Genomic DNA, 84,942 nt, shown 5'->3' on the forward strand with positions numbered 1-84,942 from the left:
CCGCGCGAAGGCGTAGGCGGCGAGGGAGCAGAACAGCAGCTGCGCCAGCGTCCGCACCACCGTCATGACCACCGTGTTGGCGAACTGCCGCACGAACGGCGTGCTGTTCCACACCTCGGCGAAGTTCGACCAGGCGAAGGACGGCACCCACACCGGCGGCACGCGGGTGGACTCGGTGAAGGTCTTGAGCGCGGTCAGCACCTCCCACACGAAGGGCAGCACCATCGCCGCCGCGCCGACCGCGAGCACGACGTGCACCGGCCACAGGCGTCCGCTACGCATAGTGCACCCACTTCCGCTGGAGCCGGAACTGCACGGCCGTGATGGCGAGGGTGACGGCCATGAGCACGACCGCGATGGCCGCGCCGTAGCCCTTGGCGCCCTCCTCGAAGGCCTTGGTGTAGAAGAGCAGCACGATCGTCTTGTTGTCGGCCCAGGCCGGGGAGCCCTTGCCGAACATCAGGTAGAGCAGGTCGAACATCTGCAGGCCGTACATGACCATGAGCACCGAGGTGAAGAAGATCGTGGGGGTGAGCAGCGGCAGCGTGATGGAGAAGAACTGCCGGACGCGGCCCGCGCCGTCGATGGAGGCGGCCTCGTACAAGTGGGCGGGGATGCCCTGCAGGCCGGCCAGGAAGATCACCGTGAAGTAGCCGACGTAGGTCCAGATGAAGACCACGATCACGGCGTAGAGCGCGGTGTGGGGGTCGGCGATCCACGAGCGGCCGCTGACACCGGCCAGGGAGAGCAGGTAGTTGATCAGACCGTACTCGCCGCTGTAGAGCCAGCGCCAGATCAGCGCGACGGCGGCGGGCATGGTGACCACGGGCAGGAAGTACAGCGTGCGGTAGACCGGGACGCCGCGCAGGCCCCGCGTGTTGAGCAGGGCCGCGACGAGCACGGCCAGCGGCACGACCAGCAGCCCGAGCACCATCACCTGGAAGGTGTTCCAGAGCGCCTGCCCGACCTCGGGGTCGCGCAGCAGCCGCGCGTAGTTGTCCAGCCCGGCCCACGTGCTGCCGCCGAACAACGTCCAGTCGGTGAAGCTGTAGTAGACCGACTGCGCCACCGGCCACAGGAAGAACACGCCGAGGCCGAGCACGAGCGGGGCGATCATCAGATAGCCCCACGCCCACTCCCGCCGGTTCATCCCTGGGCTTCCTTGGCGAGCGCGTCGTTCATGAACGCGGCCAGCTCCCTGGCCGTGGCGTCGAGGTCCTTGGCGCCGGAGAACGCCTGGCTGAGCAGCTCGCTCTCCTTGGCCGACCAGGCGGCGGTGTTCAGCGACCTCGGGTACGGGACCGCGTCCGGCACCTGGTCGACGAAGACCTTGAGGTCCAGCTTCGGCATGGACCGCACCCAGGTCTCCTCCAGCCCGGTGTAGGCGGGGATGACGGCGCCGCTCTCGGCCTGGATGCGGTTGGCGGCCTCGGAGCCGAGGAACTTGACGAACTCCCAGGCCTGGTCCGGGTGCTTGGACTTGGCGTAGACGACGTTGGCCAGGCCGTGGATGATCGTCGCCTTGCCCTTGGGGCCGGCGGGCAGCGGGGCGACGCCGGCGTTCAGCCCTTCGGTGCCGTTGTAGGCGATGGCGTCGTAGGAGCCGTCCCAGAACATGGCGAGCTTGCCGTTCTGGAAGAGCTGGATCGGGTCGGTGTCCTGGGTCTGCTTGATGGTGGGCGAGGACTTGTCGGCGGTGAGGATGTCCACCCACAGGCGGAGGCCGGCGATGGTGGCCGGGTCGTCGTAGCCGGACTTCCTGCCGTCGGGCGAGATCACGTACCCGCCGGCCTGGTAGATCGTGTTGTAGTAGAGCTCCTGCGGCCAGGCGGGGGCGCCGATGCCCCACACGCCCTTGGCCGGGTCGGTCAGCTTCTTCGCGGCGGCCCGCATGTCGTCCCAGGTCCAGGAGGCGTCGGGGTGCTTCACGCCGGCCCGGTCGAACAGGTCCTTGTTGTACCAGAGCCCGATCGTGTCGTAGTCCTTCGGGATGCCGTACTGCTTGCCGTTCAGCGTGTAGAGGTCGTTGAGCGACTTGGGGAACTTCGAGGTGTCGAACCGGTCGGCGGCGATCCGCTCGGACAGCGGCGCGAGGGCGCCCTGGGAGGCCCACAGGCCGACGCGGGGGCCGTTCATCCAGAAGACGTCGGGGGCGCTGCCGCCGGCCGCGGCGGTCTGGAGCTTCGGCCAGTACTCCTTGGAGCCGGGCGTGAGCTCCACCTTGACCTGGATGTCCGGGTGGGCCTTCGTGAACTCCTGGGCGATCTTCTCCATGGCGGGTTTCTGGTTCTTGTCCCAGATGCCGTAGCTGATGGTGACCTTGCCGCCGTCGGAGCCGGGTTCGTCCGCGGCCGAGCAGCTCGCCGCTCCGATGACGATCGCGCCGGCGCACAGCAGCGCCCACACCTTCCGGGTCATGTCGTTCAACCTCTCAGGGCAGTACCAAGTGACCTGGAGGCTAGCGCCTAATTATGCAAACAACTAGCTTTAATCCTGCAGATCTACGCACGGGAGGTGCTTTGTGGCCGTTCTGTGACCCAGGATTACGCAAGCGGGCTACGTAAAAAGGTGCTCGTCGGCGTGGTCCAAGGCCAGGCGGACCGCGCCGATCGTGATGCACTCACTGCCCAGCCCCGAGGACACCACCTCCGGCGGATACAGGCAGTACCGCTCGAAGACCTCCCTCGCCGGATCCACCAGCAGGTCGCCGGCCGCGGCCAGGCTGCCGCCGATGACGACCAGCTCGGGGTCCAGCGGATTGACCACCGTGACCAGGCCCGCCGCGAGGCCGCGCGCCAGCTCCCGCACCGCCCGCGCGGCCCGCTCGTCGCCCGCCCGGGCGCGGGCGATCGCGAAGTCGGCGCTCTGCCGCATCGAGCGCAGCTCCCCCGGCTCCGCCGCCATCGCGTAGTCGATGACGTGCCGGTACGCCGTCCAGTTGTCGTTGGGCTGCGCGCCGATCTCGCCGCCGGCCGCGTGCGCGCCCCGGTGCGGCCGGCCGCCGATCAGCAGGCCCATGCCGATGCGGTCGCCGGTGAACAGGTAGACCACGTCCGAGCGGCCCTGGGCGGCGCCGCGCCAGTGCTCGGCCAGCACCGCGAGCCGCATGTCGTTGTCCACCAGCACCGGGACGGGCAGCCGGCGGGCCAGCTCACCCCGCAGGTCGAGGCCCGTCCAGTCGCCGAGGACGACGCTCTTGACCACCCGGCCCGCCGCGTCCACGGTGCCGGTGGTGCCGACGCCGGCGGCGGCCAGGCCGCCGAGCGCCAGCCCCGCCTCGCCGGCGACCTCGGCGGCCAGGGCGGCGACGGCGTCCAGCCGCTCCGCCGCGGGCAGATCGCGGTGGTTCGGCGCGCGACCGGCGGCCACCACCGTGCCGGCCAGGTCGGCGACCATCGCCCGCAGGCTGGAGCCGCCGATGCTCAGCCCGAGCACGTGCCCGGCCGCCGCCCGGAACCGGAAGCGCCGGGCCGGCCGCCCCCGCTGCCGGTCGCCCGGCTCCTCGCACTCCTCCGCCCAGCCCTCGGCGACCAGGCCGTCCACGATCGTCTCGGCCGTCGGCCGCGAGACGCGGGCCGCCCGCGCCAGCTCCGCCAGCGTGGCGACGTCCACCTCGCGCAGCACGCGCAGGACCGCCGCCGAGTTGAGCCTGCGCAGGAGGGAGGCGTCACCGCTCTGCTGTCGCACCTGATTACCTCCGGGTCCACGTCATCTTCAAGCTCATTGCGTAATTCTGCCTGCTCACGGGACCGCGTGAAGCTGAGCTGTGGGGGCACTTAAGAACTCCTCGATGGACACCTCGCGAGCGGACCGGGCACAGTGCGTTAGGTTCGACCTGGGGGGAGTGAGGGCGATGAAAGCGCTGGTCAAGGAGAGGGCCGAGCCCGGCCTGTGGCTGGTGGACGTGCCCGAGCCCGAGCTCGGGCCCGGCGAGGTGAAGATCCGCGTGCTGCGCACCGGCATCTGCGGCACCGACCTCCACATCCGCAAGTACGACGACTGGGCGAGGCACACGCTGAAGCTGCCGCTCGTGGTCGGCCACGAGTTCTGCGGCCACGTGGTGGAGGTCGCGCCCGGCGTCGAGGACGTCGCCGTCGGCGACCTCGTCAGCGGCGAGGGCCACCTGGTCTGCGGCAAGTGCCGCAACTGCATGGCCGGCCGCCGCCACCTGTGCCGCAACACCGTCGGGCTCGGCGTCAACCGCGACGGCGCGTTCGCCGAGTACCTCACCCTGCCGGCCGCCAACGTGTGGGTGCACCGCGTCCCCGTCGACCCCGACGTGGCGGCCATCTTCGACCCGTTCGGCAACGCCGTCCACACCGCGCTGTCCTTCCCCCTGGTCGGCGAGGACGTGCTGATCACCGGCGCCGGGCCGATCGGCCTGATGGCGGCGGCCGTCGCCACGCACGTCGGCGCGCGCAACGTGATGATCACCGACGTCAGCGACGAGCGCCTCGACCTGGCCGGCAAGCTCGGCGTCTCCCTCGCGCTCAACGTCTCCCGCTCCTCGATCGAGGAGGGCATGCGCCGGCTCCACATGCGGGAGGGCTTCGACGTCGGGCTGGAGATGTCCGGCAACCCGGCCGCGGTGCGCGACATGATCGCGCACATGACGCACGGCGGCAGGATCGCCATGCTCGGGCTGCCCGCCGAGGAGTTCGCGATCGACTGGGCCACGGTCGTCACGTCCATGATCACCATCAAGGGGGTCTACGGCAGGGAGATGTTCGAGACCTGGTACAACATGTCCGTGCTGCTGGAGAAGGGCCTCGACCTCTCCCCCGTCATCACCGACCGCTACGACTACCGCGACTTCGACGCCGCCTTCGACACGGCGGCGAGCGGCCGTACGGGCAAGGTCATCCTGGATTGGAGCGGAGGAGCTCGGCCGGAGAGCGCGAGGAACGAGCCAACGGAGGCCGAAGCGGCCGCGACCATGGACAGGAGCGGAGGAGCTCGGCCGGAGAGCGCGAGGAACGAGCCAACGGAGGCCGAAGCGGCCGCGACCATGGACAGGAGCGCTTGATGTTCACCAACGTGCGGGAGCAGCTGCGGGCCACGCTCGACGAGATCGCCGAGGCCGGCCTGCTCAAGCCCGAGCGGGTGATCACCACCCCGCAGAGCGCCCAGGTCGGCGTGGCCGGCCGCGAGGTGCTGAACTTCTGCGCCAACAACTACCTGGGCCTCGCCGACCACCCCGAGGTCGTCGCGGCGGCCAAGGAGGCGCTCGACCGGTGGGGCTTCGGCATGGCGTCGGTGCGCTTCATCTGCGGCACGCAGGAGGTGCACAAGGAGCTGGAGTCGCGGCTGTCGGACTTCCTCGGCATGGAGGACACCGTCCTCTACAGCTCGTGCTTCGACGCCAACGGCGGCGTCTTCGAGACCCTGCTCGACGCGCAGGACGCGGTCATCTCCGACGCCCTCAACCACGCCAGCATCATCGACGGCATCCGCCTGTCCAAGGCCCAGCGCCACCGCTACGCCAACCGCGACATGGCCGAGCTGGAGGCCCGGCTGAAGGAGACGTCCGAGGCGCGCCGGCGGCTGATCGTCACCGACGGCGTCTTCTCCATGGACGGCTACCTCGCCCCGCTGCGCGAGATCTGCGACCTCGCCGACCGCTACGACGCGATGGTCATGGTGGACGACTCCCACGCCGTCGGCTTCGTCGGGCCCACCGGCCGCGGCACGCCCGAGCTGCACGGCGTCACCGACCGGGTCGACATCGTCACCGGCACCCTCGGCAAGGCGCTCGGCGGGGCCAGCGGCGGCTACGTCGCGGCCCGCGGCGAGATCTGTGAGCTGCTGCGGCAGCGCTCGCGCCCCTACCTGTTCTCCAACTCGCTGGCCCCCGTCATCGCCGCCGCCTCGCTGCGCATCCTCGACCTGCTGGAGACCTCGGACGAGGCCCGCGAGCGGCTGCGCGCCAACACCGCCCGCTTCCGCGGCGAGATGACCGAGGCCGGCTTCGACATCCTGCCCGGCGACCACCCGATCGTGCCGGTCATGATCGGCGACGCGGCGGCGGCCGGGGCCATGGCGGAGCGGCTGCTGGAGCTGGGGATCTACGTCGTCGGGTTCTCGTACCCGGTGGTGCCGCACGGGCAGGCGCGCATCCGCGTGCAGCTCTCGGCCGCGCACAGCGAGGAGGACGTGGACCGGGCGGTCGCCGCCTTCGTCCAGGCGCGCGGGTAAGTATGCTCGCCTCGTGATAGACACGCGGCGGCTGCGCACGCTCCGTGCGGTGGCCGACCACGGCACGGTCACCGCCGCGGCGGCGGCGCTGCACCTCACCCCGTCCGCGGTGTCGCAGCAGCTCGGCGCGCTGGAGCACGAGGTGGGGCACCGGCTGTTCACCCGCGACGGGCGCGGGGTGCACCTCACGGCCGTCGGCAAGATCATGCTCGGGCACGCCAACGAGGTGCTGGCCCAGCTCGAACGGGCGCGGGCGGACGTGGCGGCGTACACGGCGGGCGAGGCCGGCGAGGTGACCGTGGCCTGCTTCGCCACGGCCATCAGCGCCGTGCTGTCCCCTGCGATCAGCGCGCTGCGCGCGAGCGCGCCCGGCATCCAGGTGCGGGTGCTCGACGCCGAGGGCGACCACGGGCTCGCCATGCTGCTGGACGCGGAGGCGGACCTCGCCGTCGCGGTCGAGTACCGGGGCGCGCCGGACGCCGCCGACCGCCGCCTGTCGCGGCTGCCGCTGTACGCCGAGCCGTTCGACCTGGTGCTGCCGCGCGACCACCCGCTGGCGGGCTCGGCCACGCTCGGGTCGTTGTCCGGCGAGCGGTGGATCGGCCCCTACCCGGGCAACCCGGTGCACGACGTGATCACGTTCGCCTGCCAGCAGGCGGGTTTCACGCCCGACTTCGCGCACTGCTCCGACGACTTCCGCGCCGTGGTCGCGCTGGTCGGGGCCGGGGCCGGGGTGGCGCTGGTGCCCCGGCTGGCGCTGCGGGACATGGCGCCGGCCGGCGTGGTGGTGCGCCGCACCCCGGGGGCGGCCGAGCGCCGGGTCTTCGCCGCCGTGCGCCGGGGGGCCGACTCGCATCCCGTCGTGCGGCCGCTGCTGACGGCGTTGCGGGCGGTGGCGTCGTCGCTCGGCGGCGAGAGCACGCCTGAAACACCCTGACTTATCCGGACATCTCCTCATACGTGTTCGCCGATCCGAACGGGCCGCCTGAGCCCGAACGACGTTTCGAGGAGATGTACATGACGTACTATCCCGCGGTCGCCAGCTACGTGCGACGGCGCGCCGGGTCGCCGGACGACATCGCGGACGTCATCGCCGAGACCTTCACCACGGCCTGGCGCCGCCTCAGCGCGGTCCCCCAGGGCGAGGAGGCCCGGCTCTGGCTCTACGCCGTCGCCCGGCGCGTCCTCGCCAACCACTTCCGCGCCGAGGAGCGCCGCACCGCGCTCGCCGCCCGCCTGCGCGAGGAGGCCGCCACCTGGACCGCGCCGGCGACCCCCGGCGGCGCGGCCGGCGACACGACCCGTGACACCGCCCACCGTGACACCGCCCACCGGGCCTTCCTGCGGCTCTCCGAAGACGACCGGGAGCTGCTCTCGCTGGTCGCCTGGGAAGGGCTGAGCGGCCCGGAGATCGCGAAGGTGCTCGGCTGCTCGCGCGGCGCCGCCCGGCTGCGCCTGCACCGCGCCCGCAAGCGGCTGGCCAGGGAACTGGCCGGCCTCGACCCCGACCTCGACGGTTACGGCTCCCGCGCCGTCTCGCTCGCGAAAGGACAGTCATGACGCAGGACGTCGAGCGCGTCGTCGCCCGTCTCGCCGCCCCTCCGGTCACCGGTGTCAGCGCGGGCGCGCGCGAGCTGATGCACGAGATCATGGCGGGCCCCCCCGAGCCCGTCCGGCCGCGCCCGCGCCGGCGCCTGCCGCTGCGGCTGGCCGTCCCGGCCGGCGCGCTGCTGGCCGCCGGCGCCGTCGCGGCGACCTGGCTGCTGCCCGCCGCCCCCGCCGCCGCCCTCGACATCAAGGAGGAGAACGGCTACTACGTCATCCAGATCAAGGACCTCTACGCCAACCCCAAGCTGTACGAGCAGCAGCTCCGGGCCCTCGGGCTCAAGGTCACCCTGCGGGTCGTCCCCGCCACCGCCGCCTACGAGCGCCTGGTCTTCCCCACCTCTCCAGATCATGAGTACCTCGACGAGATCAAGGGCATCTACCCGCCGGGACCGTGCGGACGGCTGGACGGCTGCCCCGTCGGCGTCAAGATCCCCACGACCTTCGCCGGGGTCGCCGACATCGCGGTGAGCAGGAAGGCACGGCCGGGCGAGAAGTACCAGAACGTCACCGAGTTCAACGCCAAGGGCGAGCCGCTGCACTGCGTCCCCTACCTGGACAGGAGCGTCGCCGAGGTGCGGGCGCTGCTGGCCGGGCGCGGGGTGCGGGTCAGCGAGTACTCCGTGGCCGAGCTCGCCCGCAACGACGACGGCAGCGACCTGCGGGCCTCCGTGCCGGACGACTGGCACGTCCAGGGCGGGTTCCTCACCGAGCCGGGCGTGGCCACCCTGTCGGTGTCCGAGACGCCGATGGACCGCGCGGACCTCGACCGTTACGTGGCGAAGTACCGCAAAGCGTACGGCTGCTCGCCTGCCTGACCGCCGCGTCTCCTATTGTTGATCATCGCATCAGCGACAAAGGAGGCATTTCCGCGTGAGCAACGTCAAACGAGGCGTCACCCTCTCCCTCGCCCTGGCCGCCACCCTGGCGACCTCGGCCACCCTGAGCGGCCCGGCCATGGCCGCGTCCTCGCCGATCGAGGCCTGCGGCGGCGGCAGCTACCACGTCATCGACAGCCACGCCTTCGGCTCCAGCGCGGTGACGTACCTGCTCTACAACGGCTCCACCAACTGCGTGGTGACGTGGAAGACGGGCGCGGCGGGCAACACCACGTACGTGCGGGCGGTGCTCTGGGCGTACGGCTCGCCGGGCGTCGTGGACGCGGACAACTACCGCTACTACGCCGGCCCGGTCAAGGCGAAGGCGCCCGGCACGTGCGTCAAGTGGGGCGGCACCTACGGCAGCACGTGGTGGGAGAGCGACTGGGAGCACTGCGACTGACCGGCCGTCCTCACCCGTCGGCGCGGGCCAGGCTCAGCGCCTCGGTGAAGCGGCGGTGCCGGTCCAGCTCCTCCCGTACGGGCTCCAGGACGAGCTCGCCGCTCACCTCGGCGATGGCCGCCCGCAGCGCCTTCCCCGTACGGCGGGCGCGGCGCCGGCCGCCGAGCCAGGCCAGCAGCCGGGACAGCAGCGCGAGCAGCACCCCCGCCACGGCCCCGCCGACCAGCAGCACCGTGGGCCACGGCACCGGGCCCGCGGTGGGGAGCGGCGGCTGGGGCAGGCGCAGGTAGTCCATGCCGAACAACGCGCCCAGCCACAGGGCGCCCGCCAGCAGGGTCGCGAACGCCAGCCACTGCAGCGCGTTCACGGCGCCCCACCAGCGGGGGCGGCGGGTCGCGTCCAGGGAGGTGGTGGCGACCGCGCGGTCCACGGCGTCGGTCAGCTCGGCGGCGTGGGAGCGGGCCGCCTGCCGGACGGCCTGTCCCCACGGGGCGGGCAAGCCGTTCGCGGCGGACTCGCCGACGTCCCTGATCGCGGTCTCGACCTGCGCCTGCTGCACGGCGGACGCGGCCGGCACGGACGTCCGGCCGACGACCTCGCCGCGCCCGGCGGCCTCCAGCTCCGGACGCCCGCGCCGCCCGGCCGTCACGGCGGCGCCGAGGCGGAGGCGGCGCAGCGGGTCGGGGCGGAAGCGGCGCACCCAGCGGGTGACCGGCCAGCCGGTCGCCACGACCGCGCGGTGCCGGTGCCCCTTGGCGACGGCCTCCACGACCAGGGGCACGCCGGCCGCCCGCGCGAGCGCCGCCGTGAGCCCCTGCCCCACCCCCTTCGGCAGGGCCACGGGTCCGGCCTGGCCGTTCGAGGAGGACGCGACCGGTTCGGCACGGCCGATCGAGGAGGACGCGGCGGGTTCGGGACGGCCGTTCGAGGAGGACGCGGCGGGCTCGGGACGGCCGTTCGAGGAGGACGCGACGGGCTCGGCGCGGCCGTCCAGGCGGGTGGCGGCCGCGGTGACGTCGGCGGCCAGCCGGGCCGACCAGGACCTGCGGGCCGCGACCCGCTCGCCCAGCAGCCCCCGCAGCTCCGGCAGCCCCGCCCCGGTGCGGGCCGAGACCGGCAGGACCGGGACGCCGGCGAGCCCGTCCTGCTCCAGCAGCCGCCGCAGGTCGCGCACGCAGCGCTCGGCGGCCGCCGGCGGCAGGCGGTCGACCTGGTTGAGCACCACGAGCATCACGTCGCGGTGCCCGGCCAGCGGGCGCAGGTAGCGCTCGTGGAGCGCGGCGTCGGCGTACTTCTGCGGGTCCACCACCCACACCAGCAGGTCGACCAGCTCGACGAGCCGGTCGACCTCCAGGCGGTGGGAGAGCCGGATGGAGTCGTGGTCGGGCAGGTCCAGCAGGACGAGCCCGCCGAGCTCCTGGTCGGGGGCGGCCGAGTGGCGCTGCGGCACCTCCAGCCAGTCGAGCAGCGGTCCCGCGCCGTCGCCGTCCCACAGCGCGGCCTGCGCGGTCGAGGTGGTGGGCCTGGTGACGCCGACGGTCGCGAGGTCGTGCCCGGCCAGCGCGTTGTAGAGGGACGACTTGCCGCTGCCGGTGGCCCCGGCCAGGGCGGCGACGGTGTGGTCGAGGGACAGGCCGCTGCGCGCCCCGGCCCGCTCGGCCACCGCGCGCGCCTCGGCCACCGGCTCCTCCGGCAGGCGTCCCTCGCCCAGCGTGGCCGCCTCCAGCAGCGCGGTCACCCGGGTGTCGAGGGACGGGCCCTCCTTGCGGCGCAGCAGCTTCACCGGCCCTCCCCTTCGGGCCGCCGGGCGACCGGCAGCTCCATCGTGGTGGCGGCGGGCGGGTCAGGCGGGGCGGCGGCGGGCAGGTCGTGGCGGTGGGCGCGGATGCCGGCGAGGGCCGTGTTCAGCTGCTCGGCGGTGCCCTTCGGCGGCTCGGCGGACTCCAGCAACGCCGTGAAGCGGGCGGCCTCCTCGGCCAGCAGGGCGCGGACGCGTTCGCGCAGGTCCTCGCGGGCCGTGACGGTCAGCGTACGGACCGCCTGGTCGCCGAAGACGGCCTCCAGCAGCTTCTGCGACAGCACGCTCGTGCCGCCCGCGATGCCCACCTCGATGCCGGTCAGGCCGCCGGTGGAGGCGAAGACGGCCAGCATGAGCAGCAGCCCGGCCCCGTTCACCCCGAACGACGCCACCCGGGCGGCGGTGCGCCGCTCCGCGCCCTCGGCCCGCACCAGGTCCAGCACGAACTCCTGCCAGCCCCGCACCGCCGCCTCGGCCCGCTTGCCGAGGTCGGGCGAGGCCCGGCCGAGCCGCGCGGACTCGACGGCGCCGAGCCGGTCGAGCAGCCCGGCGCCGCCGGGGGCGGCGGACCAGCCCTCCAGCGCCCGCTCCGCGGACCCGTCGGCGGCGCCTCTGATCAGCGCCTCGACGCCGCTCTCCAGGGCCTCCTTGAGCTGCGTCTCCGGCACCCGCCCGGTGAAGAAGCCGACGATCCGGTCGCGCAGCCAGCCGACCCGGCTCTCCAGGGACCGCATGAGGTCGCCGGTGCCGATGAAGTCCTGCCAGCGGGCCAGCACCTCGCCGCGCAGCAGCGAGCCGTCGCGCATGCCCTCGTCGAAGTCGGCGAGGCCGCCCGCGTAGGCGCTCGTCACGATGGAGCGCAGCCCGTCGAAGCCCGCCTGCTGCCGGGCGACGGCGGCGGCCAGGGCGGGCACCCGGGTCTCCAGGCTGTCGAGCGCGCCGGAGAGCGTCTGGCGCACCACGCGGGCGCGTTCGGCGGCGTCCTCGGCGAGCCCGCCGAGCCAGGCCGCGATGGGCCGGACGGACTCCTCGGGCAGCCGCGCCTTCTCGCTGGGCAGGGCCGCCTCGGGGACGGTGAACAGCCGCGTGCCGTCGAGCCCGTTCTCCTCCAGCAGCCGGGCCAGGTCGCGGGCGACCGGCTCGACGGCCTCGGGCGGCACCCGGTCCAGGACGACGGCCAGCGCCGTGCTGCGCTCGCGGGCCGAGCGGAGGAAGCTCCACGGCACCTCGTCGGCGTACCGGGCGGCCGTGGTGACGAACAGCCACAGGTCGGCGGCGGCGAGCAGTTGCGCGGCCAGCTCGCGGTTGGCGGTGACGACGGAGTCGATGTCGGGCGCGTCCAGCAGCGCCAGCCCGGCCCCGACCGCCTCGCTCGGCACCACCCGCAGCGCGCCCGGCCCCTCCCCGGTGGCCCGCGACAGGCCGGGCAGCACGTTCTGCCCCATGAACCACGACCGGTCGGCCGGGTTGACGACCAGCGTGGGCGTCAGCGTGGTGGGCCGCAGCACGCCGGGCTCGGCCACGTCGGTGCCGACCAGCGAGTTGACCAGCGTGGACTTGCCCGCCCCGGTGGAGCCGCCGACGACGGCCAGCAGCGGCGCGTCCAGCGCCCTGAGGCGGGGCAGCAGGTAGTCGTCGAGCTGCCCGGTCAGCTCGCGCAGGGCGCGCCGATCCGCCGCCGCCTCGCCGATCGCCAGCGGGAACAGCTCCCGGTCCAGCGGCCGGCGCAACGCCTCCAACGCGCCCAGCAGGTCCATACGCCTCACGCTACCCACGAAGGGCCGGGTTCAGCGGCCGGGCGCTGGATCTCAGCCGGACGCGGGCGGCTCCCGCAGCACGTAGCCGACGCTCCTCAGGGTGTGGATGAGCCGGGGCTCCACGTCGTCGACCTTGCGCCGCAGGTAGGACACGTACGACTCGACCACCCCGGCGTCCCCGCCGAAGTCGTAGTTCCAGACGTGGTCGAGGATCTGCGCCTTCGACAGCACCCGCCCGGCGTTGACCATGAAGTAGTGCAGCAGCTTGTACTCGGTCGGCGACAGCCGGACCTGCCGGCCGGCCCGCCACACCTCGCGGGAGTCCTCGTCCAGCTCCAGGTCGGCGACCTTGAGGCGGCTGGCGGGCGCGCCCTCGGTGCGGGTGCGCCGCAGCACCGCGCGGATGCGGGCCTGGACCTCCTCCAGGCTGAACGGCTTGGTCACGTAGTCGTCGCCCACCCGCAGCCCCGCGATCTTGTCCTCGGTGGCGTCGCGGGCGGTGAGGAAGAGCACGGGGGCGTCGATGCGCCGCGCCACCTCCAGGCCGTCCAGGTCGGGCAGCATCACGTCGAGCACCACGAGGTCGGGCGAGGCGCGCTCGGCCACCTCGACGGCTTCCTGCCCGTCGGCGGCGGTCAGCACCTCGAACCCGGAGAAGCGCAGGCTGGCGGAGAGCAGATCTCTGATGCTGGGCTCGTCGTCCACCACCATGATCAGCGCCTCGGGTTTCGTCACCCACTTAGAGTGACAAAACGACCTTAGGGTTAGCTGAAGGGTCACTCCAAAGCGAGTGGGAGCTCGACGCGGAAGGTGGAGCCGTCGGCGACGCTGCTCCGCACCGTCACCTCGCCGCCGTGCGCGCGGACGAGCGCCTGGACGATGGCGAGCCCGAGGCCGCTGCCCCGGTCCTCGGCCGAGCGGCGGCGGGAGCGGGCGGAGTCGGCCCGGTAGAAGCGCTCGAAGACGTGCTCGACCTGCTCGGGGGTGAGGCCGGGCCCGTGGTCGGCGACCTCCAGGAAGACCCGGTCGAGGCCCGCCCCGACCCGGACGATGATCGGCGAGCCGGGCTCGGTGTGGACGATGGCGTTGGTGACCAGGTTGCTGACGACCTGGCGCAGGCGCACCTCGTCGCCGGAGACGATGAGGGCCGCGCCGCCGACCACGTCCAGCTTGATCGTGCGGTCGGGGGCGAGGATGCGGGCGTCCTGGACGGCGTCGGCGGCCAGGGCCAGCATGTCGACCGGGCGCATCTGGAGCGGGCGCTGCTGGTCCACGCGGGCCAGCAGGAGCAGGTCGTCCACCAGCAGGCTCATGCGTCCCGCCGCCTTCTCCACGCGCTGCATCAGCTCGGCGGGGTCGGCTCCGGGGTTCTGGCGGGCGTACTCGGCGAAGCCGCGGATCGAGGTGAGCGGGGTGCGCAGCTCGTGGGAGGCGTCGCCGACGAACTGGCGCATGCGGTCCTCGGAGCGGCGGGCCGCCGCCTCCGAGGCCGAGCGGGCGGCGAAGGCGGCCTCGATCTGGGCCAGCATGCCGTTCAGCGACCTGGCCAGGCGGCCCACCTCGGTGCGGGGGTCGGCCTCCGGCACCCGGCGGCCCAGCTCGCCGCCGGCGATGGCCTCGGCGGTGCGCTCGATCTGGCCGAGCGGCCGCATGCTGCGCCGGACGATGGTGACGCCCACGACGGCCAGGATGAGCAGGCTGCCGCCGCCGCCCAGCAGCTCGATGAGCACGAGCCGCTTGGTGATCGCGTCGACCTCCTCCAGGTCCACCGCGACCACCAGGCTGGTGCGCTGCACGCGGCTCTGCAGCACCCGCCACTCGCCGTCGCCGCTGGTCGCGCGGGTGGTGTAGGCGTCGGGGCCGGGCGTGGGCGACAGGACCGGCTGCGGCTTGAGGTCCACGTCGCGGTCGTCGAGCATGGGGACGAACTCGCCTCCCGGCTCCTTGACCAGCACGACCGCGTCGGACTCGATGAGGATCGGCCGCTCGGGCGTCTCGCGGTCCTTGCGCCAGTCGTTGACGACCTTCTTGTGCATGCGCTCGGTGAGCAGGTGGAGCTGGCCGTCCACCCGGTCGAGCAGGTAGCCGTGCAGCACCGACACGCTGACCAGGCCGATGAAGACCATGCCGAAGCCGAGCAGCGCCAGCATGGACGCCATCAGCTTGATCCTCAGCGGCAGCCGGCGCATCAGGGGCCCGGCGGCAGGCGCAACACGTACCCGACACCGCGCAGGGTGTGGATGAGGCGGGGGCTGCGGTTGTCGATCTTGCGCCGCAGGACGGACACGTACGACTCGACGATGCCCACCTCGCCCCGGAAGTCGTAGTCCCACACGTGGTCGAGGATCTGCGGCTTGGACAGGACGCGGCCGGCGTTCGTCATGAAGTAGCGCAGGAGCTTGAACTCGGTGGGCGACAGCGCGACGGCCGTGCCGCCGCGCCACACCTCGTGGCTCTCCTCGTCCAGCTCGATGTCGGCGAACGTCAGCCGGGGCGGCGCGGCCGGCTGGTCGCCGCTGGTGCGGCGGAGCACCGCGTGGATGCGCGCGACCACCTCCTCCAGGCTGAACGGCTTGGTCACGTAGTCGTCGCCGCCGATCGTGAGGCCGCGGATCTTGTCCTCGGTCTCGTCGCGGGCGGTCAGGAACACCACCGGCGTGTGCAACCCGCCGCCGCGCAGCCGCCTGACGATCTCGAAACCGTCCAGGTCGGGCAGCATGACGTCGAGCACGACGAGGTCAGGGCGGTGTCGCTGCACGGCGGCGACGGCGTCGAGGCCGTTCTTCGCCGTGGTCACGTCGAAACCCGCGAACCTGAGGCTCGCGGCGAGGAGTTCGAGGATGTTGGGGTCGTCCTCGACTATCAGCAGGCGTGATTCCATCACTGACAAGGATGCCTTCATCGGACGAGTGCTGGGACAATTCCGGCAATATGCCTGGCGATTGCCAGGCTGGACGTGGCGGCCGGCGACGGGGCGTTGCGCACCAGGACCACCTTGCCGTGGACGTCCACGACGAAGTCGTCCACCAGCCGCCCGTCCCTGGCCACGGCCTGCGCGCGGACGCCGCCGGGCGCGCGGACGAGGTCGGCGGCGGCCAGCTCGGGCACGTAGCGGCGGGCGGCCCGGACGAACTCGCCTTTGACGAGGCTGCTGTGGATCTCCTTGAGGCCGGTGCGCCAGTGGTGGCGGGCCAGGCGGAGGGTGCCCGGCCAACCAAGAATTTGCCGAACATTTCCTATTTTCTGCCACAGTCTCCGGTCGCGGTAGCCCTCGTACACGAGCGCCGGCACGGCGTTCGGCCCCACCAGCACCTCCCCCGCGATCGTCCGGGTGAGGTGCACGCCCAGGAACGGGTACCGCGGATCGGGCACCGGATAGATCAGCCCGCGCACGAGCTCCCTGGCCCCGCCGCGCAACGCGTAGTAGTCGCCGCGGAACGGGACGATCCGCACCTCGCCCGGCCGGCCGGTCATGGCCGCCAGCGCGTCCGTGCCGAGGCCGCCGCAGACCACCAGGCGGTCGAAGGTGAAGATCCGGCGCGCGGCCAGCACCTGCACCCGCCCCGCGCGCTCGCGCACCGCGCGTACCGGATGCCCGGGACGGACCGACCCGCCCAGCTCGGCCACGTCGGCGGCGAGGCGGCGGGCGACGGCGGGGAAGTCGCAGATCGCGGTGTGCGGCGAGTGCACCGCGCCCACGCCGACCGCGTGCGGCTCGATCTCGCGCAGCCCCAGCGCGTCCAGCTCGGCGATGCCGGGGACGCCGTTCGCGCGGGCCCGCTCGGCCAGCGCCGCCAGCCGCGCCCGCTCGCCGTGCGTGCTCGCCACGACGAGCTTGCCCACCTCCTCGTACGGCAGGCCGTGGCCCGCGCAGTACTCCTTGAGCAGCGCCACGCCCTCGCGGCACAGCCTGGCCTTGAGCGAGCCGGGCGGGTAGTAGATGCCCGCGTGGACGACGCCGCTGTTGTGCCCGGTCTGGTGGGCGGCGACGCCGTCCTCCTTCTCCAGCACCGTCACCTCGGCGCCCCGGGTAGCGGCCAGCTCCCGCGCCACGGCGAGCCCGACGATCCCGGCGCCCACGATCCCGATCTTCTCCGTCACACCCCGATTTTCCGGCTTACCGCCCGTCCCCGCCATATCCGGGCCGATCGCCGCCGGATCCGGCCGCGCGGATCCGGCCGCGCGAATCCGGCCGGGCCGGATCCGGTCGGGCCGGTCAGCCCAGCCCGCGCCGGAGCGCCGCCTGGAGCGAGGCCCGGGACGCCGCGTCCGGCTCCGCGACGTCGGTGGCCCAGGCCACGTACCCGTCGGGCCGCACCAGCAGCGCCGTGCACGGCACTGTGCACGGCGCCGCGGAGCCGGGCAGCCCGGCGGCCGCGGGGTGCCCCCAGTCGCCGCCGGTGAAGTCGATCAGGTGCGGGCGGCCGTCCCTGGCCAGCTCGGCGAGCCGGCGCCCGTCCTTGAGCTCCAGGTCGGGCGCCCACCGGCCGGCCAGCGGATGGCCGTCGCCCACCTCGTAGCGGACGTCGGCCCCCGACATCAGCTCGGCGATGCGGCGGACGTTGCGCGGGTCGGCGAGCAGTTCGGTGAACAGCGCGCGCAGGCCGGTGACCTCGCTGCCGGGAGCGATCAGCGCGGACTGGGCGCGCGAGGACATCACCACCCGCTCGGCGACCGGGCGCCGTTCGGACTCGTAGGTGTCGAGGAGACCGGCGGGAGCCGTGCCGCGCGCCTCGGCCGCGAGTTTCCAGCCGAGGTTGACCGCGTCCTGGAGGCCCAGGTTGAGCCCGGGCCCGCCGATCGCCGAGTGCACGTGAGCGGCGTCGCCGACCAGCAGCACCCGGCCGTCGCGGAACCGCTCGGCCAGGCGGGTGTTGCCGCCGTTGAGCTTGCGCAGCAGGTGCGGCCCCTCGCCGCCGGGCGGGCCCAGCGCGATGGGCACGCCGAGCACGCGACGGGCGCTGGCCTCCAGCTCCGCGAGCGTGAGCGGGCCCTCGGCGTCCTGCTGGTTCCACTCCATCGTGGAGATCAGCGGCGCGGGGGCGCCCGGCAGGGGCGCGTACACGAACAGCCCGCGCTCGGTGCGGTGGTGCAGGAACGGCGGGATCGGGCCGTACCCGGGAAGGTCGAGGCCGCCGGTGGCCGGATCGACGAGCCCGGCCGGCACGGCGGCGTGCGCGGTGCGCGCGATCGTCGTGTCCGTCGTCACGCCGGGGAAGGCGATCCCGGCCAGCTTGCGCACGACGCTGTGGCCGCCGTCGGCGCCCACCAGGTAGCGGGTCCTGATCGTGTACGGCCCGGCCGGCCCGCCGACCTGGAGGGACACGCCGTCGGCGTCCTGGGTGAAGCCGGTGAGCTCGTGCCCCCGCCGGATCTCCACGCCGAGCTCGGCCGCCCGCTCCTCCAGCATCTGCTCGATCCTGCGCTGCGGGACCTGGAGCAGGTAGAGGGGGTTGTCGTCCAGCACGCTCAGGTCGATGGGCAGCGCGCCGAAGACGAAGCCCGGGGCGGGCCGCGGCGGGTCTGGACGCCGGTCAGCCGCTCGTACAGCCCGCGCCGGTCCAGCATCCGCACCACCTGGCCGACCAGGCCGTTGGCGCGGTTCTCCTGGGTGCGCTCCGGCAGGCGCTCCAGGACCAGGGGGCGGATCCCGGCCAGGCTGAGTTCAGAGGCCAGCATCAGGCCGTTGGGCCCGGCTCCGGCGATGACGATGTCGGTGGTCATGGTGGGTCCTTCCGGGCATGGCGGATCGACCGGCGGCAGGCCGGCTTCAGGGGGAAAGGGGGGCGGCGGGGTCAGGGAGTGGGCAGGCCCGCGGCCGTCTGGCCGAGGGCGTCACGCAGCAGCTCCTCGAACGACGCCGTCGCCTCGCCGTGGAGCCACAGGTGGATGGCCGAGAGCACGGCCGTGCCGACCGCCCCCGCGACCAGGTGGGGGTAGAGGTCCTTGCTCGCGTCGGTGCCGGTGCGCTCGGCGACCGCCGCGGCCAGCGCCTCCTGCGCGGCCAGGTGCGCCTTGAGGAACTCGCCCCGGTGCTCCGGGTGCTGGTTCATCAGCCTGACGCCGGCGATCCAGCGCTCGTCGACCGGCCGCCCGGTCTCCTGCATGCCGAGCGCGAACCGGGCGAACACCGCGTTGGTGACGGCCTCCCACAGCGGTTCGCCGGCCGGCCTGGACCTCAGCTCGTCGGCGATCTGCACCGCCCGGTCGAAGTGCCGGGCCGCGATCGCCTCGCCCTTGCTGGAGAAGTAGTTGTTGAACGTGCGGTGCGAGACGCCCGCTTCGGCGGCGATGTCCTCCACCTTGACGTTGTCGAAACCGCGCTCGACGGTCAGCTTGATCGCCGCCCAGCTCAATGCGATCCGGGTCTCTTCCTTCTTGCGCTCCCGCAGCCCCATGAGAACACCCTACACAAACTTGCGAGCCTCGCAAAGATGCGAGACACGCAAGTTTGCGCGACTCGCATCAACGGAAGTTGCGCATCGTCGCGGTGAACATGTCGCCGCGCAACGCCTGCTCGACGACGGCGATCGAGCGGGACAGGCGGACCAGCCGCGGCCCCTCCTGCCGGTAGACGTCGAGCACCGCCTCGACGGCGTGCGGCGGCAGGTGGCTCTTGAGCTCGACCGCCGCGCCGCGGTAGCCCGCCCTGGCGGCCTCGACCGCGGCGTTCACGTGGTGGGCCGCCATCCTGGCCAGCGCCACCGGATGACGTCTCAGCACCTCGTACGCCCGGTAGTCGGGAGGCACGGCGTCGAGCAGCCAGGCCACGGCCGAGGTCTCCCAGTCGGGGACGCTGGGCGGGCGGACCTCGGCGGGCCACTCCGGCGGCAGATACATACCGCCATCGTACTCACGTTCGATTCGCCGCCATGAGACCGCCGCCCGCTACGCCTCGGACCAGACGCCCAGCTCGTTGCCGCTCGGGTCGGTGAAGTGGAAGCGCCGCCCGCCGGGGAACGCGTACGGCCCGTTCACCACGGCCCCGCCCGCCTTCGTCACCGCCTCCGCCGACGCGTCGAGGTCGGCGGAGTAGAGCAGCACCAGCGGCCCGCCCGGCCGCGCCTGCTCGTCGAGCCGGAGCCCGCCCACCTCGGGCGCCCCCTCACCCTCCGGGCTCCGGATGCCCGCGTAGGCCGGCCCGTAGTCGTTGAAGCGCCACCCGAACGCCTCGCCGTAGAAGCGCTTGGCCCGGTCGAGGTCGGTGGCGGGGATCTCGACGTAGTCGAGGGCGTGGTGCCGGTGCGATCCGTCGTTCGTCATGCGGCTCATTCTGCGACCCGGCACCGACACTTCCGCCGGGCGCCGGCCGCGTGACCGCGCCGACCACCGTGAACGCCTGGCGCAGCCCGCCGGCGGGTCAGGCCGTGCGGCGGGCGATGAAGGTGATCACGCCGATGGCGGTCAGCGCCGCCGCGAGCCAGATCAGCACGTCCTTGAGCGACAGCCCGCCGCCCGCCGGCGCCGCGGACGACGGCGACGCCTGCGCCTCCGTATCGCGCTCGGCGCTGGCCGGGCTGGGGGCCGGGCTGGGAGCCGGGGTGGCGGACCGGACGGCCGAGGCGGCGCGGGCGGGCAGCGGCACCCGGTAGACCGGGCTCCTCGCCCCCTCGCTGCCGGTGAGCAGGGCCTTGCCGTCGGCCGTGTACGTGATCGACTCCGCCTGCCGCAGCTCCGGCATCGTCACCCTGGCGATGGTCTCGCCGGACGGCTTGTAGAGGGTGGCGGAGAAGTAGGTGCGCACGACGTAGGAGGAGCCGTCCGGCGCGTACGCCGCGTCCGTGGCCATGACGGGGGCCGAGGCGACCTTGCGCAGCACGTTCGTGCGGTCGGCGCGCAGCTTCTTCGGCGCGGCGTAGACCGACCCGGCGAACTCCTTCGACACCACGTACAGCCGTCCGGTGCCGGGGTCGACCATGATGCCCTCGGCGTTGCGCGCCCCGTCGGCGTAGCGGAGGCGGTAGCGGACGGCGGGCAGCGTGGCGTCGCCGAGCGTCCGCGGCTCCATGACCTTGTAGACGGAGACGTCGGGCCAGGCGCCGTCGAGGTTGTCGCCGATGTCGGCGAACCAGAGCACGCCGCGCCCGGTGCGCGGGTCCTTGGTCGCGGCCATCGCCTCCCAGTCACGGGCCTGCGCCCCGCGCACCTGGTACGTCGCCCGCGTGCGCCCCTCGCCGTCCACGGCGTAGAACGTGGGGGCGGCGGCGCTGTCGTTGTGGGTGTAGTAGATGCCAGGATGTGTCGGGGACACGGCGAGCCCGCTCGACTCGGTGATGCGGGTGTCGGTGAAGGCGAAGAGCTTCTCCGTCTTCTCGTCGTCGCCGGGCGCCGCCGCGTGGGCGGGCACGGCGGCGAGACAGCACGTCGCCGCCGCGGCGGCCAGCAATCGGATCACGGCATCCCCCACGCCGCCCATCATGCCCCACCGGCGCGGCGGGAAGCGTCTGGCCTGGAGTGCGCTCCAGGTCTTTAGGGTTGGAGGCATGGACTATGTCAACCTCGGACGCAGCGGCCTCGCAGTCAGCCCCCTCTGTCTCGGCACCATGAACTTCGGCCCGCAGACCTCGGAGGAGGACTCCTTCGCGATCATGGACCGGGCCCTGGAGCTGGGCATCAACTTCTTCGACACCGCCAACGTCTACGGCTGGAAGCTGGGCGAGGGCATCACCGAGCAGATCATCGGCCGGTGGTTCGCCCAGGGCGGCGGGCGGCGCGAGAAGACCGTCATCGCGACCAAGCTCAACGGCAGGATGAGCGACTGGCCGAACGACCAGAAGCTCTCCGCGCTCAACATCCGCCGGGCCTGCGACGCCTCGCTCAAGCGCCTGCAGACCGACTACATCGACATCTACCAGGCGCACCACGTCGACCGGAACACGCCGTTCGAGGAGTTCTGGGAGGCGATGGAGGTCCTGCGCCAGCAGGGCAAGATCATCTACGTCGGCTCCTCCAACTTCGCCGCCTGGCACATCGCCAAGGCCCAGGAGAGCGCCGCCCGGCGCAACTTCCTCGGCCTGGTCAGCGAGCAGTCCCACTACAACCTGCTCACCCGCACGGTCGAGCTGGAGGTGCTGCCCGCCTGCGAGGACTACGGGCTCGGCGTGATCCCGTGGAGCCCGCTGGCCGGCGGCCTGCTCGGCGGCGTGCTCCGCAAGATCGACAAGGGCCGCTCGGCGAGCGACCACATGCTCAAGGAGCTGGAGAGGCACCGCGACAAGATCGAGGCGTACGAGAAGCTCTGCGACGAGCTGGGCGAGGACCCGGCGCACGTGGGCCTGGCCTGGCTGCTCAAGCAGCGGGCGGTCACCGCGCCGATCATCGGCCCGCGCACGCTGGAGCAGCTCGAAGGCAGCATGCGCACGCTGGAGATCGAGCTGGACGACGCCGTCCTGGCCCGCATCGACGAGATCTTCCCCGGTCACCGCACCGCCCCGGAGGACTACGCCTGGTAGGGCTCAGGTCAGCAGCGCGCCGAGCACCACGATCAGCAGGAGCAGGCCGAGCACCAGGGGCAGCAGCCAGGGGCGAGGACGATCCACGTCCTGGAGCCTAACCCCGCCCGGCCGGTGCGAGCGCCCATTCGGCGAGTGACTCGTACCTCACCTGCGGCCCGGTGCGGCTGCGCACGAGCCGGACGCGCTCCGCCCGCCAGGGCGAGCCGCTGAACCCGGACAGCGACTCCACCAGCGGGCGGAGGTCCGTCTCGACCTTGGCGCGGGCCAGCGTGAGGTGCGGGCGCAGGGGCTTGCCGTCGGTCTGCGCGGCTCCGGCACGGCGGGCGCCGGCGCGCACCGAGTCGGCGAGCCTGGTCATGGGGTCGCCGGTGACGCCGACCCAGAGGACGCGGGCCCGGCGCGGCGAGGAGAAGGCGCCGAACCCGGCGAAGGCGAGGTCGAGGGCCTGGTGCCGGTGCACGGCGCGGGCCAGGCGGGTCTCCAGCTCCGGCAGCGTCCGCTCGGCCACCTCGCCGAAGAAGCCCAGCGTGATGTGCCAGGTGTCGCGGGCCGGCCAGCGCAGCCCCGGCACCTGCCCGACGTGCGGGGCGATCGCGAGTTCGAGCTCGTCCAGCACCTCGTCGGGCGGCACCAGGGCCGCGAACAGTCTCATGCCAACAGATTGTGCCCCGGGCTAGGCCATGGCGAGCGTCGGCCGCGCGACCCGGCGGCTGATCAGCCGCGTCACGACGACCGCCAGCCCCGTGCCGACCAGCACCAGCGCCCCGGACAGGATCACGCCCGTGCGCGGCCCGCCCAGCTCGGACAGCCAGCCCACGAGCGGCGCCCCCAGCGGCGCCCCGCCGGTGAAGACCAGCATGTAGATGCCCATGACCCGGCCGCGCATGTCGGGCGAGGTGGCGAGCTGCACGCTGGCGTTCGCGGCCGTGTTGATGGTGATCAGCGCGATCCCGGTGGGCACCAGCAGCAGCAGGTACACCGGGTAGAACGGCGCCAGCCCGCTCGCGATCTGGAACAGCCCGAACCCGATCGCCCCGGCGAACAGCACCTTCTTGGTCAGCCGCGCCCGCCGCGCCGCGAGCAGCGCGCCGCCGAGCGCGCCGACGGCGAACATGCTGGAGGCCAGCCCGAACGAGGACGCCCCCGCCTTGAACACCTCGCGCGCCATGAGCGCGATCGACATCGAGAACGACTGCGAGAACATCGACACGAACCCGATGAGCAGCACCGGCAGCAGCAGCTCCTCGCGCCGCACCACGTACCGCAGGCCCTCCCTGAGCTGCCCCTTGGCGCGCGGCACCGGCGCGGCGGTGTTGAGCTCGGAGGCGCGCATGAACACCAGCGACGAGATGACCGCGCCGAACGTCAGCGCGTTGATCAGGAACAGCGGGCCGGTGCCGCCCAGCACGTAGATCAGCACGCCGGCCAGCGCCGGGCCGACCACGCGGGCCAGGTTGAAGATGGAGCTGTTGAGCGCGATCGCGTTGGGCAGGTCGCGGCGGCCGACCATCTCGACCACGAACGCCTGCCGGGTCGGCACCTCCACGCAGGAGATCATGCCGAGCAGGAACGCCATCACGTACACGTGCCACACCTGGGCGGAGCCGGTCATCGTGAGCAGGCCGATGGTGAGGGCCAGCAGGGCCATGAGGCTCTGCGCGGCGACGAGGATGGGCCGCTTGGGGTAGCGGTCGGCGATCACGCCGCCGAACATGCCGAACAGCAGCATCGGCAGGAACTGCAGCGCGGTCGCCGTGCCGAGCGCCGCCGCGCTGCCGTGGGTCAGGTCGAGCACCAGCCAGTCCTGGGCGGTGCGCTGCAGCCAGGTGCCGACGTTGGAGACGGTGCCCCCGGCCGCGAACATGCGGTAGTTGCGAATCCTGAGCGACCGGAACATCCCGGTCCTGGGTTGCTCAGGCTCTATATCTTGCTGAGCTTCTCCAGGATCGGGGCGGCCTGCCTGAGTATCGACCGCTCCTCCGGCGAGAGCTCCTTCAACCGCTGCGTCAGCCACGCCTCCTTGCGGCGGCGCTCCTCCTTCAGCAGCTTCTCGGCGGCCTCGGTCACGGTCACGGTCACCTGGCGCCGGTCGGTCGGGTGCGGGGTGCGGGCGACCAGGCCGCGTTCCTCTAGCGCGGCGATCACGCGCGTCATCGAGGGCGGCTGCACCTTCTCCAGCTCGGCCAATTCGCCGGGGGTTATTCCGGAATGCCGATCCACCGCGGCGAGCGTCGCGAACTGGGTGGGCGTCAGCGAGTGCGCCGCCGCCTGTCGTCGTAGGCGTCGGTTCAGCCTTGCCAAGGAGACGCGCAGGGCTGAAGCCAGACCCGCGTCGCTGCGCAGGTCCATCTTGGGCTGGGTGTTTGTTAGCACGAGTCATTACCTTTGCTAACTATACGGCAGAGCAAGATATTTCCCCAAACGGTCAAGGTGTCTCACCCCTTGATACCCCGAAGCCGCCCCGCGTGGGCGGGGCGGCTCCGGTCGACGTCCAGAACGTCTCAGACGCCGAACAGCGCCCGGATCGGGCCGATCGCGAAGTAGAGGACGAACAGCGCGGTCACGCCCCACAGCAGAGGGTGGATCTCCCGCGCCTTGCCGCGCACGACCTTGATCAGCACGTAGCTGATGAAGCCGGCGCCGATGCCGTTCGAGATCGAGTAGGTGAACGGCATGATGACGACGGTGAGGAACGCCGGGATGGCGATCTCGTAGTCGTTCCAGTCGATGTCGCGGATGGCGGTCATCATGAGGAAGCCGACGACGACCAGGGCGGGCGCGGCGGCCTCGTACGGCACCACGGTCACGAGCGGCGCGAAGAAGATGGCCACCAGGAACAGCAGCCCGGTCACCACGCTGGCAAGGCCGGTGCGAGCGCCCTCGCCGACGCCGGCCGCCGACTCGATGTAGGTGGTGTTGGAGGAGACCGAGCCCGCGCCGCCCGCCGCCGCGCCGATCGAGTCGACGAGCAGGATCTGCTTGGTCCGCGGCAGCGTGCCGTCCTCCCCCACCAGCCCGGCCTGGCGGCCGACGCCGACGATCGTGCCCATGGTGTCGAAGAAGTCGGTGATCAGCAGCGTGAAGACGAACATCACGGCCAGCAGCACCGTCACCCGGCTGAAGCCGCCGATCGGGTCGAACTCGGTGAACAGCGTGAGCGGGTTGTGGAAGCCGAAGATCTCCTTCGGCAGGGTGGGCTGGTTGAGCCGCCAGCCGGCGGCGTTGTCCGGCGCGGACGGCCCCAGCTTGGCGACGGCCTCCACGATGATCGCCAGGATCGTGGTGCCGACGATGCCGATGAGGATCGCGCCCTTCACCCGCCGCGCCACCATGGCGGCCGTGGCGAGCAGGCCGACCACGAAGACGAAGATGGGCCACGAGGTCAGGTTGCCGCCGATGCCGAGCTCCAGGGGCGTGCCCGCGGCCTTGCGCACGAAGCCCGCGTCCACGAAGCCGATCAGCGCGATGAACAGGCCGATGCCGACGCTGATGGCGGTCTTGAGCTGGGCCGGGATGGCGTGGAAGACCGCGGTGCGAAGGCCCGTCAGCACCAGGACCGCGATGATGACGCCTTCCAGGAAGACCAGGCCCATGGCCTCTTCCCAGCTCATCACGGTGGCGATGTTGAAGGTGACGAAGGCGTTGAGGCCGAGCCCGGCCGCCATCGCGAAGGGGACCTTGCCGATGACGCCCATGAGGATCGTCATCACGCCCGCCACGAAGGCGGTGCCGGCGGCGACGAGCGCGATGTTGGGCGCGCCGCCGTCGCCGATGTACTGGCCATCGACGTCCTTGCCGGTGGCGATGATCAACGGGTTCAGCACCACGATGTACGCCATCGTGAAAAAGGTGGCCAGGCCGCCCCTGACCTCCCGGGAGACGGTGGAGCCCCGGGCCGAGATCGCGAAGAAGCGATCCAGCGCGGAACCGGTTTCGATGGTACGTGTGTCCTTCACGACGCGAAGAGTGACAGTATGGGATGAACTGCGGAAAGTGTCAGTAATGAGATCGAGACCCGATTGGAAGCTAGGGTGGACCACGTGAAGCAGCAGTGGCACCCCGACCCCGAGCCGATCAAGACCAACGACGTCGCCGCGGTCGGCGTCGGCACCGCCGTCTGGGCCGTCGCGCTCGTCGTCCTGCTGATCTTCCGCCCCGCGCCGGGGAACGAGTGGTGGATCTGGACCTGCGTGACCGGCATCGGGTTCGGCTTCTTCGGCATGTGGCTGGTGCGCCGCCCCCGCGACAGCTGACATTCGTCACCTCCCGCGCCTCCCCATAGTCATCGGCAACCGATGGCAGCGCCCACTACAGCCGCGAAGTCCGATGAATCATGCTTGCCGGCATGAGAAAGCCCCTCGTGACCCTCCTCCTGGGCGCGGTGCTCCTCGCCGGCTGCGGCACCACCGCCGACCCGCCCGCCACGCCGCAGAGCCCGCCGCCCGCGGGCGCCGTCGCGTGGCGCCCGTGCACCGGCCTGACCGGCGCCGACGGGCGGACCCAGGCCCCGTCCCCCGACGTCGAGTGCGGCACGATCAAGGTCCCCCTCGACCACGACCGGCCCGGCGGCGAGCAGCTCGACCTGGCGCTCATCCGCGTCAGGGCCACCGGCGACCGGCTCGGCTCACTGGTGTTCAACTTCGGCGGGCCCGGCGCGTCCGGCGTGGACACCCTGGCCCTCGCCGCCCGCGCCTTCGCCTCCCTCGGCACCCGCTACGACCTGGTCAGCTTCGACCCGCGCGGCGTCGACCGCAGCGCCGGCGTGCGGTGCGGCGGCCAGGTGGACAAGCTGCTGGAGGCCGAGGCCACCGACGGCGGCGACCGGCTGGCGGCGGAGTTCGCGGCGGCCTGCGCGAAGGACTCCGGCAAGCTCCTGCCGCACGTCGGCACCGTCAGCGCCGCCAAGGACCTCGACCTGCTGCGGGCCGCGCTCGGCGAGCCCCGCCTCAACTACTTCGGCATGTCGTACGGCACCCACCTCGGCGCCGTCTACGCCACCCTCCACCCCCGCAACGTCGGCCGCTTCGTGCTCGACGGCGCCTTCGACCCGACCGTCACCTTCGAGGAGCAGGCCGTCGCCCAGGCCACCGGGTTCCGGCACGCCTTCGAGGCGTTCGCGGCGAGCTGCGTGGCGCAGGGCTGCGACCTCGGCGCCGACCCGGCCGCCGTCGAACGCACCGTCGAGGGCCTGCTGGACCGACTGAAGAAGCGTCCGCTCGGCGTCGGCGACCGCGAGCTCGACTTCCCGCGCGCCCAGCTCGCCGTCATCACCCCGCTGTACGCGAAAGCCACCTGGCCGATGCTGGAGCAGGCCGCCGCCGCGGCGGTCGACGGCGACGGCACGGCCCTGCTGGCCCTCGCCGACTCCTACACCGGCCGCCGGCCGGACGGCACGTACTCGACGATGATGACCAGCCTGCGGGCCGTCAACTGCGCCGACACCGACGAACGCCCGACCGCCGCCGACACCGCCAGGATCAACGAGCGGATCAGGAAGATCTTCCCGATCCTGGCGGCGGACGGCGCGCCGGCCGGCATCTGCGCCCACTGGCCGGTGCCGGGCGACGACGCGGCCAAGCACGTCGACGCCACCGGCTCCGCGCCCATCGTGGTGATCGGCGGCAAGGGCGACCCCGCCACGCCGTACCCGTGGGCGGTCGCGCTGACCGAGCAGCTCAGGACGGGCGTCCTGGTCACCTACGAGGGCGAGGGCCACGGCGCGTACCTGAGCGGCTCGGCGTGCGTGCTGCGCACGGTGGACGCGTACCTGCTGAAGGGCGAGACGCCCGCCGCCGGGACGAGCTGCCCCGCCTAGGACAGGTCGGCCTCCGCCAGCAGCAGCGGGACGGCGGCGGGGTCGCGGAGCAGGGCGGCCACCGCGAGCCGGTCGCCCCACTGCCCGGTGGCCCAGGCGAGCCCGCGGGCCAGCCCGTCGAGGCCGGTGCAGTGCACCGCGCCCTCGAAGTAGCGCCACGCGCACTCCACGCCGTCGACCAGCAGCTTCTCGTGCTCCACGTACGTGCCGGGAGCCGTCGGCAGCAGCGAGCGCACCTCGGCCGGCACCTGGCGCACCTCGCCCTGCGAGGTCACCTCGCCCGAGGTCAGCTCACCGGCCAGCGGCAGGTCGAGCAGCTCCGACAACGACTCGGCCAGGTCGTACGGGGCCAGCACCAGCGGCCGGTCGGCGACGAGCTGCAGCAGGTCGGGCGCCTCCACGACCACGGCGTCCTCGGCCGCCGCCACCACGATCGACCCCCGGAGCACCGCCCGCACCCGCGACGGCGGCGCCACCCGCGACGGGTCGACCCCGGCCAGCGCCACCCACAACGCGCGGAGCTGGGCCCGGTCGACCTCGATCGCCGCGTCGGCCATGAGGTCGAGCAGCTCCTCAGGGCCGCCGTGCGAGGCCAGCAGCTCGGGCAGCGTGGTGCGCACGCCCAGCATCGCGAGGGCGCCCTCGTCGAGCCCGGCGGGCGCGTCGGCGTACAGGCCCTGCAGCAGCGGGTCGGCGCCCGGCAGGCGCAGCTCCAGCGGCTTGCGGCCGTCGAGCACCGGGTGGTTGGCGAGCCACCACGCGGTGTAGGACGGCACCTCGACGCCCGCCACCCGCAGCGGGTGCAGCGCGGCCCGCAGCGGCGGCCGGACCAGCAGCGCCAGCGCGGCCGGCCAGTCGGCCACCAGCTCCAGGTCGCGCACCGCCGTGAACTCGGGGATCAGCGGCGGCACGTCGAGGTCGGGCAGCAGGTCGAGCACGTGGTCGAGCCAGTCGTCCTCGCCGTCGAGGTCGTGGTCGCACTCGTCGGGGTCGAGCAGCACGTCCTCGTCGTGCACGACGGCGAACCCGTCGAGCACGCCCGCCGCGGCCAGCACCCGCGGCCCGTAGGCCGCCTCCAGCTCGGCCGCGGCCACCCCCAGGTGGGCGCCCGGCTCCAGGACGCCGGCCAGCGCGCCGTCGGCCAGCATCAGCTCACCGGCCGGGTAGAGCTCGCCGTCGGCTCCCGGCAGGGCCAGCTCGGCCAGCCAGGGCGCCTCGCCCGGCGTCAGCGCGGCCGCCTGGACGAGCGAGAGCACAGCCCGCGCCACCGGCTCGGGGTCGGGGCTGTCGAGCGACTGCGCGACCGCGGCCTTGGTCAGCGGGTCGTCAAGGACGGTGCGCGGCGTGGCCTCGGCCGCCCCGAGCCGCAGCAGCGCCGGGTGCGCCGCCTCCGGGTGCACGATGCGCAGCCCGAGCGGGGTCAGGTCGAGCTCGGCCCCGCCGTCGGACAGGATGAGCGTGCCGCGCGGCCCGCGTACGACCCGGCCGTCGGCCAGCGGCACCGGCAGCGCCCCCAGCGACTCGGGGTCGTCGGCGGGCAGCACCTCGTACAGCGAGCGCCACCACGACGGCTCGCGCGCCTCGGCGGCCTCGCCCGACAGCAGGTCCACCACGTCGGACAGCTCGACCTTGCGCACGCCGAGCGCGGTCATCGCCGGGTGGCGCGGCGGCCAGCCGGCGGGCAGCAGGCCGGGCACGAAGTCGGCGACCGCGGCCAGCAGCTCGGCCGACCCCGCCGCGAGCACGGCCGCCTCCCGGCCGCTCACCACCCAGCCGCCGCCCTCCGGCTCGGGGGCGGGCTGCTCGACGCGCCACTCGGCGTCGGGCTCGTAGACCTCGGCGTCGGCGAACGACGGCATCCGCACGGCGGGCGCGGGCGCCGACAGGGCGGGCAGCAGCGGCGTGCCGGGCAGCCGGTCGAGCACGGCGCGCCGGACGCGGGCGTCCAGCTCGCCCTTGCCCATGAACGAGGGCACCAGGTCGAGCAGCCTGGACGTGCGCGGCAGCTCGCGGAGCAGCCGGACGTAGGCGTCGGCGGCCCGCTCGACGAGGAAGTCGGTCAGCGGGCCCTTGGCGACGTGCCGCCGGTCGGTGGCCATCGGGAACGAGGCGATGAGCAGCGCCGGCAGGTCGAGCGGCTCGTCGCTGGGCGTGGGGGCGTGGACCACGGGCGGCACCGCCGCGGGCAGCGGCCCCGGCTCGCCGGTGCCGGTGACGGGCACCGCCCAGCGCAGCGACCAGTAGGGCCGGGCCCGCTCCTCGGTGGGCCGGTCCGCGAACAGCGCCGCCACCTGCTCCGGCGTGAACTCGCCGGAGTCGGCCACCACGTGCCAGCCGTCGGCGACGATCCTGCGCGTCTCGCCGTCGAGGTCGATCTCGATGAGCTCCAGCGTGGGCAGGCCGAGCGGCAGCGCCGGGCTGGTCTCGGCCAGCATGCGCCGCACCGCCTCGACCGTGGCCGCGTCGCGCAGCGGCAGCCGCACCAGCGTGTCGAAGCCCTCGGGGATGTCGACCAGGGGCGGCTCGTCGAACGGCAGCCGCAGCAGCGGCACGTGCCCCGACCGGTCGGCCAGCTCGCCGGCCAGCGCGGGGATCTCCGCGACCAGCGCCGCGGTGTCCGTACGGGACCAGCGCACCGCGCCGGCGCCGCGCGAGCCGATGGACGGCGCGTCGGTCACCGACACCACGGCCGCGAACCCGACGCCGAAGCGCCCGGCCGCGCCCGCCTCGTCGCGCTTGCCGGAGGCCCGCAGCGTGGACAGGCTCTGCACGCCGGTGGCGTCGAGCGGCGCGCCGGTGTTGGCGGCGGTGAGCACGTCGCCCCGCAACGTCAGCCGCAACACCCCTGGCACGCCCGCGCGCAGGGCCGCGTCGGCGGCGTTCTGCGCGAGCTCGACGATCAGCCGGTCGCGGTAGCCGCCGAGCGCGAAGTCCTCCTCGGCGTTGGCGTCCTCGCGGAACCTGGCGGGCGAGGCCGTCCACGCGGCGAGGACGGCGGCCCGCATCCGGTCACAGCCAAAGGTGTCGGTCATGGATCACGATCCTGATGAAGTCGAGGGTAGGGCCAGGGTAGGTTAGCGGCCTCCGGCGACAGGAAACCCGGTTATCGCCCTGCCCGCACCGGCACCAGGATCAGGAGTGACCGAGCTCCTCCGAGGCCGACTCGTCGACCGAGCCCGCCTCCTCCTCCATCAGGTCGTAGCCCAGGTCGTCGAGGATCGGGATGGCCTGCTCCACGGGCGGCGGCAGCACGGCGGCCTCGGAGTGGGCGCCGCAGCCGTGGTCGGCGGAGACCACCCTGCCGTCGTCGGGGGCGTACTCGTTAGTGCAGACCCCGAACATCTGCCGCAGCCCACCCGCGAGCAGCCAGTAGAAGCCGCAGGTGGAGCACTGCGCGGGAGCGGCGTGTGCGATCGGTGTGTGCGGCCCGTGCTCGCCCGAGTGCCAGCGCCTGGCAGCCTCGTCCTTGCCGATGGCCGAGAGCACACGGGCCCGGCCCAGGCCGTACTCGAAAAGCGCCTGATGGTCGGCGTCCTCGTCGGCGTCGGTGAAACCCGGCGCCAGCCGGTCGTCGTCGTCGGCGGCGGGCAGCAGGTCGCCCACGCCGAGGTCGCCGGGGCGCAGCCGCTCGCTCCACGGCAGCCACTCAGGCGCGAGCAGCGCACCCGTGCCGGGCAGCAGCACCGCCTCGCTGACCGTCACCTTCCTGGCCCGCGAGGCCCGCGTGAGCGTGACCGCCCAGCGCCAGCCGCGGTAGGCCCGGTCGAGGCAGGCGAAGTAGTGGGTGACGATGCGGTCGCCCTCGCTCTCGTAGCCGAGGTGCTCGCCGGGCTCGCCCGGCCGCGCCAACTCCTCGGCCGCGGCGCGCGCCAGCTCGACCGCCTCGGCGCACGCCTGGTCGGGAGCGGGGACACGGGCCCTGGTGCGGCTCATCGGGCCGCCTCCGGCGAAAGGTGCTGTTCGCTCACACTTTCATTCTCACCCATAGCCGGACCTGGACGGGCCCGAAGCGGCGGATCTGCCGTGACTCTTGTGACCGGGCGGGCGCAACTCGCCCCCCGTGACCTACAGCCGCGGACGAATCGGGGTAAGACTGGTAGGCGTGAACGCAGGCTGGGACCGGGCGCGTGAGATCGCGCGGCGCGTGGGGCGCGGGGCCGCCGACGCGGGCCGGGCGACGGCGCGGGCCGGCCGGGCCACGGCCGGCGGCACCGCGCGGGCGAGCCGGGCGACCGTCAGGGGCGCGCGCTCGATGGGCAGGGCGACGCGGCGGCTGACGTACGCGGGCGGCGCGGGCCGCACCGGGCTCGGCCGGCTGATCGAGCTGTCGGCGGGCAACAGCGCCGGCGACGCCATGGTGACGGTGGCGCTGGCGAGCACGGTCTTCTTCGGGGTGCCCGTCGGCGAGGCGCGCGGCTCGGTGGCCCTCTACCTGGTCATCACCATGTTGCCGTTCGCGCTGCTCGCGCCGTTCGTCGGGCCGATCCTCGACCGGTTCAGGTCCGGCCGCCGCTACGTCATGGCGGGCACGCTGTTCGGGCGCGGGCTGCTGTGCTTCGCGATGGCGGCGGCGGTGGGGCCGGGCGACCTGCCGACGTTGTTCATCGGGGCGCTCGGCGTGCTGGTGCTGTCGAAGGCGTACAACGTGTCGCGGGCGGCGATCATGCCGAACGTGCTGCCCGCCGACATCACGCTGGTCTCGGCGAACGCGCGGGTGGCGCTGTTCACGCTGGTCGCGGCCGGGGTGGCGGTGCCAGTGGGCGCGGGGCTGACCGCGTGGCTGGGCAGCGCCGTGGTGCTGCGCGTGGCGATGCTGGCCTTCCTGCTGCTCGGCGTCGTCGCGGTACGCCTGCCGCGCCACATCGACTCCCCCGACCTGGAGGAGGAGGGGGCCAAGCACCGCTGGCGCACGCTGCTCAAGGTGGGCCCGACGGTCGCCGAGGCGGTCTGGGCCAACCTGGCGCTCCGGATCTTCTCCGGGTTCCTGCTGTTCTTCCTGCTGTTCCTGGTGCAGGACCGCGCGGTGCCGTGGCTGTCGGGGACACCCGACCCGTTCTTCGACGTGACGAAGACGATCGCGCTGCTGGCGGGCGCGGCCGGGCTCGGCGGCCTGGCGGGCGCGGCCGTGGCGAACTGGACCCGCAACCACGCGCCGCAGCTCATCGTGCTGGCGACGCTGGCCGTGACCGTCGTGACGACCGTCGTCGCGGCGGTCCTGTTCGGGATATGGGCCGCGCTGGCGGTCTCGCTGGTCACCGCGTTCGCGCAGGAGCTGGGCAAGCTCGCGCTGGACGCCATCGTGCAGCGCGAGATCGGCGAGGAGGTGCGCTCGTCCACCTTCGGGGTGGTCGAGGCCGTGCTGCAGCTCGCGTGGGTGTTCGGCGGGCTGGTGGGGCTGGTGCTGTCGCTGGCCCGCAGCCCGCTCGCCGGGCTGGTGACGCTGGCGGTGGTGCTGGCCGGCACGCTCGGCTGGCTGGTGGTGGCCAGGGCGCGGCGGCGTCGGGTCACCGCGGCCGAGGCGGACAGGAGGGCCGCCGAGGCCCCGACGGACGAGTGGAGCCGGCCCGCCGAGCCTCCCCAGCCCGGCGCGCTCGACTCCACCAAGCCGCTGACCAACCCGCACGGCTGACCGTACGGCTGGACGGTTCGGCCGACCGGGCGGCCTCTGACTACGCGTCGAGGTCGTCGGCGAGGGCGCGCAGCACCTGGGCGATCTTCTTGGCGTGCGCGGTCTCGGGGTGCTTGCCCCTCCGGTAGGTGCCGGAGACCTCGTCGAGCAGCTTGATGAGGTCCTCGACGATCACCACCATCTCGTCCGGCTTCTTCCGCTTGCCCTTGGGCTTGGGCTTGGCCAGGGTCGGCGGTTGCTCCAGGATCCTGACCGACAGGGCCTGCTGGCCGCGGCGGCCCTCGGCGACGCCGAACTCCACCTTCTGCCCCGGCTTGAGCGGGACGGCGCCAGGAGGCAGCGCGGAGGAATGCACGAAGACCTCACCGCCGTCGTCACGGGTGAGGAAGCCGAATCCCTTGTCGGCGTCGTACCACTTGACCTTGCCACTCGGCACAGGAGGACCTCGTTCAAACAGTCGAAAAGGCTGGATGGATGTAGGTTATGCCCCGAAGAGCGCCGGGGCGACCGGGTAAATGCCGGGGAATTACCGGACTTCATCGCGCCGGCGCCAACCGGTGTACCAAGCGGCGAATTCGGTGAGGTCGGACAAGGCCACATCCGCACCGTGCTCGCGCAGCTCCTCCACCGTGTACGGGCCGGTCGCGACGGCCACGCTCACGGCGCCGCCCGCGCGGGCCGCCTCGATGTCCGCGACATGGTCACCAACATAGGCCGCGGCGCCGAACCGCGCGAGTGCCGATCCTTTGTCCGCGCCGAACAGCGAGCCGACCACCTCGTCCACGACCAGGCCGAGCACTTCGACGGTGCCGACGGCGTCGCGCTGGTTCTTGCCGGTCACGACGATGACCCGGCCGCCGGCGGCGCGGACGGCGGCGATGGCGTCGTGCGCGCCGTCCATGGCCGTGTGCACCGGAACCCCTATATCCGGATAAATCTCCCTATACAGGTCGGCTGCGGCCGGCACCTGCTCAGCGGGCAACCAGTTCGCCAGCTCCGTCTCCAGTGGCGGCCCCAGCCGCGTCACCACGGCCGCGCTGTCGATCGGCACCCCCAAACGCGCCGACAGCTCGTCGTAAACGGCCGCTATGCCGGTACGCGTATCGGCCAAAGTCATGTCGAGGTCGAAACCCACCGAAGTCATCACCCGAGCAGGATGCCAAACACGCCACGACTGCCGGTAACGCCCCTTGTTGTGGGACCGTAGGAATGGGAAGAAAGGAATTACTTATCGGAGAGGAGCGGCCGTGCCCGACACCCCCGAACCACCTCAGGCCGGAGACCGCCTCGTCGCCTCCACCGCTCCGACCCGCCCCCACCGCCCCGCCCGGCCCGCCCGCCCCGCCGTCACGCCCTGGCGGCGCGCCGTGGCCGTCACCGCCGCCCTCGTCCGCCTGGCGAGCCGGGTCGCCGCGCTCTCGCTGGTCCTGTACGCGCTGTTCACCGTGCTCCGCGCCAACCCGGCGAACGTCTGGTACCGGTTCGTGGCCGCGCTCGCCGACCGCCTCTCGCTGGGCCTGGCGAACCTGTTCGAGCCGGCCGACCCGCGCTGGACGGCCCCGGTCAACTACGGCCTGGCGGCGCTCGTCTGGCTCGTCGCCGGCTCCGCTCTGGCGAGCCTGATCCGGCGCGCGGCTCCGTAACGACTACTCTCCTTACGGAGGTATCAGGATAGACATGACCAGATCCACCCGTGAGCGGATCATCGATGAGTCCCTGCGGCTGTTCGCCGAGCGGGGCTACTCCGCCACATCCGTGGCCGAGATCGAGGCCGCCGCAGGGCTGTCTCCCGGCGCCGGCGGGCTCTACAGGCACTTCAAGTCCAAGTACGAGGTGCTCGCCGCCGCGATCAACGAGCACGCCGCCCGCACCCGGAGCCAGGTCGCCGAGAGCATGGCCGCGCTCAGCGCCATGGAGGCGTCGGTGGACCTGGAGGAGCGGCTGTCGCACATCTGCCGGGCGGGCCTCGCCAAGGTGCGCGAGGAGTCCGAGCTGACCCGGGTCTTCTTCCGCGACCTGAGCCAGTTCCCCGAGCTGGTCGCCGTCGTGCGCGACGGGCTGCTGCAGCCCATGTTCGACGCGATCGTCACCTGGTTCCAGGCGCAGCCCGAGTACCACGACGTCAAGCTCGACTGGGCCGGCATCTCCACGGTGCTCGGCGGCGCGGTCGTGCACTACCGGCTCTTCCAGGAGACGGTGGGCGAGCTGCCGGGGCACGCCGACAAGGAGCAGTTCGTGACGGCGTGGGTGCGCCTGGCCGTCGGCCTGCTGCCGAGCCCGCGCCCGGCGCCGGTCAGCTAGGCGTCGAGCAGGCGGTAGCCGAGCCAGAGCACGCCCAGCCCGGTGCCGATCATGAACATCGTGCCGCTCACGGCCCAGAACTGGGTCATGAACGCGTCAAGGCCGGGCTCCGCGCCGACCCGCAGGCCGCCGACGAGCACCCCGCCGACCGCGTAGCCGAGCAGCGGCGCGCCCGCGCCCAGGAACCGGTCGCGGACCTCCCAGCTCTCGCTCAGCAGCACGATCGCCGCGCCCGCCGCCCACACCACCAGGGGGACGGGGAAGATGGCGAGCGCCGGCAGCCCGAACGGCACCAGTAGCGCGGCCACCACCAGGACCGCCAGCGCGCCGACGTCGCGCGGGTGCTCCTTGAGCACGGTCCGCGCGTCCCTGCCGCCGGTGGCCATGGGGTTGGCCGAGGACATCGCGGCCCTGCGCAGGCCCGCGAACGGCAGGCCGCGGCCGGCCGGGCGGTTCTGCCGGTGCCGGGCGGGCCGGCGGACGGGCTGGACGGCCGGCGAGAAGCCGGGATCGTCCACGATCGCCGGGAAACGCCGGGTGTCGCCGGGCGCGAGCCCGTCCCCGGCGGCCGGCGCGACCCGGACGGCGGGCGCGGCCCCGACAGCGGGCGCGGTGCCGGGCGCGGTGCCGGGCGCGGCGGCGGCGAGGCGGCGGGCCTCGCGCTCCACGAGCGCCACCGGGTCGCCGAACCGGGCCAGCAGCTTGGCCACCTCGCGCGGGCTCTGGCTGCCGCCGCGCTCGGCCTCGATGCGGGCGCGCAGCCGCCGGGCGAAGTCGAGCCGCTGGTCGGAGCGCAACACGCCGTGGGCCGCGTCGGCGGCCTTGGACACGTAGTTCAGCACGAGCTGGTCCGCACGCTCTATCACGTCCAGCCATGCTGCCCCAATCAGGGGGGACATACCATGGCAACGATGGAGTTCACGGAGTGGATCAGGGGGCGCACCGACGACCAGCTGCGGGCGCTCGTCTCGTCGCGTCCCGAGCTGATCACTCCGGTGCCCGCGCACCTGGAGGGTCTGGCCTCGCGCGCGGCCAGCCCGTCGGCGATCGGACGGGCGCTCGACCGGCTCGACCGGTTCACGCTGGCCGTCGTCGAGACGCTGGCCGTCCAGGACGGGCCGACGCCGAAGAAGCGCCTGCGCGCCCTCGTCGCGGCGGCCCTCACCGAGCCCGGGGACGGCCGCAAGAAGGACCCGGAGCCCGCGCTGTCGGCGGCGCTCGACCGGCTGCGCGACCTCGCCCTCGTCTACGGCCCCGACGACGCCCTCGACCTCGGCCCCGGCGTGCGCAAGGCCCTGGAGGACCCGGCCGGGCTGGGCCCGCGCGCGGCCGAGGCGTTCCGCCACCACCCGCCCGAGCAGCTCGACGAGATGGCCGACGACATCGCGCCCGGCGGCGCGGGCACCGGCAAGGAGCGCCTGGCGGCGGCGCTGGCCGAGCCCGCCGCGCTGGTGGCGTCCGTGTCGCCCGAGGCGCGGGCCGCGCTCGACCAGCTCGCCTGGGGCCCGCCCACGGGCCGGGTGCCGAACGCCCGCCGCGAGGTCCGCGTCGGCACCGCCCGCTCCCCCATCGAGGAGCTGCTGGCCCGCGGCCTGCTCGCGGCGACCGGCGAGGAGAGCGTGACGCTGCCCCGCGAGGTGGGTCTCTACCTGCGCGGCGGCCGGGTGCACCGCGGGCTGCTGGCCGCGCCGCCGCCGCTGGAGGGCGGCGAGCGCGACCGGGAGCTGGCCGACCGCACGGCGGCCGGGCAGGCGTTCATGTTCGTCCGGTCGGTCGAGGAGCTGTGCGAGCGGTGGAGCATCGACCCGCCGGGGGTGCTGCGCACCGGCGGGCTCGGCGTACGCGACCTCAAGCGCACGGCGACCGAGCTGGACCTGCCGGAGTGGGCGACGGCGCTGGCCGTCGAAGTGGCGCACGCCGCCGGGCTGGTCGCGGCCGGCGGCGGCGTGGACGGCGAATGGCTGCCCACCCCCGGCTACGACCTGTGGCGGGTCAGGGGCACCGCCGACCGCTGGGCGACGCTGGCCGCCACCTGGCTCCACATGGACCGCGTGCCCGGCCTGGTGGGCGAGCGTGACGAGCGCGACCGCCCGCTCAACGCCCTGCACGCCGACCTGCGCCGCTCCTCGGCCCCGGGGGTGCGGGCGGCGACGCTGGGCGTGCTGGCCGCGGCTCCCGGCCGCGCGCCCACCCGCGACGCGGTGCTCGAACGCCTGGCCTGGGAGCAGCCGCGCCGCCGTGGGCCGCTGCGCGAGCAGCTCGTCGAGTTCGCGCTGCGCGAGGCCGAGCAGGTCGGCGTGACGGGCCTCGGCGCGTTGTCCGGGCACGGGCGGGCGCTGCTGCAGGGCGGCCCCGACGCCGCGCCGGCCGCGGCCGGCCTGCTCGCGCCGCTGCTGCCCGAGCCGGTCGACCACGTGCTGCTGCAGGCCGACCTCACCGCCGTCGCGCCCGGCCCGCTGACCAGCGAGCTCAACCGCTGGATGACGCTCACCGCCGACGTCGAGTCGAAGGGCGGCGCCACGGTCTACCGGTTCAGCGAGCAGTCGATCCGGCGGGCGCTCGACGCCGGGCACGGCGGCGAGGAGCTGCTGGCGATGTTGTCGCGCCACTCGGCCACGCCGGTGCCGCAGGCGCTGTCGTACCTGGTGGGCGACGTGGCGCGGCGGCACGGGCGCATCCGGGTGGGCACGGCGAGCGCGTACGTGCGCTGCGACGACCCGGCGCTGCTCGACCAGATCACCGCCGACCGCCGCTCGGCCGCGCTGCGCCTGCGCCGGCTGGCGCCGACCGTGATCGCCTCCCGCTCGTCGCGGGCGGTGCTGGTCGACTCGCTGCGCGCCATGGGGTACGCCCCGGTCGCGGAGTCGCTGGACGGCGACGTGATCATCTCGCAGCTCGACAGCCGCCGCACCGAGGCGGCCGCGCCGGTGCGCGCCCTCACCTCGTCCAACGGGGTCGATCCCGACGTGGCGGCGGCGGCCGTGCGGGCGCTGCGCGCCGGCGACGCGGCCCACCTGGCGCGGCGCGAGCCGGTGGACTCCCCGAACGGGCAGGTCCCGCGCGGGCCCGCGACCGCCACGATCTCGGCGTTGCAGGAGGCGATCAAGCAGGGCGTGCGGGTGTGGATCGGCTACCTCGACTCGCAGGGCAACGCCACCTCGCGCATCCTGGAGCCGGCCAGGATGGAGGGCGGCTACCTGACGGCGTACGACGAGACCAGGGCCGCCGTCCACCGCTTCGCCCTGCACCGCATCACGGGCGTCTCGGGGCTCTGAGCACCGTCGCGGCGGCCGTCGCGGGGCCGAGGAGGGTCAGCGTGCGCGCGGCCACCGCGGCGGCGGGGCCGTCGCCGCCGGCGAGCCGCCGCAGCGCGCGGAGCGCGTCGTCCGGGTAGCGCACCGACAGGCCGCCGCCGAACGCCGCCGCGGCGGTCGTGGCCCGGCCCGGGTCGGCCGCCCAGTCCAGCGCGAGCCGCAGCGCCTCGGGCACGAGGGCGTCGTCGGCGCACATGTGCGTCAGCGCGTCGGCCGCCGCCAGCCGCTCCCCCGCCGTCCCGGCCGCCCACACCTCCAGCAGCTCGTGCCGGGCCTCGCGGAAGGCGTGCGCGGCGAGCGCGGCCACCCCTTCCGCGGCCCGGGCGCGCACCTCGGGGCCCTCGGCGGGCAGCGACCGCACCCAGGCGCGCAGCGGCTGCCAGAGCCAGAACCCGTAGCGGGCGGCCAGCTCGGCCAGCACCGGCCCGCGGTGCTCCGGCGTCCGGAAGGCGGCCTGCCCGCCGGTGACGGCGATCAGCGGGTGCGGGCCGGGCAGCAGCCGGGGCCCGCCCTCGTGCGCCTGCCAGACCCGGTCGAGCCGGCCGAGCTGCGCGTGGAAGGCCGCCTCGGGCAGCGGCTGGACGAACGCCAGCGCCGCCGCGGCCAGCACCTCCCGCATGGCGGGCTTGGTGTCGAACCAGGCCGCGACCTCCTCGCCCGCGGGCCGGCCGCCCGGCGCGAGCCCGGCGGCCAGCCGGACGACCTGCGCGGGCGTGGGCAGCTCGGCCGCCCGGCCCCTGGCCCTGGCCAGCGCCTCGGGCGCGCGGCCGGCGCGCAGGTCGTACGTGCGCAGGCACAGCTCGAACAGCTCGCCGGGGTCCGGCGCGGCCCAGGGCTGCTCGACCTCCACGGCCCGCGAGGGGACGCCGTTCCTGGTGACGACGAGGTAGGAGCCCAGCTCGGCCAGCTTGCGCGCCAGGTTGACCAGCTCGGTGCGGTCGGTGCCGGGAGCGATCCAGTCGTGCAGCAGGTACGCCCGCCCGGGCGCGTACTCCGTGCCGCTCAGCAGCTCGGCGGCGGTGCGGGCGGGCGACAGGACGGTGATCGTGCTCTCGGCCAGCGACATGCGCGACAGCAGCGCGAGGCCGCCGAGCCGCTTGCCGGTCTCCTCCGCGCCGACGAGGACGAGCAGGTGGCGGGCGGCCAGCCGGCGGACCGCCTCGGCGAAGCACGGCGGCTCCAGGTAGGAGCGCAGCAGCGCGTCGGCCGCGCGCCGGGCGAGGTCTCCGGTGACCGGGGGGACGCTCGCCCGCAGCCGGTCGTTGAGTGCCAGGCGGCGCTGGGTGAGCGTAATGTCGTCGAGGTCGAGCTCGCCCGGTTCAGGCGTGTCGGTCACGAAGTCACCTCGGAGCTTGGCGCGAATCTTTTTCTACCGGAAATATCTTGGAACCACGAGTTGCCGTTCCTCGTACGAACCGATCGCGCTGCGTAATCATGCCGCCTGACCTGGCAGTCCACGCGCCTTCCCGGCCGGAGGCGCGATCCGCGCCCCAGATCTTCCACATTTACACGATCTAGACGGCGAGGAAAACCAGAATGGCCGGAGAAGGAGATTTCACTTCATTTACCTGACATGAAGACATCCGCCACAATGGCTGTCAAGAGCGCCGAGGGTTGACGGCGCGCTCCCCCGCGCATCAGGTTGTGCATGTGACCGAGCAAACGCTGGGCCGTCTGGCCGAGGAGTCGTGGGACCGCTTCGACGACCACGACGCGATGTACTACGAAGGGGTCTGGCACCGCAGTCACGCGCTCGCCGAGCGGGCGCGCCGGATGTGCGGCGGTTTCGTCGCGGCCGGCGTCAGGCCCGGCGACCGGGTGGCCGTCATGATGGCCAACTCGCCCGAGGTGCCGCTGCTGTACCAGGCGCTGTGGGCGGCCGGCGCGGTGGTGACCCCCGTGGTGTTCCTGGTGGGCGCGGAGGAGCTGCGCCACATCCTGCTCGACAGCGGCGCCGTGGCCGTCGTCACCTCGCCCGAGCTGGAGGCGACCGTGCGCGCCGCGGGCGTGGACGTCCCGGTCCACGTGGACACCGCCGAGCTGGAACGCGCGCCCGCCCACGGCCCCGTCGCCCGCGACCCCGGCGACCTGGCCGCCCTCATGTACACGGGCGGCACCACCGGCCGGGCCAAGGGCGTCATGCTGAGCCACCGCGGCCTGTGGCAGGTCGGCAAGGACGTCTGGGACACCTCCTACCAGGAGGGCAAGAACCGGGTCATCGTGCCGGTGCCGCTGTCCCACTCGTACGGGCTGATCGTCTCGGTCGCCTGGCTGCACGCCACCGAGCCGCAGCACGCGGTGCTCATGCGCTGGTTCGACGCCGGCCAGTTCCTCAAGCTGGCCGCCGAGCAGCACGTCCAGTACGGCACCGTCGTGCCCGCCATGCTCCAGATGTTGCTGGCCGAGCCGCTGGAGTCGCACCCGCTGCCCGAGCTGTCCCACCTCACCTGCGGCGCCGCCCCGCTCGGCCGGAGCCTGCTGGAGGAGTTCGAGCGCCGCATGCCCGGCACGCAGATCCTGGAGGGCTACGGCCTGACCGAGACCTGCGCCGTCACCACCTTCAACCCGCCGGGCCGGCGCCGGGCGGGCAGCGTCGGCCTGCCGCTGCCGAGCTACACCATCACGATCCGCGACGGCTCAGGCGAGGCGGCCGAGCCCGGGGACGTCGGCGAGATCTGCGTCGCGGGCGAGCCGCTGATGCTCGGCTACTGGGGCGAGCACGAGCCCGACCCCGACGGCACCGCGCTCGTGGACGGCGAGCTGCGCACCGGCGACCTCGGCTGCGTCGACGACGACGGCTACCTCTACGTCGTGGACCGCAAGAAGGACCTCATCATCCGCGGCGGCTTCAACGTCTTCCCCCGCGACGTCGAGTACGCCCTCGACCACCACCCCGACGTCGTGCGCTCCTGCGTGGTCGGCCGCCCCGACCCCCGCGTGGGCGAGGAGGTCGTGGCGTTCGTGCAGCTCAAGCCGGACGCCACGGCGAGCGCCGAGGAGCTCGTCGAGTGGGCCCGCGACCGCGTGGGACGGGTGAAGTACCCGCGCGAGATCCGGTTCGTCCCGGACATCCCGGTCACCAGCGTGCTCAAGCTCGACCGGAAGGCGCTGCGGGCCCGCCTCTGACCGCCGGCACCGGATCACGCGACGGGGCCGGGCGCGTCTCGATTCCGTGATAAGTGTTGACGTGTCTGGAGGTGACGATGACTCAACAGGACCCGTCGGGTTACCCGTACCAGCCTTACGGCGCGCCCTACGGCGAGCAGCCCCCGCCGGGCTACGGCTACGGCTACGGCTATCCGCCGCCGCCCCCGCGGAGCGAGGGGCCCAGCGCCAACGCCATCGTCTCCCTCGTGCTCAACCTGCTCGGCCTGGTCTCCTGCTGCAACGTGCTCGGCCTGCCCGGGGCGATCCTGGCCGGGCTGGCGCTCAGCCGCTCGAACACCGACCCCGGCACGGCACGTACGATGGTGATGTGGAGCTGGATCCTGTTCGGGCTCGGCTTCGCCCTCATGATCCTCCTTTTCCTCTTCCTCGGCCTGAACGGCTACCTCGACGATTGATGACCCGTTCCGGGACTTTCCCTGCCGTCGGCTGTGTTGGATAAGGGTCAACCGTAGGAAGGGATTCCGTGAACGACGGCCCGCTCATCGTCCAGTCGGACAAGACACTGCTGCTCGAGGTCGACCACGACAAGGCCGACGAGTGCCGCAAGGCGATCGCGCCGTTCGCCGAGCTCGAACGCGCTCCCGAGCACGTGCACACCTACCGCGTCACTCCGCTGGCGCTGTGGAACGCCCGCGCCGCCGGCCACGACGCCGAGCAGGTCATCGACGCGCTCATCAGCCACAGCCGCTACCCGGTGCCGCACGCGCTGCTCGTGGACATCGCCGAGACCATGGCCCGCTACGGCCGCCTGCGCCTGGAGAAGGACCCGGTCAACGGCCTCGTCCTCACCTCCAGCGACCGCGCGGTGCTGGAGGAGGTGCTGCGCTCCAAGAAGATCCAGCCGATGCTGGGCGAGCGCCTCGGCGCCGACTCGGTCGTCGTGCACCCGAGCGACCGCGGCAACGTCAAGCAGGCTCTGCTCAAGCTGGGCTGGCCGGCGGAAGACCTGGCCGGCTACGTCGACGGCGAGGCCCACCCCATCACGCTCACGCAGGAGGGCTGGTCGCTGCGGCCCTACCAGCAGGAGGCGGCCGACGCCTTCTGGCACGGCGGCTCCGGCGTGGTCGTGCTGCCCTGCGGCGCCGGCAAGACCATCGTGGGCGCGGCCGCCATGGCCCGCGCCCAGGCCACCACGCTCATCCTGGTCACCAACACGGTCTCCGCCCACCAGTGGAAGACCGAGCTGCTGAAGCGCACGTCCCTCACCGAGGACGAGATCGGCGAGTACAGCGGCACCAGGAAGGAGATCCGCCCGGTCACCATCGCCACCTACCAGGTGATGACCACCAGGCGAAAGGGCGTCTACAGCCACCTGGAGCTGTTCGACGCGCGCGACTGGGGGCTCATCGTCTACGACGAGGTGCACCTGCTGCCCGCGCCGATCTTCCGGATGACGGCCGACCTGCAGGCGCGCAGGCGCGTCGGGCTCACCGCGACGCTGGTGCGCGAGGACGGGCGCGAGGGCGACGTGTTCTCGCTCATCGGCCCCAAGCGCTACGACGCGCCCTGGAAGGAGATGGAGAACCAGGGCTGGATCGCGCCGGCCGACTGCGTCGAGGTGCGGGTCACGCTGACCGACGAGGAGCGGCTGGCGTACGCGATGGCCGAGTCGGAGGAGCGCTACCGCTTCTGCGCCACCACGCCGTCCAAGACGCGGGTGACCGAGGCGCTGGTGCGGCGGCACGCGGGCGAGCAGGTGCTGGTCATCGGCCAGTACATCGACCAGCTCGACGAGCTGGGCGAGCACCTGGGCGCGCCGGTCATCAAGGGCGAGACGCGGGTCAAGGAGCGCGAACGCCTCTACCAGGCCTTCCGCGACAAGGAGATCCAGGTGCTGGTGGTCTCCAAGGTCGCGAACTTCTCGATCGACCTGCCGGAGGCGTCGGTCGCCATCCAGGTGTCGGGGACGTTCGGCTCGCGGCAGGAGGAGGCGCAGCGGCTCGGCCGGGTGCTGCGGCCCAAGGCGGGCGGCGGCGGCGCGCGGTTCTACACCGTGGTCAGCCGCGACACGGTCGACCAGGAGTTCGCGGCGCACCGGCAGCGTTTCCTGGCCGAGCAGGGGTACGCGTACCAGATCATCGACGCCGACGACGTGCTCGGCGGGGTGTGACGGGAGAGTGTGACGGGAAGGTGGAGGCCCGGCCGCTCGGGCGAGCGGCCGAGCATTCAGCGTGGTGTCACGTCCACGAGACTCCGCGGGCCGTCGACAATCGAACCACCCCCCTCACCTGCGTACTATCACGCCGCCTGCGACATACCCTCATGATCCGGCAAACCCACCTGATATGCCCGATTTTTTCGGTATTCCCGGGTTAGTTCCGTAACTGGGGGATGTGTCAGGGCCGTTATCGCCGCTCAGCGCCCGCCGATCCAGGGGTCAGGGCCGGCGGGCCAGCAGGCCGCCGAGGAACAGCACGCCCTCGGCCACCACCCACGCCGCCACGCCGGCGCCCATGAGCCGGCCGAACAACCGCACATCGTGCCGCGCCGGCGGCAGCAGCCAGGCGGCGGCCGTGCAGCACGCCGCGAGCGCCGCGACCAGGCCGGACACCGTGGAGGCCGTGCTCAGGCGCTGCGCGCAGACGCTCTCGCCGTCCGCGCAGAAGGCCTCCAGGCCCCAGCCCGCGAACACCGACAGGCCCCAGAGCGCCGCGAGGAGGAAGCTCGCGATCGTGGGGATGATCGGCGAGAACCGAACCTGCACCCGCGCCACCTCCCCGTCCTACCCGCCCCCCTCGACCCTCAACCCCGCCCTCCCCGCCGTCGGGTATGCCCTTCCACGGCGGCGCGTCCCGCGGGCGTAAATCCTTTGGAAGCCCCCGCCGCCCGTCGCTAAACTGGTCGATTCGCTGCCTTGACCACCTCCGTACCCGACAAAGGAGGCACTTCCGCATGCCCGCGCACCAGCTGGCCCCCGACATACCCGCCGATCCCGGCGACCCCGCCGCCGTCCTGGCCGCCGAGCAGCACCACCTGGCCGAGTCCAGGGCGGCGCTGACGGCCATGCGCGCCCACGCCCAGTCCCTCTCGGCCGACGCGGCCGGCGACTGGGTGTCCCAGCAGATCCTCCAGGCCCTGCTCGACCAGCGCGTCGCCGCCCTGGCCGACCACCCCGACACCCCGCTGTTCTTCGGCCGCCTCGACCGCGAGAGCGGCGACGACCTGCCGGGCACCATCTACGTCGGCCGCCGCCACGTCCACGACGGCCACAGCAAGCCGCTCGTCATCGACTGGCGCGCCCCCGTCTCCCGCGCCTTCTACCAGGCCAGCCCCGCCGACCCGATGGGCGTCGTACGCCGCCGCCGCTTCGGCTACCACGGCGGCGCGCTCACCGCCTACGAGGACGAGCCCCTGGCCGACGGGGACGTCGAGCTGGGCCCGTCGAAGATCCTGACCGAGGAGATCGAGCGCCCGCGCACCGGCCCGATGCGCGACATCGTGGCCACGATCCAGCCCGACCAGGACGAGATCGTCCGCTCGGCCCTCGCCCAGACGGTCTGCGTCCAGGGCGCGCCCGGCACCGGGAAGACCGCCGTGGGCCTGCACCGGGCGGCCTACCTGCTGTTCACCCACCGCGAGCGCCTGTCCAGGTCCGGCGTGATGATCGTCGGCCCGAACCGGGCGTTCCTGTCCTACATCTCCTCCGTCCTGCCCGCCCTCGGCGAGGTCAAGGTGGACCAGACGACGGTGGCCGGCCTGCTCGGCGAGCACGCCGCGCCCGAGGAGCCGCTGGTGGCCGCGCTCAAGGGCGACGCCCGGATGGCCGCGGTGCTGGAGCGGGCGCTCTGGCTGCACATCGTGAAGCCGGAGGAGGGCCTGGTGTTCACCAAGGGCGCCTACCGCTACCGGGTGGCCGACCACGAGGTGCGCGAGATCGTCGCCTCCCTGCGCGGCACGACCCGCTACCTGCCCGGCCGGGCGGCGCTGGCGCAGCGGCTGGCCCACATGGTGCTGGTGCGCATGGAGCAGCGCGGCGAGTCGCCCGACGACCGGGTGCAGGACGCGGTGGCCCGGTCGAAGCCGGTCAAGCAGCTCGTGGACGCGGTCTGGCCGAGGCTGACGCCGGAGCAGGTGCTGCACCGGCTGCTGGCGGAGCCGGACTTCCTCGCCAGAGCCGCCAAGTCCGACTTGTCGCCCGAGGAGCAGGAAATGCTGCTCTGGCGGAAGCCGTACCGGAGCCACAAGTCCGCCAAGTGGTCGGCCGCGGACGCCGCGCTCCTCGACGAGCTCCGCGACCTCATGGAGCGCACCCCGTCCCTCGGCCACCTGGTCGTGGACGAGGCCCAGGACCTGTCGGAGATGCAGCTCCGCGCGCTCGGCCGCCGCTGCCGCAACGGCTCGGCCACCGTGCTCGGCGACCTGGCGCAGGGCACCACACCCTGGTCCACCAGCTCGTGGGAGACCGTGCTCGAGCACCTGGGCCAGCGCGAGGGCGAGGTCACCGAGCTGACGCTCGGCTTCCGCGTGCCGCGCGAGGTGCTCGACTTCGCCGCGCGGCTCCTGCCGTCCATCGCCCCCGGCCTGGCCGCGCCGCGCTCGCTGCGTCCCGGCGCCGGCTCGCTGACCGTCAGCAGGGGCGGCGACCCGGCCGCGGCGGCCGCGCGGCTGCTCACCCAGGAGGGCTCGATCGGCGTCATCGTGCCCGACGCGCGGGTCGCCGAGGTCTCGACCGCCCTGTCCGGGCTGCCGCACGCCGTGCTCGACCCCGACGCCGCCGAGGACGGCGGGCACCGTCTGCTCGTCGTCCCCGCGACCCTGGCCAAGGGCCTGGAGTACGACCACGTGATCGTGGTCGAGCCCGCGGACATCGTCGCCGCCGAGCCGCGCGGCCTGGCCCGCCTGTACGTGGTCCTGACCCGCGCGGTGACCTCCCTCACGGTCCTGCACGACCAGCCGCTGCCCGCCGAGCTGACGGGCTGACCCGCCCGCGGCGCGGGAACCGGTGGCCTGACGGAGGCCAGGCCCGGCCGCTTCTAGGATGGCGAGCAGGAACGCTCTCTACCTAGGAGGATGCCGTGCCAGCACCGCTGCCACATGAACACCTGCCGTCGGTTCCCGCGCTCGTGGTCGAGAGCGACGACATCCAGGACGGCGAGCGGCTGAGCGACCTGCACGTCTTCAACGACTGGGGCATGACCGGCCAGAACGTCTCGCCCCAGCTCCGCTGGTCCGGCGCGCCGGCCGGCACCCGCGGCTACGCCGTCACCTGCTACGACCCCGACGCCCCGACGGGCAGCGGGTTCTGGCACTGGGTGCTGTTCGACCTGCCGGCCTCGGTGACCGAGCTGCCCACGGGCGCGGGCACCGCCCCCGACTTCAAGGGGCTGCCCGAGGGCGCCGTGCACGCCCGCAACGACTACGGGCTCAAGGCCTTCGGCGGCGCGGCCCCGCCGCCCGGCGACCCGCACCGCTACGTCTTCACCGTCCACGCGCTGGGCGTGGACAAGCTGGGCGTGGACGGCGACGCCAGCCCGGCGGTGGTCGGCTTCAACATCACCGCCAACACCCTGGCCCGGGGCCACGTCATCCCGGTGTACGGCGTCTGAGCCCCGCCGCGCCAGGGTCACGCCCGGTCACCGGATAACGGCCCCCAGGCGGTCGGGTTACGGCCCGGCGCGGGCCCGCGGTCCTGGGCCAAGCTCACGGCCCGCGTTCCAGCCCGTGGCCCTGGAAGGCCGCCCGGGGCGGGGTCACGGCGTGCCGGCCCCGCTCCATCCGGCCCGGGGCGGCAGCTCGTCCGCCGTGGCCGCCGCCTCCAGCCACATCTGGTGCTCGTAGGCGCTCATCGGGCGGTCCGGTATGCCCGCCGAGGCCGGGCGGGCGGCCGGCCCGCCGCAGCCCATGACCTGGCCCAGCAGTCCGTCGAGCATCGGCAGCCCGAGCCCGCCCGGCGTGCAGAAGCGCAGCTCGCGCGGGAGCTGGATGTCGGAGGTGATCTCCTCGTCGGCACTCGCGGGAGCGCCCGCCGCGATCGCGGCGGCCAGCGCGAGAAGGGCGACGCCCAGAATGCGCCTGGTGCGGGAAAACATCCGCTACTCCTTTCGTGGAAGCGTGTTCGGCACACACATTTCCTCACTGCGGGTAGCGGATCAATTGTGAAACGTAATGGCCGGTAAACGAAAACAAGAGCGGCCCGGAAAACCCGGGCCGCTCTTCGTCTCGGCGTCGCGAAAAGACCTAGAAGTCCATGTCGCCGCCGCCGGGCATGGCGGGAGCGGCCGGGGTCTTCTCGGGCTTCTCGGCGATGACGGCCTCGGTGGTGAGGAAGAGCGCCGCGATGGAGGCGGCGTTCTGCAGCGCGGAGCGCGTCACCTTGGCCGGGTCGATGATGCCCGACTCGAACATGTTGACGTACTCGCCGCTCGCGGCGTTGAGGCCCTCACCCGGAGTGAGGTTGCGGACCTTCTCCACCACGACGCCGCCCTCGAGGCCGGCGTTGACCGCGATCTGCTTGAGCGGCTCCTCCAGGGCCTTGCGGACGATCGAGGCGCCGGTGGCCTCGTCGCCGGCCAGCTCCAGCTTGTCGAACGCCTTGGCGCCGGCCTGCAGCAGCGCCACGCCACCGCCGGGGACGATGCCCTCCTCGACGGCCGCCTTCGCGTTGCGGACGGCGTCCTCGATGCGGTGCTTGCGCTCCTTCAGCTCGACCTCGGTGGCCGCGCCGGCCTTGATGACGGCGACGCCGCCGGCCAGCTTGGCGAGGCGCTCCTGGAGCTTCTCGCGGTCGTAGTCGGAGTCGGTGCGCTCGATCTCGGCGCGGATCTCGTTGACCCGGCCGGAGATCTGCTCGGCGTCACCGGCGCCGTCGACGATCGTGGTCTCGTCCTTGGTGACGACGACCTTGCGCGCGCGGCCCAGCAGGTCGAGGGTGGCGTTCTCGAGCTTGAGACCGACCTCCTCGGCGATGACCTGGCCACCGGTGAGGATGGCGATGTCGTTGAGCATGGCCTTGCGGCGGTCGCCGAAGCCCGGGGCCTTGACGGCCACGGAGCGGAACAGGCCGCGGATCTTGTTGACGACCAGGGTGGCCAGGGCCTCGCCCTCGACGTCCTCAGCGATGATCAGCAGCGGCTTGCCGGATTGCACGACCTTGTCGAGCAGGGGCAGCAGGTCCTTGTTGGCGGAGACCTTGCTGTTGACGATCAGGATGTACGGGTCCTCGAGGACGGCCTCCATGCGGTCGGAGTCGGTGACGAAGTACATCGACACCATGCCCTTGTCGAACCGCATGCCCTCGGTGAGCTCGAGCTCCAGGCCGAAGGTGTTGCTCTCCTCGACGGTGATGACGCCTTCCTTGCCGACCTTGTCCATCGCCTCGGCGATGAGCGAGCCGATCTCGGGGTCGGCGGCGGAGATGGAGGCGGTGGAGGCGATCTGCTCCTTGGTCTCCACGTCCTTGGCCAGCTTGGAGAGCTCCTCGCTGACGCGCTCGACGGCGGCCTCGATGCCCTTCTTCAGGGCCATCGGGTTGGCGCCGGCGGCTACGTTGCGCAGGCCCTCGCGTACCAGCGCCTGGGCGAGCACGGTGGCGGTGGTGGTGCCGTCGCCGGCGACGTCATCCGTCTTCTTGGCGACTTCCTTGACCAGCTCGGCGCCGATCTTCTCCCACGGGTCCTCGAGCTCGATCTCCTTGGCGATGGAGACGCCGTCGTTGGTGATCGTGGGAGCGCCCCACTTCTTCTCCAGCACGACGTTGCGGCCCTTGGGGCCCAAGGTCACCTTGACGGCGTCGGCGAGCTGGTTCATGCCGCGCTCGAGACCGCGCCGGGCGTCCTCGTCAAACGCGATCATCTTGGCTGCCATAAGGCTAGACCTCCCAGATGCAGGGTGGCGTGTCCTGGACCGAGCCGACGCCCGCGACGGCAAGGGCCTGCATCTCCGTTCGGCAGACCCCATCGTCTCGATCCCGAGTCATTGGCACTCTGCCACACAGAGTGCCAACGAACTGTTTAGCACTCTACCCTGCCGAGTGCAAGCGAACGACCTTCGGGAGGGAACGGCTCGCAGGTCAGCCCAGTCGGCTCCGCGTAGCGCACGTCCCCGGACGGCGGGCCGCTCACCGTGTGGCCCGCCGTCTGGATCGGTGAATACGAGGGGTGGCGGAGTCGCACGGACTGCGTTGCCGCGCGAGGCCGCCGGTGCGTACCAGTGACGTGAATCAGACCGCGCGGACAGACTCGGCCTGCGGTCCCTTCTGGCCCTGCGTGATCTCGAACTCGACCCGCTGGCCTTGTTCGAGAGATCGGTACCCGTCCATCAGGATCGCGGAGTAATGGACGAATACATCCTTACCACCGTCTACCGCGATGAAGCCGTAGCCCTTGTCCGCGTTGAACCATTTGACGGTGCCCTGCGCCACTTCCGACTCCTCTTACTGGGGCTACGGATCCCGCCCATTCCACCGCGAGACCCGTAATCGCCCGACTTAAGGGAAAACAGCCAGACGATCGCCTCGACCATACCTGTGGCACGGGGTTTGGCAACAGAGTCAATCCGCAAACGGCGCATTTGTTCGCAGAGAAGGTACTTCAACCTTGAATTGGACCGAAAAGCCAGAAGGCGCCCACTGGGGGCGCCTTCCGTCATGTCGTAGGGCACTCAGCCGCCGGCGACCGCCGGGATGATGGAGATCTGGGCGCCCTGCGGGGCGGGAGTGTCGAGCCCTTCGGCGAATCGGACGTCCTCTTCCCCGACGTAAACGTTGACGAAACGCCGAATCTTGCCCGATTCATCCAGAATGCGCGCGCCGATACCCGGGTAGTCCGCGTCGAGCTTGGCGAGCACGTCACGAAGAGTCGCGCCCTCGCCACCGACTTCCGCGTTTCCGCCGGTGTACGTGCGCAGAATGGTGGGAATCCGCACAGTAACGCTCATGGTTATCTCGCCTTTCCTGGTTGTCAGACAGCCGCGCGGAACGCGTCGAGAGAGGGCCTGATCACGGCGGTGGGCCGCGACGACTCGCCGGCGACGGCGTCGAGCGTCTTCAGCCCGTCGCCCGTGTTGAGCACCACGGTCTCGGCCTCCGGGTCGAGCCGGCCGCTCTCGACGAGCTTCTTCAGCACGCCCACGGTCACCCCGCCCGCGGTCTCGGCGAAGATGCCCTCGGTCGAGGCGAGCAGCTTGATCGCGGCCACGATCTCGGGGTCGGTGACGTCCTCGACGGCCCCGCCGGTGCGCCGGGCGATGTCCAGCACGTACGGTCCGTCCGCCGGGTTGCCGATGGCCAGCGACTTGGCGATGGTGTCGGGCTTGACCGGCTGGACGACGTCGTGCCCCGCCTTGTACGCCGCCGACACCGGCGAGCACCCGGCCGCCTGCGCCCCGAAGATCTTGTAGGGGGCGTCCTCGACCAGGCCGAGCGCGATGAGCTCCTTGAAGCCCTTGTCGATCTTGGTGAGCTGCGAGCCGGAGGCGATCGGGATGACGATCTGCTCCGGCAGCCGCCAGCCGAGCTGCTCGGCGATCTCGTACGCGAGCGTCTTGGAGCCCTCGGCGTAGTAGGGCCGCAGGTTGACGTTGACGAAGCCCCACTTGTCGCCCAGGGGGTCGCCGATCAGCTCGGAGCAGAACCGGTTGACCTCGTCGTAGGTGCCGTCGATGCCGATCAGCCTGCCGCCGAACACCCGGGCCATCGCGATCTTGGCCTCTTCGAGGTTCGCCGGGATGAACACGCAGGCGTCGAGCCCGGCCCGCGCCGCGGCGGCCGTCACCGCGCCGGCCAGGTTGCCGGTGGAGGAGCAGGACAGCGTGTGGAAGCCGAAGGTGCGCGCCGCCTCGACGGCGATGGCGACCACCCGGTCCTTGAAGGAGTGGGTGGGGTTGCCGGAGTCGTCCTTGACGTGCAGGGACCTGATGCCGAGCGCCCGCCCGAGGTTGCCCGCCCTGACCAGCTTCGTCCAGCCCGGGTTCATGTTGGGCTTGGTGGCCACGTCGGCGGGGACGGGCAGCAGCGCCCGGTAGCGCCAGATGCTGGCCGGGCCCGCGGCGATCTCCTCGCGGGTCACCCGGCCGAACTCGTAGGCCGCCTCGAGCGGCCCGAAACACTCCTGGCACGCGAAGCTGGGCCCGAGCGGGTAGCGGGCGCCGCACTCGCGGCAGGACAGAGCGACGGCAGGACCAAAGTCGTGCGACATGAAGCGAGGCCTTCCCTCATCTTCGCCCACGGCCACCTTGACCGCGAACCGGAATTGGCACCTTGTCCCGGTCGGCCTCGCCAGGTCGCGAGTCGAAAGCCGGGAGGGTTGCCGGGGCTTCGCAGGGCCGGTCCCTCCACCCCTCTGGATGAGCAATATGAAGTTGTTGAATAGGACTCTACCCGCTTAAGTGGCCGAAATTACTACCTGTCTCAGCATTCGAGACGGGCCGTCTCAGCGGTAGTCCTCACCCAGCACCGCCTGCACGTACTTGCGTGCCTGGTGGATCCGGGACTTCGCGGTGCCCAGCGGGATGCCGAGCTGCTCGGCCACCTCGTTGTAGTCGAGCTGCACGATATCGCGCAACACGAGGGCCTGCGCGAGGTCCGGCTTGTCGGCCTCCAGCGCCTCCATCGCGTCGAGCAGGTCGAGCCGGGAGCCGGCGATCACGCTGACCCGCCGCACGTCGGGCTTCTGCATCGGCAGCTCGTCGGAGGTCTGCTCGGCGGCCCGGCGTTTCAGCGACCGGTACGTCGTGCGCGCGCAGTTGGCCGTGACGATGTGCAGCCAGGTGCTGAACCTGGCCCGGCCCTCGAAGCGCCCGATGTTGCGGGCCACGGCGAGCAGGGTGTCCTGCGAGGCCTCCTCGGCGTCCTGGTGGTAGGGCAGGATCCGGGAGCAGTGGCGCATCACATCGGGCTCGATCCTGGCCAGCAGCTCGCCGAGCGCGCGATGATCTCCCGCGGCGGCGGATCGGGCGAGTTCCTCGGTTAGCTCATCAAGCGCCATAGCTGGGATCCTATGATCGAAGGGAGCTTCGATGAACAGCGTCCTGGTGGCCTCCAACAGAGGGCCGGTCTCCTTCACCGTCTCCGACGACGGCGTCCTCATCATGAAGCGCGGCGGCGGCGGTCTGGTGTCCGGGCTGTCCGGCGTGACCAAGGAGGACGGTGTTCTGTGGGTCTGCGCCGCGTTGTCGGACGACGACCGCAGCGCCGTGCGCGTGTCCCCCGGCGGCCGGCTCGACCACGCCGGCTACGACACGGGGCCGCTGCGCATGCTCGACATCCCGGCGGCGACGTTCCACCGGGCCTACAACGCCGTCGCCAACTCCACCCTGTGGTTCGTCAACCACCTGCTGTACGACATCCCCAACGCGCCCAACTTCGGCACCCGCTTCGGCCGGGAGTGGGCGTCCTACCGCGACTACAACGGCGCCTTCGCGCTCGCCCTGGCCGAGGAGGCGGGCCACGAGGCCCGCGTGATGGTACAGGACTATCACCTGACCCTCACCCCCGCCATGCTCCGGGCCGAGCGCCCCGACCTGCGCATCGCGCACTTCAGCCACACCCCGTGGGCGCCGCCCGAGTACTTCTCGCTGCTGCCCGACGAGGTGGCCGGGGAGGTCCTGGAGGGCATACTCGGCGCCGACCACGCCGGGTTCCTCACCGCGCGGTGGGCGGCGGCGTTCATGGACTGCTGCGAGTCGCTGCTCGGCGCGGAGGTCGACCGCGCCGCCCGCGCCGTCACCCACGAGGGCCGCACCACCAGGATCGGCGTCCACAGCCTGGGGGTGGACGGCGCGGCGCTGTGGGAGCGGGCCGGCGAGCCCGACGTCGAGTCGCACATGGCGGCGATCAGGGAGCAGGTGGGCGACCGGCGGCTGATCGTCCGCATCGACCGCACCGAGCTGTCGAAGAACATCGTGCGCGGCCTGGTGGCCTACGGCGAGTTCCTCGCCGGCCATCCCGAGTGGCACGGCCGCGTGGTGCACCTGGCCTTCGCCTACCCCAGCAGGCACGACCTGCCCGAATACCGCGAGTACACCGCCTCGGTGCAGCGCTGCGCCCAGGAGATCGAGAACGAGTTCGCCACCGAGGACTGGGACCCGCTGATCCTCAACGTGCACGACGACTACCCGCGCTCGCTGGCCGCGTACCGGATGGCCGACGTGCTGCTGGTCAACCCGATCCGCGACGGCATGAACCTGGTGGCCAAGGAGGGCCCGGTGCTGTCGCCGCGCTGCGCGCTGGTGCTCTCGCGGGAGGCGGGCGCGGCGGCCGAGCTGGGGCCGCACGCGCTCGTGGTCAACCCGTACGACATCAGCGGCACCGCCGCCGCCCTGCACGAGGCGCTGGTGATGCCGGAGGACGAGCGGCGGGCGCGGCGCGACAAGCTGTGCGCCGCGGCCACCGCGCTGCCCCCGCAGAAGTGGCTGTCGGCCCAACTGGACGCCCTAGCGTGACCAGTCGGCGTTCTTGAGCGTGTCGGCCAGCCCGGGCGTGTCCCACTGGTCCACGACCAGGATCCGGCTCTTCGGCAGGTACCACTCGCGCTGGGTGAAGTGTCCCTTCGTGCGGCCCTTGTCGTAGGTGACGCAGGTGGACTTCCAGGCGTTGTAGGCGGCCTTGTGGCCGGGGCCGACCTGGCGCAGGCCGCGGGTGACCTTCGGCCCGACGTACTCGCCCCACTTGTGGTTGTACGGGCACGGCTGCACGTCGCTGGCCGTGTAGAAGGGGTTCTTGCCGGTGTAGGGGCCGAAGCCCTCCGCGCCGCGCTTGATGTAGGACGGGCCGAGGATGTAGAAGGCGTCGCACTCCAGCGTGCGCCAGCCTTCGGCCTTGCCGCACCTGCCGGTCACGACCTGCACGTTGTCGGGGCCGAAGCGGTGCACCACCCACTGGATGGGGATGTAGAGGGTCAGCCCGGCGCGCAGCTTGAGCGCCTGCGCGGGGGCGGCGGCGTGCGCGGGCAGGACGGCCGTGGCGAGGGTGGCGAGGGTGGCCGCCGCGGCGGCCGCGACGGCGAGGTGACGCTTGAACATGCCCGTGACCCTAGGGAACGTCACTTGCAGTCCAGTCATCAACGACTGAACGCCGACGCGAGCTCCGCCAGCAGGGCCACCACGCCGTCCGGGCCGTCCACCACGATGTCGGCCCGCTCGGCCAGCGCGCTGACCTCCGCCGAGCCGCTGCACACGGTCACGCCGGGCAGCCCGGAGGCGCGTACGGCGTCGAAGGCCGCGAGGTCGCCCAGGTCGTCACCGGCGAACAACACCGAGCGCGCGTTCCGCTCGGCCAGGAACAGGCCGAGCGCATGCCCCTTGTCCATGCCGGCCGGGCGCAGCTCCAGCACCATGCGGCCCGGCTCGACCACGAGCCCGTGCCGCTCGGCGAGCCGGGCCAGCGGCTCGCGGAGCGCGGCCAGCGCGCCCTCGGGGTCGGCGCTGCGGCGCGTGTGCACCGCCACGGCCCGGCCCTTGTCCTCCACCACCACGCCCGTGAGGCCGAGCCGGTCGAGCAGCAGCGGCAGCTCGGCCCGCACCCGCGGCACGCCCGCGGGCGGCGGCGGGGCGGAGATCCGGCCGCCCTCCCAGCGCTCGAAGCCGTAGTGCCCGAGGATGACCAGCCCGGGGACGTCGGCCAGCCCCGGCCCCAGCTCCAGCGCGGTGGCGGGCGGCCGGCCGGTGACGATGGCGACGGCCCCCACGTGCGCGCCGAGGTCGGCGAGGACCGCGGGCGCCTTGGGGTGGATCACGGCGGCCGCCGGATCGGGCACGATCGGAGACAGGGTTCCGTCGAAGTCGAGCCCGATCACGGCCCCGGCCGGGTCCTTCAAGATTGCTTCAATTCCAGGGATGTTCTCCACGCGGCTGCCGTACCCAGCCGGTCAGGGGCGCATGCCAAGCCTTCTGGCGGCGCGGTCGCGCTGGCGGGTGGCGCGCAACCGGCGAAGCCGCTTGACCAGCATGGGGTCGTGCTCAAGCGCCTCCGGCCTGTCGATCAACTCGCCGAGCATCTGGTAGTAGCGCGTGGCGGAGAACCCGAAGGTCTCCTTGATGGCCTGCTCCTTCGCGCCCGCGTAGCGCCACCATTGGCGTTCGAAGGCGAGGAGCTCGATGTCGCGTTCCGTGAGTGGCTGTCGGGACGGTTCCTGGGCAGCACTGTCACCGCTGAGCGGTGCTCCCATGGTGTCCTCCTCTGAGGGGGCGTGCGACGGTCTCGTCACACGCACGCGGCCCGTGGCCAATCGTAATGTGCGAAGTGCGGCTGTTCACGGTGGATTGGGAGACGTACAGTCACGAATTGTGACCTCCGTAATCACGCTCCTCACCGACTACGGGCTCGAGGACGGCTACGTGGCCGCCTGCCATGGCGTGATCGCCGGGATCGCTCCGCAGGCCCGGGTGATCGACGTGTGTCATCTGGTGCCCTCGGGGGACGTCCGGCGCGGCGCGGCGATCCTCGCCCAGACCATCCCCTACCTCCCGCGCGGCGTGCACGTCGGCGCGGTGGACCCCGGCGTCGGCGGCGCCCGGCGCGCGGTCGCCGTCGAGGCGGGCGGGCGGGTGTTCGTCGGCCCGGACAACGGGCTGCTGTCGTGGGCGGTGCGCGCCAGCGGCGGGGCGCGGGCCGCGTACGAGATCCGCAACGACGCGCACTTCCTGCGCCCGGCGTCGCCCACCTTCCCGGGCCGTGACGTGTTCGCGCCGGTCGCCGGCCGGTTGTGGGGCGGGCTGGCTCCGTCCGAGCTGGGGCCCGAGGTGCCGGTGGGCCGGCTCGTGACGCTGCCCGAGCCGACCTCGCAGCTCCGCGACGGCTCGGTGGAGGGCGAGGTCGTCTCGGTGGACCGCTACGGCAACACCCAGCTCTCGATCGCGGCGGGCGACCTGCGGGCGCTCGGCGTCGAGATCGGCGACACGCTGGGCGTGTGGCTCGGGCGGCGGCAGCTCTCGCTGCCGTACCGGGAGACGTACGCGGCGGTGCCGCCGGGTGAGCTGGTGGCCTTCGCGGACTCGGCGGGGCTGGTCGCGATCGCGGTCAACTCCGGTGACGCGGCGCAGCGGCTGGGGCTCCCGCCCGGCGCGCATGTCCGACTTTCGCCCACGCGGTAGCACTAAAGCCTCAGATCGGAATTACTCCGCGTATCGGTCTGTTTACCGAAGCGTCGGATTGCACCCGCGGTCGCGTGCCAGAATGCCGGTCTGGTCGAGCGTTCCCCCCTCACCCGCTCGAGGTCCGCCGTGTACCACCTCTCCGCTGTGCTGCTCCTCACCCTCGTGACCGCGCTCTGGCCGGCGCCCGAGCCGCCCGTGTCGGAGCGCTGGCACGCCTGGCCGGTCGAGCGGGTCTTCCCCCCGGCGGTCGCCGGGGTCAGCCCGTCGGGGGCGCGGGTCACGTACGTGCTGGTCGGCGTCGCGCCCGAGGCGTCCTGCCCGGAGGCGTTCCAGCCCGGCGCGCTCGCCGCCGGCTGCCGCACCGCGCTCCGCGCCACCTACGCCGACAGCACCCTGACCTACGTCGTCACCGTCGGCATCGCCGTCCTCGACCGCCCGGCGCTCACCGGCGTGGTGAGCGACCGGCCCGGCGGCGGCGCGGGCGATCTCGCGGCGCTCGGGGCCGGCGACCGGCCGGCGACCGTGCGGCCGGTGGCCTTCCCGCGCGGCGCGGCCGCCTGGTTCGGCGCGCGGCAGTACGTCACCGGCGCGCTGCTCGGCTCCCGGGCCCCCTACCTCGTCGGCACGGCCGCCGGGTACGCCGACGGGCGTCCGTACCGGCGGGAGGACGCGCCCGAGCCCCGGCTCCGCGACGCCGCGCGCCGGCTCGCGACGGCCTTCCAGCGGACGCTGACCCGATGAGGCCCCCCAGGGACCGCCCGGTGCGCCGCCTCCTCGCCCCCGTGCTGCTGGCCGCCTGCGTGGTGGCGGTCCCGGCGCCCGGCGCGGGCGACGACGTCGGCGCGGTCGCCCGCGCGGGCCAGTGGCAGCTCGACGCGCTGCGGCTGCCCGAGGCGTGGCGGCGCAGCAGGGGCGAGGGCGTGCTGGTCGCCGTCCTCGACACCGGCGTCAACGCCCGCCATCCCGACCTGGCGGGCGCCGTCGTCCAGGGCCCCGACCTGACGGGCGCCCGCCCCGGCACGGGCCTGTGGGGCCACCACGGCACCGCCATGGCCAGCCTGATCGCCGGGCGCGGCCACGGCGAGGGCCACCTGGACGGCGTGCTCGGCGTCGCGCCCGCGGCCGGCGTCCTGTCCGTGCGGGTCACGCTGGAGAACGGCGACCCGCTGCGCGAGCGGCAGCCCCCGGACGGGCACGACGCCCTGGCGCAGGGCATCCGGTACGCGGCCGACCACGGCGCGGGCGTGATCAGCATGTCCCTGGGCGGCGGCAGCGGCGCGTGGGAGGGCTCGGCGGCCGAGGAGGAGGCGGTGCAGTACGCGCTCGGCAAGGGCGTGGTGCTGGTGGCCTCCTCGGGCAACGACGGCGACGCGGGCAACCGCAAGAACTTCCCGGCCGCCTATCCCGGCGTGATCGCCGTCGGCGCGGTGGACCGGCGGCTCCAGGTGGCCCGTTTCTCCAACCGCCAGGACTACCTGTCCGTGGTCGCGCCGGGCACGGAGATCGTCACGGCCGACGGGGCCGACTCGTACGTGGTGGGCGACGGCACCAGCTCGGCCGCCGCCATGGTGGCGGGCATCGCGGCCCTCGTCAGGTCGGCCCGTCCCGGCCTGTCGCCGCACGAGGTGCGCACGGCCATCGAGCAGGGCACCAGGAAGCGGCCCGCGGGCGGCTACAGCCACTCCTACGGCCACGGGGTGGCCAACGCGCTGCTCGCGCTGCGCGCCGCCGACGGGCTCGGGCCGCCGGCCGTTCCGCCGTCCCGGCCCGGCCCGTACTTCGGGCCGGGGCCCGGCCCGGGCGCGCCGGCCAGCAGGACGGCCGTGGTGGTGGGCATGCTGGCGCTGATGGCGGTCATGTCGGCGCGGGTGGTGCTGGGGCAGCGGCGGCGGAAGCGCGGCGAAGGGGATTCACCCTAACAAGCGCTTGTGTGATACTCCGGCTATGACGTACGCGATCGAGGGCTGGTTCGCCGTGGACGACGACGGGGTCGTCCTGCTCGGCACCCGCTGCGCGGCCTGCGGCACCGTCTGCTTCCCGCCCCGGCACGGCTCCTGCCCCAACCCCCGGTGCGAGGGCACGGACCTGGAGGTCACCCGGCTGCCCCGGCGGGGGCGCGTGTGGTCGTACACGAGCTCCGCCTACCCGCCGCCCGCGCCGTACGTGGCGGCGCAGCCGTACGAGCCGGTGACCCTGGCCGCCGTCGAGCTGGACGGGGCCGGCCTCGTCGTGCTCGGCCAGGTCGCCGGCCTCACCGCCGAGGAGCTGGAGGTCGGCATGGAGCTGGAGCTCACGGCGGGCCCGCTCGCGGACGGGCCGCTGGTGTGGATGTGGCGGCGGGCCTCATGAGCGGCGGCGTGGTCGTCCTCGGCACCGGCATGCACCCCTGGGGCAAGCAGGGCCGCCCCTTCCTGGAGTACGGCCTCGCCGCCGCCCGCGCCGCCCTGCGCGACGCCGGGATCGCCTGGACCGACGTCCAGTACCTGGTCGGCGCCGACACCATCAGGAACGGTTACCCGGGCTTCGTCGCCGGCGCCAGCTACGCCCAGGCCCTCGGCTGGACCGGCGCCCGCGTCGCCTCCTGCTACGCCGCCTGCGCCTCCGGCGCCCAGGCCGTGGACCTCGCCCGCACCCGCATCCTGGCCGGCCTCTGCGACGTCGCCCTCGTCGTCGGCGCCGACTCCACCCCGAAGGGCTTCTTCAAGCCGGTCGGCGGCGACCGCCCCGACGACCCCGACTGGCTGCGCTTCCGCCTGCTCGGCGCCACCAACCCGGCCTATTTCGGCCTGTACGCCCGCCGCCGCATGGCCCTGCACGGCTCGACCCCGTACGACTTCGCCGCCGTCAAGGTCAAGAACGCCCGCGCCGGCGCGCTCAACCCCATGGCCCGCTACCGCGCGACGGTCACCACGGAGGAGGTGCTGGCCTCGCCCATGGTGGCCGACCCGCTGCGGCTGATGGACATCTGCGCCACCTCCGACGGCGGCGCGGCCGTGGTGCTGGCCTCGGAGACGTACGCCCGCCGGCACGCCGCCGCCCGCGACCTGGTCCGGCTGGCCGCCGTCTCGACCGTGACCCCCACCTTCCCCAACACGGTCCTGGAGCTGCCGAACTTCGCCACCGACTCCTGCGCCGCCGTCCCGCCGCCCGAGCGGCCCTTCCGCGCGGCCATCGCGCACGCCGCCTACGAGGAGGCCGGGCTCGGCCCCGAGGACCTGTCGCTGGCCGAGGTGTACGACCTGTCCACCGCGCTGGAGCTGGACTGGACCGAGGACATCGGCCTGTGCCCGCCCGGCGAGGCCGAGAAGCTGCTCCGCGACGGCGTCACCGCGCTCGGCGGCCGGATCCCGGTGAACCCGTCCGGCGGCCTCGCCTCCTTCGGCGAGGCGATCCCGGCCCAGGCCCTCGCGCAGCTCTGCGAACTGACCGACCAGCTCCGCGGCCGGGCCGGCGGCCGCCAGCTCGACGGGCCCCGGGCCGGGCTGGCGGCCAACCAGGGCCTGTTCGGCCACGGCAGCGCCGTCATCGTGACCCGCTGAACAGGCGCAAGGCCCCTCCCGGACACCGGGAGGGGCCTCGTCCGCGGCGGGTCAGCCGATGTGCACGACGTCGTGCGTCTCGGCGAAGTGGCAGGCGCTCTCGTGCGAGGTGCCCGGCCTGATCTGCAGCAGGGGCTCCTCCTCGGCGCAGATCTCCTGCGCCTTCCAGCACCGCGTCCGGAACCGGCAGCCCGACGGCGGGTTGGCCGGCGACGGCGGGTCGCCCTGGAGGATGATCCGCTCCCGCTGCTCCCGCCCCTCCGGGTCGGGCACCGGCACCGCCGACAGCAGCGCCTGCGTGTACGGGTGCGCGGGCCGGTCGTAGATCTCGGTGTCCTTGCCGAGCTCGACGTACTTGCCCAGGTACATCACCCCGACGCGGTCGGAGATGTGCCGCACCACCGACAGGTCGTGCGCGATGAAGATGTAGGCCAGCCCGAACTCGTTCTGCAGCCGCTCCAGCAGGTTGATGACCTGCGCCTGGATCGACACGTCGAGCGCGGAGACCGGCTCGTCGCAGACGATGATCTCAGGCTGGAGCGCCAGCCCGCGGGCGATGCCGATGCGCTGCCGCTGGCCGCCGGAGAACTGGTGCGGGTAGCGGTTGATGTGGTCGGGGTTGAGCCCGACCACCTCCAGCAGCTCCTGCACCTTCGTGCGCCGGTCGCCCTTGGGCGCGACCTCGGTGTGGATCTCGTACGGCTCGCCGATGATGTCGCCCACGGTCATCCGCGGGTTCAGCGACGTGTACGGGTCCTGCATGACCATCTGGATGTTGCGCCGCATGCGCTTGAGCTCGGCGCCCTTGGCCCGGCCGATGTCGCGGCCGTTGATCAGCACCGAGCCGGACGTCGGCCGCTCCAGCGCCATCAGCACCTTGGCGAGGGTGGACTTGCCGCAGCCCGACTCGCCCACGATGCCCAGCGTCTCGCCCTTGTGCAGGTCGAACGAGACGCCGTCGACGGCCTTGATCGCGCCGATCTGCCGCTTGAAGAGGATGCCCTGGGTCAGCGGGAAGTGCTTGACCAGGTCGCGCACCTCCAGGATCTTGTCACCGGTCGCCATCGAGGACCTCCCTCCAGTAGTGGCAGGCGCTGCCGCGCGTGCCGCTGATCTGATACAGCGGGGGGACGTCGGTCACGCAGTTGCCCTGCCGGTACGGGCAGCGCGGGTTGAAGCTGCAGCCGGACGGCAGTTCCAGCAGGTTGGGCGGCAGGCCCTTGATCGCGTACAGGTCCTGGCCCTTGAGGTCGACCCGGGGGATCGACTCCAGCAGGCCCTTGGTGTACGGGTGGGCGGGCGCCCGGTAGATGTCGTGCACGGGGGCGTTCTCGACGATGCGGCCCGCGTACATGACGGCGATCTTGTCGGCCACGTCCGCCACGACGCCGAGGTCGTGGGTGATCAGGATGAGGCCCATCTGGCTCTCGCGCTGCAGCTCGGCCAGCAGCTCCATGATCTGCGCCTGGACGGTCACGTCGAGAGCCGTGGTCGGCTCGTCGGCGATGAGCACCTCCGGGTCGAGCGCGATGGACATCGCGATCATGATGCGCTGCCGCATGCCGCCCGAGAACTGGTGCGGGTAGTCGTTGACGCGCTGCCTGGCGGCCGGGATGCGGACCCGGTCCATCAGCTCGACGGCCTTCTTCATGGACTCGCCCTTGGACATGCCCCGGTGCACCCGGAACATCTCGCTGATCTGCCAGCCCACGGTGAAGACCGGGTTGAGCGCGGAGAGCGCGTCCTGGAAGATCATGGCGATGCGCTGGCCGCGCACCTGGGTGCGGGCCTCCTCCGACAGCTTGAGCAGGTCGGTGCCCTTGAAGCGGATCTCCCCCTTGGGGATCCGCGCGGGCGGCATGTCCAGGATGCCCATGATCGCCTGAGCGGTCACGGACTTGCCGGAACCCGACTCGCCCAGCACCGCCAGCGTCTCACCGGGGTTGACCGTGTAGCTCACGCCGTTCACGGCGCGCACGACGCCCGCCCGGGTGTGGAACTCCACGTGCAGGTTGTCGACCGCGAGCAGCGGTTCGTTGCCGAGCCCTCCCTCGACCGGCAACACGTCCGCTGACGTCTTACTCACTGTTCGGTCCCCCCTTCTACCTGAGCTTCGGGTCGAGCGCGTCGCGCACGGCGTCGCCCAGCATGATGAACGCGAGCACGGTGACGCTCAGGAACACGGCCGGGAAGATCAGCGGCAGCGGCGCCTCCAGGAACCGGCGCTGCGCGTCGGCGATCATGAGGCCCCACGAGATCTCCGGCGGCTGCACGCCCACACCCAGGTACGACAGCGCGGCCTCGGCCGCGATGAACCCGCCGAGGTTGATCGTCGCGACGACGATCACCGAGGCGAGCGCGTTGGGCAGCAGGTGCCTGAACATGATCCGGACCGGCCCGGCGCCGAGCGCCCTGGCCGCCACCACGTAGTCCTGCGACTTGGCGGTGATGACCGCCGCCCGCATGATCCGGAACGTCATCGGCCAGCCCAGCACGGTGAGCGCCGCGACCACCAGCCAGATCCCGAGCCCGCTGTCACGGAAGGTCGATCCGATGAGCAGCGCGCCGAGCACGCTGGGGATGGCGAAGAAGATCTCGGTGACGCGCGAGGCCACGCTGTCCACCGCGCCGCCGAAGAAGCCGGCGATCAGGCCGAGCAGGCCGCCGATGAGCGCGGCGGCGACCGTCGTGCTGATGCCGATCTTCAGCGAGTTCGCCGCGCCGTAGATCGTCCGGGCGTACAGGTCGCAGCCCAGGTTGTCGCGGCCGAACGGGTGCCCGGCGCTCGGCCCCTGGCGGGCCGTGGCCAGCTCGCAGGTGCGGGCGTTGAACGGGTCGACCGAGCTGAACAGCGACGGCCAGAAGGCCATCAGCAGCAGCACGGCGATGATGATCAGGGAGATGATGAAGATGGGCCGCTTGCGCAGGTCGTACCAGGCGTCGGACCACAGGCTCGCCGGCTTGGCCTGCTTCTCCCTCTTCTGGGGCTTTTCGACGGGGGTTTCCTCGGGCGCCAGCACAGGCCCGTCCGGTCGGAAGTCACTCATATCGGATCCTCGGGTCGAGCACTGCGTACAACACGTCGACGACCAGGTTGGCCAGGATGTAGACCAGGACCAGCATGGTCACGATGCCGACCACCACCGGTTGCTCCCTGAGGTACACCGACATGTAGAGCTGGTTGCCGATGCCCGGCAGGTTGAAGATTCTCTCGGTGATGATCGCCCCGCCCATGAGGCTGCCGAGGTCGGCGCCGAGGAACGTGATGAGCGGGATCAGCGCGTTGCGCAGGGCGTGCCGGCCGACCACGCGCCTCCGGGACAACCCCTTCGCGGTGGCCGTCCTGATGAAGTCGGCGCGCAGCGTCTCGGCCAGGCTGGTCCTGGTCAGCCGGGTCAGGTAGGCGATCGACACGCCCGCGAGCACGAAGCCGGGCAGCAGATAGCTGCGCAGCCCTTCGGAGATGCCCGCGATCGGGAAGACGTCGAGCCCGGTCCACTGCTTGAGCTTCACGCCGAGGATGAACTGCAGGATGAAGCCCGACACCAGGGTCGGCACCGAGATCAGCAGCAGCGTCGAGGCGAGGATCATGGTGTCGATGGCCTTGCCGCGCTTGAGCGCCGCCCACAGGCCCAGCCCGACGCCGATGGCCGCCTCGATGATCAGCGCGACGACCGCCAGGTTGATGGTGACCTGGATCTTCCCGGAGATGATCTGGGTCACGGGCACCTCGGCGAACGTGCGGCCGAAATCTCCGTGGAAAAGGATGCCGCTGATGTAGTACCAATACTGGACCAGCAGCGGATCGTTGAGGTGGTACTGCTCGCGGAGGATCGCGACGATGTTGGGTAGTGCCCGCTTGTCGCCCGCCAGCGCCGCGATGGGATCGCCGGGCAGCGCGAAGACGATGGCGAAGATGAGCAGGGTGGCACCCAGCAACACGGGGATCGACTGGAGCAGACGTCTGATGATGTAACGGCCCATTTAAGCCTCCCGTACATGCGAAAAGGCCACCCCTCGACCATATGGGTGTCCGGCCGGGGAGCCGCCTCCTCGCTAGCCCCTTGCGGGGCCGGGCGCGGCGTGCGCGCCCGGCCCCGGGAACAACGTCAAGCCTTCTCGACGTCAGCCCACTCGACCTGGTTGAGCAGGTTGATGTGGACGTTCTTGACCTTCGTGGAGTAGCCGGAGTTGTTCCGGTAGAAGTAGACCGGGATGTACGGCAGTTCCTCGTTGAGGATGTCGTCGGCCTGCTGGTAGAACTTCAGGCCCTCCTCGACCGAGGCGGCCTGGTCGCCCTGCGCGATCAGATCGTCGAACTTCTTGTTGGAGTAGCCGCCGTAGTTGGAGCCGTTGGCGATGGCGCCGGTGCTGAAGATCGGCGCCAGGTAGTTCTCGGCCGACGGGTAGTCGATGGCCCAGCCCATGCGGAACAGGCCGGTGTACTTCTTGGCGTCCAGCTCGTCCAGGATGCTGGCGAACTTCTCGAACGGCTTGGCGCTGGCGTCGATGCCGAGGTTCGCGCGCAGGTTGTTCGCGACGGCCTCGATCCACTCCTTGTGCGGGCCGTCGGCGTTGTAGCCGATCTCCAGCTTCTTGGGGCCGCCCGCTTCCTCGTACAGCTTCTTGGCCGCGGCCGGGTCGTACGTGCAGGCCTTGCAGGCGCCCTGGCGGTAGCCCGCGATGGCCGGGTTGATGAAGTCGTCGGCCGGGGAGCGGGTGCCGGAGAAGACCGTCTCGGCGATGGTCTTCCGGTCGATCGCCATGGAGATGGCCTTGCGGACGTCGGTCTTGTTCAGCTCGGGGTTGTACTTCAGCGGGACGCCGATGTAGCCCACGCCTGCGTCCGGCTGGTCCTGGTAGCGCTCGCCGAGGGAGGACTTGGCCTGCGCGATGGCCGCCGGGCCGAGCGAGTCGTGGATGTCGAGGTTGTCGGCCATCAGGTCGTTGAAGGCGACGTCCGAGTCGGTGTAGAGCTTGAACTGCAGCTTGGTCCAGTTGCTCGGCTTCTTGCCGGGGTACTTGTCGTACACCGTCAGGTCGATGCTCTGGTCGGTGCCCTTCTTGTAGGGCTTGTCGACCTTGAACAGGCCCTGGCCGATCGGCTGCTCGCCGAACGCCTGCGTCACCTTGCCGTCGGGGCCGAAGGCGGCCTTGGGCAGCGGGTAGAACGCGGTGTAGCCGAGCATGACCTTGAACTGCGAGAACGGCGCGGCGAGGGTGACCTTGAGCGTGGTGTCGTCCACGGCCTGCAGGCCCTTCATGCCCTTGGCGGTGACCTGCTTGCCCTCGCCGGGGTTGAGGTCGGCCCAGCCGTCGATGCGCTGGAAGAAGTAGCCGGCGCTCTGGGCGTTCTCCTGGTTGGCCGCGTAGTTCCAGGCGTCCACGTAGTTCTGGGCGACGACCGGCTCGCCGTTCTGCCAGGTGTAACCCGGCTTCAGCTTGATCGTCCAGACCTTCTGGTCGTCACTGGTGATCGACTCGGCCGCGGCCTCGACGGCGTTCTTGTTCTCGTCGTAGGTGACGAGAGGCTCGAAGATGGCCGCGAGGACCTCGGAGCCCTCGGACTCGGTGGTGTTCGACGGCACCAGGAGCTCCTGGGGCTCACCGAGCTCCATGCGGACCGGCGTGGTGTCGGAGCCGCCGCCCGCGGCAGTGCCGCCGTTGTCCGAGGCACCGCCGCCACACGCGGCAACCGCGAGGGCGAGCAGCGCGGTACCGGCGACGATCTGTGCGCCCTTAGTAACACGCATGGTAAAGAAAAATCCTCCCTCTACAGTGGGCGTGCAGCGCTGAGCTGCGATGTTCCCGAAGCAGCCTGACGGGGAGGTCCTGGTATCCCCCCGGGTTTGGCCGACAATGTCAAGCCAGCTGTACGCCCTGCCAGTCGATCGCGACTATCCCTTACTACTTGCCACCAGGGAGTCTCTGGCGCGTTGCAGTTCGGTCACACGTGCGCCTATCCAGCGTCACAGACAATCGACACGTTCAGGAGTAAATCGTACAAACCCCCTGGAACCGGTTCGACCAGGACGTGAACAGACGATGAAAAATACCCCCTACCGGAGAGTGCTCGCGCCTCTGCCACCACGGCCCGCCTGCCTGGGCTACGGTTGAGCAGGTCTTGACGGCGCCTTGGAACCCGGGCGTCCCGAGACACCGTCCAACTGTCTGCCGCCGTCCGCGCGGCAGCACCCCACCGACCCCGATCCAATAGAGTCCTTGCCATGAGCCAGCCGGAATCCGCTGTAGCGGACGCCCAGGCGGGCGGCCGGAGCGGGCAGGAGCCGCTGGCCAAGCTCGCCAAGAGATACGGGCTTCGCCGTGCCATCGCACGGCCGAGGTTCCCTGTCTACGTGCGCCAGCTGTGGGAGCGGCGACACTTCATCCTGACGTACGCCACCTCGCGCAACGTCTCGAAGTACTCCAGCTCGACGCTCGGCCAGTTGTGGCAGGTGCTGACGCCCCTGCTCAACGCCGCCATCTACTTCCTGATGTTCGGCCTCATCCTGGGCGGCAGCAAGAACATCCCGAACTACCCGGCCTTCCTGCTGACCGGGATGTTCGTCTTCACCTACACCCAGCGCACGGTCACCGCGGGCGCCAAGTCGATCTCCGGCAACCTGTCGATGATCCGGGCCCTGCACTTCCCGCGCGCCTCGTTGCCCCTCGCGTACACGATCCAGGAGCTCCAGCAGCTCGCCATCTCGATGAGCGTGCTCCTCGTGATCGTGGTCATCACCGGCGAGTTCCCCACCTGGGCCTGGCTCATGATCCCGGTGGTGCTGCTCCTGCAGACGATGTTCAACGTCGGGGCCGGGCTCGTCGTGGCCCGCTTGGGCGCCTCGCTGCGCGACCTCAACCAGTTGCTGCCGTTCATCACCCGCACCTGGCTGTACGCGTCGGGCGTCTTCTTCTCCATCCAGGACAAGGTCGTCGGTTCCGCGGGGCTGCCCCAGTGGGTGGCCAACGTGATGTACATGAACCCGGCGGCCTCCTACATCGAGTGGATGCGGGAGATCCTGATCCAGAGCCACAACACCCACGTGGGGCACCACCCGCCGACGATGGTGTGGGTGTCTTGCGTATTCTGGGCGGTGTTCGCGCTCGGATTCGGCTTCTGGTACTTCTGGCGGGCCGAGGAGAGGTACGGGCGTGGCTGAGACCAAGGAGCTGCAGCAGGTGAAGGGCGACAAGCCCGCCGTCCCCGAGAAGGACGCCAAGGCGAGTCCCGCCGCGAAGTCCTCGGGCAAGGCGCCCCTCGACGTCCCCACGGGCACGCCCACGGTCATCGTCGACGACCTCCACATCGTCTACCGCGTCTACGGCGCGGCCTCCGACAACGAGAAGGGCAACGCGGTCAACGCCCTCACGCGCATACTCAAGCGCCAGGGCCGGCCGCAGATGAAGGAGGTCCACGCGGTCAAGGGCGTGACGTTCGTGGCCTACCACGGCGACGCCATCGGCATCGTGGGGCGCAACGGCTCGGGCAAGTCCACGCTGCTGCGCGCCATCGCCGGCCTGCTGCCGCCGCACAAGGGCGCCGTCTACACCGACGGCCAGCCGTCCCTGCTGGGCGTCAACGCGGCCCTGATGCGCGAGCTGACCGGCGAGCGCAACATCGTGCTCGGCTGCTACGCCATGGGCATGACCCCGGCCGAGGTCCGCGAGAAGTACCAGGAGATCGTCGACTTCTCCGGCATCGACGAGTTCGTCCAGCTCCCGATGTCCACCTACTCCTCCGGCATGGGCGCCCGCCTGCGCTTCGCCATCTCCTCGGCCAAGACCCACGACGTGCTGCTCATCGACGAGGCCCTCGCCACCGGCGACCGCGAGTTCCGCAAGAAGAGCGAGGAGCGCATCCGTCAGATCCGCGAGTCGGCCGGCACCGTCTTCCTCGTCGCCCACGACCTGCGGGTCATCGAGGAGACCTGCAACCGCGTCATCTGGCTGCACAAGGGCAAGATCCGCATGGACGGCGACCCGAAAGAGGTCATCGCCGCCTACAACAAGGGCTGAGCGCCCGCCCGCACGACGAGCGCCGCGTCCCTCAGGGGTGCGGCGCTTTCTCATGTGCGCCGACGTGTGCGCCGACGTTGCGCCGACGTGTGCGCGCAACCGGCGCGACTGGAGGGACGAAAGACTGACAGCGGGCCCCGCATTCCGATAAGATTCGAACGTCAATTCGAGCCGAGGACCGGTGATGGAGTGGGGGCGCGCGATGGGCGAGCTTTCGGCCGCGATCGACCACCTGGCCACCGAGGACGTCGCGGAGATCCCGCGCATGCAGCTCGCCGAGCAGCTTCTGGAGCTGCACTGGCAGATGGCCAGGCTGCAGGCGCAGATAGCCCGCCGCACAGGCGTCCGCCTGCCCTGACCGCCGCACGGGCGTCCGCCTGCCCTCAGAGGCCACTGAGCCCCGCCGGCCCTTCCACGGCCGTCTCAGGGCCTTCCAGAGGCCACAGGAGCCACGCGGGGCGGGAAAAGAGAAATGCCGCCGACCCGGATCGGGTCGGCGGCGGGGCTCCGGGGCGCCGCTGCCCTGCAAGAAAACGGCGTTGCCCGAGCCCGGGCCTGGGCGCGTCCGCCCGAGCCCGCCATGAGACCGCCCGCTGCCGCGGGAGGCTCGTAACCCACGCGCGCCAGCTCCCCGGGCGCCCGGCACCTTGAAGGGCGTCCCGCGGATCTGCCGCGTCAGTGCGACGGCGTCCCGGCCGGGGGTTCCGGCCCAGGGGAAATCACGCCGTCAGGGGACCACTGGGGGGTGGAACGAGGCCGCCTCGCCGCCGGCACAACCGGTTCCCGAGCGTTGGCACCTAGGACGCCCGCGAACCGCCATGCCGGCCCTCGGCCCGCCACGTTCAGCACCGCCTCCATCGCGTCTGTCCTAGTCGCGATTCCAGGTGTCCCGCACCGAGCTCGTCAGCGCGTCGGTGGTCCATCCGAGAGCGGTCATCACGTCGGTGTAGCCGCCGGCGACCTTGGTGCCGTTGGTCTCGACGAAGGCGCCGGCGTCCGCGGCCAGCGGCGTGAGCTCCTCGACGGTCGTGTTCTGCGCGGTGGCGGGCAGCAGCTCGGCCACCGCGGCCGTCTCGGCCGGCGCGACCTGGCCGATGACCGGGGCCAGCTCGCTCTTGTTCTTGTACGGCAGCGCGCGCAGCGCCGCCTGGGCCAGCCCGGAGCGCGTGGCGCCGCCGGACAGGGAGTCGAAGTTCCGCGCGGGCGAGGCCATGAGGCCGCCCACCGGGAGGCCGCTCATCGGCGCGGCCGACAGCGCGCCCAGCGGCGCGGTGGTGAGGCCGGCGACCGGCCCGGCGAGCGCGTCCAGGGGCGAGCCGCCCGTGACGCCGCCGGTGAGCCCGCCCGTCAGGCCGCTCACCGTCTGGTCCGACAGGCCGTGCATGCCGTTGATCGGCAGGCCGTTGCCGGTGCCGCCGCCCGTCATGCCGGGCAGTCCGGCGCCGTCCAGCATGCCGCTGCTCTGCAGCTTGCTCACCGCGCCCAGCGTGTTCCTGACCAGGCCGGTGACGATGTGGAACGGCCCGTGCTCGGCGCCGGCGGCGTCCTTGGCGGCGGGCGCGCTCTTGCTCTGCCGGACCGCGGTGCCCGTGGGGGCCGCCATGCGGCTGGCGCCCGTCAGCACGGGCAGCGACTCGGTCAGGCCGCCGCCGCCGAGCGGGATGCCGCTCAGGATCGGCGACAGCTCGGGGATCGCCCGGCCGGTGCTCGTGGCGTCCTCGGCGGAGTTGGGCGTCTCGGGCCAGGCCATCGTGCCGTTCTGCTTGCCCTCGGCGAGGGCGTCCTTCTCGGCCTCGGTCAGCTCGCGGGTCGCCTGGCCGCCGCCGGACTGGGCGCCCGACTTGGCCTTGCCGCCCCCGAGCAGGCCGCCCAGCAGGCCGCCGCTGGCGCCGCCGCCCACCAGACCGCCCAGGAGACCGCCCAGGGGGCTGCCGGCGACGCTGGCGCCTCCGCCCGGGCTGTCGGCGGGCGCGCTCCTGGCGGTGTCGTATTGAACTTCGGCCTGGGCGGGCACGGCCAATGCCGCCGCCAAGCCGAATGCTGTAGCGGCTGCCGCCGCCTTGACTGCTCGATTCATGATTGCCTTCCCGGCTCGTGATCGATCGCTCTCGAATGCGGTGGAAATGCGAATCGATAACCCCCGTATGCCGCGGCGTGCACGCTATGGGCACCACACGAAGCGTGCCGTCCCGGCTGAGCTACGCCAGCAGTTCTATCACCCGTCGTGATCGCCCGCAGGCGCATGAATGCCCATGTGGCAGGGGTTTGCAGGCCGGTTACCGAGTAAAGGGAGAGCGTTGAGCGGGGAGACAAAACGGTATATTGGCGGGTCTTGTTTCCGATAGTGCACGGCCGCTTGTGAACGCGTCCGGCAGATGATATGACGCCGCCCCGGCCGGCGAACAATGGACGCGAAATCAATTGTCGCGGGCCGGGGCGGGGTGATTTTCAGGATCGGCGGCGGGCGCTCAGGCGGGCAGCAGCGCCCCGGCCGGTTCGAACGGGAAACGCTCCTCGAAGGCCGGCCGGAGATCGGTCAGCCAGACCGCGGCCGGGTCGTAGCGCGCGAAGAACGGCCGCCCCACGAGCGAGGGGTCGCGCGCCTGGATGAAGTGGAGCACGAAGACCCGCTGCCCGGCGACCTCCATGACGCCGTCCACGCACACCTTGCCCGGCGTGGCCGACATGGAGGGCCCCCGGACCGTGCGGCACAGGCCGGAGACCGACGCGCAGGCGTCCCTGAAGATCTCGTAGGCGCGCGCCAGCGGCACCGCGAAGTAGTCCTGCGGGCCGGTGTCGCGCTCGACGAACAGGTAGTAGGGGACCATGCCCATGCGGAGCTGCCGCCGCCACATGGCCGACCAGGTGGCGGGGTCGTCGTTGATGGAGCGGATGAGCGGCGCCTGGGTCCTGATCGTGGCCCCGGTGCCGATGATGCGCTCGGCCGCCGCGGCCACCAGGGGCGGGTCCAGCTCGCGCGGGTGCGTGAAGTGGGCCATGAAGGCGAGGTTCTTGCCGGCCGCCACCACCCGCTCGAACAGGCGCAGGGTGTCGTCGGCGTCCGGGTCGGTGGTGAAGCGCTGCGGCCAGTACGCCAGCGACTTGGTGCCGATCCTGATGGACTCCAGCTGCTCCAGCTCCAGCAGCGGCTCGACGTAGCGCCGCAGGACCGGCTCGCCCATGATCATCGCGTCGCCGCCGGTGATCAGGACGCTGGTGACCTCGGGATGCCGGCGGACGTAGCCCACCATGCGGTCCACGTCGTCGGAGGCGAACTTGAGGTCGGCGTCGCCGACGAACTGGGCCCAGCGGAAGCAGTACGTGCAGTAGGCGTGACAGGTCTGCCCCTGCTTGGGGAACACCAGCACCGTCTCGGGATATTTGTGCTGCATGCCCGGCACCGGCTCGTCGCCGATCCTCGGGACGTTCAGCTCCATCTGGCCCGCGGGATGCGGGTTGAGCTGCCCGCGCACGCGGTCGGCCGCCGCCTGGATCTCCGCGTTCGGCGCCTCCGCCTTGAGCAGGTCGGCCAGCCTGGCGACGTCCTCGGCGGGCAGCATGTCCGCCTGCGGGAAGACCAGCCGGTACATGGGGTCGTCGGGCGCGGCCGACCAATCTATGAGTTCCTCGACGACATAGGCGTTCGTCCGGAACGGCAGGACCGTCGCGACCGCGCGGACCTTCAGCCGTTCCTCGTCGTCGAGCCCCGCCCGCCGCAACAGCTCGTCGAGGTGCTTGGACGTGTACGCCTTGAAGCGCCGCGTGCCGGATTGATGCAAGCTCACTAGGCCGTTCCCATCTTTTTTGTTCGACCGGGCGTAAACCGAAGGACCCCCTCGCGCGTCTCAGGTCCTTAATACCGGGACGGGACCGCCCGCATCTCCGGTTCCGCTGGGCTCCAAGTTTTCCCTCAGCTTCACCGGCACTCGCGACATATCGCGATAAGCCCTACACTCGGGACGTGACCGAAGAATCCGCGCTGCGCGCCTCAGACGCCGACCGCGACCGCGTGGCCGCGGTCCTGAGCGAGGCCCTCGCCACAGGACGACTCACCAGCGTCGAGCACGCCGACCGCCTGGACCTCGCCTACACGGCGACCACCATGGGCGAGCTCGTCCCCCTGACCCGCGACCTGCCCGACGTGCCGGCCAGCGGCGCCCCGGCCGCCGTCGAGCGGCAGGTCATCGGCTCGACGTTCAGCAAGATCATCCGGCGCGGGCGCTGGGTGGCCTCCCGCCACACCAAGCTCAGCGCCCGTTTCGGCGCCCTCATCATCGACCTTTCGGACGCCGTGCTGCCCGGCAGGGAGATCACCCTGGAGGCCGACGCCTGGTTCAGCAAGCTCATCGTGCGCGTGCCCGAGAACGCCCATGTCGTCGACGAGGGCGGCTCCGTCTTCGGCAAGCGCCTGGTGACCGGCGGCTCCCAGGCCGACGGGCCGCTCATCCGGGTCACCGGCAGGTCCGCGTTCTCCAAGGTCATCGTGTCGCGGGCGAAGACGGACTGGAACCTCGGCTGAGCGACTGGAACCGGCGGCGCGGGGAACCAGAATCCCTACCCGCCGGTTAACCTGGCAGCAGCCTCGCCCTCGCCGCGGACGTACCGAGCCCGCGCACCGGCCATTGCCTGTTGGCGGGCTCGACGCCGTACGAGGTGAGGATTGTCCGACAGCAGGCCGGTCGCCCTGGACGCCATGGGCGGCGACCACGCTCCGCACGAGGTCGTGGCGGGCGCCGTGCACGCCGTGCGCGAGCGCGGCCTGGCCGTCGTGCTCGTCGGCAACCCCCGCGTGCTCTACGAGGCGCTGGCCGACCACGACGCCACCAAAGAGGTGCCCATCGTCCGGGCCGAGGAGGCCTTGGCCATGAACGAGGGCGCGCTGGCCAGCCTGCGCCGCCCCCGCTCCAGCATCGCGGTCGCCTGCCACCTCGCCCGCCGGGGCGACGCCTGCGCCGTGGTGTCGGCCGGCTCCACCGCGGGCGTCGTCGCCACCGGCCGGCTGCGCCTCAAGCCTCAGCAGAACGTGCTGCGCCCCGCCATCGCGGTGCCGCTGCCCACGCTCCCCCACCCGACCGTGCTCGTGGACGCCGGCGCCAACGCCGACGTCAAACCGGAGATGCTGGTGCAGTTCGCCCACCTCGGCGCCGCCTACGCCGAGCTGGCCCACGGCGTCGCCGAGCCCAAGGTCGGCCTGCTCACCATCGGCAGCGAGCCCGAGAAGGGCAACAAGCTGGTCAAGCGCGCCAACGAGCTGCTCCAGAGCTCCCCCGGCCTGCACTTCGCCGGCAACGTCGAGGGCCACGACCTGCTCACCGGCAAGGTCGACGTGATCACCGCCGACGGCTTCACCGGCAACGTGGCGCTCAAGACCATGGAGGGCGCGGTCCGCTACGCCTTCGCCGAGCTGCGCGCCACCATCGAGGAGAGCAGGGTCGCCAAGCTCGGCGCCGCCCTCCAGCGCTCCCGGCTGCGCGAGCTGCGCCGCCGCCTGGACGCCGAGGCGTACGGCGGCGCCGTGCTGCTCGGCCTGAACGGCACCGTGGTGATCGCGCACGGCTCGTCCAGGGCTCCGGCGATCAGCGCGGCCTGCCAGCTCGCTACCGATTTGTCCAATGATGGGATCGTCGCCCGGATCGGCGAGAGAATAGCGGCATCGCACCGCTCCCACAGGCTCTGGTGAACCCGTAGTCTGTGAGACCGATCCACAGATACAGGGGGTTTTGTGGTCGGGCTCACCTCAACGGTGGACGGGCTCACCTCTGCTCAGGTCGCGGCGGCGAAGCCCAACCACGTCCCGCGCCGGTCCAGCAGATCGTTCAGCGCGATCATCAGATCCAACGTCTTCACCCTGTTCAACCTGGTCATCGGCGTGCTCTGGGCGCTGATCCTGATCTTCGGCGAGTGGCAGGACGGCCTGTTCGGGCTGGTCATCGTCGCCAACGCGCTCATCGGCATCGTCCAGGAGCTGCGCGCCAAGCGCACGCTCGACAAGCTCGCCGTCATCAACGAGGAGCCCGTACGGGTGCGCCGCGACGGCGCCGAACGCGAGATCCACCCGCAGGACATCGTGCTCGGCGACCTCATCCTGCTCGGCCCCGGCGACCGCCTGCTCGTGGACGGCGACGTGATCGCCTCCGACGGCCTGGAGATCGACGAGTCGCTGCTGACCGGCGAGGCCGACCCCGTGCACAAGCAGCCCGGCGACCACGTGCTGTCGGGCAGCTTCGCCGTGGCCGGCTCGGGGTCGTTCGTGGCCACCAAGGTCGGCACCGACGCCTACGCCGTGCGGCTGGCCGAGGAGGCCAGCAAGTTCCACCTCGCCCACTCCGAGCTGCGCGAGGGCGTCTCCAACTTCATCAAGTACATCACCTGGCTGGTCGTCCCCATCGGCGCGCTGCTGATCTACAGCCAGGTCAGCAACTCCGTCGACTTCCGCACCGCCATCACCGGCGCGGTCGCCGGCATCGTCACCATGATCCCCGAGGGCCTGGTGCTGATGACCTCGATCGCCTTCGCCGTCGGCGTGGTCCGCCTCGGCCGCCGCCGCTGCCTGGTCCAGGAGCTGCCCGCCATCGAGGGCCTGGCCCGGGTCGACGTCCTGTGCCTGGACAAGACCGGCACGCTCACCGCCGGCGGCATGGACCTCGACCAGGTGCTGCCGCTCGGCGACGGCCACCCCGTGGACGACGCGCTCGCCGCGCTCTCCCACGCCGACTCCCGGCCCAACGCCACCGCCCTCGCCCTCCAGGCCCGCTACCCGGCCCCCGGCGACGGCTGGACCGCCGGGCAGAGCGTGCCGTTCTCCTCCGCGCGCAAGTGGAGCGGCGCCGACTTCGGCGAGCGCGGCGCCTGGGTGCTCGGCGCCCCCGACGTCCTGCTGCACGCCGGCGACGGCTACGACCGCGCCGCCGAGCTGGCCACCACCGGCGCGCGGGTCCTCGCGCTGTGCCGCGCCGACCGCCTGCCCGCCCCCGGCGAGGACGGCGCCGCCCTCGAACCGGTCGCGCTCGTCACGCTCAAGCAGCGCGTCCGCCCCGACGCCGACGAGACCCTGCGCTACTTCGCCAAGCAGGGCGTCACCGTCAAGGTGATCTCCGGCGACAACCCCGAGGCGGTCGCCGCCATCGCCACCGGCCTCGGCATCCCCGACGGCCACCGCTTCCTCGACGCCCGCACCCTCCCCGACGACGACCCTGACAAGCTGGGCGAGCTGCTCGACGGCCACACCGTCTTCGGCCGGGTCACCCCGCAGCAGAAGCGCAAGTTCGTCGCCGCCCTCCAGGCCCGCGGCCACACCGTGGCCATGACCGGCGACGGCGTCAACGACGTGCTCGCGCTGAAGGACGCCGACCTCGGCATCGCCATGGGCGCGGGCAGCCCGGCCACCAAGGCCGTCGCGCAGGTCGTCCTGCTGGACAACAAGTTCGCGACGCTGCCGCACGTCGTCGGCGAGGGCCGGCGGGTGCTCGCCAACATCGAACGGGTCTCCAACCTCTTCCTCACCAAGACCTTCTACGCCATCGTGCTGTCGCTGGCCGTGGGCGTCGCCGGGGTCATGTTCCCGTTCGCGCCCCGCCACTCCACCCTGGTCAACGCCCTGACCATCGGCATCCCGGCGTTCTTCCTGGCGCTCGCGCCCACGTTCGAACGCGCGCGTCCCGGGTTCGTGCGCCGGGTGCTGCGCTTCGCCGTGCCGTCGGGGGTGCTGTGCGCGGCGGCGGTGCTGGCCTCGTTCTGGCTGGCCCACAAGGGCACCTCCACGCTGATCCAGGACCAGACCTCGGCGGTGATCACGCTCTTCCTCACCACGTGGTGGGTGCTCGTGCTCATCGCCAGACCGCTCACCTGGTGGCGGGTGCTCCTGGTCGGGGCCATGGCGGTGGCGTTCGGGATCGGGCTGACGCTGCCCTTCGTCCGCACCTTCTTCGCCCTCGAACCCGGCGACCTCGCCAACGACCTCAGCGCCGTCGGGGTCGCCGTCGTGGCCTCCCTCGTCATCAGCGTCGCGGTCAAGGTCGCCGGTACGCTTAGAACATGACCGACCCGCAGATAGTGCTCACCGAGCGCGTCCAGCAGGCGCTGGCGAACGCGTTCGGCGCGGAGCACGCCGACGCAGACCCGCTGATCCGGCCCTCCCAGTTCGCCGACTTCCAGGCGAACGTCGCGATGAGCCTGGCCAAGCGCCTGCGACGGTCCCCGCGGGAGGTCGCCGAGGCGATCAGGGCCGAGCTGGCCGACTTCCCCGGCACGGTCGAGGTCAGCGGCCCCGGCTTCCTCAACATCACCCTCGCCGACGGCTGGATCGCCGCGGAGACCCAGCGCATGCTCGCCGACCCGCGGCTCGGCGTCGGCACGGTCACGCCCGCGCAGACCGTGGTCATCGACTACTCCGCGCCCAACGCGGCCAAAGAGATGCACGTCGGCCACCTGCGCACCACGATCGTCGGCGACGCGCTGGCCCGCCTGCACGAGCACGTCGGCAACACCGTCATCAGGCAGAACCACCTGGGCGACTGGGGCACCCCGTTCGGCATGCTCATCGAGCACCTGCTCGACATCGGCGAGCAGGCCGCGGTCGCGCAGCTCGAAGCCGGCATGGGCACCGAGTTCTACCAGGCGGCCCGGGTCAAGTTCGACGGCGACGAGGCGTTCAAGCAGCGCGCCCGGGTGCGGGTCACCACGCTCCAGTCGGGCGACCCCGACACCCTGCGGCTCTGGCACGTCTTCATGGACGCCACCGTCCGCTACTTCAACAAGGTCTACAGCCGGCTAGGGGTCACCCTCACCGACGCCGACATCGCCGGCGAGAGCATGTACAACCCGATGCTGCAGAAGACCTGCGACGACCTCGAGGCGTCCGGCACGGCCGTGCTCAGCGAGGGCGCGCTCTGCGTCTTCCCGCCCGGCTTCACCGGCTCCGACGACAAGCCGCTGCCGCTCATCATCAGGAAGAGCGACGGCGGCTACGGCTACGCCACCACCGACATGGCGGCCATCCGCTACCGCGTCCACGACCTCAAGGCCGAGCGCATCCTCTACGTCGTCGGCGCCGACCAGGCGCTGCACTTCCGCATGGTGTTCGCCGCCGCGCGGGAGGCCGGCTGGCTGCCCGACACCGTCTCGGCCGAGCACGTCCAGATCGGCATGATGCTGGGCCAGGACGGCCGCCGCTTCAAGACCCGCTCCGGGCAGTCCGTCAAGCTGACCGACCTGCTCGACGAGGCCGTCGAGCGAGCCTCGGCGATCATCGCCGACCGCGGCTACGACGCCGACGCGCAGGCCGAGATCGCCCGCGCCGTCGGCATGGGCGCGGTCAAGTACGCCGACCTGTCGGTCAGCCACGACAGCGAGTACGTCTTCGACTTCGACCGCATGCTCGGCTTCACCGGCAACACCGGCCCCTACATGCAGTACGCCACCGCCCGCATCCGCTCGATCTTCCGCAAGGCGGGCATGGCGCCGGCCGACGCGACGGGCGAGCTCACCCTCGGCGAGCCCGCCGAGCGCGCGCTCGGCCTGCACCTGCTGGGGTTCGGGGAGCTGGTCACGCAGGTCGCCGAGCGGTCCGAGCCGCACCGGCTGTGCGCGTTCCTGTTCGAGACGGCGAGCCTGTTCAGCACCTTCTACGAGCAGTGCCCGGTGCTCAAGTCCGACGTCCCCGCCGAGCTCCGCGCCTCGCGGCTGGCGCTGTGCGCGCTCACCCTCCGCGCCCTGGAGACCGGGCTCGACCTTCTGGGCGTCCCTGTCCCCGAGCGCATGTAAACAGGCGGTTGGCTCGAAGTCGCCCGTTCCGTCGTGGGCGCGCCTCCACCGGGTTGGCGCGCCCATACGGTTAGGCTTTACGCGGTCATGAACTGAGGCCGAAATGGGGGAGTTCTCTGCCTTGAGCACGGACCTGACTGCGAGCCCCCAAGCAGCGACGGAGGTACATCGCTACGCCGAGGCACTGCTGGCGCACCTCGCCGCCGACGGCTCCGCGCCGCCCGCCGCACCGGTCGCCTTCCGCGACGTCCCCGGCTACTGGCTGGCCCCGGCCATCGAGGCCCTGGTCGCCATCCTGTCCGGCGACGACCCGCTGGAGCCGCTGAGCCGGGCCGCGAGCCGCGACCAGCAGCGCACCGCGCTCTTCCTGTGCCTGGCCCTCGCCGTCGGCGGGCAGGGCAGCCGCATCCACGCCTCCTGGCTCGGCACCGCCTTCGGCGAGCTGTCCCTCGACCGGCCGGTCACACACGGCCAGCGCTCGCTCTGGCTGGCCGCCGCCCGGGGCGCGTACGGCCCCGCCGGCAAGATCTTCGTGCTGCGCAAGCTCGACGCCGTCGCCGTCCAGGAGCACGCCGACGCCGAGCAGTGGGTGCAGGCGCTCCTGCCCGGCGAGCCGGCCGTCGTCGTGCCGCCGTCGCTGGCCGACTTCCCCGAGATGGCCGAGATCCCCTCCCTGGCCCGCCCCGCGATGGCCGCCGACCGGCTGGCCCGGCTGCGCGGCCGGTGCGCCGAGATCACCTCGGCCCGGCAGGCCGACCACGACTCCCGCGCCCCGCTCGACAACACCTCCGCCAGCCCCGCCGCCAGCTGGGCCGAGGACGAACCGCTCGCCGTGCTGCGCTCGCTGATCGGCTCCGGCGGGCCGGCCGGGCCGATGGCGTCGCTGGTGTCGTACCTGCTGGACGACCTGCGCCCCGGCGCCGACCCGCACCTCGCGGCGATCGCGCTGCACGTGGCGGCGCCGATCCTGCGGGTGGTGGCCGAGGAGCTGGAGACCGACAGCAGCCTGGAGCCGCCCGAGACGCTCACCGTCCCGATCCTCGGCCACCGCATCCACCTGCGTCCCGAAGGCCCCGACGGGGGGTCGCTGGCGGCGGCCGAGCAGGCCATCATCACCGAGGGCGTCGTGCCGCGCCCGCGCCCGTGGGCCGCGATCCTGCTGATCGTGCTCGGCGTGGCCTGCCTCGCCGGCGCGGCCCTGCTCACCAGCCTCCTGGCGGCGGCCGGCGCCGCGATGATCGGGCTCGCCGGCTGGCAGCTCTGGCAACGCCGCAAGCTGATGGACGCCGACGCCCAGTACGTCGCCGGCCAGGTCAGCGAGCTACGGGAGCTGGCCGAGGGCGCGGTGTGGGCCCTGCACGCCTACGCCCGCGAATCGGACGCGCGCGCCAAGCAGGCAGCGGAGGACGCCAGCGAACTCTTCCGCCTGATCCGCCGCGGCCCTCGAGCCGCCTGACTCCGCCCCTGCGCCCGGCACACGCGACGCGTGAGCCGCCCTGAGAGCCAACTGCCCTCTACTCACCAAGTGAGCCCTGAGAGCCGGGTGCCTCTGACCACCGCCTGAGCCCCGGCAGCCAGCCGCCGCTTGGGCCGCCCCGACCGCTCACCCAGCAAGGGCCCTCCCATACCACCGGAGGGCCCTGAGCCCACGAGGACGCTCCTCGACCTCGACGACCTCGACCGACCTCGGCCGGCCCCGTTCTCAGACCCTCAGACCCTCAGACCCTCAGACCCTCCGACCTCAGAACTTCGGAACTCCGAGGCCCTGAGCTCAGGAGGTCTCGATCTCCACGTGCGCCGGAGCAAGCAGGAACACCCGCTCAGCGATGCGCTCGATCCGCCCCTCACACCCGAAGGCCAGCCCGGCGGCGAAGTCGACCATCCGCGTCGCCTCGGGCAGCGCCATGCCGGAGACGTCCATGATGACCGTCTGCCCGTCACGGAAGTGCTGACCGATCAACGGCGCGTCGTTGTACTTGAGCGGCTGGACCATCACGATTCGTGACGAGTCGACGTTGGCGCGCCACCGCCGGGCGGCCCGCTCGGTCGCGGGGACGTACTCGTCCTCGTAGTGCTCGTCGTCGTCATAGCCCTCGTCGTAGTGATCGACCCCGCTCAGGCCAAGGTAGCTCACCACCTTGCGCACTGCCCCCATCGGCTTGTCCTTTCCTCAGGAACTCACCGTAATCGGCACGTCCCTACACATTGGACGGTAACCGACGATTCCGCATTCGCCACGCGACACGCCCAGCCCTAATTCCATTTTGTACGGCTTGCAACCCGCTTGCATCTTGATATCCGTCCCCCGTATAGCATCGGCCACATGCGCCTCTTCACCGTCGACGCCTTCACCAGCGCGGCTTTCCAGGGTAATCCTGCCGCCGTCTGCCTGCTGGACTCTCCCGTTACCGACGAGTGGATGCGGAGCGTAGCCGCCGAGATGAACCTCTCGGAGACCGCCTTCCTCCACGGAGATTCGCTCCGCTGGTTCACGCCGGCCGTCGAGGTCACTCTCTGTGGTCACGCCACCCTCGCCACCGCCCACGTCCTCTATTCGACCGGCGAGGCGACGGGGCAGCTCGAATTCCGCACCGCCAGCGGCACGCTCACCGTGAATCGCCTCCCCGACGGGCTCATCTCGATGGATTTCCCGGCGAAGGAGGTGACCCCCACGGCGGTTCCCGACGGGCTGGAGAAAGCGCTCGGCGCGACCCCGGTACGGGTCGGAAAAAGCGCACTCGACCTGCTGGTCGAGCTCGATTCGGCGGAAACCGTACGCGATCTGGCACCGGACATCGCGGCCCTCGCGGCCGTGGACGCCCGCGGCGTCATCGTCACCGCGCGCGGCACCGAGACCGACTTCGTCTCCCGTTTCTTCGCGCCCAACGTGGGCGTCCCGGAAGACCCGGTAACCGGCTCGGCCCACTGCGCACTCTCCCCCTACTGGTCGGCCCGGCTTGGACGCGCGTCGCTCGTCGGCGCGCAGTTGTCCAAGAGGGGCGGAATAGTCCGTGTCACTCATGCTGGGAACCGCGTTACCCTCGCTGGCAACGCCGTAACCGTGCTTTCCGGCACCCTACACGTCTAGCGACGCGACCTCACTTTGCGTAATCATTAGAGCGCAGAAAGTGAGGTCCCTTGCTCATCGCCATCGTCGGCCTGCTCGTCGCAGCAGCCGCGGCCGCCCTTACCGGCTTTGCCGCCCATTTCGCCCACCGCGCCATGCCCGCGCAGCTTCGCCACGATTTCCGCGAAGGCAGCAGCATGGCCACCGGCATCGTCGGCACGCTCTTCGCCGTCAGCATCGGCCTGGTCGTGGTGGCGGCCTGGAACCAGGTCAACACCGCCCACCAGACCGCCGCCTCCGAGGCCAGCAACCTCACCGACGTCTTCTGGTACTCGCGCAGCCTGCCCGAGCCGCAGCGCCACGCGCTCCAGACCCTCGCCACCGACTACGCCACGACGGTGATCCGCGAGGAGTGGCCGCTGATGGCCGAGCAGCAGACGCTGTCCCAGCGCGCCTGGCGCGACGTCGAGCAGCTGCGCGCCTACTTCCAGACCATCCAGCCGGACACCGCGGGCGCCTCTGCCCGCTACGGGCAGGCCATGGGCCGCGTCCAGGCCGTGCTCGACGCCCGGCGGGCCCGCGCCCAGATGGCCGGCTCCGGCGTGCCGCCGCTGCTGTGGGCGGCCCTGGCCGGCTGCGGCCTGATCGTCCTCCTCCCGGCGATCGCCTGCGGCAGCCCGGTGCGCAAGGTGCACCTCACGGTCGCCGGGGTCGTCGGCGGCCTGGTCGGCCTGGTCCTGTTCCTCGTCTACCAGCTCGACTTCCCGTTCAGCGGCGGCATCGCCATCGCCCCGGACGCCTTCGAACAGGCCCTGTCCCGCTTCACCAGCATCCGCGCCCTCGGCACCGGCTGACCAGCCCACCCCCGCGCCTGCGGTCCCAGACCTCCCCCCGCCATCACGCCGGCCACCCCCACGTCCCTGCCGCCGGACAGCCCCAAGACTTCAACTACCACCCCGAGCCACGACACCGACCCCACCACCCGCCACAACACCCCCTCGCGCCGACGAACCGCGCCACCGACGGCTTCGGCACCGTGGTGCGACTCCACCACTCCGACAACCGCACCACCCGGCACGCCTATCCCGACGCGCACGCAACGGCGAAGGCCCCGACCGGCCGACGCAGTCCCGGGAGGGTGTGCCGGCGCAGGGTGCGCCGGCCCGCCTTACTGGTCGTGTGCCTGGTCGAGACGCGCGATCCCGACGGACGTCACCGTTCGGCGTGAGGGCGTGGGGCTGGCGGGGTGGCGCGTACGAACCCGAGGTACGCGTGCCTGGGGTACGCACGGCATCATCGTTCGCGGCCGGATCCCAGGGTCAGAATCCCATTCAGTTGATACAGGCATTGAACGCGCCGCAGACACCCTGCCTGGTCCGGAACCAGTGGGCCCGACACCGCACGAGACCACCCTGGCCGCGCAGCTCGCGACGCGACAGCAGCCACCACATCTCGGTCTGGCAGAAGCCTCCTGAAACGCAGAAAGGCCCCGACGCGCTAGGCGTCGGGGCCTTCCCCTAAAGATTGTCCGGCGGTGACCTACTCTCCCACACCCTCCCGAGTGCAGTACCATCGGCGCAGAGAAGCTTAACTTCCGGGTTCGGAATGTAACCGGGTGTTTCCTTCCCGCCATAACCGCCGTAACCCTGAGAAACAACCAAACACAGACGTGTTTGCTGCCTCAGAATTGCGTAGTGGACGCGAGCAAGATGCTTTGTGGTCAAGTCCTCGGCCTATTAGTACCGGTCAGCTCCACACGTTACCGCGCTTCCACCTCCGGCCTATCAACCCGATCGTCTATCGGGAGCCTTACCCCCTCACGGGGTGGGAGACCTCATCTCAAGGCGAGCTTCCCGCTTAGATGCTTTCAGCGGTTATCCCTTCCGAACGTAGCCAACCAGCCGTGCACCTGGCGGTACAACTGGCACACCAGAGGTTCGTCCGTCCCGGTCCTCTCGTACTAGGGACAGCCCCTTTCAAGTCTCCTGCGCGCGCAGCGGATAGGGACCGAACTGTCTCGCGACGTTCTAAACCCAGCTCGCGTACCGCTTTAATGGGCGAACAGCCCAACCCTTGGGACCTACTCCAGCCCCAGGATGCGACGAGCCGACATCGAGGTGCCAAACCATCCCGTCGATATGGACTCTTGGGGAAGATCAGCCTGTTATCCCCGGGGTACCTTTTAGCCGTTGAGCGACACCGCTTCCACACGCCGATGCCGGATCACTAGTCCCAGCTTTCGCTCCTGCTCGACCCGTCAGTCTCACAGTCAAGCTCCCTTGTGCACTTACACTCAACACCTGATTGCCAACCAGGCTGAGGGAACCTTTGGGCGCCTCCGTTACCCTTTAGGAGGCAACCGCCCCAGTTAAACTACCCACCAGACACTGTCCCCGATCCGGATCACGGACCAGAGTTAGACGTTCAAAACGACCAGAGTGGTATTTCACCAATGACTCCACCCGAACTAGCGTCCGAGCTTCCCAGTCTCCCACCTATCCTACACAAGACGCTCCAAACGCCAATGTCAAGCTGTAGTGAAGGTCCCGGGGTCTTTCCGTCCTGCTGCGCGAAACGAGCATCTTTACTCGTAGTGCAATTTCGCCGGGTCTGCGGTTGAGACAGCGGGGAAGTCGTTACGCCATTCGTGCAGGTCGGAACTTACCCGACAAGGAATTTCGCTACCTTAGGATGGTTATAGTTACCACCGCCGTTTACCGGCGCTTAAGTTCTCACCTTCGCCCCACAAGTGGAGCTAAGCGGTCCCCTTAACGTTCCGGCACCGGGCAGGCGTCAGTCCGTATACATCGTCTTACGACTTCGCACGGACCTGTGTTTTTAGTAAACAGTCGCTTCCCCCTGGCCACTGCGACCCCCACCAGCTCCGAGTGCAAAACTCATCACCAGCAGAGGTCCCCCTTCTCCCGAAGTTACGGGGGCAATTTGCCGAGTTCCTTAACCACAGTTCACCCGATCGCCTTAGTATTCTCTACCTGACCACCTGAGTCGGTTTAGGGTACGGGCCGCCACAACACTCACTAGAGGCTTTTCTCGGCAGCATAGGATCATCCACTTCACCACAATCGGCTCGGCATCACATCTCAGGATACATACGAGGCGGATTTGCCTACCTCGCTCCCTACATGCTTACCCCAGGACAACCATCGCCTGGGCTGGACTACCTTCCTGCGTCACCCCATCGCTTAC

Annotated in this window: 78 protein-coding genes, 2 rRNA genes and 1 riboswitch (2 of these 81 running past the window's edge); of the genes, 34 read left to right on the top strand and 46 right to left on the bottom strand. The window is 71.9% G+C overall.

Annotated features, from left to right (window positions below; all coding sequences use genetic code 11):
* From MF672_RS06960 to MF672_RS06975, 4 genes are all read right to left on the bottom strand, one after another.
* On the bottom strand, positions 1 to 282 hold the start of the coding sequence (locus MF672_RS06960) for a carbohydrate ABC transporter permease (RefSeq protein WP_242377809.1). The gene continues 531 nt to the left of window position 1, outside the view; 282 of the gene's 813 nt are visible here — the first part of the coding sequence; it begins with the start codon at positions 280 to 282; its stop codon lies beyond the left edge, outside the window.
* On the bottom strand, positions 275 to 1,150 hold the full coding sequence (locus MF672_RS06965; protein ID WP_242377807.1) for a carbohydrate ABC transporter permease: 876 nt from the start codon (positions 1,148 to 1,150) through the stop codon (positions 275 to 277). The genes MF672_RS06960 and MF672_RS06965 overlap by 8 nt, the downstream gene beginning before the upstream one ends.
* Positions 1,147 to 2,418, bottom strand: coding sequence for an ABC transporter substrate-binding protein (locus tag MF672_RS06970; protein ID WP_242377806.1), 1,272 nt, complete (start codon positions 2,416 to 2,418; stop codon positions 1,147 to 1,149). The genes MF672_RS06965 and MF672_RS06970 overlap by 4 nt, the downstream gene beginning before the upstream one ends.
* Positions 2,419 to 2,556: 138 nt before the next feature.
* Positions 2,557 to 3,687, bottom strand: coding sequence for an ROK family transcriptional regulator (locus MF672_RS06975; RefSeq protein WP_242377805.1), 1,131 nt, complete (start codon positions 3,685 to 3,687; stop codon positions 2,557 to 2,559).
* Positions 3,688 to 3,853: 166 nt separating this feature from the next.
* Between MF672_RS06975 and tdh the strand changes: the two genes are divergently transcribed.
* From tdh to MF672_RS07005, 6 genes are all read left to right on the top strand, one after another.
* Positions 3,854 to 5,026 carry an L-threonine 3-dehydrogenase gene (tdh, locus tag MF672_RS06980; RefSeq protein ID WP_242377804.1) on the top strand — a complete coding sequence of 391 codons (1,173 nt, stop codon included), beginning with the start codon at positions 3,854 to 3,856 and terminating at the stop codon, positions 5,024 to 5,026.
* Positions 5,026 to 6,195, top strand: a complete 1,170-nt coding sequence (locus MF672_RS06985; protein WP_242377803.1) for a glycine C-acetyltransferase — start codon at positions 5,026 to 5,028, stop codon at positions 6,193 to 6,195. Before tdh ends, MF672_RS06985 begins: the two co-directional genes overlap by 1 nt.
* Positions 6,196 to 6,208: 13 nt before the next feature.
* Positions 6,209 to 7,132, top strand: coding sequence for a LysR family transcriptional regulator (locus tag MF672_RS06990; RefSeq protein ID WP_242377802.1), 924 nt, complete (start codon positions 6,209 to 6,211; stop codon positions 7,130 to 7,132).
* Positions 7,133 to 7,212: 80 nt separating this feature from the next.
* Positions 7,213 to 7,755 (top strand): RNA polymerase sigma factor, encoded by a 543-nt coding sequence (locus tag MF672_RS06995; protein WP_242377801.1) that lies wholly within the window; start codon positions 7,213 to 7,215, stop codon positions 7,753 to 7,755.
* Positions 7,752 to 8,618: a hypothetical protein gene (locus tag MF672_RS07000; protein ID WP_242377800.1), complete on the top strand. Its 867-nt coding sequence runs from the start codon at positions 7,752 to 7,754 to the stop codon at positions 8,616 to 8,618. Before MF672_RS06995 ends, MF672_RS07000 begins: the two co-directional genes overlap by 4 nt.
* A 55-nt stretch (positions 8,619 to 8,673) precedes the next feature.
* Entirely contained in the window at positions 8,674 to 9,081 is a 408-nt protein-coding gene (locus MF672_RS07005) for a hypothetical protein (protein WP_242377798.1), read from the top strand.
* Between the two features lie 10 nt (positions 9,082 to 9,091).
* Here the strand turns inward: MF672_RS07005 and MF672_RS07010 are convergent, their stop codons facing one another.
* From MF672_RS07010 to MF672_RS07060, 12 genes are all read right to left on the bottom strand, one after another.
* Positions 9,092 to 10,864: a YfjP family GTPase gene (locus tag MF672_RS07010; RefSeq protein ID WP_242377796.1), complete on the bottom strand. Its 1,773-nt coding sequence runs from the start codon at positions 10,862 to 10,864 to the stop codon at positions 9,092 to 9,094.
* On the bottom strand, positions 10,861 to 12,636 hold the full coding sequence (locus tag MF672_RS07015; protein WP_242377793.1) for an ABC transporter: 1,776 nt from the start codon (positions 12,634 to 12,636) through the stop codon (positions 10,861 to 10,863). The genes MF672_RS07010 and MF672_RS07015 overlap by 4 nt, the downstream gene beginning before the upstream one ends.
* Before the next feature lie 51 nt (positions 12,637 to 12,687).
* Positions 12,688 to 13,347 (bottom strand): response regulator transcription factor, encoded by a 660-nt coding sequence (locus MF672_RS07020; RefSeq protein ID WP_242377841.1) that lies wholly within the window; start codon positions 13,345 to 13,347, stop codon positions 12,688 to 12,690.
* 65 nt (positions 13,348 to 13,412) lie between these two features.
* Positions 13,413 to 14,795 (bottom strand): sensor histidine kinase, encoded by a 1,383-nt coding sequence (locus MF672_RS07025; protein WP_242377791.1) that lies wholly within the window; start codon positions 14,793 to 14,795, stop codon positions 13,413 to 13,415.
* A 29-nt stretch (positions 14,796 to 14,824) separates the two neighbouring features.
* A complete protein-coding gene (locus tag MF672_RS07030; protein ID WP_242377789.1) occupies positions 14,825 to 15,517 on the bottom strand; it encodes a response regulator transcription factor in 693 nt (230 codons plus the stop codon).
* 17 nt (positions 15,518 to 15,534) lie between these two features.
* The gene (gene lhgD, locus MF672_RS07035) at positions 15,535 to 16,737 is read right to left on the bottom strand and encodes an L-2-hydroxyglutarate dehydrogenase (RefSeq protein WP_242377788.1); all 1,203 of its coding nucleotides are present in this window, start codon (positions 16,735 to 16,737) and stop codon (positions 15,535 to 15,537) included.
* A gap of 115 nt (positions 16,738 to 16,852) precedes the next feature.
* Positions 16,853 to 18,103, bottom strand: coding sequence for an FAD-dependent monooxygenase (locus tag MF672_RS51270; RefSeq protein ID WP_302893171.1), 1,251 nt, complete (start codon positions 18,101 to 18,103; stop codon positions 16,853 to 16,855).
* A gap of 2 nt (positions 18,104 to 18,105) precedes the next feature.
* Positions 18,106 to 18,360, bottom strand: a complete 255-nt coding sequence (locus MF672_RS51125; protein WP_254723819.1) for an FAD-dependent monooxygenase — start codon at positions 18,358 to 18,360, stop codon at positions 18,106 to 18,108.
* Between the two features lie 71 nt (positions 18,361 to 18,431).
* The gene (locus MF672_RS07045) at positions 18,432 to 19,034 is read right to left on the bottom strand and encodes an acyl-CoA-like ligand-binding transcription factor (RefSeq protein ID WP_242377787.1); all 603 of its coding nucleotides are present in this window, start codon (positions 19,032 to 19,034) and stop codon (positions 18,432 to 18,434) included.
* A 67-nt stretch (positions 19,035 to 19,101) separates the two neighbouring features.
* Positions 19,102 to 19,476, bottom strand: coding sequence for a hypothetical protein (locus MF672_RS07050; protein WP_242377786.1), 375 nt, complete (start codon positions 19,474 to 19,476; stop codon positions 19,102 to 19,104).
* 48 nt (positions 19,477 to 19,524) lie between these two features.
* Positions 19,525 to 19,899, bottom strand: coding sequence for a VOC family protein (locus MF672_RS07055; protein WP_242377785.1), 375 nt, complete (start codon positions 19,897 to 19,899; stop codon positions 19,525 to 19,527).
* Positions 19,900 to 19,996: 97 nt separating this feature from the next.
* Positions 19,997 to 21,031, bottom strand: coding sequence for a hypothetical protein (locus MF672_RS07060; RefSeq protein ID WP_242377784.1), 1,035 nt, complete (start codon positions 21,029 to 21,031; stop codon positions 19,997 to 19,999).
* An 88-nt stretch (positions 21,032 to 21,119) separates the two neighbouring features.
* On the opposite strand from MF672_RS07060, the gene MF672_RS07065 reads away from it, so the two are divergent.
* Complete coding sequence (locus MF672_RS07065) at positions 21,120 to 22,088, top strand: aldo/keto reductase (RefSeq protein WP_242377783.1); 969 nt, start codon at positions 21,120 to 21,122, stop codon at positions 22,086 to 22,088.
* Positions 22,089 to 22,185: 97 nt separating this feature from the next.
* Here the strand turns inward: MF672_RS07065 and thpR are convergent, their stop codons facing one another.
* The 4 genes from thpR to MF672_RS07085 all read right to left on the bottom strand — a co-directional run bounded on the left by thpR (position 22,186) and on the right by MF672_RS07085 (position 25,930).
* Positions 22,186 to 22,743 (bottom strand): RNA 2',3'-cyclic phosphodiesterase, encoded by a 558-nt coding sequence (gene thpR, locus MF672_RS07070; protein ID WP_242377782.1) that lies wholly within the window; start codon positions 22,741 to 22,743, stop codon positions 22,186 to 22,188.
* Between the two features lie 21 nt (positions 22,744 to 22,764).
* Complete coding sequence (locus MF672_RS07075) at positions 22,765 to 23,988, bottom strand: MFS transporter (RefSeq protein ID WP_242377781.1); 1,224 nt, start codon at positions 23,986 to 23,988, stop codon at positions 22,765 to 22,767.
* Between the two features lie 23 nt (positions 23,989 to 24,011).
* Positions 24,012 to 24,440 carry a MarR family winged helix-turn-helix transcriptional regulator gene (locus tag MF672_RS07080; protein ID WP_242377779.1) on the bottom strand — a complete coding sequence of 143 codons (429 nt, stop codon included), beginning with the start codon at positions 24,438 to 24,440 and terminating at the stop codon, positions 24,012 to 24,014.
* Between the two features lie 152 nt (positions 24,441 to 24,592).
* Positions 24,593 to 25,930 carry an NCS2 family permease gene (locus MF672_RS07085; RefSeq protein WP_407654760.1) on the bottom strand — a complete coding sequence of 446 codons (1,338 nt, stop codon included), beginning with the start codon at positions 25,928 to 25,930 and terminating at the stop codon, positions 24,593 to 24,595.
* Between the two features lie 201 nt (positions 25,931 to 26,131).
* Between MF672_RS07085 and MF672_RS07090 the strand changes: the two genes are divergently transcribed.
* Positions 26,132 to 26,344: a DUF2530 domain-containing protein gene (locus MF672_RS07090; RefSeq protein WP_242377777.1), complete on the top strand. Its 213-nt coding sequence runs from the start codon at positions 26,132 to 26,134 to the stop codon at positions 26,342 to 26,344.
* A 92-nt stretch (positions 26,345 to 26,436) separates the two neighbouring features.
* Positions 26,437 to 27,906: an alpha/beta hydrolase gene (locus tag MF672_RS07095; RefSeq protein WP_242377776.1), complete on the top strand. Its 1,470-nt coding sequence runs from the start codon at positions 26,437 to 26,439 to the stop codon at positions 27,904 to 27,906.
* Here MF672_RS07095 and MF672_RS07100 read toward each other — a convergent pair.
* Both MF672_RS07100 and MF672_RS07105 read right to left on the bottom strand, forming a co-directional pair.
* Positions 27,903 to 30,938 (bottom strand): sacsin N-terminal ATP-binding-like domain-containing protein, encoded by a 3,036-nt coding sequence (locus MF672_RS07100; protein WP_242377775.1) that lies wholly within the window; start codon positions 30,936 to 30,938, stop codon positions 27,903 to 27,905. The genes MF672_RS07095 and MF672_RS07100 overlap by 4 nt on opposite strands.
* A gap of 100 nt (positions 30,939 to 31,038) precedes the next feature.
* The gene (locus MF672_RS07105) at positions 31,039 to 31,839 is read right to left on the bottom strand and encodes a DUF3027 domain-containing protein (RefSeq protein WP_242377774.1); all 801 of its coding nucleotides are present in this window, start codon (positions 31,837 to 31,839) and stop codon (positions 31,039 to 31,041) included.
* Between the two features lie 169 nt (positions 31,840 to 32,008).
* On the opposite strand from MF672_RS07105, the gene MF672_RS07110 reads away from it, so the two are divergent.
* Positions 32,009 to 33,535, top strand: a complete 1,527-nt coding sequence (locus MF672_RS07110) for an MFS transporter (protein ID WP_247815195.1) — start codon at positions 32,009 to 32,011, stop codon at positions 33,533 to 33,535.
* Between the two features lie 40 nt (positions 33,536 to 33,575).
* Here the strand turns inward: MF672_RS07110 and MF672_RS07115 are convergent, their stop codons facing one another.
* Both MF672_RS07115 and MF672_RS07120 read right to left on the bottom strand, forming a co-directional pair.
* Positions 33,576 to 33,971, bottom strand: coding sequence for a cold-shock protein (locus tag MF672_RS07115; RefSeq protein WP_247815196.1), 396 nt, complete (start codon positions 33,969 to 33,971; stop codon positions 33,576 to 33,578).
* Between the two features lie 90 nt (positions 33,972 to 34,061).
* A complete protein-coding gene (locus MF672_RS07120) occupies positions 34,062 to 34,679 on the bottom strand; it encodes an HAD family hydrolase (protein ID WP_242383974.1) in 618 nt (205 codons plus the stop codon).
* A gap of 103 nt (positions 34,680 to 34,782) precedes the next feature.
* Between MF672_RS07120 and MF672_RS51275 the strand changes: the two genes are divergently transcribed.
* Both MF672_RS51275 and MF672_RS07130 read left to right on the top strand, forming a co-directional pair.
* A complete protein-coding gene (locus MF672_RS51275) occupies positions 34,783 to 35,178 on the top strand; it encodes a hypothetical protein (protein WP_302893172.1) in 396 nt (131 codons plus the stop codon).
* A gap of 34 nt (positions 35,179 to 35,212) precedes the next feature.
* Positions 35,213 to 35,836: a TetR/AcrR family transcriptional regulator gene (locus tag MF672_RS07130; RefSeq protein ID WP_242383973.1), complete on the top strand. Its 624-nt coding sequence runs from the start codon at positions 35,213 to 35,215 to the stop codon at positions 35,834 to 35,836.
* On the opposite strand, the gene MF672_RS07135 is transcribed toward MF672_RS07130, so the two are convergent.
* Positions 35,833 to 36,702 (bottom strand): hypothetical protein, encoded by an 870-nt coding sequence (locus MF672_RS07135; protein WP_247815197.1) that lies wholly within the window; start codon positions 36,700 to 36,702, stop codon positions 35,833 to 35,835. The genes MF672_RS07130 and MF672_RS07135 overlap by 4 nt on opposite strands.
* Positions 36,703 to 36,747: 45 nt before the next feature.
* Between MF672_RS07135 and MF672_RS07140 the strand changes: the two genes are divergently transcribed.
* Entirely contained in the window at positions 36,748 to 39,111 is a 2,364-nt protein-coding gene (locus MF672_RS07140) for a helicase-associated domain-containing protein (protein ID WP_242378173.1), read from the top strand.
* On the opposite strand, the gene MF672_RS07145 is transcribed toward MF672_RS07140, so the two are convergent.
* Entirely contained in the window at positions 39,089 to 40,486 is a 1,398-nt protein-coding gene (locus MF672_RS07145) for a hypothetical protein (protein WP_242378175.1), read from the bottom strand. The genes MF672_RS07140 and MF672_RS07145 overlap by 23 nt on opposite strands.
* A gap of 314 nt (positions 40,487 to 40,800) precedes the next feature.
* On the opposite strand from MF672_RS07145, the gene MF672_RS07150 reads away from it, so the two are divergent.
* From MF672_RS07150 to MF672_RS07160, 3 genes are all read left to right on the top strand, one after another.
* Positions 40,801 to 42,276 carry a class I adenylate-forming enzyme family protein gene (locus tag MF672_RS07150; RefSeq protein ID WP_242378177.1) on the top strand — a complete coding sequence of 492 codons (1,476 nt, stop codon included), beginning with the start codon at positions 40,801 to 40,803 and terminating at the stop codon, positions 42,274 to 42,276.
* Positions 42,277 to 42,353: 77 nt separating this feature from the next.
* The gene (locus MF672_RS07155; RefSeq protein WP_242378179.1) at positions 42,354 to 42,713 is read left to right on the top strand and encodes a hypothetical protein; all 360 of its coding nucleotides are present in this window, start codon (positions 42,354 to 42,356) and stop codon (positions 42,711 to 42,713) included.
* Between the two features lie 68 nt (positions 42,714 to 42,781).
* Positions 42,782 to 44,428 carry a DNA repair helicase XPB gene (locus tag MF672_RS07160; RefSeq protein WP_242378182.1) on the top strand — a complete coding sequence of 549 codons (1,647 nt, stop codon included), beginning with the start codon at positions 42,782 to 42,784 and terminating at the stop codon, positions 44,426 to 44,428.
* A 267-nt stretch (positions 44,429 to 44,695) separates the two neighbouring features.
* Here MF672_RS07160 and MF672_RS07165 read toward each other — a convergent pair whose 3' ends face one another.
* Positions 44,696 to 45,022 carry a hypothetical protein gene (locus MF672_RS07165; protein ID WP_242378184.1) on the bottom strand — a complete coding sequence of 109 codons (327 nt, stop codon included), beginning with the start codon at positions 45,020 to 45,022 and terminating at the stop codon, positions 44,696 to 44,698.
* 188 nt (positions 45,023 to 45,210) lie between these two features.
* Between MF672_RS07165 and MF672_RS07170 the strand changes: the two genes are divergently transcribed.
* Together MF672_RS07170 and MF672_RS07175 are read left to right on the top strand one after the other, a co-directional pair.
* Entirely contained in the window at positions 45,211 to 47,238 is a 2,028-nt protein-coding gene (locus MF672_RS07170; RefSeq protein ID WP_242378186.1) for a HelD family protein, read from the top strand.
* 95 nt (positions 47,239 to 47,333) lie between these two features.
* Positions 47,334 to 47,864 (top strand): YbhB/YbcL family Raf kinase inhibitor-like protein, encoded by a 531-nt coding sequence (locus MF672_RS07175; protein ID WP_242378188.1) that lies wholly within the window; start codon positions 47,334 to 47,336, stop codon positions 47,862 to 47,864.
* A 144-nt stretch (positions 47,865 to 48,008) separates the two neighbouring features.
* Here MF672_RS07175 and MF672_RS07180 read toward each other — a convergent pair whose 3' ends face one another.
* The 6 genes from MF672_RS07180 to MF672_RS07205 all read right to left on the bottom strand — a co-directional run bounded on the left by MF672_RS07180 (position 48,009) and on the right by MF672_RS07205 (position 53,240).
* Complete coding sequence (locus MF672_RS07180) at positions 48,009 to 48,347, bottom strand: hypothetical protein (protein ID WP_242378191.1); 339 nt, start codon at positions 48,345 to 48,347, stop codon at positions 48,009 to 48,011.
* Positions 48,348 to 48,495: 148 nt separating this feature from the next.
* Positions 48,496 to 50,121, bottom strand: coding sequence for a chaperonin GroEL (gene groL / locus MF672_RS07185; protein WP_242378193.1), 1,626 nt, complete (start codon positions 50,119 to 50,121; stop codon positions 48,496 to 48,498).
* A gap of 355 nt (positions 50,122 to 50,476) precedes the next feature.
* A complete protein-coding gene (locus MF672_RS07190) occupies positions 50,477 to 50,677 on the bottom strand; it encodes a cold-shock protein (RefSeq protein ID WP_020546479.1) in 201 nt (66 codons plus the stop codon).
* Positions 50,678 to 50,916: 239 nt separating this feature from the next.
* Positions 50,917 to 51,192, bottom strand: a complete 276-nt coding sequence (locus tag MF672_RS07195) for a MoaD/ThiS family protein (RefSeq protein ID WP_242378195.1) — start codon at positions 51,190 to 51,192, stop codon at positions 50,917 to 50,919.
* A 23-nt stretch (positions 51,193 to 51,215) separates the two neighbouring features.
* Positions 51,216 to 52,451 (bottom strand): threonine synthase, encoded by a 1,236-nt coding sequence (thrC, locus tag MF672_RS07200; protein WP_242378197.1) that lies wholly within the window; start codon positions 52,449 to 52,451, stop codon positions 51,216 to 51,218.
* Between the two features lie 13 nt (positions 52,452 to 52,464).
* Positions 52,465 to 52,606: riboswitch (SAM riboswitch) on the bottom strand.
* Positions 52,607 to 52,685: 79 nt separating this feature from the next.
* On the bottom strand, positions 52,686 to 53,240 hold the full coding sequence (locus tag MF672_RS07205; RefSeq protein WP_242378199.1) for an RNA polymerase sigma factor: 555 nt from the start codon (positions 53,238 to 53,240) through the stop codon (positions 52,686 to 52,688).
* Positions 53,241 to 53,271: 31 nt separating this feature from the next.
* On the opposite strand from MF672_RS07205, the gene MF672_RS07210 reads away from it, so the two are divergent.
* Positions 53,272 to 54,696: an alpha,alpha-trehalose-phosphate synthase (UDP-forming) gene (locus MF672_RS07210; protein ID WP_242378201.1), complete on the top strand. Its 1,425-nt coding sequence runs from the start codon at positions 53,272 to 53,274 to the stop codon at positions 54,694 to 54,696.
* Here MF672_RS07210 and MF672_RS07215 read toward each other — a convergent pair.
* The 3 genes from MF672_RS07215 to MF672_RS07225 are packed head-to-tail and all read right to left on the bottom strand — an operon-like array spanning position 54,688 to position 56,420.
* Positions 54,688 to 55,275, bottom strand: a complete 588-nt coding sequence (locus tag MF672_RS07215) for a hypothetical protein (RefSeq protein WP_242378203.1) — start codon at positions 55,273 to 55,275, stop codon at positions 54,688 to 54,690. The two genes, MF672_RS07210 and MF672_RS07215, sit on opposite strands and share 9 nt — an antisense overlap.
* Before the next feature lie 38 nt (positions 55,276 to 55,313).
* Positions 55,314 to 56,069 carry a trehalose-phosphatase gene (gene otsB, locus MF672_RS07220; RefSeq protein ID WP_242378219.1) on the bottom strand — a complete coding sequence of 252 codons (756 nt, stop codon included), beginning with the start codon at positions 56,067 to 56,069 and terminating at the stop codon, positions 55,314 to 55,316.
* A gap of 51 nt (positions 56,070 to 56,120) precedes the next feature.
* Complete coding sequence (locus MF672_RS07225; protein ID WP_242378220.1) at positions 56,121 to 56,420, bottom strand: DUF3263 domain-containing protein; 300 nt, start codon at positions 56,418 to 56,420, stop codon at positions 56,121 to 56,123.
* Between the two features lie 118 nt (positions 56,421 to 56,538).
* Here MF672_RS07225 and MF672_RS07230 point away from each other — a divergent pair, with 118 nt between their 5' ends.
* From MF672_RS07230 to MF672_RS07250, 5 genes are all read left to right on the top strand, one after another.
* A complete protein-coding gene (locus MF672_RS07230; protein ID WP_242378221.1) occupies positions 56,539 to 57,345 on the top strand; it encodes an SAM hydrolase/SAM-dependent halogenase family protein in 807 nt (268 codons plus the stop codon).
* 147 nt (positions 57,346 to 57,492) lie between these two features.
* Entirely contained in the window at positions 57,493 to 58,089 is a 597-nt protein-coding gene (locus tag MF672_RS07235; RefSeq protein WP_242378222.1) for a hypothetical protein, read from the top strand.
* Positions 58,086 to 59,267: a S8 family serine peptidase gene (locus tag MF672_RS07240; RefSeq protein ID WP_242378223.1), complete on the top strand. Its 1,182-nt coding sequence runs from the start codon at positions 58,086 to 58,088 to the stop codon at positions 59,265 to 59,267. The genes MF672_RS07235 and MF672_RS07240 overlap by 4 nt, the downstream gene beginning before the upstream one ends.
* 25 nt (positions 59,268 to 59,292) lie before the next feature.
* Complete coding sequence (locus tag MF672_RS07245; RefSeq protein WP_242378226.1) at positions 59,293 to 59,697, top strand: Zn-ribbon domain-containing OB-fold protein; 405 nt, start codon at positions 59,293 to 59,295, stop codon at positions 59,695 to 59,697.
* Positions 59,694 to 60,887, top strand: a complete 1,194-nt coding sequence (locus MF672_RS07250; RefSeq protein ID WP_242378248.1) for a lipid-transfer protein — start codon at positions 59,694 to 59,696, stop codon at positions 60,885 to 60,887. The genes MF672_RS07245 and MF672_RS07250 overlap by 4 nt, the downstream gene beginning before the upstream one ends.
* Positions 60,888 to 60,938: 51 nt before the next feature.
* On the opposite strand, the gene MF672_RS07255 is transcribed toward MF672_RS07250, so the two are convergent.
* From MF672_RS07255 to MF672_RS07275, 5 genes are all read right to left on the bottom strand, one after another.
* On the bottom strand, positions 60,939 to 61,952 hold the full coding sequence (locus MF672_RS07255) for an ABC transporter ATP-binding protein (RefSeq protein WP_242378228.1): 1,014 nt from the start codon (positions 61,950 to 61,952) through the stop codon (positions 60,939 to 60,941).
* Positions 61,939 to 62,973, bottom strand: a complete 1,035-nt coding sequence (locus tag MF672_RS07260; protein WP_242378229.1) for an ABC transporter ATP-binding protein — start codon at positions 62,971 to 62,973, stop codon at positions 61,939 to 61,941. Before MF672_RS07260 ends, MF672_RS07255 begins: the two co-directional genes overlap by 14 nt.
* Before the next feature lie 16 nt (positions 62,974 to 62,989).
* Positions 62,990 to 63,934, bottom strand: a complete 945-nt coding sequence (locus MF672_RS07265) for an ABC transporter permease (RefSeq protein ID WP_242378230.1) — start codon at positions 63,932 to 63,934, stop codon at positions 62,990 to 62,992.
* Positions 63,927 to 64,871, bottom strand: a complete 945-nt coding sequence (locus MF672_RS07270) for an ABC transporter permease (RefSeq protein ID WP_242378231.1) — start codon at positions 64,869 to 64,871, stop codon at positions 63,927 to 63,929. Before MF672_RS07270 ends, MF672_RS07265 begins: the two co-directional genes overlap by 8 nt.
* Before the next feature lie 125 nt (positions 64,872 to 64,996).
* Complete coding sequence (locus MF672_RS07275) at positions 64,997 to 66,640, bottom strand: peptide ABC transporter substrate-binding protein (protein ID WP_242378232.1); 1,644 nt, start codon at positions 66,638 to 66,640, stop codon at positions 64,997 to 64,999.
* A 474-nt stretch (positions 66,641 to 67,114) separates the two neighbouring features.
* Here MF672_RS07275 and MF672_RS07280 point away from each other — a divergent pair, with 474 nt between their 5' ends.
* The 3 genes from MF672_RS07280 to MF672_RS07290 all read left to right on the top strand — a co-directional run bounded on the left by MF672_RS07280 (position 67,115) and on the right by MF672_RS07290 (position 69,264).
* Positions 67,115 to 68,050 carry an ABC transporter permease gene (locus MF672_RS07280; protein WP_242378233.1) on the top strand — a complete coding sequence of 312 codons (936 nt, stop codon included), beginning with the start codon at positions 67,115 to 67,117 and terminating at the stop codon, positions 68,048 to 68,050.
* Positions 68,043 to 68,906 (top strand): ABC transporter ATP-binding protein, encoded by an 864-nt coding sequence (locus MF672_RS07285; RefSeq protein WP_242378234.1) that lies wholly within the window; start codon positions 68,043 to 68,045, stop codon positions 68,904 to 68,906. Before MF672_RS07280 ends, MF672_RS07285 begins: the two co-directional genes overlap by 8 nt.
* 202 nt (positions 68,907 to 69,108) lie before the next feature.
* On the top strand, positions 69,109 to 69,264 hold the full coding sequence (locus tag MF672_RS07290) for a hypothetical protein (protein ID WP_242378235.1): 156 nt from the start codon (positions 69,109 to 69,111) through the stop codon (positions 69,262 to 69,264).
* Positions 69,265 to 69,774: 510 nt separating this feature from the next.
* Here the strand turns inward: MF672_RS07290 and MF672_RS07295 are convergent.
* Positions 69,775 to 70,938 carry a hypothetical protein gene (locus MF672_RS07295; protein ID WP_242378237.1) on the bottom strand — a complete coding sequence of 388 codons (1,164 nt, stop codon included), beginning with the start codon at positions 70,936 to 70,938 and terminating at the stop codon, positions 69,775 to 69,777.
* 436 nt (positions 70,939 to 71,374) lie between these two features.
* On the bottom strand, positions 71,375 to 72,691 hold the full coding sequence (locus MF672_RS07300; protein WP_242378238.1) for a KamA family radical SAM protein: 1,317 nt from the start codon (positions 72,689 to 72,691) through the stop codon (positions 71,375 to 71,377).
* A 176-nt stretch (positions 72,692 to 72,867) separates the two neighbouring features.
* Here MF672_RS07300 and MF672_RS07305 point away from each other — a divergent pair, with 176 nt between their 5' ends.
* From MF672_RS07305 to MF672_RS07325, 5 genes are all read left to right on the top strand, one after another.
* Positions 72,868 to 73,425 (top strand): DUF1707 SHOCT-like domain-containing protein, encoded by a 558-nt coding sequence (locus tag MF672_RS07305; protein ID WP_242378239.1) that lies wholly within the window; start codon positions 72,868 to 72,870, stop codon positions 73,423 to 73,425.
* A 141-nt stretch (positions 73,426 to 73,566) separates the two neighbouring features.
* Entirely contained in the window at positions 73,567 to 74,586 is a 1,020-nt protein-coding gene (plsX, locus tag MF672_RS07310; protein ID WP_302893173.1) for a phosphate acyltransferase PlsX, read from the top strand.
* 42 nt (positions 74,587 to 74,628) lie between these two features.
* The gene (locus MF672_RS07315; RefSeq protein ID WP_242378240.1) at positions 74,629 to 76,944 is read left to right on the top strand and encodes an HAD-IC family P-type ATPase; all 2,316 of its coding nucleotides are present in this window, start codon (positions 74,629 to 74,631) and stop codon (positions 76,942 to 76,944) included.
* Complete coding sequence (gene argS, locus MF672_RS07320) at positions 76,941 to 78,668, top strand: arginine--tRNA ligase (protein ID WP_242378241.1); 1,728 nt, start codon at positions 76,941 to 76,943, stop codon at positions 78,666 to 78,668. Before MF672_RS07315 ends, argS begins: the two co-directional genes overlap by 4 nt.
* A 121-nt stretch (positions 78,669 to 78,789) precedes the next feature.
* On the top strand, positions 78,790 to 80,124 hold the full coding sequence (locus MF672_RS07325) for a hypothetical protein (protein WP_242378242.1): 1,335 nt from the start codon (positions 78,790 to 78,792) through the stop codon (positions 80,122 to 80,124).
* A gap of 315 nt (positions 80,125 to 80,439) precedes the next feature.
* Here the strand turns inward: MF672_RS07325 and MF672_RS07330 are convergent, their stop codons facing one another.
* Complete coding sequence (locus tag MF672_RS07330; protein ID WP_242378243.1) at positions 80,440 to 80,823, bottom strand: cell division protein SepF; 384 nt, start codon at positions 80,821 to 80,823, stop codon at positions 80,440 to 80,442.
* Positions 80,824 to 80,991: 168 nt separating this feature from the next.
* Here MF672_RS07330 and MF672_RS07335 point away from each other — a divergent pair, with 168 nt between their 5' ends.
* Both MF672_RS07335 and MF672_RS07340 read left to right on the top strand, forming a co-directional pair.
* Complete coding sequence (locus MF672_RS07335; RefSeq protein ID WP_242378244.1) at positions 80,992 to 81,756, top strand: PhzF family phenazine biosynthesis protein; 765 nt, start codon at positions 80,992 to 80,994, stop codon at positions 81,754 to 81,756.
* Positions 81,757 to 81,806: 50 nt separating this feature from the next.
* Positions 81,807 to 82,589 (top strand): bestrophin-like domain, encoded by a 783-nt coding sequence (locus tag MF672_RS07340; protein WP_242378246.1) that lies wholly within the window; start codon positions 81,807 to 81,809, stop codon positions 82,587 to 82,589.
* 672 nt (positions 82,590 to 83,261) lie between these two features.
* Here MF672_RS07340 and rrf read toward each other — a convergent pair.
* A 5S ribosomal RNA gene (rrf, locus tag MF672_RS07345) occupies positions 83,262 to 83,378 on the bottom strand.
* A 73-nt stretch (positions 83,379 to 83,451) separates the two neighbouring features.
* Positions 83,452 to 84,942, bottom strand: a 23S ribosomal RNA gene (locus MF672_RS07350) (it continues 1,614 nt past the right edge of the window).

It is taken from the genome of Actinomadura luzonensis, assembly GCF_022664455.2.
GTDB classification, from domain to species: domain Bacteria; phylum Actinomycetota; class Actinomycetes; order Streptosporangiales; family Streptosporangiaceae; genus Nonomuraea; species Nonomuraea luzonensis.

Excerpts from the sequence above, each read along its gene's own strand:
- MF672_RS07025 (WP_242377791.1), bottom strand. The coding sequence starts at position 14,795 with ATGGCGTCCATGCTGGCGCTGCTCGGCTTCGGCATGGTCTTCATCGGC.
- MF672_RS07170 (WP_242378186.1), top strand. The coding sequence starts at position 45,211 with ATGCCCGCGCACCAGCTGGCCCCCGACATACCCGCCGATCCCGGCGAC.
- MF672_RS07085 (WP_407654760.1), bottom strand. The coding sequence starts at position 25,930 with ATGGCGTACATCGTGGTGCTGAACCCGTTGATCATCGCCACCGGCAAG.
- MF672_RS07130 (WP_242383973.1), top strand. The coding sequence starts at position 35,213 with ATGACCAGATCCACCCGTGAGCGGATCATCGATGAGTCCCTGCGGCTG.
- MF672_RS51125 (WP_254723819.1), bottom strand. The coding sequence starts at position 18,360 with ATGACCACCGACATCGTCATCGCCGGAGCCGGGCCCAACGGCCTGATG.
- MF672_RS07275 (WP_242378232.1), bottom strand. The coding sequence starts at position 66,640 with ATGCGTGTTACTAAGGGCGCACAGATCGTCGCCGGTACCGCGCTGCTC.
- MF672_RS07020 (WP_242377841.1), bottom strand. The coding sequence starts at position 13,347 with ATGGTGGTGGACGACGAGCCCAGCATCAGAGATCTGCTCTCCGCCAGC.
- MF672_RS07210 (WP_242378201.1), top strand. The coding sequence starts at position 53,272 with ATGAACAGCGTCCTGGTGGCCTCCAACAGAGGGCCGGTCTCCTTCACC.
- argS (WP_242378241.1), top strand. The coding sequence starts at position 76,941 with ATGACCGACCCGCAGATAGTGCTCACCGAGCGCGTCCAGCAGGCGCTG.
- MF672_RS07330 (WP_242378243.1), bottom strand. The coding sequence starts at position 80,823 with ATGGGGGCAGTGCGCAAGGTGGTGAGCTACCTTGGCCTGAGCGGGGTC.
- MF672_RS07205 (WP_242378199.1), bottom strand. The coding sequence starts at position 53,240 with ATGGCGCTTGATGAGCTAACCGAGGAACTCGCCCGATCCGCCGCCGCG.
- MF672_RS07095 (WP_242377776.1), top strand. The coding sequence starts at position 26,437 with ATGAGAAAGCCCCTCGTGACCCTCCTCCTGGGCGCGGTGCTCCTCGCC.
- MF672_RS07155 (WP_242378179.1), top strand. The coding sequence starts at position 42,354 with ATGACTCAACAGGACCCGTCGGGTTACCCGTACCAGCCTTACGGCGCG.
- MF672_RS07140 (WP_242378173.1), top strand. The coding sequence starts at position 36,748 with ATGGAGTTCACGGAGTGGATCAGGGGGCGCACCGACGACCAGCTGCGG.
- MF672_RS07335 (WP_242378244.1), top strand. The coding sequence starts at position 80,992 with ATGCGCCTCTTCACCGTCGACGCCTTCACCAGCGCGGCTTTCCAGGGT.
- MF672_RS07100 (WP_242377775.1), bottom strand. The coding sequence starts at position 30,938 with ATGACCGACACCTTTGGCTGTGACCGGATGCGGGCCGCCGTCCTCGCC.
- MF672_RS06985 (WP_242377803.1), top strand. The coding sequence starts at position 5,026 with ATGTTCACCAACGTGCGGGAGCAGCTGCGGGCCACGCTCGACGAGATC.
- MF672_RS07180 (WP_242378191.1), bottom strand. The coding sequence starts at position 48,347 with ATGTTTTCCCGCACCAGGCGCATTCTGGGCGTCGCCCTTCTCGCGCTG.
- MF672_RS07065 (WP_242377783.1), top strand. The coding sequence starts at position 21,120 with ATGGACTATGTCAACCTCGGACGCAGCGGCCTCGCAGTCAGCCCCCTC.
- MF672_RS07075 (WP_242377781.1), bottom strand. The coding sequence starts at position 23,988 with ATGTTCCGGTCGCTCAGGATTCGCAACTACCGCATGTTCGCGGCCGGG.
- MF672_RS07280 (WP_242378233.1), top strand. The coding sequence starts at position 67,115 with ATGAGCCAGCCGGAATCCGCTGTAGCGGACGCCCAGGCGGGCGGCCGG.
- MF672_RS07080 (WP_242377779.1), bottom strand. The coding sequence starts at position 24,440 with ATGGACCTGCGCAGCGACGCGGGTCTGGCTTCAGCCCTGCGCGTCTCC.
- tdh (WP_242377804.1), top strand. The coding sequence starts at position 3,854 with ATGAAAGCGCTGGTCAAGGAGAGGGCCGAGCCCGGCCTGTGGCTGGTG.
- MF672_RS07050 (WP_242377786.1), bottom strand. The coding sequence starts at position 19,476 with ATGTATCTGCCGCCGGAGTGGCCCGCCGAGGTCCGCCCGCCCAGCGTC.
- MF672_RS07240 (WP_242378223.1), top strand. The coding sequence starts at position 58,086 with ATGAGGCCCCCCAGGGACCGCCCGGTGCGCCGCCTCCTCGCCCCCGTG.
- MF672_RS07255 (WP_242378228.1), bottom strand. The coding sequence starts at position 61,952 with ATGGCGACCGGTGACAAGATCCTGGAGGTGCGCGACCTGGTCAAGCAC.
- MF672_RS07195 (WP_242378195.1), bottom strand. The coding sequence starts at position 51,192 with ATGAGCGTTACTGTGCGGATTCCCACCATTCTGCGCACGTACACCGGC.
- MF672_RS07270 (WP_242378231.1), bottom strand. The coding sequence starts at position 64,871 with ATGGGCCGTTACATCATCAGACGTCTGCTCCAGTCGATCCCCGTGTTG.
- MF672_RS06995 (WP_242377801.1), top strand. The coding sequence starts at position 7,213 with ATGACGTACTATCCCGCGGTCGCCAGCTACGTGCGACGGCGCGCCGGG.
- MF672_RS07045 (WP_242377787.1), bottom strand. The coding sequence starts at position 19,034 with ATGGGGCTGCGGGAGCGCAAGAAGGAAGAGACCCGGATCGCATTGAGC.
- MF672_RS06965 (WP_242377807.1), bottom strand. The coding sequence starts at position 1,150 with ATGAACCGGCGGGAGTGGGCGTGGGGCTATCTGATGATCGCCCCGCTC.
- MF672_RS07030 (WP_242377789.1), bottom strand. The coding sequence starts at position 15,517 with ATGGAATCACGCCTGCTGATAGTCGAGGACGACCCCAACATCCTCGAA.
- MF672_RS07265 (WP_242378230.1), bottom strand. The coding sequence starts at position 63,934 with ATGAGTGACTTCCGACCGGACGGGCCTGTGCTGGCGCCCGAGGAAACC.
- MF672_RS07000 (WP_242377800.1), top strand. The coding sequence starts at position 7,752 with ATGACGCAGGACGTCGAGCGCGTCGTCGCCCGTCTCGCCGCCCCTCCG.
- MF672_RS07250 (WP_242378248.1), top strand. The coding sequence starts at position 59,694 with ATGAGCGGCGGCGTGGTCGTCCTCGGCACCGGCATGCACCCCTGGGGC.
- MF672_RS07215 (WP_242378203.1), bottom strand. The coding sequence starts at position 55,275 with ATGTTCAAGCGTCACCTCGCCGTCGCGGCCGCCGCGGCGGCCACCCTC.
- MF672_RS07105 (WP_242377774.1), bottom strand. The coding sequence starts at position 31,839 with ATGAGCCGCACCAGGGCCCGTGTCCCCGCTCCCGACCAGGCGTGCGCC.
- groL (WP_242378193.1), bottom strand. The coding sequence starts at position 50,121 with ATGGCAGCCAAGATGATCGCGTTTGACGAGGACGCCCGGCGCGGTCTC.
- MF672_RS07225 (WP_242378220.1), bottom strand. The coding sequence starts at position 56,420 with ATGGGAGCACCGCTCAGCGGTGACAGTGCTGCCCAGGAACCGTCCCGA.
- MF672_RS07015 (WP_242377793.1), bottom strand. The coding sequence starts at position 12,636 with ATGGACCTGCTGGGCGCGTTGGAGGCGTTGCGCCGGCCGCTGGACCGG.
- thrC (WP_242378197.1), bottom strand. The coding sequence starts at position 52,451 with ATGTCGCACGACTTTGGTCCTGCCGTCGCTCTGTCCTGCCGCGAGTGC.
- MF672_RS07245 (WP_242378226.1), top strand. The coding sequence starts at position 59,293 with ATGACGTACGCGATCGAGGGCTGGTTCGCCGTGGACGACGACGGGGTC.
- MF672_RS07290 (WP_242378235.1), top strand. The coding sequence starts at position 69,109 with ATGGGCGAGCTTTCGGCCGCGATCGACCACCTGGCCACCGAGGACGTC.
- MF672_RS06970 (WP_242377806.1), bottom strand. The coding sequence starts at position 2,418 with ATGACCCGGAAGGTGTGGGCGCTGCTGTGCGCCGGCGCGATCGTCATC.
- MF672_RS07120 (WP_242383974.1), bottom strand. The coding sequence starts at position 34,679 with ATGACTTCGGTGGGTTTCGACCTCGACATGACTTTGGCCGATACGCGT.
- thpR (WP_242377782.1), bottom strand. The coding sequence starts at position 22,743 with ATGAGACTGTTCGCGGCCCTGGTGCCGCCCGACGAGGTGCTGGACGAG.
- MF672_RS07055 (WP_242377785.1), bottom strand. The coding sequence starts at position 19,899 with ATGACGAACGACGGATCGCACCGGCACCACGCCCTCGACTACGTCGAG.